Origin of the sequence: Streptomyces sp. NPDC051664 (assembly GCF_044453545.1) — a bacterium.
GTDB lineage: Bacteria > Actinomycetota > Actinomycetes > Streptomycetales > Streptomycetaceae > Streptomyces.
Genome location: NZ_JBITCU010000012.1, coordinates 56,212 through 167,761, shown reverse-complemented (window position 1 = coordinate 167,761; position 111,550 = coordinate 56,212). Strand labels below are relative to the sequence as shown.

General features: G+C 69.9%; 104 protein-coding genes, 2 tRNA genes, 2 pseudogenes and 1 riboswitch (2 of these 109 running past the window's edge). Of the genes and pseudogenes, 70 read left to right on the top strand and 38 right to left on the bottom strand.

The annotated features are described in order from the left end of the window. From ACIA8E_RS23245 to ACIA8E_RS23235, 3 genes are all read left to right on the top strand, one after another. Positions 1–49: the final stretch of an ABC transporter substrate-binding protein gene (locus ACIA8E_RS23245; RefSeq protein ID WP_399301219.1), read on the top strand. Its footprint begins 572 nt before the window's first position; only the last 49 of its 621 coding nucleotides appear in the window; its start codon lies off the left edge, out of view; it ends in the stop codon at positions 47–49. Positions 50–102: 53 nt separating this feature from the next. Then, positions 103–1,095: an asparaginase gene (locus ACIA8E_RS23240; protein ID WP_399301217.1), complete on the top strand. Its 993-nt coding sequence runs from the start codon at positions 103–105 to the stop codon at positions 1,093–1,095. Between the two features lie 63 nt (positions 1,096–1,158). After that, complete coding sequence (locus tag ACIA8E_RS23235) at positions 1,159–2,412, top strand: GNAT family N-acetyltransferase (protein ID WP_399301215.1); 1,254 nt, start codon at positions 1,159–1,161, stop codon at positions 2,410–2,412. Here the strand turns inward: ACIA8E_RS23235 and ACIA8E_RS23230 are convergent, their stop codons facing one another. Then, positions 2,413–2,580, bottom strand: a complete 168-nt coding sequence (locus ACIA8E_RS23230; protein ID WP_399301213.1) for a hypothetical protein — start codon at positions 2,578–2,580, stop codon at positions 2,413–2,415. A 257-nt stretch (positions 2,581–2,837) separates the two neighbouring features. Between ACIA8E_RS23230 and ACIA8E_RS23225 the strand changes: the two genes are divergently transcribed. The 3 genes from ACIA8E_RS23225 (at position 2,838) to ACIA8E_RS23215 (ending at position 5,871) form a co-directional block, all read left to right on the top strand. Next, positions 2,838–3,803, top strand: a complete 966-nt coding sequence (locus ACIA8E_RS23225) for a GntR family transcriptional regulator (protein WP_399301211.1) — start codon at positions 2,838–2,840, stop codon at positions 3,801–3,803. 59 nt (positions 3,804–3,862) lie between these two features. Further along, positions 3,863–4,612: an HAD family hydrolase gene (locus ACIA8E_RS23220; protein ID WP_399301209.1), complete on the top strand. Its 750-nt coding sequence runs from the start codon at positions 3,863–3,865 to the stop codon at positions 4,610–4,612. Positions 4,613–4,719: 107 nt separating this feature from the next. Continuing rightward, positions 4,720–5,871 (top strand): phosphotransferase family protein, encoded by a 1,152-nt coding sequence (locus tag ACIA8E_RS23215; protein WP_399301208.1) that lies wholly within the window; start codon positions 4,720–4,722, stop codon positions 5,869–5,871. A gap of 111 nt (positions 5,872–5,982) precedes the next feature. On the opposite strand, the gene ACIA8E_RS23210 is transcribed toward ACIA8E_RS23215, so the two are convergent. Then, positions 5,983–6,141, bottom strand: a complete 159-nt coding sequence (locus ACIA8E_RS23210) for a zinc-binding dehydrogenase (RefSeq protein ID WP_399301206.1) — start codon at positions 6,139–6,141, stop codon at positions 5,983–5,985. Positions 6,142–6,172: 31 nt separating this feature from the next. On the opposite strand from ACIA8E_RS23210, the gene ACIA8E_RS23205 reads away from it, so the two are divergent. Continuing rightward, the gene (locus tag ACIA8E_RS23205; RefSeq protein WP_399301204.1) at positions 6,173–6,352 is read left to right on the top strand and encodes a hypothetical protein; all 180 of its coding nucleotides are present in this window, start codon (positions 6,173–6,175) and stop codon (positions 6,350–6,352) included. On the opposite strand, the gene ACIA8E_RS23200 is transcribed toward ACIA8E_RS23205, so the two are convergent. After that, positions 6,342–6,503, bottom strand: coding sequence for a hypothetical protein (locus ACIA8E_RS23200; protein WP_399301202.1), 162 nt, complete (start codon positions 6,501–6,503; stop codon positions 6,342–6,344). The genes ACIA8E_RS23205 and ACIA8E_RS23200 overlap by 11 nt on opposite strands. A gap of 99 nt (positions 6,504–6,602) precedes the next feature. Here ACIA8E_RS23200 and ACIA8E_RS23195 point away from each other — a divergent pair, with 99 nt between their 5' ends. Further along, positions 6,603–7,259 (top strand): TetR/AcrR family transcriptional regulator, encoded by a 657-nt coding sequence (locus tag ACIA8E_RS23195; protein WP_399301200.1) that lies wholly within the window; start codon positions 6,603–6,605, stop codon positions 7,257–7,259. 1,407 nt (positions 7,260–8,666) lie between these two features. Continuing rightward, positions 8,667–8,801, top strand: a riboswitch (cobalamin riboswitch). A 730-nt stretch (positions 8,802–9,531) separates the two neighbouring features. Here ACIA8E_RS23195 and ACIA8E_RS23190 read toward each other — a convergent pair. After that, positions 9,532–9,753: a hypothetical protein gene (locus ACIA8E_RS23190; RefSeq protein WP_399301198.1), complete on the bottom strand. Its 222-nt coding sequence runs from the start codon at positions 9,751–9,753 to the stop codon at positions 9,532–9,534. 550 nt (positions 9,754–10,303) lie between these two features. Here ACIA8E_RS23190 and ACIA8E_RS23185 point away from each other — a divergent pair. Beyond that, the gene (locus ACIA8E_RS23185; RefSeq protein ID WP_399301196.1) at positions 10,304–10,447 is read left to right on the top strand and encodes a hypothetical protein; all 144 of its coding nucleotides are present in this window, start codon (positions 10,304–10,306) and stop codon (positions 10,445–10,447) included. Between the two features lie 304 nt (positions 10,448–10,751). Here the strand turns inward: ACIA8E_RS23185 and ACIA8E_RS23180 are convergent, their stop codons facing one another. Then, positions 10,752–11,561 (bottom strand): class I SAM-dependent methyltransferase, encoded by an 810-nt coding sequence (locus ACIA8E_RS23180; RefSeq protein WP_399301194.1) that lies wholly within the window; start codon positions 11,559–11,561, stop codon positions 10,752–10,754. Positions 11,562–11,617: 56 nt separating this feature from the next. Between ACIA8E_RS23180 and ACIA8E_RS23175 the strand changes: the two genes are divergently transcribed. From ACIA8E_RS23175 to ACIA8E_RS23160, 4 genes are all read left to right on the top strand, one after another. Continuing rightward, the gene (locus ACIA8E_RS23175; RefSeq protein WP_399301192.1) at positions 11,618–12,334 is read left to right on the top strand and encodes a GntR family transcriptional regulator; all 717 of its coding nucleotides are present in this window, start codon (positions 11,618–11,620) and stop codon (positions 12,332–12,334) included. A 603-nt stretch (positions 12,335–12,937) separates the two neighbouring features. After that, positions 12,938–13,195: a DUF6284 family protein gene (locus ACIA8E_RS23170; protein WP_330480352.1), complete on the top strand. Its 258-nt coding sequence runs from the start codon at positions 12,938–12,940 to the stop codon at positions 13,193–13,195. Continuing rightward, positions 13,195–14,034, top strand: coding sequence for a DUF2637 domain-containing protein (locus ACIA8E_RS23165; RefSeq protein WP_399301189.1), 840 nt, complete (start codon positions 13,195–13,197; stop codon positions 14,032–14,034). Before ACIA8E_RS23170 ends, ACIA8E_RS23165 begins: the two co-directional genes overlap by 1 nt. Then, positions 14,034–14,372: an RRQRL motif-containing zinc-binding protein gene (locus ACIA8E_RS23160; protein WP_399301187.1), complete on the top strand. Its 339-nt coding sequence runs from the start codon at positions 14,034–14,036 to the stop codon at positions 14,370–14,372. Before ACIA8E_RS23165 ends, ACIA8E_RS23160 begins: the two co-directional genes overlap by 1 nt. 4 nt (positions 14,373–14,376) lie before the next feature. Here ACIA8E_RS23160 and ACIA8E_RS23155 read toward each other — a convergent pair whose 3' ends face one another. After that, positions 14,377–14,538, bottom strand: a complete 162-nt coding sequence (locus tag ACIA8E_RS23155) for a hypothetical protein (protein WP_399301185.1) — start codon at positions 14,536–14,538, stop codon at positions 14,377–14,379. A 36-nt stretch (positions 14,539–14,574) separates the two neighbouring features. Between ACIA8E_RS23155 and ACIA8E_RS23150 the strand changes: the two genes are divergently transcribed. Beyond that, positions 14,575–14,943: a DUF6251 family protein gene (locus tag ACIA8E_RS23150; protein WP_399301183.1), complete on the top strand. Its 369-nt coding sequence runs from the start codon at positions 14,575–14,577 to the stop codon at positions 14,941–14,943. 11 nt (positions 14,944–14,954) lie between these two features. Here ACIA8E_RS23150 and ACIA8E_RS23145 read toward each other — a convergent pair whose 3' ends face one another. Further along, a complete protein-coding gene (locus ACIA8E_RS23145) occupies positions 14,955–15,173 on the bottom strand; it encodes a hypothetical protein (RefSeq protein ID WP_399301181.1) in 219 nt (72 codons plus the stop codon). A 446-nt stretch (positions 15,174–15,619) separates the two neighbouring features. On the opposite strand from ACIA8E_RS23145, the gene ACIA8E_RS23140 reads away from it, so the two are divergent. The 7 genes from ACIA8E_RS23140 (at position 15,620) to xerC (ending at position 21,888) form a co-directional block, all read left to right on the top strand. After that, on the top strand, positions 15,620–17,506 hold the full coding sequence (locus tag ACIA8E_RS23140; RefSeq protein ID WP_399301179.1) for an FtsK/SpoIIIE domain-containing protein: 1,887 nt from the start codon (positions 15,620–15,622) through the stop codon (positions 17,504–17,506). Between the two features lie 16 nt (positions 17,507–17,522). Then, positions 17,523–17,696 carry a hypothetical protein gene (locus ACIA8E_RS23135; protein ID WP_399301177.1) on the top strand — a complete coding sequence of 58 codons (174 nt, stop codon included), beginning with the start codon at positions 17,523–17,525 and terminating at the stop codon, positions 17,694–17,696. Positions 17,697–17,779: 83 nt separating this feature from the next. Further along, entirely contained in the window at positions 17,780–18,685 is a 906-nt protein-coding gene (locus ACIA8E_RS23130; protein ID WP_399301175.1) for a bifunctional DNA primase/polymerase, read from the top strand. Further along, the gene (locus tag ACIA8E_RS23125; protein ID WP_399301173.1) at positions 18,682–19,038 is read left to right on the top strand and encodes a hypothetical protein; all 357 of its coding nucleotides are present in this window, start codon (positions 18,682–18,684) and stop codon (positions 19,036–19,038) included. Before ACIA8E_RS23130 ends, ACIA8E_RS23125 begins: the two co-directional genes overlap by 4 nt. After that, positions 19,035–20,243, top strand: coding sequence for a DUF3631 domain-containing protein (locus ACIA8E_RS23120; RefSeq protein ID WP_399301171.1), 1,209 nt, complete (start codon positions 19,035–19,037; stop codon positions 20,241–20,243). Before ACIA8E_RS23125 ends, ACIA8E_RS23120 begins: the two co-directional genes overlap by 4 nt. Positions 20,244–20,435: 192 nt before the next feature. After that, positions 20,436–20,645 (top strand): helix-turn-helix domain-containing protein, encoded by a 210-nt coding sequence (locus ACIA8E_RS23115; RefSeq protein ID WP_399301169.1) that lies wholly within the window; start codon positions 20,436–20,438, stop codon positions 20,643–20,645. 46 nt (positions 20,646–20,691) lie between these two features. Continuing rightward, complete coding sequence (gene xerC / locus ACIA8E_RS23110) at positions 20,692–21,888, top strand: tyrosine recombinase XerC (protein ID WP_399301167.1); 1,197 nt, start codon at positions 20,692–20,694, stop codon at positions 21,886–21,888. Between the two features lie 93 nt (positions 21,889–21,981). Here xerC and ACIA8E_RS23105 read toward each other — a convergent pair. Both ACIA8E_RS23105 and ACIA8E_RS23100 read right to left on the bottom strand, forming a co-directional pair. Continuing rightward, positions 21,982–22,055: transfer RNA gene (locus tag ACIA8E_RS23105), tRNA-Pro, on the bottom strand. Between the two features lie 110 nt (positions 22,056–22,165). After that, positions 22,166–23,104, bottom strand: coding sequence for a metallophosphoesterase (locus ACIA8E_RS23100; RefSeq protein ID WP_399301165.1), 939 nt, complete (start codon positions 23,102–23,104; stop codon positions 22,166–22,168). A 79-nt stretch (positions 23,105–23,183) separates the two neighbouring features. On the opposite strand from ACIA8E_RS23100, the gene ACIA8E_RS23095 reads away from it, so the two are divergent. Then, entirely contained in the window at positions 23,184–23,648 is a 465-nt protein-coding gene (locus tag ACIA8E_RS23095) for a GatB/YqeY domain-containing protein (RefSeq protein ID WP_399301163.1), read from the top strand. 97 nt (positions 23,649–23,745) lie between these two features. Here ACIA8E_RS23095 and ACIA8E_RS23090 read toward each other — a convergent pair whose 3' ends face one another. Then, a complete protein-coding gene (locus ACIA8E_RS23090) occupies positions 23,746–25,998 on the bottom strand; it encodes a transglycosylase domain-containing protein (protein WP_399301161.1) in 2,253 nt (750 codons plus the stop codon). A 397-nt stretch (positions 25,999–26,395) separates the two neighbouring features. Here ACIA8E_RS23090 and ACIA8E_RS23085 point away from each other — a divergent pair, with 397 nt between their 5' ends. Beyond that, entirely contained in the window at positions 26,396–26,746 is a 351-nt protein-coding gene (locus tag ACIA8E_RS23085) for a WhiB family transcriptional regulator (RefSeq protein WP_030925100.1), read from the top strand. Between the two features lie 30 nt (positions 26,747–26,776). On the opposite strand, the gene ACIA8E_RS23080 is transcribed toward ACIA8E_RS23085, so the two are convergent. Next, complete coding sequence (locus ACIA8E_RS23080; RefSeq protein ID WP_399301158.1) at positions 26,777–28,162, bottom strand: ArsA family ATPase; 1,386 nt, start codon at positions 28,160–28,162, stop codon at positions 26,777–26,779. After that, positions 28,159–29,145 carry an ArsA family ATPase gene (locus ACIA8E_RS23075; RefSeq protein WP_399301156.1) on the bottom strand — a complete coding sequence of 329 codons (987 nt, stop codon included), beginning with the start codon at positions 29,143–29,145 and terminating at the stop codon, positions 28,159–28,161. Before ACIA8E_RS23075 ends, ACIA8E_RS23080 begins: the two co-directional genes overlap by 4 nt. A gap of 71 nt (positions 29,146–29,216) precedes the next feature. Between ACIA8E_RS23075 and ACIA8E_RS23070 the strand changes: the two genes are divergently transcribed. From ACIA8E_RS23070 to ACIA8E_RS23055, 4 genes are all read left to right on the top strand, one after another. Next, positions 29,217–29,375: a DUF4177 domain-containing protein gene (locus tag ACIA8E_RS23070; RefSeq protein ID WP_003967454.1), complete on the top strand. Its 159-nt coding sequence runs from the start codon at positions 29,217–29,219 to the stop codon at positions 29,373–29,375. Then, a complete protein-coding gene (locus tag ACIA8E_RS23065) occupies positions 29,375–29,845 on the top strand; it encodes a RidA family protein (protein WP_030972189.1) in 471 nt (156 codons plus the stop codon). The genes ACIA8E_RS23070 and ACIA8E_RS23065 overlap by 1 nt, the downstream gene beginning before the upstream one ends. 203 nt (positions 29,846–30,048) lie before the next feature. Next, the gene (locus ACIA8E_RS23060; protein WP_399301154.1) at positions 30,049–30,939 is read left to right on the top strand and encodes an NUDIX hydrolase; all 891 of its coding nucleotides are present in this window, start codon (positions 30,049–30,051) and stop codon (positions 30,937–30,939) included. Then, entirely contained in the window at positions 30,936–31,766 is an 831-nt protein-coding gene (locus tag ACIA8E_RS23055; RefSeq protein ID WP_399301152.1) for an MBL fold metallo-hydrolase, read from the top strand. The genes ACIA8E_RS23060 and ACIA8E_RS23055 overlap by 4 nt, the downstream gene beginning before the upstream one ends. A gap of 104 nt (positions 31,767–31,870) precedes the next feature. On the opposite strand, the gene ACIA8E_RS23050 is transcribed toward ACIA8E_RS23055, so the two are convergent. Then, on the bottom strand, positions 31,871–32,545 hold the full coding sequence (locus ACIA8E_RS23050; protein WP_030925113.1) for a Crp/Fnr family transcriptional regulator: 675 nt from the start codon (positions 32,543–32,545) through the stop codon (positions 31,871–31,873). Between the two features lie 373 nt (positions 32,546–32,918). Between ACIA8E_RS23050 and nth the strand changes: the two genes are divergently transcribed. The 3 genes from nth (at position 32,919) to ACIA8E_RS23035 (ending at position 35,859) form a co-directional block, all read left to right on the top strand. Further along, positions 32,919–33,710 (top strand): endonuclease III, encoded by a 792-nt coding sequence (nth, locus tag ACIA8E_RS23045; protein WP_399301312.1) that lies wholly within the window; start codon positions 32,919–32,921, stop codon positions 33,708–33,710. Between the two features lie 84 nt (positions 33,711–33,794). After that, on the top strand, positions 33,795–34,568 hold the full coding sequence (locus tag ACIA8E_RS23040; protein ID WP_399301150.1) for an NUDIX hydrolase: 774 nt from the start codon (positions 33,795–33,797) through the stop codon (positions 34,566–34,568). Positions 34,569–34,653: 85 nt separating this feature from the next. Next, positions 34,654–35,859 (top strand): MarP family serine protease, encoded by a 1,206-nt coding sequence (locus ACIA8E_RS23035; RefSeq protein ID WP_399301148.1) that lies wholly within the window; start codon positions 34,654–34,656, stop codon positions 35,857–35,859. A gap of 86 nt (positions 35,860–35,945) precedes the next feature. Here ACIA8E_RS23035 and ACIA8E_RS23030 read toward each other — a convergent pair whose 3' ends face one another. The 7 genes from ACIA8E_RS23030 to ACIA8E_RS23000 all read right to left on the bottom strand — a co-directional run bounded on the left by ACIA8E_RS23030 (position 35,946) and on the right by ACIA8E_RS23000 (position 46,060). Beyond that, complete coding sequence (locus ACIA8E_RS23030; RefSeq protein ID WP_078852718.1) at positions 35,946–36,149, bottom strand: hypothetical protein; 204 nt, start codon at positions 36,147–36,149, stop codon at positions 35,946–35,948. Between the two features lie 164 nt (positions 36,150–36,313). After that, positions 36,314–37,276, bottom strand: coding sequence for an alpha/beta fold hydrolase (locus ACIA8E_RS23025; protein WP_399301146.1), 963 nt, complete (start codon positions 37,274–37,276; stop codon positions 36,314–36,316). Then, positions 37,273–37,812 carry a phage holin family protein gene (locus tag ACIA8E_RS23020; RefSeq protein WP_399301144.1) on the bottom strand — a complete coding sequence of 180 codons (540 nt, stop codon included), beginning with the start codon at positions 37,810–37,812 and terminating at the stop codon, positions 37,273–37,275. The genes ACIA8E_RS23025 and ACIA8E_RS23020 overlap by 4 nt, the downstream gene beginning before the upstream one ends. Before the next feature lie 45 nt (positions 37,813–37,857). Then, a complete protein-coding gene (gene nhaA, locus ACIA8E_RS23015) occupies positions 37,858–39,267 on the bottom strand; it encodes a Na+/H+ antiporter NhaA (RefSeq protein WP_399301142.1) in 1,410 nt (469 codons plus the stop codon). Between the two features lie 234 nt (positions 39,268–39,501). Next, a complete protein-coding gene (gene acs / locus ACIA8E_RS23010) occupies positions 39,502–41,499 on the bottom strand; it encodes an acetate--CoA ligase (RefSeq protein WP_399301141.1) in 1,998 nt (665 codons plus the stop codon). Positions 41,500–41,627: 128 nt separating this feature from the next. After that, on the bottom strand, positions 41,628–44,339 hold the full coding sequence (locus tag ACIA8E_RS23005; protein ID WP_399301139.1) for a bifunctional SulP family inorganic anion transporter/carbonic anhydrase: 2,712 nt from the start codon (positions 44,337–44,339) through the stop codon (positions 41,628–41,630). 725 nt (positions 44,340–45,064) lie between these two features. Further along, entirely contained in the window at positions 45,065–46,060 is a 996-nt protein-coding gene (locus ACIA8E_RS23000; RefSeq protein ID WP_399301137.1) for an ATP-binding protein, read from the bottom strand. 102 nt (positions 46,061–46,162) lie between these two features. On the opposite strand from ACIA8E_RS23000, the gene ACIA8E_RS22995 reads away from it, so the two are divergent. Beyond that, positions 46,163–46,987, top strand: a complete 825-nt coding sequence (locus ACIA8E_RS22995; RefSeq protein WP_399301135.1) for an oxidoreductase — start codon at positions 46,163–46,165, stop codon at positions 46,985–46,987. 551 nt (positions 46,988–47,538) lie between these two features. On the opposite strand, the gene ACIA8E_RS22990 is transcribed toward ACIA8E_RS22995, so the two are convergent. Next, positions 47,539–48,378 (bottom strand): HAD family phosphatase, encoded by an 840-nt coding sequence (locus tag ACIA8E_RS22990; RefSeq protein WP_030972213.1) that lies wholly within the window; start codon positions 48,376–48,378, stop codon positions 47,539–47,541. A gap of 501 nt (positions 48,379–48,879) precedes the next feature. On the opposite strand from ACIA8E_RS22990, the gene ssd reads away from it, so the two are divergent. From ssd to ACIA8E_RS22955, 7 genes and pseudogenes are all read left to right on the top strand, one after another. Then, positions 48,880–49,995: a septum site-determining protein Ssd gene (ssd, locus tag ACIA8E_RS22985; protein WP_399301133.1), complete on the top strand. Its 1,116-nt coding sequence runs from the start codon at positions 48,880–48,882 to the stop codon at positions 49,993–49,995. Further along, complete coding sequence (locus tag ACIA8E_RS22980; RefSeq protein ID WP_399301131.1) at positions 49,992–51,140, top strand: TadA family conjugal transfer-associated ATPase; 1,149 nt, start codon at positions 49,992–49,994, stop codon at positions 51,138–51,140. Before ssd ends, ACIA8E_RS22980 begins: the two co-directional genes overlap by 4 nt. Then, complete coding sequence (locus tag ACIA8E_RS22975; RefSeq protein ID WP_399301129.1) at positions 51,137–52,018, top strand: type II secretion system F family protein; 882 nt, start codon at positions 51,137–51,139, stop codon at positions 52,016–52,018. Before ACIA8E_RS22980 ends, ACIA8E_RS22975 begins: the two co-directional genes overlap by 4 nt. After that, a complete protein-coding gene (locus ACIA8E_RS22970; RefSeq protein WP_399301127.1) occupies positions 52,015–52,818 on the top strand; it encodes a type II secretion system F family protein in 804 nt (267 codons plus the stop codon). The genes ACIA8E_RS22975 and ACIA8E_RS22970 overlap by 4 nt, the downstream gene beginning before the upstream one ends. 58 nt (positions 52,819–52,876) lie before the next feature. Then, positions 52,877–53,077: a DUF4244 domain-containing protein gene (locus ACIA8E_RS22965; protein ID WP_399301126.1), complete on the top strand. Its 201-nt coding sequence runs from the start codon at positions 52,877–52,879 to the stop codon at positions 53,075–53,077. Then, positions 53,064–53,474: a TadE family type IV pilus minor pilin gene (locus tag ACIA8E_RS22960; protein WP_399301124.1), complete on the top strand. Its 411-nt coding sequence runs from the start codon at positions 53,064–53,066 to the stop codon at positions 53,472–53,474. The genes ACIA8E_RS22965 and ACIA8E_RS22960 overlap by 14 nt, the downstream gene beginning before the upstream one ends. Continuing rightward, positions 53,471–53,833 (top strand): annotated as a pseudogene (locus ACIA8E_RS22955) (Rv3654c family TadE-like protein); the annotation flags it as partial. The gene ACIA8E_RS22960 and the pseudogene ACIA8E_RS22955, both read left to right, overlap by 4 nt. 40 nt (positions 53,834–53,873) lie before the next feature. On the opposite strand, the gene ACIA8E_RS22950 reads toward ACIA8E_RS22955, so the two are convergent. Next, a complete protein-coding gene (locus tag ACIA8E_RS22950) occupies positions 53,874–56,429 on the bottom strand; it encodes a DEAD/DEAH box helicase (RefSeq protein WP_399301122.1) in 2,556 nt (851 codons plus the stop codon). A gap of 78 nt (positions 56,430–56,507) precedes the next feature. On the opposite strand from ACIA8E_RS22950, the gene ACIA8E_RS22945 reads away from it, so the two are divergent. From ACIA8E_RS22945 to ACIA8E_RS22875, 15 genes are all read left to right on the top strand, one after another. Further along, positions 56,508–56,861 carry an STAS domain-containing protein gene (locus ACIA8E_RS22945; RefSeq protein WP_003967428.1) on the top strand — a complete coding sequence of 118 codons (354 nt, stop codon included), beginning with the start codon at positions 56,508–56,510 and terminating at the stop codon, positions 56,859–56,861. A 258-nt stretch (positions 56,862–57,119) separates the two neighbouring features. After that, positions 57,120–57,593: an ATP-binding protein gene (locus ACIA8E_RS22940; protein WP_399301120.1), complete on the top strand. Its 474-nt coding sequence runs from the start codon at positions 57,120–57,122 to the stop codon at positions 57,591–57,593. A 275-nt stretch (positions 57,594–57,868) separates the two neighbouring features. Beyond that, positions 57,869–60,319: a sodium-translocating pyrophosphatase gene (locus tag ACIA8E_RS22935; RefSeq protein WP_399301118.1), complete on the top strand. Its 2,451-nt coding sequence runs from the start codon at positions 57,869–57,871 to the stop codon at positions 60,317–60,319. A 506-nt stretch (positions 60,320–60,825) separates the two neighbouring features. Beyond that, a complete protein-coding gene (locus ACIA8E_RS22930) occupies positions 60,826–61,431 on the top strand; it encodes a small secreted protein (RefSeq protein WP_399301116.1) in 606 nt (201 codons plus the stop codon). Between the two features lie 82 nt (positions 61,432–61,513). Continuing rightward, positions 61,514–63,022 (top strand): methyltransferase, encoded by a 1,509-nt coding sequence (locus ACIA8E_RS22925; RefSeq protein WP_399301114.1) that lies wholly within the window; start codon positions 61,514–61,516, stop codon positions 63,020–63,022. A 60-nt stretch (positions 63,023–63,082) separates the two neighbouring features. After that, complete coding sequence (locus tag ACIA8E_RS22920; protein WP_399301112.1) at positions 63,083–64,090, top strand: ArsR/SmtB family transcription factor; 1,008 nt, start codon at positions 63,083–63,085, stop codon at positions 64,088–64,090. A gap of 93 nt (positions 64,091–64,183) precedes the next feature. Next, the gene (locus ACIA8E_RS22915; protein ID WP_399301110.1) at positions 64,184–65,287 is read left to right on the top strand and encodes an ATP-binding cassette domain-containing protein; all 1,104 of its coding nucleotides are present in this window, start codon (positions 64,184–64,186) and stop codon (positions 65,285–65,287) included. Then, a complete protein-coding gene (locus ACIA8E_RS22910; RefSeq protein ID WP_399301108.1) occupies positions 65,284–66,075 on the top strand; it encodes an ABC transporter permease in 792 nt (263 codons plus the stop codon). Before ACIA8E_RS22915 ends, ACIA8E_RS22910 begins: the two co-directional genes overlap by 4 nt. 19 nt (positions 66,076–66,094) lie before the next feature. Continuing rightward, positions 66,095–66,910: an ABC transporter permease gene (locus ACIA8E_RS22905; RefSeq protein WP_399301106.1), complete on the top strand. Its 816-nt coding sequence runs from the start codon at positions 66,095–66,097 to the stop codon at positions 66,908–66,910. Positions 66,911–67,145: 235 nt separating this feature from the next. Further along, positions 67,146–67,343: a hypothetical protein gene (locus ACIA8E_RS22900; protein ID WP_329162723.1), complete on the top strand. Its 198-nt coding sequence runs from the start codon at positions 67,146–67,148 to the stop codon at positions 67,341–67,343. Positions 67,344–67,689: 346 nt separating this feature from the next. Continuing rightward, positions 67,690–70,545 (top strand): type I DNA topoisomerase, encoded by a 2,856-nt coding sequence (topA, locus tag ACIA8E_RS22895; RefSeq protein WP_399301103.1) that lies wholly within the window; start codon positions 67,690–67,692, stop codon positions 70,543–70,545. A 191-nt stretch (positions 70,546–70,736) separates the two neighbouring features. Next, the gene (tmk, locus tag ACIA8E_RS22890; RefSeq protein ID WP_399301101.1) at positions 70,737–73,883 is read left to right on the top strand and encodes a dTMP kinase; all 3,147 of its coding nucleotides are present in this window, start codon (positions 70,737–70,739) and stop codon (positions 73,881–73,883) included. A gap of 142 nt (positions 73,884–74,025) precedes the next feature. Beyond that, entirely contained in the window at positions 74,026–75,231 is a 1,206-nt protein-coding gene (locus tag ACIA8E_RS22885; protein ID WP_399301099.1) for a DNA polymerase III subunit delta', read from the top strand. A 109-nt stretch (positions 75,232–75,340) separates the two neighbouring features. After that, on the top strand, positions 75,341–76,870 hold the full coding sequence (locus tag ACIA8E_RS22880) for an alpha/beta hydrolase (protein ID WP_399301097.1): 1,530 nt from the start codon (positions 75,341–75,343) through the stop codon (positions 76,868–76,870). Positions 76,871–76,997: 127 nt separating this feature from the next. Further along, positions 76,998–77,071: transfer RNA gene (locus ACIA8E_RS22875), tRNA-Thr, on the top strand. 47 nt (positions 77,072–77,118) lie between these two features. Here the strand turns inward: ACIA8E_RS22875 and ACIA8E_RS22870 are convergent. Next, positions 77,119–77,307, bottom strand: a pseudogene (locus tag ACIA8E_RS22870) (integrase); the annotation flags it as partial. Between the two features lie 153 nt (positions 77,308–77,460). Continuing rightward, a complete protein-coding gene (locus tag ACIA8E_RS22865) occupies positions 77,461–77,727 on the bottom strand; it encodes a hypothetical protein (RefSeq protein ID WP_399301095.1) in 267 nt (88 codons plus the stop codon). Between the two features lie 184 nt (positions 77,728–77,911). Here ACIA8E_RS22865 and ACIA8E_RS22860 point away from each other — a divergent pair, with 184 nt between their 5' ends. Beyond that, on the top strand, positions 77,912–78,304 hold the full coding sequence (locus tag ACIA8E_RS22860; RefSeq protein ID WP_399301093.1) for a hypothetical protein: 393 nt from the start codon (positions 77,912–77,914) through the stop codon (positions 78,302–78,304). A 233-nt stretch (positions 78,305–78,537) separates the two neighbouring features. Here the strand turns inward: ACIA8E_RS22860 and ACIA8E_RS22855 are convergent, their stop codons facing one another. The 3 genes from ACIA8E_RS22855 to ACIA8E_RS22845 all read right to left on the bottom strand — a co-directional run bounded on the left by ACIA8E_RS22855 (position 78,538) and on the right by ACIA8E_RS22845 (position 82,083). After that, entirely contained in the window at positions 78,538–78,927 is a 390-nt protein-coding gene (locus ACIA8E_RS22855) for a HEAT repeat domain-containing protein (protein WP_399301092.1), read from the bottom strand. A gap of 407 nt (positions 78,928–79,334) precedes the next feature. Next, positions 79,335–80,789 (bottom strand): hypothetical protein, encoded by a 1,455-nt coding sequence (locus ACIA8E_RS22850; protein WP_399301090.1) that lies wholly within the window; start codon positions 80,787–80,789, stop codon positions 79,335–79,337. A 613-nt stretch (positions 80,790–81,402) separates the two neighbouring features. Beyond that, positions 81,403–82,083 (bottom strand): phosphotransferase, encoded by a 681-nt coding sequence (locus tag ACIA8E_RS22845; RefSeq protein ID WP_399301088.1) that lies wholly within the window; start codon positions 82,081–82,083, stop codon positions 81,403–81,405. 372 nt (positions 82,084–82,455) lie between these two features. On the opposite strand from ACIA8E_RS22845, the gene ACIA8E_RS22840 reads away from it, so the two are divergent. Continuing rightward, the gene (locus ACIA8E_RS22840) at positions 82,456–82,731 is read left to right on the top strand and encodes a hypothetical protein (RefSeq protein ID WP_399301086.1); all 276 of its coding nucleotides are present in this window, start codon (positions 82,456–82,458) and stop codon (positions 82,729–82,731) included. A gap of 35 nt (positions 82,732–82,766) precedes the next feature. On the opposite strand, the gene ACIA8E_RS22835 is transcribed toward ACIA8E_RS22840, so the two are convergent. Beyond that, positions 82,767–84,461 (bottom strand): bifunctional 3'-5' exonuclease/DNA polymerase, encoded by a 1,695-nt coding sequence (locus ACIA8E_RS22835; protein ID WP_399301311.1) that lies wholly within the window; start codon positions 84,459–84,461, stop codon positions 82,767–82,769. A gap of 718 nt (positions 84,462–85,179) precedes the next feature. On the opposite strand from ACIA8E_RS22835, the gene ACIA8E_RS22830 reads away from it, so the two are divergent. Continuing rightward, complete coding sequence (locus ACIA8E_RS22830; RefSeq protein ID WP_399301084.1) at positions 85,180–86,346, top strand: DUF2786 domain-containing protein; 1,167 nt, start codon at positions 85,180–85,182, stop codon at positions 86,344–86,346. Between the two features lie 140 nt (positions 86,347–86,486). Beyond that, positions 86,487–88,619, top strand: a complete 2,133-nt coding sequence (locus ACIA8E_RS22825; RefSeq protein WP_399301082.1) for an FUSC family protein — start codon at positions 86,487–86,489, stop codon at positions 88,617–88,619. A 61-nt stretch (positions 88,620–88,680) separates the two neighbouring features. Here ACIA8E_RS22825 and ACIA8E_RS22820 read toward each other — a convergent pair whose 3' ends face one another. Further along, a complete protein-coding gene (locus tag ACIA8E_RS22820) occupies positions 88,681–89,148 on the bottom strand; it encodes a hypothetical protein (RefSeq protein WP_399301080.1) in 468 nt (155 codons plus the stop codon). A gap of 282 nt (positions 89,149–89,430) precedes the next feature. Here ACIA8E_RS22820 and ACIA8E_RS22815 point away from each other — a divergent pair, with 282 nt between their 5' ends. After that, a complete protein-coding gene (locus ACIA8E_RS22815) occupies positions 89,431–89,673 on the top strand; it encodes a DUF397 domain-containing protein (protein ID WP_399301078.1) in 243 nt (80 codons plus the stop codon). Positions 89,674–89,731: 58 nt separating this feature from the next. Here the strand turns inward: ACIA8E_RS22815 and ACIA8E_RS22810 are convergent, their stop codons facing one another. Continuing rightward, on the bottom strand, positions 89,732–90,256 hold the full coding sequence (locus tag ACIA8E_RS22810; RefSeq protein ID WP_399301076.1) for an ATP-binding protein: 525 nt from the start codon (positions 90,254–90,256) through the stop codon (positions 89,732–89,734). A 306-nt stretch (positions 90,257–90,562) separates the two neighbouring features. Here ACIA8E_RS22810 and ACIA8E_RS22805 point away from each other — a divergent pair, with 306 nt between their 5' ends. From ACIA8E_RS22805 to ACIA8E_RS22790, 4 genes are all read left to right on the top strand, one after another. Further along, complete coding sequence (locus ACIA8E_RS22805) at positions 90,563–91,444, top strand: helix-turn-helix domain-containing protein (RefSeq protein WP_399301075.1); 882 nt, start codon at positions 90,563–90,565, stop codon at positions 91,442–91,444. Between the two features lie 54 nt (positions 91,445–91,498). Continuing rightward, the gene (locus tag ACIA8E_RS22800) at positions 91,499–92,956 is read left to right on the top strand and encodes an aldehyde dehydrogenase family protein (RefSeq protein ID WP_399301073.1); all 1,458 of its coding nucleotides are present in this window, start codon (positions 91,499–91,501) and stop codon (positions 92,954–92,956) included. 103 nt (positions 92,957–93,059) lie between these two features. Further along, positions 93,060–93,611 carry a DinB family protein gene (locus ACIA8E_RS22795; protein ID WP_399301071.1) on the top strand — a complete coding sequence of 184 codons (552 nt, stop codon included), beginning with the start codon at positions 93,060–93,062 and terminating at the stop codon, positions 93,609–93,611. A gap of 17 nt (positions 93,612–93,628) precedes the next feature. Then, complete coding sequence (locus ACIA8E_RS22790) at positions 93,629–94,270, top strand: PadR family transcriptional regulator (RefSeq protein WP_399301069.1); 642 nt, start codon at positions 93,629–93,631, stop codon at positions 94,268–94,270. A 289-nt stretch (positions 94,271–94,559) separates the two neighbouring features. On the opposite strand, the gene ACIA8E_RS22785 is transcribed toward ACIA8E_RS22790, so the two are convergent. The 3 genes from ACIA8E_RS22785 to ACIA8E_RS22775 form a co-directional block, all read right to left on the bottom strand. Further along, a complete protein-coding gene (locus tag ACIA8E_RS22785; RefSeq protein WP_399301067.1) occupies positions 94,560–95,984 on the bottom strand; it encodes a glutamate decarboxylase in 1,425 nt (474 codons plus the stop codon). 58 nt (positions 95,985–96,042) lie between these two features. After that, positions 96,043–96,666, bottom strand: a complete 624-nt coding sequence (wrbA, locus tag ACIA8E_RS22780) for an NAD(P)H:quinone oxidoreductase (RefSeq protein ID WP_399301065.1) — start codon at positions 96,664–96,666, stop codon at positions 96,043–96,045. Positions 96,667–96,769: 103 nt separating this feature from the next. After that, positions 96,770–98,047: an ion channel protein gene (locus ACIA8E_RS22775; protein ID WP_399301063.1), complete on the bottom strand. Its 1,278-nt coding sequence runs from the start codon at positions 98,045–98,047 to the stop codon at positions 96,770–96,772. Between the two features lie 148 nt (positions 98,048–98,195). On the opposite strand from ACIA8E_RS22775, the gene ACIA8E_RS22770 reads away from it, so the two are divergent. Next, complete coding sequence (locus ACIA8E_RS22770) at positions 98,196–98,954, top strand: MerR family transcriptional regulator (protein WP_399301061.1); 759 nt, start codon at positions 98,196–98,198, stop codon at positions 98,952–98,954. A 44-nt stretch (positions 98,955–98,998) separates the two neighbouring features. On the opposite strand, the gene ACIA8E_RS22765 is transcribed toward ACIA8E_RS22770, so the two are convergent. After that, a complete protein-coding gene (locus tag ACIA8E_RS22765; protein WP_267004495.1) occupies positions 98,999–99,364 on the bottom strand; it encodes a YbjQ family protein in 366 nt (121 codons plus the stop codon). Between the two features lie 146 nt (positions 99,365–99,510). On the opposite strand from ACIA8E_RS22765, the gene ACIA8E_RS22760 reads away from it, so the two are divergent. Next, on the top strand, positions 99,511–100,224 hold the full coding sequence (locus ACIA8E_RS22760; RefSeq protein ID WP_330245183.1) for a VTT domain-containing protein: 714 nt from the start codon (positions 99,511–99,513) through the stop codon (positions 100,222–100,224). A 25-nt stretch (positions 100,225–100,249) separates the two neighbouring features. Here ACIA8E_RS22760 and ACIA8E_RS22755 read toward each other — a convergent pair whose 3' ends face one another. Continuing rightward, the gene (locus ACIA8E_RS22755; RefSeq protein WP_399301058.1) at positions 100,250–101,953 is read right to left on the bottom strand and encodes a threonine/serine exporter ThrE family protein; all 1,704 of its coding nucleotides are present in this window, start codon (positions 101,951–101,953) and stop codon (positions 100,250–100,252) included. A 223-nt stretch (positions 101,954–102,176) separates the two neighbouring features. After that, positions 102,177–102,671, bottom strand: coding sequence for an inorganic diphosphatase (locus tag ACIA8E_RS22750; RefSeq protein ID WP_003968257.1), 495 nt, complete (start codon positions 102,669–102,671; stop codon positions 102,177–102,179). A gap of 86 nt (positions 102,672–102,757) precedes the next feature. On the opposite strand from ACIA8E_RS22750, the gene dacB reads away from it, so the two are divergent. The 6 genes from dacB to folE all read left to right on the top strand — a co-directional run bounded on the left by dacB (position 102,758) and on the right by folE (position 110,396). Further along, complete coding sequence (gene dacB / locus ACIA8E_RS22745) at positions 102,758–104,254, top strand: D-alanyl-D-alanine carboxypeptidase/D-alanyl-D-alanine-endopeptidase (protein WP_399301056.1); 1,497 nt, start codon at positions 102,758–102,760, stop codon at positions 104,252–104,254. A gap of 49 nt (positions 104,255–104,303) precedes the next feature. After that, the gene (locus ACIA8E_RS22740) at positions 104,304–105,437 is read left to right on the top strand and encodes a zinc-dependent metalloprotease (RefSeq protein ID WP_399301055.1); all 1,134 of its coding nucleotides are present in this window, start codon (positions 104,304–104,306) and stop codon (positions 105,435–105,437) included. A gap of 198 nt (positions 105,438–105,635) precedes the next feature. Further along, entirely contained in the window at positions 105,636–106,754 is a 1,119-nt protein-coding gene (gene tilS / locus ACIA8E_RS22735; protein WP_399301053.1) for a tRNA lysidine(34) synthetase TilS, read from the top strand. 99 nt (positions 106,755–106,853) lie between these two features. Next, on the top strand, positions 106,854–107,393 hold the full coding sequence (gene hpt / locus ACIA8E_RS22730) for a hypoxanthine phosphoribosyltransferase (RefSeq protein ID WP_030972308.1): 540 nt from the start codon (positions 106,854–106,856) through the stop codon (positions 107,391–107,393). Positions 107,394–107,620: 227 nt separating this feature from the next. Beyond that, positions 107,621–109,648, top strand: coding sequence for an ATP-dependent zinc metalloprotease FtsH (ftsH, locus tag ACIA8E_RS22725; RefSeq protein WP_399301051.1), 2,028 nt, complete (start codon positions 107,621–107,623; stop codon positions 109,646–109,648). Positions 109,649–109,790: 142 nt separating this feature from the next. Further along, positions 109,791–110,396 (top strand): GTP cyclohydrolase I FolE, encoded by a 606-nt coding sequence (gene folE, locus ACIA8E_RS22720; RefSeq protein WP_399301049.1) that lies wholly within the window; start codon positions 109,791–109,793, stop codon positions 110,394–110,396. 62 nt (positions 110,397–110,458) lie between these two features. On the opposite strand, the gene ACIA8E_RS22715 is transcribed toward folE, so the two are convergent. Together ACIA8E_RS22715 and folK are read right to left on the bottom strand one after the other, a co-directional pair. Next, positions 110,459–110,941: a DUF3180 domain-containing protein gene (locus ACIA8E_RS22715; protein ID WP_399301047.1), complete on the bottom strand. Its 483-nt coding sequence runs from the start codon at positions 110,939–110,941 to the stop codon at positions 110,459–110,461. A gap of 96 nt (positions 110,942–111,037) precedes the next feature. Beyond that, a protein-coding gene (gene folK / locus ACIA8E_RS22710) for a 2-amino-4-hydroxy-6-hydroxymethyldihydropteridine diphosphokinase (protein WP_399301045.1) crosses the window boundary here: on the bottom strand, positions 111,038–111,550 show its 3' portion. It continues 99 nt past the right edge of the window; 513 of the gene's 612 nt are visible here — the last part of the coding sequence; its start codon lies beyond the right edge, outside the window — the gene reads right to left on this strand; its stop codon occupies positions 111,038–111,040.

Below are 111,550 nucleotides of genomic sequence, written 5' to 3'. Positions count from 1 at the left end.
CCGCAGGTACCGTGATGGGGAAGCACAAGTAGACGACCTGCTCGCCTGAAGCGATCCTTCCGGGCGGGGCGGGTCACTCGCCCCGCCCGGAAGGCCGCCCCCATGACCTCCACACCTCTCATATCCCCGGCGTCCCCCGCGCTGCCCGCCGGCCCCGCTCTTCCCGTTCTGGCCGAGGTCGTACGTTCCGGCTTCGTGGAGGGCCACCACCGGGGCTCCCTGGTCGTGCTGGCAGCGGACGGCAGTGTGGAGCGGACCCTCGGAGACCCGGACGCGCCGGTCTTCCCCCGCTCCTCCAACAAGCCGATGCAGGCCGCCGCCGTGCTGCGGGCCGGGCTCGACCTCTCCGGGGAGCGGCTGGCGCTGGCCGCCGCGAGCCACTCGGGCGAGGTGTTCCACCTCGACCTCGTACGCAAGATGCTCGCCGAGTACCGACTGACGCCCGAGGATCTGCAGACCCCGCCCGATCTGCCGCTGGACCCTGCTGAGGCGGAGACGTACCTCGCCGCGGGCCAGGTCCGTGAGCGCATCACCATGAACTGCTCCGGCAAGCACGCCGCCATGCTCGCGGTGTGCGCACTCAACGGCTGGGACCGGGCGACCTATCTGGACCCGGCGCACCCGCTCCAGCAGCTGGTCCACCAGGTGGTGGAGGAGGCGGCGGGCGAACCTGTCGCGGCGGTCGGTACGGACGGCTGCGGGGCGCCGTTGATGGCGATCAGCCTGGTGGGTCTGGCGCGGGCGTTCCGCTCGTTCGTGCGTGCGGACGAGGGCACCGCCGAACGCCGGGTGGCGGACGCGATGCGTGCCCACCCCGAGTACGTCGCGGGCACCCGGCGGCCCGACACCTGGCTGATGCGCGAGGTGCCGGGCACGCTCTCCAAGATGGGCGCGGAGGCGGTCCAGGCGGTGGCGCTGCCCGACGGCCGGGCGCTGGCGTTCAAGATCACTGACGGCGGGGGCCGGGCGCTCGGCCCGGTGCTGGCCAGGTCGCTGGAGCTGCTCGGCGTCGACGCACCGGTGGTGGACCGGATCGGACGGGCGCCGCTGCTGGGCGGCAGCGCGGAGGTGGGCGAGATCCGGGCGGCTTTCTGACCGGATCCGTGGCGACGGAAAACCGGGCGACATCCCACGGACCGCATGCCTAGCGTGGGGCGCATGAGCATTGAGGTCCGCCCCGTCACCGCATCGGAGTTCCCCGACTGGCTGCGCGCCGTGAACACCGGCTTTCTGCGCCCGCCGACGGTGACGGAGGGGGAGGTCACGAGCCGCCTCCCGCACATTGATCTGGCCCGGACCCAAGGGGTGTTCGACGCCGGCCGGTGTGTGGCGACGTTCCGCTCGTTCGCGCAGGAGCTGACGGTGGTCGGCGGCGCCACGGTGCCGTCCGACGCGGTCACCAACGTCACGGTGTCGCCCACGCACCGCCGTCGCGGGCTGCTCAGCCGGATGATGGCCACGGACCTGGCGGCGGCCAAGGACCGCGGTGACGTGGTCGCCACGCTGATCGCCGCCGAGTACCCGATCTACGGGCGGTACGGGTTCGGCCCGGCCGCCTGGACCACCGAGTGGGAGATCGACGTCCCCCGGGCGGGCCTGGACCCGCGCTGGTCGGGCCCGTCCGCTGCGGACGGCGGCGGTCGGATCGACCTGGTGGACGGCGCGGAGGTACGCAAGCTCGGCCCGGCTCTGCACGACCGGCTGCGCGCCCGGCAGCACGGCGTGGTCAGCCGCGGCGACCGCTGGTGGCAGCTGAACACCGGCGAGGACGTGCCTGTGCCGGGATCGTGGACGGAACCGTTCCACGCGGTGTACCGCAACGCGGACGGGGCGGTCGACGGTCTGCTCGTCTACCGCGCCGACGACAAGTGGGGCGATGCGAAGCAACCGCTGAACCGGGCGTCCGTCCTCGGCCTGATCGCCGAGACCCCGGCGGCGGAACGGGCGCTGTGGCATTTCGTCTGCTCGATCGACTGGATCACCACGGTCCGCTCGGGCCACCGCGCCCCCGACGACCTGCTCCCCCTTCTCCTCCCGGACCCGCGCGCGGCCCGCGTCGTGACGCAGGCGGACTGGATGTGGGTGCGGGTCCTGGACGTCGTACGAGCCCTGGAGGCCCGCACCTACGCGGCCCCGGCCTCCCTGACCCTGGAGATCCACGACCCGGAGGGCCTCGCCGGCGGCCGCTTCCGCCTGGACGCATCCCCGGACGGCGCCTCGTGCGCACCGACGACGCGGAGCGCGGATCTGGCCCTGGACGTACGGGAGCTCGGGACGCTCTACCTCGGCGACGAATCGGCGCTGCGGCTGGCTGCGCTGGGCCGGGTCGAGCAGCTCACGCCGGGTGCGGCGGCGGTGGCCGACAGGGTGTTCCGGGCGGGGCGACGGGCCTGGTGCCCGGATGTGTTCTGATCAGGAATCGGTCGGGACGAGGAGCAGCGCGAGGATGAGTGCTCCCGCCCCCGCACAGTTGGGGCTGCCGGTCTTGAGACCCAGGGCCAGCAGGGTGAAGCCCACCGTGCCCATGAGGCCGTACTTCCACTGAACGAACTGCTCGAGTCCCAGCGTGATGAATGGCATGGCGGTCACTCCTCCGGTGGTGAAGGGGCGTCTGCGCACGCACACCTTTGTGCCGCTCGGACGCGATACCTGTGACTCCCGGCAACCACTCAACTCCCCTATGAATTTGACTGGTTGGCGTGTGGATATGGTTCCCTGCGGAGTGGAGTTCGCAAACTTGTCTGGTTGTGTAGGTAAGTTGATGACTATGCGATGACGATTCGGTTGGTTGCGAGCTCCATCTCCTGTCGCGTGTCCGGTAGTTGTATGGTTGAGAGGTGACGAGCCATGAACCTGTTCCGGCTGGCAACAGCGCGCATCAGTACAAGCGGATCGCCGATGAGCTGCTGAAAGGGATCAACAGCGAGGTGTGGCGGCCCGGCGACCGGCTGCCCACGCATGAGCAGCTTGCGGACCGTTTCGATGTCTCGCGTGCGACGGTCAAGGAAGCGCTGAAGCTGCTCAGCAGCAAGGGGCTGATCGTCACCCGGCAGGGCAGCGGGACGTTCGTCAGTGAAGGGCCGAAGTCCGGCGTCGTCCCGCAGCGCAACAGCCCCTCCGTCGAGAACAGGGACGACAGTGGGGACGACGACGGCGACGACGTGTGGGCGGTCGTCTCGGAGCGCGTTCCTCCGGTGCTGCTGAAGCCTTACCTGGAAGAGGCGTTCGAGGCCACGCAGGTGAAGCTCGATGTCTTCTCGATGACCACGGAGTCGCTGGCGGCCCGGGTGTCCGACCAGAAGAACCGCATCATGACCGGGGAGATCAGGCCGCCCCGCAGCATCACGGCCCGGCTGATGCTCCCCGACTGCGACTTCCCTCATCTCGCCATCCCCCGCCCGGTGGACGGGACGGACGATCCGCGGGTGCGGCGGCGGCTGAAGGGGATCCTGCAGAGCCACGCGACCATGCTCCGCGAGGCCCTGTTCGAACTCCGCTACCAGGGGTTCGTGCCCGAAGTCGATGTCGAGGTGCGGTTGGTGCCGTTCGCACCGCAGATGAAGCTGTACATTCTGAACCGCCGACTGGCGCTGCAGGGCTTCTACGTGACCGAAGAGGGCACCATCCCGCTCCCTCCGGACCGTGAGGAAGTCGCGATCTACGACGCCTACGGTACGGGGGCCACCCTCTTTCCGTATCGCGCCTCGGCCGACTCCACACCCGACCAAGTCGGCATTGTGCGCACGTTTCAGGCATTCTTTGACTCGAACTGGGACAAACTAGCCACAAGGGCGGATTTCTGATCGTGTCGCACGCCACGACCACCCCTGCGTCTCCCCGAAGCACGACGGTCCTGCCGGCCGTGTCCGTCGCGAGGGCGACGGACCTGCTGTCCCGCGCCGCCTGCGTCGTGCTCGACTTCGACGGACCCATCGCCCGGCTCTTCGCCGGTGGCCATGAAGGCAAGGACAGTGTGGCCGGCCGCATTGCCGAAGAGTTGCTGGACATCGCCGCATCGCACCGTCTGGAAGTGGACGAGGTGCGCGGATGCACCGACCCCCACGCGATCTTCAGCTGCTACGCGGAGCGCACCGCCCGCCGCGGCGCGTCCGAAGCGTGGGGCTCTGCCGCCTCGGAGATGCAGGGCGTCCTCACCGCCTGGGAGATCAAGTCGGCCGAGCATGCCGAGCCGACACCGGGTGCCGCGGAGTTCATGAAGGCATGGGCCGGAGCGGGCCGGCGGCTGGCGGTGGCGTCCAACAACCACCCGGACGCCATCAAGCGCTACCTCGAGCGTGAGTCGCTGTCGAAGTACTTCGCACCCTCCTCGGTGATCGGCAGGAACGAGGGGGATGCTGCGCTCATGAAGCCGAATCCATGGGCTCTGGACGAGGTCATGCGGGACTCGGCAGCTGGGGTCGCGGCGCACTTGATGATCGGCGACGCGGCCACCGACTGGCAGGCCGCGAACGCGGTCGGGATGCCCTTCATCGGGTTCCACCGCAAGCCCGAGAAGCGAATGGCGCTGTCGCGGGGCGGAGCGGTTCCCGTCCTCGACTCGATGCAGGTGCTCGCCGATGCGGCGAACGGGCTGCAGGCACAAGTGCGGTAGTACAACAGGAAGTTGTACCTTCCTTGTATGGATCGTGACGAGTTGGCCGCACCGGGCTGCGGGGCCCGCGGCAGGCGCACGGCAGCCGCGACGGGCCGGGCCCTCCCGTGACGGCGCTCCCGGTTTCCGTCGCCGCGCAGCCGTCGGACCGGGCGGACGCGGGGCAGGTGCCCCCGGCGCGGGCGTCCGAGGCCCGGATGCGTGCTGCCGCGCTCGTCCCGGACGAGAGCCTGCTGGTGGGCCCATTGAAGGGTTACCACCACGAGACGTACGCCTTTCCGCTTCCGGCGGGCGGCGGTTCGACCGCGCAGACCTGGTGGAAGTGCCGGGATCCGCGGGCGGGGCTGTTCTGGTTCGATCTGCGCTGGTTCCCCTCTGAGAAGGAACTCGTCCGGGCCCTTCAGGGGTGCATCACTCGTATCCCCGCGGTCGTCGAGCGCGAGACGGTCTCCCTCTACACATTCATCGAGGGGCGGACGCTCGGCGAGATCTGCCCTCCCGGGCGACCGCTGTCGGCGCGCCATGTGCGTCAACTCGGGCTGCTGTTCCGCGAACTGGTCTCGATCGACCCATACCGGATCAGCCGGGCGGACGGCCCGGGTCAGGGTCGGTGGCCCGAAGGCCCGGGCGACGACTCCACTGCCTTTCTGATGCGCCTCATCCACTTCACCGAGCACCAGGTCTACCGCCGGCACGCACCGCGCTACGGCTCTCTCTTCCGGGAACTGGGCCTCCGCGACGACGGACTGGACCGGCTGCGGCGGGTGGGCGGTGGACTGACGCCGCGCCCGTTCGCCCTCATCCACGGTGATCTGCACCGGGAGAACTTCATCGTCGATCCGGATGGCGATCTGTGGACCATCGACTGGGAGCTGGCGATGGTCGGCGACCCGCTGTACGACCTGGCGACACACCTTCATCTGATGCGCTACCCGGCGGTGGAGCAGTGGCGGATCGCGGCGATCTGGCGGGACGCGGTCGAGTGCGCCCGGCCCGGCAGCTCGGACGGATGGGAGCGAGACCTGCCGACGCTTCTCGCGTACAAGCGGGCGCAGTCCGTCTACACGGATGTGATCCGCACCGCGCTGGCCCTGGGTCCGGGACCGGAGCCGCAGTGGCGGCTGCTGTCGCAGGGGGCCCGACGGATACGGAAGGTGCTGGCGGCGGCCGCGGAGCCACTGGGGCTGCCCCGCGTGCCGACGGTCCAGGAGGTCGGTGGTGCGTACGTCCGCTGGTTCGCCGCGAACCGGCCGGTGTAGACCTTGCTGCGTTGAGGCACCGGTCCGAGGACGGGCGGGAGGGGTGCAGGACGGAATGGGCGGGGGAGTGGGGGCGCCGTTCTCCTGCGTTCCGGTTCCTGCCTCGACCGGTCACTCCTCCCGTGCGCTCAGCAGCACCTTGCCCAGCAGGCTGCGCTCCTCGATCGCCGTATGCGCTTCGGCGGCCTGCTCCAGCGGGTAGACGCGCCCGATCCCCGGACGCAGCCGTCCCGCCGCTGCCTCGGCCAGTGCGTGTCCGGCCAGGCGCACGGGCCCCCGCAGCTTCCAGGGCCGTACGGAGGTGGCGCGGCATGGCATCACGCTGCGCGGCATCGCGGACGTACAGCTGTCCGACGCGGAGTACGTCCAGTGCCGTCTTCCGGTCGCCGCGGGCCACCGCGGCGGCATGGGCGATTGCCGCGTGCGTCAGCTGCACGAGGAGGGTGCCCATGCCGCCGGAGGCGTCGAGATCAGTCACTGAACGCACCCGACCGGATCCGGGTCTCCACGAAGAGCGTGTCAACGTGGCTCACGTCGATCACCACATCGCCGGGCCCCGGCACCGGGTCGGGCATCTCGGCCGGAACGAGTACCTCCGGGCCGCCCAGCTCCCTGACCAGCGGCACACGCATGCGGATCACACCTCTCCGTCACCTGGCGACCGGCCTGTCCGGCGCCCGTGCGATCACTCTCGGACGTCAAGTCCGGTTGAGGTCAAGGGCGTACCCTTCATGGTCATGAGCGGAGAGAAGACCGGAACCGGGCCGGCCGCGCAGGCGCCGATCAGTCTGCGTGAGCGGAAGAAGCAGCTGACGTACCAGGCGGTCTCCGATGCCGCGATCGCCATGTTCCTGGAGCGGGGCTTCGACAAGGTCTCGGTGGCGGAGGTGGCGGCCGCAGCCGACATCTCCAAGCCGACGCTGTTCCGGTACTTCCCGGCCAAGGAGGACCTGGCGCTGCACCGGTTCGCCGACCACGAGGACGAGGCGGCCCGGGTGGTCGCGGCCTGCGGGCAGGACGAATCGCCGCTGGACGCACTGCGCCGCCACTTCCTGGACGGCCTGGAGCGCCGCGACCCGGTGACCGGGCTCTGCGATCACCCGCAGGTGCTGGCGTTCCACCGGATGCTGTACGGGACACCGTCGCTGGTGGCCCGCATGTACGGATACCAGGGCCGCTCGGAGGCGGCGCTCGCCCGCGCGCTGGGCGACGGCGTACCGGACCGGCTGGCGGCGGGGCAGATCATCGCCGTACAGCGGATCCTGGCGTTGGAGAACTGGCGGCGCATCGACGCGGGGGAGAGTGCGGACAAGGTGTACGAGGACGCGGTGCGGGCGGCCGAACTGGGCTTCGTACAACTGCGGTCGGGGCTGGAGAAGGAACAGTAGGACGGACGGCCGCGCGGCTCGGGCAGGGCCGCCGTCCCCGGGGTGCAGCACCACTTCGGAGATCTCCCGCATTCCTTCTGGGGTCCGCCGGGCCGGTCGAACCGGAATCGCTCGCCCGGCTCGGTCGAGCAGCGACTCCCCGAGGCGCGATCCGTTCGCGAGGCCGTAGTCGTCGGAGCCGAAGACCTTGGAACCGGAGCCGGTGAGGCCGGACGAGGCGCCCAGCAGGGTCCACAGGGCCCCGTTGCGACCGTTCTCGAGGGGTGCAGGGACGGCCAGATCTGCCTTGCCGTTGTGGTTGTGGTCGGCGAGCCGGACCTGGCCGCCGAAGAGGCCGTCGGTCTCGGGGCTGCCCGGCACGCCGGTGGTGCCCTGGGAGATGCGCACGACCCCGGACATCGGTCCCGTTCCGGCGTGACCTCGTCCGACCCTCGATGATTGCGCCCCGGACAAGGAAGAGGCCCATTCGCGATCAAGCGAATGGGCCTCTGACCTGCTGTTTCAGCTGTCGGGGTGGCGGGATTTGAACCCACGACCTCTTCGTCCCGAACGCAATTACGGACTCAAGTGACCTTGTGCGCCTGCTGTTGTGCCAGGGTTGGCGCGCAAGGCTCTGTCCGTAGTCGTCCATGGGAGTACGAGGAAAGCTGCTGTCTTTGGCCCCCCGTTTGGCCCCCTGAGCCGGCCAGGGCCAGGCGGGCTACATCGGTCGCCTCGCCGCGATCTTCTGATCCGCAGCTCTAGCCACATCGGCCGGTGACGGTCAGACCGGCCGGTTCACGGGCTCACCGGGCGGCAGGCGGGCAGGTGCGGTTGCCCTGGTTACGGTACGCCGCTGCTGTACCAAGAGCAGCCACCACAGATGCCAGAGCAGGGGCGTTCGCGTAGGCGTCAGCGATCTGTGCGACCGAGGGCGAGAGCACCAGCACAATGACAATTACTCCAACGACCCATGGCTTCGGCATGGGGTTTGACAGAGCCCCGGGGTCAAGGGTGACACTCATGAGAGCCTCCAATGGCTTGGGCCCCTGATCGCACGCACCGCCAAGTACTCGCGATCGGGGGCGTTTTCTTGCCTCCGGACCGTAGCAAGACCTTGGCAACTGGAACGTGCGTTCGCGGCGCTAACGGCGACTCTCGGCTGTCAACGTTTGGAAACAGCTACGTTGAGTTACGAAAAGACGGGTATTCGGCTCTAGTTGCCTCTACTTTTTTCGAGAAAGGTAGAGGTAGCGCGCGGTCGACTTACCGACCGTGAGTTTTGAAGATGTCTGAAAAGCAACCCCAGCAAAGGCCTGAGCGCGCCCGCTGGCTCTTCATGCCCTCACGCCCTCGCGGGCTGGGGCGCACTGTGCTCGCCCAGGGCGGGCGCGCCTCGTGACCGTTCCGGTCACGACGAAGTCGGCGGCGAAGCCGCCTCGCGCGGGCTATGCTGTGCCCTGGAAGCAGGGAAATCCGGTGTGAATCCGGAACTGTCCCGCAACGGTGTCGTCGTCTTCGGACGGCCAAGTCCGAGGACCTGCCCGCCAGAACGTCTTGGGTGATATGCCCGAGCCTCTTCTGGGTGGGCTTCGGGACACCACACGAAGCCTGACTCGATTTGAGTCGGGCTTTCTTGCTGTCTAGGACCGGGCCACTCCCACGAAGGGGCGAGGCCCGTGCATCGGCAGGGGCCAAGCGCGCCCGTCTGCTAGACGGGCCCTGAGTCAGGAGGCCCTGCCTTGACTGTCCAGATCGGCTCGCTGCCGGCGTTGCTCCTCATCGTCGGAACTCTCATTGGCGTCGGAGTCTTCAAGTACACCTCGTGGTCTCTTAGTGGTGTCCGAACTCGCGGTGACCTGGTGGGGGCGATCAGCTCGGCGGTGTGTGTGGCCACCGCTCTCGGTGTCCTACTGACTCCCGGCCACAACGAAACCCCGGCTGCCCCAACTACCCCGTCGCCGACCGGGAGCCCCGTTGTTTCGTCTCCCGGGGATCTAGTCGTGCCGTGATGATCTCCGGTATGGGCCCCCTTCGGTTCACGATCGAATCGGGGAGAAGGACGAAGGGATCCCCTTCGGGGACCCTGAGCACGATGCGCCGCCGTCTCGGGACCGGCCCGACTACTTCTCCGACGGTCCCGGCCGGGGGCGAGGAGCCCCGGCTCCTGGCCGCCGAACGGATTGAACAGGGTGCATTCCTGGAGCATCGTGGCGCCGAGCGGCTGCTCGCGCGAAGAGGCCGGCGCTCGCTCGGGGCGGGAGCCGCGGGGACTTGAGTCTTCGCGGCGTGTCTACGCGGCGACCCACTCGTGTGGCCGGCCGCCGCGCCACTCCACCCATGCAGGGTCATCGAGAAGGAGACCCGGGTCATTAAGCCCGGCCCGGCGCAGGAACTCGATGACGTCGACGTCGCTGTACGCGATGCCGAGGATGTGGGTCTCGCCCCCGCTGCGGACGGATACGCGGCGGCCGCCGTCGACACTGATCTGCTGGACGATGACGGGCACGCTCATGCCTCCACGATGCCCCCGGGCCCGTGACGGTGCCACCGCCCACCAGGTGCGAGGGCCGCCTGCCTGCTACGGAAGCCCTTGCGCTCCAGTGCCTTCAGAGGATGGGGCGCGACCGATGGCGCGGTAGTTACTTCGAAAGGTTGCGCCAAACACACGTTCGGGTGGAGAGCCGCAGATCCGGGCGCCTACTGCGGCGGGCGGGCCCTGCGGTATTTGAGTCACGCAGCTGCTGCCGCCGCTCCTCGTGCCGAGTTCCCCGAGGTCTGGGCGTGGAGGGGTGCTGACCAGCGGTATCTGATGGGCCATATCTGCGAAAGCGCGTCAAGGCAAGCACCCTGGACGCGCGACACGCGCTAGGGCCGAATGCGCGACCAAACCCCAGATCTAGTGGTTGGATTGTTCCAGCCACCCAGAAGTTGTGGTCCCTGGTCGATCGAGGCCGTGGCCATCGCCTATGCTGGTGCCTGCTTCTAACGGTCCCTCACATACTTCGCCTCGCTGAGGTGAAGGCCCTGAATCCCAGGGCCCATGGGATCAGTTGGAGGCAGCGATGACGAACGGCAGCAAGCGCAACAACGCACGTCGAGAGAGACGCCTGTCCATGGGTCAGGCAATCTTCGATGGGCTGGTTGCGGTTTCCGCGATCGTGAAGTTCATCGAGTGGGTGGTCGGCATCCTGCAGTACTGGATGTGACTGTGTTCCCGGACGTATTACGGCATGTGCTCATGACTGAGCCCGGCCGAGTCATGGACGGCCGGGCTCGATAGTCAGACCACCTGGCGAAGGGTCGGCGCTGGTTGCACCCGGTGTCGGCCCTTCGTGGTCTTCCGCCTCTCTCGGAGAGGCGGGCCGTGTCCACCAACGTGGACACGGCCCCACTTTAACGCACTGGCTAGTGTGTGGCTGCAGTCGCGCGGCGGCGAGTTGTTAGCTGCTAGGTGCTTCGTCAACGGTGGGTTCAGCCGCTAGCCGGGGTGCTAGTACGTCGAGGGTGGCTTTAATCGCGTGCTCGCCCCACGGCCAGTAGATGCGAACTGGCAGCGAGCAATTCGGGGTACGGCTCGGCCATGCGTGCCGCCTCCATGGCCGAAGCAATCAGCTCATCCGTGGGCCCCTCGCCCGGCTGTTGCTCGGCTGCCTTCACGAGCGACCACGCGGGGCCCTCGATCCCAAAAACCTGCACGTCAGTCAGTCCGGACGCCACCATCTCTGAAGCCAATTCCTCAGCCCTGTGGAAGTAGGACAGGGTGAACCCTCGCACCCCGTCGTAGACGGCTGTCTCAAGGATCTTGGAGACGGAGTCGCGGATTCGCTCTTTGTGGAGGTGGGCGTATGTCACGTGCTCAAAGAGCGAGGCGTACCGGTTGATCGCAGCCGCTGCGACCAGCCCGCCCGGCCTCACCACGCGGTGGGCCTCCGCCAGCGCGGTATGCCGGTCCTCGGCGTCGGGCAGGTGATACAGCGGCCCGAGGAGCTGCACAACGTCGAAGCTGTCGTCTGGCTCGCTCAGGTCGCGGGCGTCTCCCACGGCCGCCGAGCACACGGCCGACGCGCTTTCGACATGGCGCGGCACCGGGTCCACCAGTGTCACGTCGTAGCCGTCCTTCACCAGCCATTCGGCATGAATCCCGGTCCCCCCGCCCACGTCGAGCACGCGGGCCGGCGCAGGGGGCAGAAACCGTCGGAGAAGCTCTTGAGTCCTGGCCAGCTCCATCCGTCCGTCTGCCGAGCTGCGCAGGCGGCTGTCCTCGTTCACTGTCTCGCCATAGAACCGCATCACGGAGGGAGCCAATTCGAGATTCGACATACTCGCAGTATCGTGTGTACCGGTGGACCAGTCCAGTGTGCGAGGTAGAGGAAGCCATGGCTGTTCTGAAGTACGAGGAGATCGCTGAGTCGCTTCGGGCCCGCATCGCCGCAGGTGAATTCGCTCCTGGCGAGACCATCCCGTCCGGCCGCGACCTGGCCGAACAGTGGGACGTGTCGCGGGCGACCGCCATTAAGGCGGTGGACGTGCTGCGCAACGACGGTGTCGTGGTGGCTAAGCAGGGGACTGGGTTCGTCGTCACGGAGACACCCGTGGCGCGCCCCGCCGGCGCTCGCCGGGCCGGGTCCGCGCGCATCTTGGGGGGGATGCCGTTCCTCCGGATCGGTACTCCCGACTGGGCCGCGCCTCCCACGCGCGTCGCCAACGCTCTTGGGCTCGCGTCGGGAGTCCAGGCGCTCCGCCGTGTCCGCGTCCTCCAGCTCCCAGACGGAAGCCCGAATAGCTGCGTGGAAGCGTGGTTCCCGCCCGAGATCGGAGAGGCGGCCCCCCGCCTCTCCGACACCGCTCCCATTGCCGAGGGGACGACTCGCTACGTCCGTCGACAGACCGGACGGTTCCCGGTCGAAGGAGTAGATGTCACCACCGTGCGCCTGGCCACCAACGTAGAGGCGGAGCGGTTGGGGGTCGCGGAGGGGAGCGCGGTTGCGGTTCTCCTGCACACGGCGCATGACCAAGCAGGGCGCCCGCTGGTCTGCGAAGAGGGCGTCACGCCTGCCTCCCTCTTCGAGCAGGTGGATACCTACGCGATGTAGAAAAGCACCCAAATCGGAGCTGGACCGGTCTGCCGGTCCAGCTTTTTTGATGCTTCGTCACGACACTTGACCTGCGACAACGAATCAGGCTACTCGGGAACTCGAATTTCATCGCTTGACTGGACCGGTCCACCGGTCCAGTCTCTTGGTGTGGCCATCGCCCGATCCGGAACTTTCGGAGTGGGCCGATCGCGTCACGCCTACAACTCCACAGCGTGATCCACCGCAGCACGACGGCCGTGACCGTTCCGGCCGAGGCGAGTGGAGACCAGCCGATCGAGACCGGGCCCGGTGTCACAACCGGGCCCCACCCCTCCGTGTGGGGGACACGCCATCGGCTCTAAAGAACCGCTACGGCACACCGACTGCGACGACCTCCGGGATCTCGGACCTCCCCGGAGCGAACAGCGCCGTGCGAATCGGAGATCCGAAGTACCAGCGCTCACGATGCCCGGCACTCGGGCCCGCCTCTTCGGCGGGCTGCGGTGTCGGGTCGCCGTGGTCGCTCGTAGCCACGAACGACCCGCAGACGGCACGCGGCCCCGGTGGGCAAACACCGGGGCCACTTTCGAGCCGTACCACCTGCTAGGGAGAAAACGACTCATGAAGCACATCGCTGCACTTCAGGACCTTGTTACGGCGGCCTCGCTCGATGGTGAGCCGTCGGATGCCGAGCTGGACGCGATCGAGCTGGAGATGCCCGTCATTCGGGCGGAAGTCGAGCTGCTGGACGCGCAGATCATGACCCTGGACCGCGAGGCGAACGAGCTGGACGAGCGACGTATCCGGCGGGCCCGCCGCCGGGTGCTCGCCGCCCGCCGGGAGCTGACGAACCGCGCCGGCTCCGGGGCGGTGGCGTGATGAACCGGACCGGCAAAACGCTGCTCGTCCTCGCCCTGGTGGCCGTGGTCGGCATGGCCTTCCGGGTTTCCTGGAACGCGCTGCGCGACGTCGCCACCGCGGTTGGCGCTGACGAGACCGCCGCGACGCTCTACCCGTTCGTGGTCGACGGCCTTATGGCGCTCGCACTGATCGCCACCCTGGTGCTCGTCGGCAAGGACAAGACGTTCGCGCTGCGGGTACTGGCCGCCTACACGCTGGCCTCGCTCGTCCTGAACTACGTCCACGGGCTCGTCCCCGAGCTGCACGGCGGATCGGTCGACTGGGGTCGACTGGCCGACTGGGACCCCGCGAACTGGACGCTGGTGCTGCTCGCCACGTCACTGCCGGTCGGGTCGATCTACTTCGGCTCCGATCTGGTCGCGAAGGTGCTGCACCACCGACCGATCGAGACCACCCCGATCAGCGAATGGGTCGATACATCAACAAATCGGTCTACTGCTGACCTGGAAGAGTCGACCCCCACCCCCATCGCGGCGGCCGAGACTCCCGCCGCGCTTCCCGCGTCCGTCTCCGTCGATCTGACCGAGCCGGCCCCGGTGCGGTCGGTTGCGGCCGAGTCGACCCGACCGCGCGGGGCGACCGGCCGTGTGCCGGACGCCGCTCGATCGGCCCGACCGGTCCGGACCGCTGATGAACTGCTCGACGAGGCCCGATCGGCTACTGCCGACTGGACGGTCGGCGACCTGACCGCCGAGGGCATCCGCAAGGCGGTCCGTACCTCTCCCGCGAAGGCTCGTGTGCTGCGCGAGACCCTGCGGGCGGAGCGTGCGGCCGGACCGGTTGAGGCGTCGGCCTGATGGCTTCGCTTCCCCACTACCGGTGGCGCTTTGCTCCGGATGGTCTGGCGACCCGCCGTCAGCTCCGTGCGATGGGTTTGCGGCCGGGCGGGCAGGACGTCGCCGCCGAAATGAAGCGCCCGCGTCGTCGGCGCGGGCCGCTGGTCGCCTACCTGTACCGCATCGACCTGGCCAAGCCCGTCCGGCCCATGACCCCTGGCCGCCGGGCCGCTCTCGACGCGGCCATGACCGCGCGCCGTACCTGCCCCAACTGCCGCACCGACGCCGGGTACTGCATCCCGCCCACGCTCGGCATGTGCGGCACCTGCATCAGCCACGAGGAACAGCGCTTTTACTGAGCGGCTACAGGTTGTCCAGCACCTGCGCGACGAGGTACGTGACGCCGTATTTCGCGTGGTGCCAGCGGTTGCAGTACCGCTTCGGCCGCCACCAGCTGCGCTGCTTGATTGGCCGTTTGCACCACTTGCACGGCTTCAGTCGCAGCTTGACGTCCAGTCCCCCCACGCCGCGACCTTAGCGGCCCTCCGTAAGGGAAGCACCATGGATTCGCTGCCCATCCACGCCCGCGTCGTCCAGCTCCCGGACGGCACCTACACCTACACCAACCAGCCGGTCATGCCCGCACAGCAGGCCGCGCCACAGATCGTTCACCAGCACATCCACCAGGCCCCGCCGGACCGCACGGTCCAGCGCATCGCGCTCGGCTCCGGCGTCGGCGCCGGGGCGGTCGCGGCCGGCGTCTACTTCGGCCCGCTCCTCGTCGGCGTCCTCACCGCCATCGCCGCGAACCTCGCGATGCTCGCCTTCCTCGCCGCGGTCATGGCCTGGGGCGTGGTGAGCGTCGTGAAGTCGGTGGGCGGCTCGGACGGCAAGGCCGCCGCCAAGAGGCTGGGACGCAAGGGGCGTTGACCCCCGTCCTCTCAGGACCGGGCCAGACCAACCGCGAGCTCTACCAGCAAGGCGACTGCGAGAAAACCAAAGGTGGCCCTGACGGTCGCAGGTGTCAGGAACCGGCTGACGCCCACGGTATTCGCCATGAAGTGATGGAGACGCCATGCAACGTCGCGGTAGTTGAGCGCCACCACCAAAGAGGCAGTCCCAAAGATCAGGCGCCATCCAAGCTCCGCCCACACACTCATCAGCCCTCCCCCCACAGGCAACCGACGCCAAGTATGCAGAGTCCAGGCTGCATCAGTCCTCCCGAACTTCGAGCTCGGGCGGCCCGGCTTCCCTTGACGAAAGCCATGGGGCACGCCCCACGCGGAACGGGCGGAAGCCGTAGGCGGCCCGCAGGGTGTCCGACCCCCCTTGCGTGTGGGTCGAGACCCCGCAGGCCGTGAACGGCCGCTCGCGGCGTCACAGGGACGCTGCGTGACGGCAGTTTCCGCCCCTCTACGCGCGCGTGCGCGTAGGGGCCCCCTCCCGGAACGGCGCAACTCCGCAACTTCGCAGGTCACAGGCGGTTGCGGGGGTTCAACCGGCGTTGTCGACGCAACCGGCAGCACCAACTACCGCAATTCGGGCGGGCCGGTGACGCCACGCAACGGCGCACCGGCCCTCATCCACGTGTCTTGGAGGACTCTTCGTGGACTGGAAGCAAGCATGGTCGACCACCGCCACTACAACCAACACAGCGTTGGACGCGCTCGCGCCGACGTGCGTGCCGTTCGCCGCCCGCTGGGACCGCGAAGCGGAGCGACGCACGCAGTTGCGGACCCCGGAGAACCTCAAGGCGCTCATGGCGGCGCAGCGGGAGCACAACTCCGCCCGCTCCACTGCCGCGATGGCTCGCAATCAGCGCAGCGCGGCCCGCAAGGCGTCCAACAACCCGCTGTCCGCGACCCGTCGGGCCGCGCGCACGGCGGACAAGGCCGCGCGGCAGCATCACAGTCAGGCGCGGTCCGTGCTGAAGGCGGCGCGGAAGAACTACCCGGCCACTCTCGCGGCCCGCGCGGTGCATGCGCACGCCGCGCACATGGTGCCGGGCGCACTGGCCTCGTGGCTGATGTCGGAGGCTGGGCACGCGCTCACGCTGTGGCCGGCGTCCGTGTCGGCCGGGCTGATCGGGTTGAACGTCGCGGGGCTGTGGCTGGGGCGGCGTCAGCCGTCGGTGCGGCTCGATGACGGCATGAGCGCGGAGGAGCGGCGCCTGGCCTCGAGGCTGGACCCGTCGTTCTGGGTGCAGAACGCCGACGCCCGCGGCTTGTCCGGCACCGTGCCCACCCCGGCGAAGCTCACCCCGGCCGGGCTGGTCTCGCACGTGCGCCTCGATGGTCGGTGGACGCCGAAGACTTTCCGGGCGAAGGCGGACGAGATCCGGGCGTTGCTCGGGGCGCGGACCGATCTGCGCATGGAGATCACTTCGGGCAGTCACGGCGACCGGGCCACGATCACGCTGCGGACCCGCAGCGCGGCCGACGGCATCGACCTGAACGGCTGGACGCCCGGGGCACCGTGGGGCATCGACACCATCACCGGCGAGCCGGTCATGGTCCCGCTCGGCCGCCGCATGTTGATCGCGGGCACGTCGGGTTCGGGCAAGAGCTGGTCGACCCGCGCCCTCCTCGCCGAGGGGTCGGAGCCCGTGGACCACCGCCTGATCGTCATCGACCCCAAGCGAGTGGAGGCCCTGAACTGGGAGCACCGCGCCCGCACGGCCATCAGCCCGGAAGACGTCCTGGAGGTGACCGACGAACTGGTCGCGGAGATGCACGAGCGACTGGAACTGATCCCGCGCGGTCAGGACGTCATCCAAATCAGCGCAGAGCGGCCCCGACTCACGGTGTTCGTGGACGAGGGTGCCGAGGTCATCTCGATGGCCCGCAAGACGCGGGTCAAGGGCACCAAGGACGAACCCGGCGACCCCGACTGGTCACGGATCATGGAGAACCTTTCGACGCTCGCCCGGATGGCCCGGGCCGCTGAGATCATCCTGATCTGGGCCACGCAGAAGCCGACCATGGACGCCAAGGGCGGCATCGACCCGCAGATCAGCGCGCAGATCACCTACCGGGCCGCGCTCGCGCTCAGCACGTCCGCAGAGTCCCGCGTCGTGTTCGGAGAGGACGCGACCGAACGCGGCTGGCACGCCCACGAGCTGCCGATGCCCGGAGTCGCGATGCTGCGCTCCGGACCGAGGGCCAAGCCCCACCCGATCATGACCCGGGCCTTCTCCCCGGCCGACGTGATCGCCCTGCCAGCACGCCCCACCTGGCAGCGCGGAACAGCCAAGCCGGCCGCAAGCCCGCTGCACCTGGTCAAGGAGCCGGCTGCACCGGTGTCCGCCGGCACGGAGACGAACCGAGACCGGGTCCTGCAGGCCGTGCACGACGGGGCTCGCACCCTGCGGGACATCACCGACCGGACCGGAATCAACAAGGGCACCGTCTCCCGCGAGATCAAGGCCCTCACGTCCACAGGAGCCCTCCGCAAGACCGACGACGGTGGGCTCACCGCCGACGAGGCCGCCTGACCCAAGGAGGTCAGTCATGCCGCTGCTCGACTGGCGCGACGCCCGGCACTTCGACGCGTCCCGCGACCTTCCCTGCGCGCTCTGCGGCAGGCCCACGCCGATGCGCTCCCACGACCGCGAACCGGTCCACAAGGTGTGCGCCGAGGACTGTTGCGACCAGAACCCCCACTCCAACCGCTTCCACAACTGACCGAGGGCGGCCCTCATCTCACGCCAATGATTTGGGGCCGCCCTCGTCTGCCAGTGCTTCTCACAGAACTGGAGACATCCAGCATGACCCATGACCCCAACACCGTGCTGCTCGATGCAGCGTTACAAGCCGCTGAGTGCGGTTGGTACGTCCACCCGCTGCGGCCCGGCGGCAAAGCCCCCGCACTACACGGAGAGGACCACTGCAACGGCACCGGGGCCTGTGCGGCTGGTCATCAGAAGTGGGAGCAGCGCGCCACCCTGGACGCTGACCGCATCCGTGGTGCGTGGGCGGTCCGGCCGTTCAACGTCGGTCTCGCGCCGGGCCCGTCGGGGCTGGTCGTCGTGGACCTCGACATGCCCAAGCCTGAAGACGATGCGGACACACCTAGCGGTGTGGATTCCTTCAAGGCGCTCTGCGAGCGCGCCGGGCAGGCCGTCCCCATCACCTACCGGGTGCGGACTCCGAGCGGTGGAATGCACCTGTACTTCACCACTCCACCCGGCATCCAGCTCCCCAGCAGCAAGGGCAAGTTGGCCAAGCGGATCGACACCCGGGCATGGGGCGGCAACGTCGTCGCCCCCGGCAGCACCGTCAACGGCCAGGCATACGAGGTCACCGACCCCGCCCCCGCAGCCGAACTCCCCGCCTGGCTGCTGGCCGCTCTCACCCCAGCCCCGCAGCCCGCACAGCCGGTACGCATCCACGTGCCCCGGTGCGGCAACCGGGCCGCCGAAGTCGCCCTGGAACGCGAGACCGTGGCTGTTGCCACCGCACCGGAGGGCGACCGCAACGAGCAGCTGCTCAGGAGCGCCCGCGCCGTGGGCCGGTTCGTCGCATGGGGCGACCTCCCCCGGCACGAGGTGGAGCAGGCTTTTCAGGTCGCGGGTGAGTCGGCCGGACTGTCGGCTGCCGAGTGCCGCTCCACCGTGCGCAGCGCCCTCAACTGGTCCATGCGGACCTGCCGGCCGAGGGAGACCGCCGCATGAGCCCCCAGCAACGCCGGGACCTGAAAAGCCTTCCTGCCACCCCTCCCGGCCCCGGCATCGCCGAACCGGCCCCGTCCACGTCCGGCAGTAGCGCGCTGAAGGTCGTCGGCCGTCAGGCCGTCCCCATTGCTGTTCTCCCTGAACCGCGCACGCCCACCCCGACCGGCTTCCGCCCCGGGCTTTATCTCCGAGGACTGGAGCGGGGCGGGTTCCCGATCGCCGACTGGCTATGTGCCTGTGGCCACCACGAGCGCGCCCGCGGCCGCAAGGCCGTCACCGAACTGACCACCCGCGTACGCGTCGGACAGTGCCCGCACGACGCCCCCGACCACGCCAGGAGGAACGCCGCATGACTGCCCCCGCACAGACCACGGCACCCATCGACGGGGCCGCGCTGCTCGGCGAAGTGGAGCAGTTCCACCGCCGGTTCAACGTGTTCCCCCGCGAGGCCGCCTACGTGGCCGTCGCGTTGTGGGACGCGCACGCCCACCTCCTGGACGCGTTCGACTCCACCCCCCGCCTCGCGTTCCTCTCCCCGGAACCGGGCTCGGGCAAGTCCCGTGCGCTGGAGGTGGTGGAGACTCTCGTGCCGCGTCCGATGCTGGCGGTGAACGCGCGGGCCGCCGCGCTCTTCCGGTCTGTTTCCGACCCGGCCGGACGGCCCACGATCCTGTTCGACGAGATCGATACCGTCTTCGGCCCCAAGGCCGGGGACAACGAGGAGCTCCGCGGGTTCCTGAATGCCGGTCACCGCCGCTCCGGGGTCACCTACCGGTGCATCGGGGACGGAGGGAATCAGACGGTTGTGGAGTTCCCCTCCTACACCGCTGTGTCCGTCGCCGGGCTCGGCTACCTGCCGGACACGATCACCACTCGGTCCGTCATCATCCGCATGCGGCGACGTGCGAGGAACGAGAAAGCCGAGCCGTTCCGGGCCCGACTGCACGAGGCCGAGGGCCACAAGTTGCGGGACCGGCTTGCTCAGTGGGCCGACCAGGTCCGCGACGACATCGCGGGCAGGTGGCCCGAGATGCCCGACGGTGTCACCGACCGGCCCGCCGATGTGTGGGAGCCCCTGCTGTCCGTCGCGGACGCGGCGGGCGGTGACTGGCCCGAGCGCGCCCGCACGGCGTGCATGGAGTTGGTCAACGCGGCCAGGGCCGACGATAAGGGCAGTCTCGGCATCCGCCTGCTCACCGACCTACGGGACCACGTCATGGCGGGCATCGACCGCATGCCGACCGTCGCCATCCTGGACCGGCTGTGCGCGCTGGACGAAGCCCCATGGGCGGACATGAGCGGCCGGCCGCTCGACTCCCGGAGCCTGGCAAAGATGCTCGGCGAGTACATGACCACCGACAACACCCCCCTCAAGGCACGCAACATCAAGTCCGCTGGGACCGTCCTCAAGGGCTACTACGCCGCCGATCTCCACGACGCGTGGCAGCGGTACTGCCCCCCACCCCCCTCAGGAGCCGCTACCTCCGCTACCTCCGCTACCTCGCAGGTCAGCGGCCCGGAAACGGTAGCGGCAACCCTCTTCCCGTCCGCTACCTAAGCGCTACCCGCTACCGGTCCCGTGCCCGCAAGAGTCGGGGCCGGTAGCGGATTCATCCGCTACCGCTACCCCTATCCGCTACCTCGATCATGCCCCTGACCAGGGCGGTAGCGGAGGTAGCGGAGGTAGCGGACCTGACAGGAAGGGGCCCCAGGCCCCGCTCGGACGCACGCTGAAGGAGAGAACGCCTCCATGGCCACGGCACCGACCGCATCTACTCCGCAACGCCGACTCCACCGCGTGGAAACCGCCGCCGAAATGCTCGGGGTCAAGCGCTCCACCGCCTACGAAGAGATCCGCCGAGGGCGCCTCCGCACTGTGCAGGTGGGCCGCCGCCGCCTGGTCCCGACGGAATACGTCGAGGAGTACATCGAACTCCTCAAGAGCGAATCCGCCGCCTGAATCTCAGCCCTTCCCGAGGCCGCGCCACGTTGGCGCGGCCTCACCCATGAAAGGAAGAACCGGAGTGACGACGAATCCGAAGCCCGCTCGTAGGGCGGGGCACGGTGAAGACACGATCTATTGGGATGGGGCGAAGAACCGGTTCGTGGGTGCCGTCTCGCTCGGATATGCGCCTGACGGCAAACGCCTGCGGCCCAAGGTGTACGGCAAGACCAAGACCGAGGTACGCGGCAAGATCCGAGAGCTGAAGAAGGAAGTCGAGGCCGGTGCGCGCACGCCCGCGAACTACACGGTCGCCAATGCCGTGAACGACTGGCTTGAGCGGGGGCTGAAGGGTCGCGACGAGCAGACTGTAGGTAAGAACCGCACGCTCGCGACCAAGCATCTGATCCCGTTCGTAGGCCGAGCGAAGCTGAAAGATCTCAGTGCCGACGATGTGGACGACTGGCTGACGGGACGGGCCGAAGAGCTGGCTACCAGAACGCTTCGGGATGTCCTCGCCGTCCTGCGCCGGTCGATCGAGCACGCGCAGCGACGGGACAAGGCGGTGCGGAACGTAGCCGCACTCGTCACCGTGCCAGAGGGGCGGCCGGGGCGACCGAGCAAGGCGCTGAACCTGGAGCAAGCCAAAGCGGTTCTCGTGGCCGCACGAGGCTCGCGGCTGTATGCCTACCTCGTGCTCTCGCTCCTGAGTGGGGTCCGCACGGAGGAAGCTCGCCCACTCACGTGGGACCACGTCTATCTCGCGACGGAGAACGGGGTCCCGCCGCACGTCGCGGTGTGGCGATCTGTTCGACGGCACGGGGAGACCAAGACCCGGAAGAGCCGGCGGACGATTGCCCTGCCGAAGCAGGTTGTGGAAGTCCTCGAAGAGCACCTGCGCTGGCAGAAGCAGGAGCGGGCATCCCATGGGATCGAGTGGAGCCCCGCGGGGCGCGTCTTCACCACCAGAAGTGGCGAGCCTCTCGACGCCGCCAACGTGCGCCGCGACTTCCGGGCCATCGTGGTGAAGGCAGGCCTTGAGCCAGAGTGGACGCCTCGGGAGCTCCGGCACAGCTTCGTGTCGCTGCTCTCCGATCACGGCATTCCGCTGGAACGGATCGCGATGCTGGTGGGACACAGCAGCCAGGCAACGACAGAGGCCGTCTACCGCAAACAGCTCCGCCCCGTGATCACGCAGGGGGCTGAGGCGATGGATGAGATCTTCGAGTTCGGGGCCACGCGCTCCGACAGCGAGGCTTGATCAAAAGCCTTTGGCCCCCGGTTTGGCCCCCCAGGCATGACAGAGGGCACGTACTGAAATCAGTACGTGCCCTCTGTCATGCTGTTTCAGCTGTCGGGGTGGCGGGATTTGAACCCACGACCTCTTCGTCCCGAACGAAGCGCGCTGCCAAGCTGCGCTACACCCCGATCGCCGCCGGTGTCCTGGCGACATCGATTACTTTAGCCCACCCACGCCCGGAGACGAAATCCGGTTTCTGCCCCGGCACGCGCCACGTCCCGGGAGGCGGCGCGTGCCGTCAGTCGCGGGGTGTCAACGTCAGCAGGGTCGCCTCGGGCGGGCAGGCGAAGCGGACCGGGGTGTAGCGGTTGGTGCCGCAGCCTGCCGAGACGTGGAGGTAGGCGCGCCGGTCGCCGACCGTGTGGCTGGAGAGGCCCTTGACCCGGTCCGTGTCCAGGTCGCAGTTGGTGACCAGGGCCCCGTAGAAGGGGATGCAGAGCTGGCCGCCGTGCGTGTGGCCCGCCAGGATCAGGGGGTAGCCATCGGCGGTGAAGGCGTCGAGGGAGCGCAGGTACGGGGCGTGCACCACGCCGATCGAGAGGTCGGCGCCCGTCTCCGGGCCGCCCGCGACCTCCGCGTACCTGTCCCGCTTGATGTGCGGGTCGTCGAGGCCGGTGAAGGCGATCTCCAGGCCGTCGACCTTGAGGCGGCCGCGGGTGTTGCTCAGCCCCAGCCAGCCGGCCTCGTCGAACGCGTCGCGCATCGGCTCCCAAGGGTTGTGCACGACGCCGACCGCCGGGGCATTCCCGTTCAGACCGTGCTTTCCCCGGGTCTTCTCGAGGAGGTATAGGGCCGGGTTGCGGAGCTTGGGGCCGTAGTAGTCGTTGGAGCCGAAGACGTACGCACCCGGGAACTCCATCAGCGGACCGAGTGCGTCCAGCAGCTCCGGCACGGCCTTCGGGTCGGAGAGGTTGTCGCCGGTGTTCACGACGAAGTCGGGGCGCAGGCCGGCCAGCGAGTGCAGCCAGCCGCGCTTCTTGCGCTGGCCGCTCACCATGTGGATGTCGGAGACCTGCAGTACGCGCAACGGACGTGCCCCGTGCGGGAGTACGGGGATCGTGACGCGGCGGAGCCGGAACGACCGGGCCTCGAAACCTGCCGCGTAGACGAGACCGGCGGCGCCGACCGCTGCGCCGACTGCCGTGACTTTCAGGGGTACTCCGTAGCGTGCGCGCATGCGCCCATCGTCGCAGACACCGTGCGGTCCGCGGAAAACCGGCGGGCGTTCCGCACTCCGCACCTGCCACAATCAGCACATGACCACGCTCAAGTCCAAGCTCAAGGAAGACCTCACGACGGCCATGAAGGCGCGTGACGAGCTGACCTCGTCCACGCTCCGGCTGACCCTCACCGCGATCACGAAGGAGGAGGTCAGCGGCAAGACGGCGCGCGAGCTCTCCGACGACGAGGTGCAGAAGGTGATCGCCAGGGAGGCGAAGAAGCGCCGCGAGGCGGCCGAGGCCTTCACCCAGGGCGGCCGGACGGAGCAGGCCGAGCGGGAGCGGGCGGAGGGTGAGCTGCTCGACGCCTATCTGCCGAAGCAGCTGAGCGACGACGAGCTGGGTGCGATCGTGGCGGCGGCAGTCGACGAGGCGAAGGCCGCCGGCGCCGAGGGGCCGCGGGCCATGGGCGCCGTCATGAAGATTGTGAACCCGAAGGTCGCGGGGCTTGCCGACGGCGGACGGGTGGCGGCCGCGGTGAAGAAGCTCCTCGCGGGCTGAGGCTGCAGTTCCGTACCTGCGTGAAGGCGGGGTGGACCGGATGTTCCGGTCCACCCCGCCTTCTGTCTTCTGCGTGGACGGGTGTTGCGTCCAGAGGTCAGGGGCCGGTCTGGCCGCCGTTGGTCTGGCCGCGGGGGGTCCCGTCGTTTCCGCCGATCGTGCCCGGCGTGATGGTGATGCCGGGGAACGGGGTGGTGTTGCCGGGCTTGTTCTTGCCGTCGTCGAAGTTGTCGTGCCGGTCCCTGCCCCGGCCCCTGCCTTCGTCGTCGCCCTCGTCCCTCGGGGGGTCCGGGATGTCGACAGTGGTGAAGGGCGGTGCGGGCTGGCCGTTGAGGGCGTTCGTCATGGCGTCGCGCCAGATCGGTCCGGGGACCTCGCCGCCGTACACCTTGTCCCGGTACACGCCACCGATGGTGATCTGCTCCATCTCGACGCTCTGGGACGGGCTGCCGACCCAGACCGCACCGGACATGTTCGGCGTGTAGCCGACGAACCAGGCGTTCTTACGGGCGTCGGTCGTACCCGTCTTGCCCGCGTTGTCGCGGCTCTCGAGGCCGGCCTCACGGCCCGTACCGGAGTCGACCACGCCGCGCAGCAGGGTGTTGACGGTGTCGGCCGTCGTCTGCGACATCGCCTGCGTGCAGGTGGTCTTCGGTACGGGGAGGGACTCGCCGTTCGCCGTCTTCACCGACTCGATGGCGATCGGCGTGCAGTATGTGCCGCGGTTGGCGAACGCGGCGTATGCGCTGGCCATCGTCAGCGGCGAGAGACCGTTGGAGCCGAGGGTCAGCGTGGACGGGTTCTGCGGCAGCTTGGTGCCGTCGCCCTGCACCACACCCAGCTTGTCGGTCATGTTCGAGACCGGGCACATGCCGATGTCCTGCAGCATCTGGACGAAGTAGGTGTTGACCGACATCTCCATCGCTTCCTTCAGCGCGTACGGTCCCTCCTCCGACTCACTCTCGTTCTCCAGGTGATACCTCGGCACGCTGTCGTTGACCCACGGCTTTCCGCAGGTCCGGACCGTGTCCGGGTAGTCCATCTCGTACGGCGCCGGGTACATCTGCGTCGCCGGAGTGCCACCCTCTATGGCCGCGGCGGCGAGGAACGGCTTGAACGTCGATCCGGTCGGGAAGCCGTAGTTCGAGCCGCCCATGTCCTTGTTGACCGAGTAGTTGTACTGGGTCTCGTTCTGCCCGAGGCCGTACGGCTTGGACTGGCCCATGCCCATGATCTTGCCGGTGCCCGGCTGGACCAGTGTCACGGCGGTGGCGACCTTGTCCGTCTTGTAGACGTGACTCTTGATCGAGTCCTGCACACCCTGCTGCGCCTGCGGGTCGAGCGTGGTGCGGACCGTGAGGCCGCCCCGGTTCCAGATCTTGGCGCGGTCCTCCTTGGTCTTGCCGAAGGCCGGGTCGGTGAGGAAGACCTGGCGCACGTAGTCACAGAAGAAACCGGCCCCGCTGACGGCGGTGATGCAGCCGTTCTTCGGCTTGCTGACCTTCAGCTTGATCGGCGTCGACTGCGCCTTCTCCGCCGTGGCCCGCGAGATGTCCCCGACATCCGCCATGCGCTGGAGCACGGTGTTGCGGCGCTTGGTCGCCTCCTCCGTGTCATTGACCGGGTCGTAGCGGCTCGGCGACTGCACGAGGCCGGCCAGCAGCGCGGCCTCCTCCAGCTTCAGGTCCTTCGCCGACTTGGAGAAGTACCGGTGGGAGGCGGCCTCGATGCCGTACGCCTGCTGTCCGAAGAAGGTGATGTTGAGGTAGTTCTCCAGGATCTTGTTCTTGCCGAGCTCTTCCTCGACCTGGATCGCGTACTTCAGCTCCTGGACCTTGCGGCCGATCGTCTGCTGGGTGGCCTGCGCGACCTTGTCCGGGTCGTCGCCCGCCTCCTCGACGAAGACGTTCTTCACGTACTGCTGGGTGAGGGTCGACGCGCCCTGCGTGGTCCCGCCCGACTGCACGTTGCGGTTCATCGCGCGCAGGATGCCCTTGAGGTCGACTGCCCCGTGCTGGTAGAAGCGCGCGTCCTCGATCGCGACGATCGCCTTCTGCATGTACGGGGAGATGTCCTTCAGCGGGACGACGGTGCGGTCGCGCGAGTAGACCGTGGCGATCGCGCCGCCCTTGCTGTCCAGGATCGTGGTGCGCTGGCTCAGCGGCGGCGTCTTGAGATTGGCCGGGATCTCGTCGAATCCCTCGACCGTCCCCTTGGCGGCGAGCCCCAGTGCCCCGGCGGCCGGCAGCGCGATGCCCGCGAGCACGACTCCGGAGAGTGCGGCGACACCGAGAAACTTGGCGGCCTGCTGGGTCGCGGTGAGACCCCCGCCCGAGCGGTTCTTTGGCATGGGGGCAGCCTACGTTCTCATTCGCCGGACACGCGTATATGCATTGGCCTAAGCTGCTCACAACTGTCACAGCAGTCCCGTTCCGTATCAACCCCCGTGCATGACCCGGCGTTGGTCCGTTCGCGACCCGAGGCGCTCCCGAATTCGCCTGGTGTGTCATCGGACGTCCGTTGTGAGCCAGGCAAACTGTCCCGATTTTAGGGGGATAGTGACGGATGTCGCCACCTCACTCCCCTGGGTGATCTGCCGCGTACGCATAGTCCGTTCGGGCCATTCAAGATTGGGCCCGAAGGGGGTGTTGCGCTGTCACCACTTTCCGTAACGTCCTCAACTGGCAGCGGTGAATATGCCGCTACCGCCGTGGGGGAGCCTCGATTCGGGAGAGGACGGCGCCGTGATGGGCTGGGTAACCGACTGGAGTGCGCAGGCAGCCTGCCGCACTACCGATCCGGATGAACTGTTCGTACAAGGGGCAGCGCAGAACAGGGCCAAGGCGGTGTGCACCGGATGCCCGGTGCGGACCGAATGCCTGGCCGATGCGCTGGACAATCGCGTCGAGTTCGGCGTGTGGGGCGGAATGACCGAGCGGGAGCGTCGCGCATTGTTGCGCAGACGGCCCACCGTCACGTCCTGGCGCCGGCTGCTGGAGACCGCTCGCAGTGAGTACGAGCGGTCCACAGGCATCCTGCCGGTGGCCATCGGTCTGGATGACGACGAACTGCACGAGACGTACGCCGCCGTGGGGTAGTCGGCGAGGGCGACTAGGCCTTTCAGGTGGTCACGCAGCTCCGGCCGGAGCAGAACCGGTCGCGAGCCGATCACCGATGGCTCGCAGCCCTGCGAGGTCATGGACATCACCGGGCAGTGCGGCGACTTCGGTCACGGCGACCTCGGGGTGCAGTGCGGTGAAGCGGTCGCGGGTGCGCTGCTCGCGTGCGACGACCTGCATGCGTTCAGCATGGAGTCGCAGCAGACCTGCGGTCAGCTGCTCCACGGAGACGGCTTCAGCCTCGGGCTCGGGTTCGGACGGGGGTTCGTGCTCAGGGGCTTGGGGGTGCGCGGAACGGGCGGGGGAGGGCGGCGACTCGGGATCTTCGGGAGAGGTGACTACCGAGCCGGCCGGGTCACGAAGTCCAGCCTTCCCGGCCGTCTGATCCACAATGCCGATGTCATCAAGATTTTCTGCGGCCGCCAGGGCGCGCTCGGCGGAGAGCCGGGCGGCGTCGCTGCCATGGACCCGGTTGAGGACCAGACCGGCCAGCGGCATCTCCTCCGCGGCCAGCCGTTCCACGAAGTACGCGGCCTCGCGCAGCGCATCGCGCTCCGGTGTCGCGACGACGAGGAACGCCGTGCCGGGGGCCTGTAGCAGTTTGTACGTGGCATCGGCCCGGGTCCGGAAGCCGCCGAACATGGTGTCCATCGCTGCGACGAACGTCTGTACGTCACGCAGGAACTGACCGCCCAGCAGCTTGCCGAGGGTCCCGGTCATCATCGACATGCCGACGTTGAGGAACTTCATCCCGGCCCGGCCGCCCATCTTCGCCGGAGCCATCAGCAGCTTGATGAACTTCCCGTCCAGGAACGAGCCGAGACGTTTCGGCGCGTCCAGGAAGTCCAGTGCGGAACGCGACGGCGGAGTGTCGACGATGATCAGGTCCCACTCGTTGCGCGCCCTCAGCTGCCCGAGCTTCTCCATCGCCATGTACTCCTGCGTGCCCGCGAAACCGGCCGACAGGGACTGGTAGAAGGGGTTCTCCAGGATCGCGCGGGCCCGCTCGCCGTCCGAGTGCGCCTCGACGATCTCGTCGAAGGTCCGCTTCATGTCGAGCATCATGGCGTGCAGTTCCCCGGCGCCCTCGCCGTCGATGCCCGGCACCCGGCGGGGGATGTTGTCCAGCGAGTCGATGCCCATGGACTGCGCGAGCCTTCGGGCCGGGTCGATGGTGAGGACGACGACCTTCCGGCCGCGCTCGGCCGCCCGTACGCCGAGCGCCGCCGCGGTCGTGGTCTTGCCGACTCCGCCCGAACCGCAGCACACGATGATCCGGATGTCCTGGTCGTCGAGCAGCGCGTCGGCGTCCAGGGCGGGGGCGGCCGGAACGGGCGCGGCGGCCGTACCGGTGTCCGTGCCCTTCGCGGCACCCGTCTTCGTACTCGCTGTCATGAACCCACCCCTTGCCCCGCCCCTTCGCCCATGCCCTGTTTGCGGAGTTCGACCGCCAGGTCGTACAGCCCGGGCAGATCCACGCCCTCGCCGATCAGCGGGAGTTCGTTCGTCGGCAGATCGAGACCTGCGAGCACCGCACGTTGCTCGCGCTCCAGCTCCACCCGCTGGGCATGCTCGGCGGCCTGCGCGACCAGCGGCCTCACGAGCGACGCGGAACCGGTCACACCGGCCCGGGTGAGTGTCTTCGCGATCTCCCTGCGGCGGCCGCCCGACGCGGTACGCAGTGCGTCCTCGTCCAGCAGATGCGGTCGCACCATGTTCACGATGACTCTGCCCACCGGCAGTTCGGCCGCCCGCAGCTCCGCGATGCCGTCCGCGGTCTCCTGGACCGGCATCTCCTCCAGCAGCGTCACCAGATGGACCGCCGTCTCGGGAGACTTCAGCACCCGCATCACAGCCTGCGCCTGGTTGTGTATCGGACCGATCCGGGCCAGCCCCGCCACCTCGTCGTTCACGTTGAGGAAGCGCGTGATGCGGCCGGTCGGCGGCGCGTCCATGATCACGTAGTCGTAGCTGTACCGGCCCTGCTTGTCCTTGCGTCGTACGGCTTCGCAGGCCTTGCCGGTCAGCAGCACATCCCGCACACCGGGCGCGATGGTGGTGGCGAAGTCGATCGCGCCGAGCTTCTTGAGCGCCCGCCCCGCGCTGCCGAGTTTGTAGAACATCTGTAGGTAGTCGAGGAGCGCGCGCTCCGCGTCGATCGCGAGGGCGTACACCTCCCCGCCGCCCGGCGCGACGGCGATCTTGCGCTCCTCGTACGGAAGGGACTCCGCCTCGAAGAGCTGGGCGATGCCCTGCCTGCCCTCGACCTCGACGAGGAGGGTGCGCCTGCCCTCGGTCGCGAGGGCGAGCGCGAGTGCGGCGGCGACCGTGGTCTTACCGGTACCACCCTTGCCGCTGACGACCTGGAACCTGCTCACGTATTCGAGCCTAACCAGTCGAGCCGTGGGCTACGCACGAGGTCGTGCGTGCCAGGCATTACAGTCGGCCTATGACCAAGTGGGAATACGCGACCGTGCCCCTTCTCGTGCACGCGACCAAGCAGATTCTGGACACCTGGGGCGAGGACGGCTGGGAGCTGGTCCAGGTCGTTCCCGGCCCGAACAACCCCGAGCAGCTCGTGGCGTACCTGAAGCGGGAGAAGGCGTAGTGGCGAGTGCAGTCGAGGCGAAGCTCGCCGAACTCGGACTGACTCTGCCGGACGTCGTACCGCCGCTCGCCTCGTACCAGCCGGCCGTCCAGTCCGGGGTGTACGTGTACACATCGGGCCAGCTGCCCATGGTGGACGGCAAGCTTTCGGTCACCGGCAAGGTCGGTGCGGAGGTCACGCCGGACGAGGCCAAGGAGCTGGCGAAGACCTGTGCGCTCAACGCGCTGGCCGCCGTGAAGTCGGTCGCCGGCGACCTGGACCGGATCAAGCGGGTCGTGAAGGTCGTGGGCTTCGTCGCCTCGGCCACCGACTTCACCGGGCAGCCCGCCGTGATCAACGGTGCGAGTGAGTTGCTGGGCGCGGTGCTCGGCGACAAGGGCGTGCACGCGCGCAGCGCGGTGGGCGTCGCGGTGCTGCCGCTGGACGCACCGGTCGAGGTCGAGGTCCAGGTCGAGCTGACCGGGGCCTGAGCCGCCACAGCGTGGGACGAGCGTTTCCGTGATCCCGCCCGGTCGATGCGACCGGGCGGGATCGTGCGTATGGGCCGGATCGTGGGCGGTGTGCGTACGGGGCAGGGGTGTGCCGGGCCGGAACGCGGGCCTGCCCGGGGGGATCGCGGGATGCGGGATCGACACCTCTCGAACATCGGCGCGGTTCCGGATAGCCTCCGGCCATGTCCAATGGTCAGTGGTACCCACCGGAATGGCCCGATCGGATCCGGGCGCTCGCCGCGGGCGAGCTGACGGCCGCGACTCCCCGGCGGGCCGCCACCGTGATGCTGCTCCGGGACCCCGCTGACACCGGCGGCCGGCCCGACGTCCACATGCTGCGTCGCCGCGCCTCCATGGCTTTTGCCGGGGGCGCGTACGCCTATCCGGGGGGCGGGGTCGACCCGCGCGACGACGACCGCCTCGTCGAGTGGGCCGGACCCGCGCTGGAGAGCTGGGCCGAGCGGCTCGGTGTCGACACGGCGGCCGAGGCGCAGGCCATCGTCTGTGCGGCCGTTCGCGAGACGTACGAGGAGGCAGGCGTCCTTCTCGCCGGGCCGGCCGCCGACACGGTCGTCAGCGACACCACGGGGGCCGACTGGGAGGCCGACCGTGAGGCCCTGGTCGCCCGCGAGCTGTCCTTCGCCGAGTTCCTGGACCGGCGGGGTCTGGTGCTGCGGTCCGATCTGCTCGGGGCGTGGGCGCGCTGGATCACGCCCGAGTTCGAGCCGCGCCGCTACGACACCTGGTTCTTCGTCGCCGCGCTCCCCGAGGGCCAGCGCACCCGCAACGCGTCCACCGAGGCCGACCGTACGGTGTGGATCGCCGCCGGGGACGCCGCCGACGGGTACGACCGGGGCGAGCTGCTGATGATGCCCCCGACCGTGTCGACGCTGCGTCAGCTGCGGCCGTACGGGACCGCCGCGGAGGCCCTGAAGGCCGCTTCCTCCCAGGACCTCACCCCCGTACTCGCACAGGCCCGGCTCGACGGCGACGAATTGGTGCTGAGCTGGCCGGGGCACGACGAGTTCACCAAACACATTCCGACCGGCAGCGCGGGCGGTGAGTCCGTATGAGCGAGGCAGCAGCCCTTCCGGGACAGCCGCGCGGCGGCGTCCTGTCCGGCCCCGCCACCACCCGTACCGTCAACGTCCTCGCCCCCAACGCCTCGGCGATGACGCTCGACGGAACCAACACCTGGATCGTCGCCGAACCCGACTCCGACCTCGCGGTCGTCATCGATCCGGGCCCGTTGGACGACGGCCATCTGCGGGCCGTCATCGACTCCGCCGAGCGCGCGGGCCGGCGGATCGCGCTCACCCTGCTCACCCATGGACACCCCGACCATGCCGAGGGCGCGGCGCGCTTCGCCGAGCTGACACGCACGAAGGTGCGCGCCCTGGACCCGGCGCTGCGTCTCGGCGACGAGGGACTGTCCACCGGCGATGTGATCACGGTCGGCGGCCTGGAGATGCATGTCGTGCCGACCCCCGGGCACACCGCGGACTCGCTCTCCTTCCATCTGCCCGCCGACCGGGCGGTGCTGACGGGGGACACCGTCCTCGGGCGAGGCACGACGGTCGTCGCGCATCCGGACGGGCGGCTCGGCGACTACCTCGACTCGCTGCGAAGGCTGCGCTCGCTGACGGTCGACGACGGGGTGCACACGGTGCTGCCGGGGCACGGGCCGGTGCTGGACGACGCGCAGGGCGCGGTCGAGTTCTACCTGGCGCACCGCGCGCACCGGCTGGCGCAGGTGGAGACGGCGGTGGAGGCGGGGCACCGTACGGCGTCGGAGGTGGTGGCGCAGGTCTACGCGGACGTGGACCGGACGCTGTGGCCGGCGGCGGAGCTCTCGGTGCTGGCTCAGCTGGAGTACCTGGGCGAGCACGGGCTGATCTGACGCGCGGATGCGACGCGGTCGTGCGCGGGCCTGCTACGGGGCCCTGACACGCGTGGAGGGCCCCGCCGGGCGGGGCCCTCCACGCGTGAGGAGAAGGTGTCCGGCTAGCGCGAACGCTTCGCCAGGCGCTCCACGTCCAGCAGGATCACGGCGCGCGCCTCCAGGCGCAGCCAGCCGCGGCCCGCGAAGTCGGCGAGCGCCTTGTTGACCGTCTCGCGGGAGGCGCCGACCAGCTGGGCCAGCTCTTCCTGGGTCAGGTCGTGGACGACGTGGATGCCTTCCTCCGACTGGACGCCGAACCGGCGCGACAGGTCGAGGAGGGCGCGGGCGACACGGCCCGGCACGTCGGAGAAGACCAGGTCGGACATCTGGTCGTTGGTCTTGCGCAGTCGGCGGGCGACCGCGCGCAGCAGGGCCGTGGCCACCTCGGGGCGGGCGTTCAGCCAGGGCTGCAGGTCGCCGTGACCGAGGCCGAGGAGCTTGACCTCGGTGAGCGCGGTGGCGGTGGCGGTGCGAGGGCCCGGGTCGAAGAGCGACAGCTCACCGATCAGCTCGCCGGGGCCGAGGACCGCGAGCATGTTCTCGCGGCCGTCGGGGGACGTGCGGTGGAGCTTCACCTTGCCCTCGGTGACCACATACAGCCGGTCACCCTGGTCGCCCTCGTGGAAGAGAGCGTCGCCGCGTGCGAGGGTCACCTCACTCATCGAGGCGCGGAGCTCCGCGGCCTGCTCATCATCGAGCGCCGCGAAAAGCGGGGCGCGCCGCAGAACGTCGTCCACGAGTTCTCTCCTTGTCGGCCTGTTCAGGGAACCGTGGTCCCCATCATGCCGGACGGTAAAACAGTGCGATCAATCACAAACCAGTTTGACGCACGGGCGCAGCTCACCGTGCGGCAGGGGGCCGATCGGGGGTGGATCCGCAGTGACCGGGGCGGATGTCAGTGCCTGGCTCTAGGCTGGCCGAGTGTCCAAATCGCCGGTGAGAGCGCAGGCCAAGGGGGCTGATGGGGTGTCGGAAGGCCGAAATTCCGCTGTGGGCGAACAGGGTACCAGTCGCCCGACAAAAGCGACAAAACATCCGTCGGGAGATCCGGTGAAACAGGGGGAGCCGGCGAAGTCGGCCAAGTCGGGGAAGCCCGCGAAAGCAGCCGAGGTGGCGAAGTCCGCGAAGCCCGCGAAGCCGGAATCCCACCTCGCGATGGTCCGCCGCGCCCGCCGGATCAACCGCGAGCTCGCCGAGATCTACCCGTACGCCCACCCGGAGCTGGACTTCAGGAACCCATTCGAGCTCCTCGTCGCCACGGTCCTGTCCGCCCAGACCACCGACCTGAGGGTCAACCAGACCACCCCCGCGCTGTTCGCCGCCTACCCCACCCCCGAGGACATGGCGGCGGCCGTCCCGGAGCAGCTGGAGGAGCTCATCCGGCCGACCGGTTTCTTCCGGGCCAAGGCCAGGTCGCTGATAGGCCTCTCCGCGTCGATCAGGGACAACTTCGGCGGTGACGTACCGGGCCGGCTGGCGGATCTCGTCACGCTGCCCGGCGTGGGCCGCAAGACCGCCAACGTCGTCCTCGGCAATGCCTTCGGCGTCCCAGGCATCACGGTCGACACCCACTTCGGCCGGCTGGTCCGCCGCTGGAAGTGGACCGAACAGGAGGACCCGGAGAAGGTCGAGGCGGAGATCGCCGCCATCTTCCCCAAGAGCGAGTGGACGATGCTCTCGCACCGCGTCGTCTTCCACGGCCGCCGCATCTGCCACGCCCGCAAGCCCGCCTGCGGCGCCTGTCCGATCGCCCCGCTCTGCCCCTCGTACGGTGAGGGCGAGACGGACCCGGAGAAGGCCCGGAAGCTCCTGAAGTACGAGATGGGCGGCCAGCCGGGCCAGCGGCTCAGCCCGCCGCCGGACTACCCGGGCAGGCCCGCGCCCGCGCTGGGAGCCGGGTGACGCAGGCGGTGGCCGGCTGAATGGGGCGCCCGCTCCGGAACGAAATGCGTGGCGACAGGCGTTGTGGGACGACGAGGGGTGCCTATGAAGACGCACGAACAGAGCCACGTCCGGACGGACGTGCAGACGCCCGACCGGAGCGACGTGGAGAAGCGCGAACACGACCACACCGCCGACCTGGGCCGTGACGACGCGATCACCGTCACGACCGACGGGCTGCCCGGCTGGCTCGACCCTGTCGTACGCGCCGCGCGGACCGTCGAGCCCCGGCAGCTCAGCCGCTTCCTGCCGCCGGAGAACGGCGCCGGGCGCCAGTCCGCGGTGCTGATCCTGTTCGGCGAGGGCGAGCGCGGCCCCGAACTGCTCCTGATGGAGCGCTCCGGATCCCTGCGTTCCCACGCAGGGCAGCCTTCCTTCCCCGGTGGCGCCCTGGACCCCGAGGACGGCGATCAGGCGACCACAGGGCCGCTGAGGGCCGCTCTGCGGGAGGCCGAGGAGGAGACAGGCCTCGATCCGCGCGGCGTCCAGCTCTTCGGCGTGCTGCCCCGGCTGTACATCCCGGTGAGCAGCTTCGTGGTGACGCCGGTCCTCGGCTGGTGGCGGGCGCCGAGCCCGGTCGGAGTCGTCGATCCGGCGGAGACGGCCCGGGTCTTCACGGTTCCCGTGGCGGATCTCACGGATCCGGCCAATAGGGTGACGACGGTGCACCCCAGCGGTCACCTGGGCCCGGCGTTTCTGGTCGAATCGGCCCTGGTCTGGGGTTTCACGGCCGGGGTCATCGACCGCATTCTGCACTTCGCAGGGTGGGAGCGCCCCTGGGACAGGGCCAGACAGGTGCCGCTCGACTGGCGCGCATGACAGGCTGACCCCCGTGCCGGGCCTTCCGGGCCCGGCCTCAGCCGAACGAACGGGTCCGGCGATGAATCTGCGAGGGCAATAGACGGTGAACGTGCTGGACATCCTGCTGCTGGCCGGCGCCGTGTGGTTCGCAGTGATCGGCTACCGCCAGGGCTTCGTCGTCGGCATCCTGTCGGTGATCGGCTTCCTCGGCGGCGGCCTTGTCGCCGTCTATCTGCTGCCGGTCCTGTGGGACCAGTTGACGGACAGCTCGGAAGTCTCCTCGACTGCCGCGGTCGTCGCGGTCATAATCGTGATCGTGTGCGCGTCCGTCGGCCAGGCGTTTACTACGCATCTCGGCAACAAACTCCGCCGCTACATCACGTGGTCGCCTGCGCGCGCGCTCGACGCGACCGGCGGCGCGCTGGTCAACGTGGTCGCGATGCTGCTGGTGGCGTGGCTGATCGGGTCGGCTCTCGCGGGTACGTCGCTGCCGACGCTGGGCAAGGAGGTCCGTAACTCCTCGGTGCTGCTCGGCGTCTCCCGGGTGATGCCCACTCAGGCCTCCACCTGGTTCACGGACTTCTCCTCGGTCCTCGCGCAGAACGGCTTCCCGCAGGTCTTCAGCCCCTTCGCCAACGAGCCGATCACCGAGGTCAGGGCCCCGGACCCGGCTCTGGCCGACAGCCCGGTCGCGACGCGCGCCAAGCAGTCCATCGTCAAGGTCGTCGGTACGGCTCCGAGCTGCGGCAAGGTCCTCGAGGGCACCGGCTTCGTCTTCTCCGACCGCCGGGTGATGACCAACGCGCATGTCGTCGGCGGCGTCGACGAGCCGACCGTCCAGATCGGCGGCCAGGGGCGGCTGTACGACGCGAAGGTCGTCCTCTACGACTGGCAGCGCGACATCGCCGTACTCGACGTCCCGGGCCTCGACGTGAAGCCGCTGAAGTTCACCGACACCAACCACGACGCGGCCTCGGGGAACAGTGCCATCGTCGCGGGCTTCCCGGAGAACGGCGCCTACGACGTACGCGCCGCGCGCGTCCGCGGCCGCATCGACGCCAACGGGCCGGACATCTACCACCGGGGCACGGTCCGCCGCGACGTGTACTCGCTCTACGCGACGGTCCGTCAGGGCAACTCCGGCGGCCCGCTGCTGACCCCCGACGGCAAGGTGTACGGAGTCGTGTTCGCCAAGTCGCTGGACGACCCCCAGACGGGTTACGCCCTGACGGCCGACGAGATCCGCCAGGACATCACGACCGGCCGCACCGCCAACCAGCAGGTCGACAGCCAGGCGTGCGCGCTGTAGGTAGCGGAGAAGGCGGGTGAGTGCGGGGCAGCTGCCCCGCACTCACCCGCTGGAGTCTTTCTCCGCGTGATCGGGTGAGGGGCGCGTCATCCGCGGGGATGCCGCAGCCGCGCCGAGACCCAGCGGGCCCGGCGGCGGAGGATGCGCGGAATGCCCAGCCGGGGATCATGCAGATCATGCGCACTGCGCACCCGGTCCTGGGGGCCGTCCCCCTCATGAGTGCTCGGATCCGCCGTAGCGGTCGAGCGTCGATTGCGTGCTGCGTCACCGAAGTCGTGCGTCCAGCCCATACCCCGACGTCTGCCCGTGCCTCATGGTCGGTAATCGCCCATGCCTCAGCCAATTGGCCTATGCGCCGGGCAATTGGCTGTTCGTCGGACAACTGTGCTCTTCCGGCCACCGGTTGGCCGCGCCGGGACACCGGAGCCAGCCGCCCGCAGAGCCGGTCACGGGGCTACCGGTCCGGCTCAGGATCCTTGAGCCAGTTGATGAGTTCGGTCGAGAACCCGACTGGATCCTCCTCGTGCGGGAAGTGCCCCAGACCGTCGAAAAGTCGCCAACGGTACGGCGCTTCGACGTACTGGCCGGACCCCGCCGCACTCCGCGTACGGACCGCCGGATCGAGCGAACCGTGCAGATGCAGCGTGGGAACCCGCACCGGGCGCTTCATCCTGCGGTTGAACTGGATGCCGTCCGGGCGCGCCATGGACCGCACCATCCAGCGGTACGGCTCGATCGAGCAGTGCGCCGTCGACGGGATGCACATCGCGCGCCGGTAGACGTCCACCGCCGCGTCGTCGGGGAACTCCGCCGCCCGCGGCCCCGACCAGTCGCGGATCAGCCGGCCGACCAACGCCGCGTCGTCCGCGACGAGCTGACGCTCCGGCACCCACGGCCGCTGGAAGCCCCAGATGTACGAGCCTGCCCGGGACTGTGCGAAGTCGGAGAGCATGGAGGACCGCCAACGGCGCGGGTGCGGCATCGAGGAGACTGCCAGTCGGCGCACCAGCTTCGGCCGCATCACCGCGGCCGTCCAGGCGAGGTAGCCGCCCATGTCGTGGCCGACCAGTGCGGCGTCCGGCTCGCCGAGCGAGCGGATCACGCCGGTGATGTCGAGGGCGAGGTTGGCGGGGTCGTAGCCCCGAGGCGTACGGTCGCTGCCGCCCACCCCGCGCAGATCCATCGCGACGGCACGGAAGCCGGCGTCGGCGAGCGCCGTCAGCTGATGGCGCCAGGTCCACCAGAACTGCGGGAAGCCGTGCAGCAGCAGTACGAGCGGCCCGTCCCCCAGCTCGGCGATGTGGAAGCGCGCCCCGTTGGCCGCCACGTCGCGGTGGGTCCAGGGACCGTCGAGGCGTACGGGACTGCCTGAGCCGGGGCCTGAGGGGCCGAATGCGCTGGAATCGGGGACGGTCATGTGGACGAGCGTGCCACAACGGACGCCTTGTCCTGGACCGCGGACTTCGCCAGGGCCTTGTCCGCCGGGGTGCTGCCCGAGGCCGTGACGGCCGGACGGCTCACACCCGCGGTGACGGCGGGCCGTGGATGCGGCTTGACGCCCTGCAGCACGGCCGCCGTCTGCTTGGCCGACGCGATGGACTTCTCCGGCGGCTTGACCTTCTTGAACTTGGCGATGGCGATCAGCGCGAGCAGGATCGCCAGGACAATGAACGCGGCGCCGACGATCAGGAACGACCACGCGAGCCCGAGTCCCAGGTTGTGGATTCCGTACGCCGCCGCGAAGCTCAGCACGGGCAGCGCGAACAGAATCAGCACGCCTGCGACGATGAACGCCACACTGCCGGCCACGCCCCGCTTGACGTCCCGCCGCATCTCTGCCTTGGCCAGGGCGATCTCGTCGTGCACCAGTGCGGACACTTCGGCCGTCGCCGAGGCGACCAGCTGCCCGAGACTGCGGTCGGCGCTGCCCGCGTAGTTGCCGGGGTCGCTCATCCCTGACTCCCTCTTCTGCTCCTGCTCGACACATCTGGTGTCAGATCATGCCGGACTGTCCGGCTTGCTGCTCGCTGCCCCCGCCAGTTCGGCAAGGCGGCGGTGTTCCGCGGCCTTCTTCTCGTAGATCGCGGCCATCCGAAGGTGGTACGCCGGATCGTCCTGTTCGTAGATGTCGGGAACGCCGTCCTGGTCCTCGTCGAGCTCCTCCGCCTCGTAGAGCGTCCGGTATCTGCGTACCCGGAGTTTGAGCAATGCACCGGAGAACACGGCCGCGATCAGGGAGCCCATCAGCACCGCTGCCTTGATCTCGTTGGTGAGGGCGGCGTTCCCTTCGAATGCGAGCTCGCCGATGAGCAGCGAGACGGTGAAGCCGATCCCGGCGAGCGAGGCGACTGCGAAGACGTCCGCCCATGCCAGGTCCTTGTTCAGCTCCGCCTTGGTGAAGCGGGCGGCCAGCCAGGTACCGCCGTAGATGCCGATCGTCTTGCCGGCGACGAGCCCCAGCACGACACCGAGCGTCTCGGGCCGGGTGAAGACCCCCGTCAGCGCGTTGCCGGAGAGCGAGACCCCGGCCGAGAAGAGCGCGAACAGTGGCACGGCGAGACCGGCCGACAGCGGGCGTATCAGGTGTTCGATGTGCTCACCGGGGGAGTGCTGCTCGCCCTCGCGCCGGGTGCAGCGCAGCATCAGGCCCATGGCGACACCGGCGATGGTGGCGTGGATGCCGCTGTTGTACATCAGTCCCCAGATGGCCAGGGCGAGCGGTACGTAGACGTACCAGCCGCGTACGTTCTTGCGCAGCAGCAGATAGAAGACGGCGAGGCCGACGACGGCGCCGATGAGCGCCATGAAGTCGATGTCCTCGGTGAAGAAGATGGCGATGATCAGGATCGCGAAGAGGTCATCGACGACGGCAAGGGTGAGCAGGAAGGCGCGGAGCGCGGACGGCAGCGAGGTGCCGATGACTGCGAGGACGGCGAGCGCGAAGGCGATATCGGTGGCGGTCGGGACGGCCCAGCCATCCGTGGAACCGCCGCCGACCACAGTCACCAGCGCGTAGACGATGGCCGGCGCGGCCATGCCGCAGACGGCTGCGATGACCGGCAGGACGGCCGCCTTGGGGTCGCGCAGGTCACCCGCTACCAGTTCTCGCTTGAGCTCGACACCCGCGACGAAGAAGAAGATCGCGAGCAGCCCGTCGGCCGCCCAGTGCTGCAGGGAGAGGTCCAGCCCCAGGGACTGCGGTCCGAGGTGGAAGTCGCTGACGGCCCGGTAACTGGACCCGAGAGTGTTCGCCCAGGTCAGCGCGGCTACAGCGGCGACCAGCAGGATGACTCCGCCGACGGTCTCGGTGCGCAGGGCGTCCGTGAGGTAGTTCCGCTCGGGGAGGGAGAGACGCCCGAGAAAGGTGCGGCGGGACGGAGAGGGGGGTGTGGGGGCGGGCGCGGCCACGAGTGGAGACCTCCGGGTCGGTACGGCAGCAATGGCATGGCTGATGCACTTGCCGACCAGACTTCCCGGCACACCCTGTGGAGATTTATTGATGAGTTATTGATGCAACTGCCACTGTACCCGGGGTGTGCGGGGCCGTATCCAGTGATCTTCACCTTAAATGCCCGAGGGGCACCCGGCGCGTTGCCGGATGCCCCTCGGGGTCGTATGTGCTCGTACCTGCTGCCGCCGGCCTCAGTCCTCGGAGGACGACGACGGAAGCTGCGTCTGGATGAGGTCCATCACCGACGAGTCGGTGAGCGTGGTGACATCACCCAGTTCGCGGTTCTCCGCGACGTCGCGCAGCAGGCGGCGCATGATCTTGCCGGATCGGGTCTTCGGCAGTTCGGCGACCGGCAGGATCCGCTTGGGCTTGGCGATCGGGCCGAGAGTGGCGCCGACGTGGTTGCGCAGATCGGCGACGAGGCTGTCGGAGGCGGATGCCGAACCGCGCAGTATCACGAACGCGACAATGGCCTGGCCGGTCGTCTCGTCGGCCGCGCCGACCACGGCGGCCTCGGCGACCGACGGGTGCGACACGAGTGCCGACTCGACCTCGGTGGTCGAGATGTTGTGCCCCGACACGAGCATCACGTCGTCGACCCGGCCGAGCAGCCAGATGTCGCCGTCCTCGTCCTTCTTGGCGCCGTCACCCGCGAAGTACTTGCCTTCGAAGCGCGACCAGTAGGTGTCGATGAAGCGCTGGTCGTCGCCCCAGATGGTGCGGAGCATCGACGGCCACGGCTCGGTGAGGACGAGGTAGCCGCCCCCGCCGTTCGCCACCTCGTTGGCCTCGTCGTCGACGACGGTGGCGCAGATACCGGGCAGGGCGCGCTGGGCCGAACCGGGCTTGGTCTCCGTGACACCGGGAAGCGGCGAGATCATCATTGCGCCGGTCTCGGTCTGCCACCAGGTGTCCACGATCGGGCACTTGTCGGCGCCGATGTGCTTGCGGTACCAGATCCACGCCTCGGGGTTGATCGGCTCACCGACCGAACCGAGAATCCGCAGCGACGACAGGTCGAACTTGGCGGGGATGTCGTCGCCCCACTTCATGAACGTACGGATCGCGGTCGGCGCGGTGTAGAGGATCGTGACGCCGTACTTCTGGATGATCTCCCAGAAGCGTCCCTGGTGAGGGGTGTCGGGCGTGCCCTCGTACATCACCTGCGTCGCGCCGTTGGCCAGCGGTCCGTACACGATGTACGAGTGTCCGGTCACCCAGCCGATGTCGGCGGTGCACCAGTAGACGTCGGTCTCCGGCTTGAGGTCGAAGACGGCGTGGTGGGTGTACGCCGCCTGCGTGAGGTAGCCGCCGGAGGTGTGCAGGATGCCCTTCGGCTTACCCGTGGTACCCGAGGTGTAGAGGATGAAGAGCGGATGCTCGGCGTCGAATGCCTCGGGGGCGTGCTCGGCGGACTGGCGGCCGGTGATCTCGTGCCACCAGACGTCGCGGCCCTCGGTCCACGGGGTGTCCTGGCCGGTGCGCCGCACCACGAGGACATGCTCGACGGTGTCGAAACGGGAGACGGCGTCGTCCACGGCGGGCTTCAGCGCGGAAGGCTTGCCGCGGCGGTAGCCACCGTCGGCGGTGATGACGACCTTGGCGTCTGCGTCCTGGATGCGGGCGGCGATGGCGTCGGCGGAGAAGCCGCCGAAGACCACCGAGTGTGCGGCGCCGATGCGGGCGCAGGCCAGCATCGCGACGGCGGCCTCGGGGATCATCGGCAGATAGACGGCGACCCGGTCGCCCTTGCCGACACCGAGCTCGGCGAGGGCGTTGGCGGCGCGGGAGACCTCGTCCTTCAGTTCCGCGTACGTGATTGCGCGGCTGTCGCCGGGCTCGCCCTCGAAGTGGATGGCGACACGGTCGCCGTGACCCGCTTCGACGTGACGGTCCACGCAGTTGTACGCGATGTTCAGCTTACCGTCCGCGAACCACTTGGCGAAGGGCGGGTTGCTCCAGTCGAGCGTTTCGGTCGGCTCCGTGGCCCAGGTCAGGCGCCGGGCCTGCTCGGCCCAGAAGCCCAGTCGATCCGCCTCGGCCTGCTCGTACGCCTCGGCTGTGACGTTGGCGTCGGCGGCCAGATCGGCGGGTGGTGCGAACCGGCGATCTTCCCGAAGCAGATTGGCCAAGCTTTCGTTGCTCACGACATCTCCCATTCCCAGGGTGTCCGTTGTGTCCCGGGGCATAGCTCATCAGGCCCAGGGCCAGGTGACAAGTGTCTGCCGGGAATTGGTTTAGACCTGTGTTTCGTGTATGGAGGAACGACCACAAGGTCTCACGGACCCGAGGCGCACGTGGTTCAGGTGCACGTGGTTCAGGCGCTCGTACGTTCCAACTCGCCGGAACCAGGAGAATCGGCGGGGTCGGCGGCGGCGGTGGGGGCGGAAACAGCGGCGTGATTACCGGGATCGCCGAGACCGGCGGGATCACTGAGGTCGGTGATGTCGTACGGGCGGGCGTGGTTCGGGTCGCAGGGGCCCACCCGGTCGAAGACCTCGTCGACCCCGCTACCGGCGCTCGCGCCCTCGGCCAGCAGATACGCCTGCGCCTCGCCGACATGGAAGTACATCCCGTGCAGTTGGAGCGCACCCTCGGCGAGTCTCCGTGCCACCGATTCATGGGCCCGCAGATGGTCCAACTGCTGGACCACATTGGTGAGGCAGAGCTGCTCCACCTCATCGGCGGGCAAACGGCCGGAGATCCGCGCCCAGGCATGATGCCGGGACGTCATCCGTTCCAGGCTCGGCAGGCCGTGCCGCAGCCAGCGCCATAGGGATGTCCGCGGGGTGTCCGGCCTGGTGCTCATCAGCGCCTGCATCGCGCCGCAGCCGGAGTGGCCGCAGACGGTGATGGACTCGACCTTGAGCACATCCACCGCGTACTCGATCGCGGCGCCCACCGAGTCGTCACCGGCCTCCGCGCCCGGCGGGGGCACGAGGTTGCCGACGTTCCGAACGGTGAACAGGTCGCCCGGGCCGCTCGCCGTGATCATGCTGGTGACCAGGCGGGAGTCCGCGCACGTGATGAAGAGCTGGGAGGGTCGCTGACCCTCGCGGGCCAGCCGGGCCAGCTCGTCGCGCACCAGGGGAGCCGTATTGCGCTGGAACGAACTGAGCCCGCTGGCCAGCCGGTGCGCGCCGGTCCGGCGCGGAGCGGCGGCTCCATCGCCGGGGGTGTCGAACCGGCCGGTGGGGCCGGCGGTGGCGTCGGCCGCATCGGCCGCCCGGGCGTCGGCCTCGGCGTCGCCTGAGCCCGTGGGTCCCTGGTCGGCGGCGGGGTTTTCACCGGGGGCGAAGGCCGCTCTGGTTGCGGCGGCGCGGCGGGCGTCGACCGGCTGGCCGGGCTGGTCGTGGCAGTGATGGTTGCGCCACGGTGTCCAAGGGCGGCAGCAGGAGTGGGCCGCCGAGGCGGGCTCGGCGATCCGGCCACCGGACCTGCCGGTGAAGACGACCCGGCCGCCCTGCGCGGTCTGGGCATCGCTCCAGTCCTGGATCGTCTCGTACGCCGCGTGGTCCATGAAGAAGCCGTCCAACTCGACCACCGCGTCCCCGCCTCGGGGCAACTGGCCGAGCGCCCGGCTGAGCCGCGGTACCGCGAGGAACGTCAGTTGCCCTCGTACGACCACCAGATGCCGGCCGCCCTGATCGGTCACCGTGATCCTGGTGCGGGCCAGCCGGTGCAGAGCGACGGCCACGGCCACGGCGATGCCGATGGCCACACCCTCCAGCACGCCGAAGAGCACCACACCGGTGATCGTCGCCCCGTACACCAGGAATTCGCGATGCCTGTGGACATTGCGGATGTGGGCGTAGTTCACCATCTGGAAGCCGACCACCATCACCAGAGCGGCGAGCGCGGCCAGCGGGATCCACTCCAGGGCCGTGACCAGCAGTCCGGCGGCGAGCAGCACCCAGACGCCGTGCAGCACGGTGGCGGCCCGGCCGGTGGCCCCGGCCCGTACGTTCGCCGAACTCCGCACCGCGCCACCGGACACCGGCAGCCCGCCGAGCAACCCGGACAGTACGTTGGCGACGCCCTGGCCGCGCAGTTCGCGGTCGAGATCGGAGCGCTGGACCGGCCGGGCGGCGAGGGCGACCGGGACCGGAGGGGCCGAATCGGCGGTTCGGCCGCCGGCACGGTCGGCGGTCAGCTTGTCCACCGCCACCGCGGCGAGCAGTGATTCGAGGCTGGCCACCAGCAGCACCGTGAACACGGCGGTGGCCAGGGCCAGGACGGGGCCCTGCGGCAGCTCGGGCAGGGCGTGCGAGCGCCAGGAGGGCAGGTCGACCCGGGCGATCCCGGGCGCCGCAACCGCGGCCACCGCCGTTGCGATCGCCACCGAGGCGAGGGCCGCAGGCAGCCGTCGCACCGCTCGCCCGATCCGCCCGGGGAGCCGCGGCCACACCACCAGTACGGCGATGGTCAGTGCGCCGATCAGCGGCGCGGCCGGGGTCAGCCGGCCCAACTGCTCCGGAAGTGCGAGGGCGTTGGCGGCCGCTGAGCTCTGGGGCGAACTGCCGAGCACGATGTGCAACTGGGCGAGCGCGATGGCCACACCGATACCGGCGAGGGTGCCGTGCACGATGGCGGGGCTGACGGCGAGCGCGCCGCGCGCTGCTCGCAGCGAGCCCAGCAGGATCTGCAGAAGTCCGGCGCCGATGGTGATCGCGCAGGTGGTGCGCCAGCCGTAAATCTGGATCAACTCGGCTGTGACCACGGTCAGACCGGCGGACGGGCCGCTGACCTGGAGGGGAGTGCCGCCGAGCAGTCCGGCGACGATGCCGCCGACCGCGGCGGAGATGAGTCCGGCTTCCAGCGGGGCGTCCATGGCGACGGCCAGGCCGAGCGACATGGGGACGGCGATGAGAAAGACGGTGATCGACGCGGACAGGTCGGCGCCCGCGATGCGGAATCGTCCGCCGCGGCGCGGCGGTGGCGGGCTGTGAGGTCGCTTGATTCCCGAGGCGCGGGAAGGTGGCGAACTGTGGGCTGTGTGGTCATGACGGATGCGGACGCAAGCAGACATGTTCCCGTCTCCTCCGGGGCAGCGCGGTCGCGGAACGTGGGGACGCGGCCGTGGGTCACGGCGTGCAGCGGCGGGATTTCTCAACTCTCAGTAAATGAATCGTAATGGAGAGTAAAGATTTGTGTCCACGATTTAGGGCAAATGGGCCATTGAATCACTCCTTCAAGTGAATGGGCAGCTTTTTGTGCGGTCTGTCATGCCGCTACTTTTCAGGGCTGCCTGCGACCTTGGCCGCACCGCGTCGGTGAATTCCGTACAAATTGCCTGAAAGGGAGAGGGTGGGGATGGTGGCCGCCGCGAAGGGCTGCCGCGGCCCCAGGCGGAACGCGCCCGACGCCGCCTTGGGGAGCCGTGTCCGCCTCACCGGCGACGGCTCCTCCATCTTCACCGGAAGTCGGGCCGAAGCAGCCCCCGGTCGAAGCGCCTGTCGCCTGGTCGGAAGCCGCCGCAGTGCGTGGTGTTCTCCTGGGACGGCACGGGCGAGGGCGTACTCGGCGTCGGCGGGGCACCGTGGGGAGCGGCGGGGCGTGGGGAGGGGCGGGCTGCCTGCCTCGCCCCTGGGCCCCGGACGAGCCCGACGGGAAGCGGGCGCAGCGCCGGCCAGGGGGTGTCCGGCCCCGTCACCGCGCCGGTCGCCGAGTGGTGGGCGACCGGTTGGATCGCAGATCAGGGGCCGGGCGGGTCGAGGGCGTGAGCCATCGAGGGGGCGCGGCGTCGCAACCTGCTCACACGGGCTGAGCGGCGGCGGTCTGCGCGCTCCGCTCGTCGAGCACGAAGGAGGGGTCGACCTGAGCAGCCAGGTCGGCGCCCGTCTTCTCGTTGCCCCAGCTCTCTGCGTTCTTCAGATGGAAGTGCACCATCTGCCGCGTGTAGCGCTCCCAGTCGCGCTCCCCGTACGAATCCTCCGCCGCGTCCTGCAGAGCCTGCAGGGCCATCCGGTTGTCCGCCTCCAACAGCTCGAAGCGGGCCGGCCGACCCTTTTCCATCGCCCGCACCCAGTCGGAGTGACCGACGCTGACCAGCAGGTCGTCGCCGACCTCGGCCCGCAGGAAGTCCAGGTCGTCCTGGCCCTGCACCTTGTTGCCGACGACCTTCAGGGTGACCCCGAAGTCCCGTGCGTACTCCTTGTACTGGCGGTAGACCGAGACGCCCTTGCGGGTCGGCTCGGCAACCAGGAACGTCATGTCGAAGCGGGTGAACATTCCTGACGCGAAGGAGTCCGAACCTGCGGTCATGTCGACGACCACGTACTCGTCGGGGCCGTCGACGAGGTGGTTGAGGCAGAGCTCGACCGCGCCGACCTTGGAGTGGTAGCACGCCACCCCCAGATCCGATTCGGTGAACGGTCCGGTGGTCATCAGCCGGATGTCCCCGTCGTCCAGCGCGATCGTGCGGGCGCACGCGTCGTAGACCGGGTTGTCCTCGCGGACGCGGAGCAGCCGCGAGCCCTCGCCGGGCGGAGTCGTCTTGATCATCGTCTCGACGGAGGTGATGCGGGAGTTGCTGCCTCGCAGATACTCCTTGATCAGTGGCAGTTGCGCCCCCATGGCGGGCAGCGCCGCCGCCTCCTTGTCATCGAGGCCGAGTGCGGCCCCCAGGTGCTGGTTGATGTCGGCGTCCACCGCGACGACATGGGCTTCATTGGCGGCAAGGTGGCGGATGAAGAGCGAGGACAGCGTGGTCTTGCCGCTGCCGCCCTTCCCTACGAAAGCGATCTTCATGTTCACCTAGGGTAGCTGCACAACTTCGCTCCGCTGTCGAACTTCGTGAAGAAGGCCACTCCGGGGCGGTATGGGTGTAGGGGGCGCGTAGCCTCGCTACCTATGAGTACGACTGCCCCAGACCCGCTCGCCACCCTCGGCGCCCTGCCGGGGGTCGCCGACGCGGTGGACTCCGTACGCAAGGCCGTCGACCGTGTCTACGGCCACCGAGTCATGCGGCGCCGCAGCAACGAGGTCACCGCGGAGGCGGCGCTGCGCGGCGCCCGTGGCTCCGCCGCGCTCTCCGGCGCCGACTGGAACCTGGAGGAGGTGCGGCGGCGCACCGACTTCAGCGGTGACGACGAGTCGCAGGTGATCGGGGCCGCCCTCCGGCTCACCGCGGAAGCAGGTCAACTGCTCTCCATCTGGCGGCAGTCGCCGCTGCGGGTCCTTGCCCGGCTGCATCTGGTGGCGGCCGGCGGGGCCGCGCCCGACGACGCGGTCGGCCGGCCACGGCTGGCGGGCGAACCGGTGGACGAGCCGCTGATCGAAGCGCCGCTGCCGGATGCGGACGAAGTCGCCGGGCGGCTGGAAGGTCTCTCCGGACTGATCCTTGCGGGGAGTGCGGCGCCCGCGCTGGTGACGGCCGCGGTCGTGCACGGCGAACTGCTGGCGCTGCGCCCCTTCGGTTCGTACAACGGGCTGGTCGCGCGGACCGCCGAACGGATCGTGCTGATCGGGAGCGGGCTGGACCCGAAGTCCATCTGCCCCGCCGAGGTCGGCCATGCGGAACAGGGCCGGGCGGCGTACGTCGCAGCGTTCGAGGGCTATCTGTCGGGGACGCCGGAGGGCATGGCCGCCTGGATCGCGCACTGCGGGCGCGCGGTGGAACTCGGTGTCAGGGAGTCGACGGCGGTCTGTGAGGCGCTGCAGCGCGGGGCCGCTTAGCTCCCGCCTGGGGCTTGTCGGTCACCTCGGCCGTCAACTCCCCGGCCCGACTGCTGACTTCACTGCCCGATCAAAGGGTTGCGGCGGTACCGTCCTCGGTACCGCCGCTGGCACGTCCACCCAGTTACCATGCGTCCTCGATGCATGCCCATCAGGTCGGGAACTCAGCCCGTTACCTGGTGCGGCTGGCCCGTAATCGACGGGTCGACGTCGCGTGGGTGCTCGGTTTTCATGCTCGGTCCGTGGGGCCTTCTCTGCGTTACAGGTAATCCTCTCGGATGTCCTTGGTCTCGCGGGCCGTTGACTCCTTTGTACTCCACACCTGGGGTAAGCGGTAGTGCTGGCCATGCTTCTTTACTTTTGGGTTCAAATATGGACGATCCGAACATGCTGGTCAGGGCCGCAAACCGGCATGCGACGGAGCCGTTCGGCGCGGACCGGAGCCGCTGTCCGGAGGCAGGCTCCGGACAGCGGTCGGGTGGTGACCCGGGGCGGCGGCCTCCGCGCGGCGAGGGCCGAGGTCCCCCGAGCGCGGGCGCAGGTGCGGGGTCTCAGGCGGTTGTCGCGGCCGCGCGCCGGCGCGAGGTGTACCAGACGAGTCCCGCGGTGACGGCTGCTGCGCCCACCGCTGCGGCGGCGACGAGCGCAGGGCGGGGTGGCATCGAGAACGTGGGCAGCCGCTGCTTGAGCCGAACCGGGCGGTCGAAGACGAGAATCGGCCATTCCCGGAGCGCTGCTTCACGCCGCAGTGCGCGGTCCGGGTTGACCGCGTGCGGGTGGCCGACGGACTCCAGCATCGGTACATCGGTCGCGGAATCGCTGTAGGCGTAACAGCGTGAGAGGTCGTATCCCTCCGACACGGCGAGTGCCTGGACCGCCTCGGCCTTCGTCGGCCCGTATGCGTAGTACTCCACCTCGCCGGTGAAACAGCCGTCGTCGCCGACGACCATCCGGGTGGCGACGACCCGGTCGGCGCCCAGCAGCTCGCCGATCGGCTCGACGACTTCTGCACCCGAGGTGGAAACGATGACGACGTCGCGTCCGGCGGTGTGGTGCTCCTCGATGAGGGTCGCCGCCTCGTCGTAGATGATGGGGTCGATCAGATCGTGCAAGGTCTCGGCGACGATTTCCTTCACCTGCTGGACGTTCCAGCCCTTGCAGAGCGCGGAGAGATATTCGCGCATCCGCTCCATCTGGTCGTGATCGGCGCCCCCGGCGAGGAACACGAACTGTGCGTACGCGGTGCGCAGTACGGCACGGCGGTTGATCAGTCCGCCTTGGTAGAAGGACTTGCTGAAGGTCAGAGTCGAAGACTTCGCAATGACCGTCTTGTCCAGGTCAAAGAAGGCTGCTGTGCGCGGCAAGGAGTGGTTTTCCACAAGGCAGAGCATAGGGGCCCACCATTCGGCGTAAACTCTGGCGCGTGGGTTTGCCTGAGAAGGCTCTCGGGTACACCATGGAAGTCACGGATCGTTCGCGACCGTGCTAACCCGGTCCGACTCCTCCCCCCCCGAGTCGGCCGTGGGGACGACCCCCGCTCTCCCCCCCGGCGGGGGTCGTCGCATGTCCGGACGCATTTCTGGCGCTCGGAATCAAGCATTCTGTCTCCTTCTCGGCCGCGACGGCCCGCTTTTCTGCGCTCTCGAACCACCATGACTCGTCACAGTGTGTAGCGGAAGTGCTGCTCTCCGGAAGTCGCCGGTATGGGTGACGGAGATATTCACAGCAGTGGAGTTGTCCACAGTTTTTGAGCAAGATCCACACGATTTCCCGGAGCGTTGCACGGTGATTCCACCCGCGAAGTCCGCGGGTTCCGGATATCGCCGATCTCGGAAGGGTCCGAGATCGCCGCGAAACCGCGGTGAAGGTGCAGGGAGAAGGGGGCGGAGATCGTGGCCGAATCCATCGCACGGGGTCGTCTGCCGGTCGCCGAAGAGCGGAGCGGCGGACCGCTGATCGTGACCGAGGATGTGGAACTGCTCGACGATCTGCTGCGGCTGTGCGCAGCCGCCGGAGCGGAGCCTGAGGTTCACCACACGCTGCCCGAAGGCAGAGGCGGCTGGGAGCGGGCTCCGATGGTTCTGGTGGGCGACGACGCGGCTCCGCGATGCCGTGGAGCTGCGCGCAGACAGGGCGTGATGCTCGTGGGACGAGAGCAGGACGCTCCGGACGTCTGGCGGCAGGGTGTGGAGATCGGGGCGGAATATGTGCTGCGGTTGCCCGACGCGGAGAGCTGGCTCGTCGATCAGATCGCCAATGCGGCGGAGGGAGTGGGCAGGCCCGCGCTCACCGTCGGAGTGATCGGCGGACGGGGCGGAGCCGGCGCGTCGACACTGGCCTGCGCGCTGGCCGTGGCCGCGGCCAGGAGCGGGCGGCGGACCATGCTGATCGACGGCGATCCGCTGGGTGGCGGCATCGATGTGCTGCTCGGTGGCGAGCGCGCCGAGGGGATGAGGTGGCCGGATTTCGCCCATTCCAAAGGGCGGGTGGGCGGTGGCGCCCTGGAGGAGTCGCTGCCCGCATTGCACGGGCTGCGCGTGCTCAGCTGGGGCCGCGACGACTGCGTGGTCGTTCCGCCGCCCGCCATGGCGGCGGTGCTGGCGGCCGCGCGCAGGCTCGGTGGGGTGGTGGTCGTCGATCTGCCGCGCCGGGTCGACGAGTCGGTGGCCGAGGCGCTTGCCCAGCTGGACCTCGGGCTGCTGGTCGTCCCCGGCGAGTTGCGAGCGGTCGCGGCGGCGAAGCGGGTGGCGTCGATGGCCGGGATGGTCCTGGGCGATCTGAGGGTGATGGCACGCGGCCCGTACGCGGCGGGTCTGGACGAGCGCTGGGTGGCGCATGCGCTGGGGCTGCCGCTCGCCGGTGAACTTCCGCTGGAGCCGGGGCTGCTCGCCGCGCAGGACGGTGGGACGCCGCCCGGCGGCAGCGCCCGCTCGCCGCTGGCCAGGTTCTGTACGGCGTTCTGGGAGCGGGCGCTCGCCGGAGGCGTCGCCGGGGGAGCGGTGTCATGACCGACGTACTGCTCGACGCCGTGCGGCAGCGGCTGGCGCAGAGCGGCGCCGCACCGACCCCGGCCGGGGTGGCGGCCGCGCTGCGCGCCCAGGGGAGGCTGCTCGGCGATGCCGAAGTGCTCGGAGCCGCAGAGGAGTTGCGCGGCGAACTGGTCGGCACCGGGGTGCTGGAACCGCTGCTTGCCGATCCCGCGGTCACGGACGTGCTGGTGTCCGCGCCCGACCGGGTGTGGGTGGACCGGGGAGGCGGGCTCGAACTCACCGGGGTGACCTTCCGGGACGCTCCGGCGGTGCGCAGGCTGGCGCAGCGGCTCGCCGCGGTCGCCGGGAGGCGGCTGGACGACGCCCGGCCCTGGGTGGACGCCCGGCTGCCGGACGGGACGCGGATACACGCGGTGCTGCCGCCGGTGTCCGTCGGCTCCACGTGTCTGTCGCTGCGGGTGGTGCGCCCCAGGGCCTTCTCGTTGACGGAACTGGTTGCGGCGGGGACCGTACCGCCGGGCGGGGACCGGGTGCTGCGGGCGCTGGTGGAGGCCCGGGTCTCGTATCTGATCAGTGGTGGAACGGGCGCGGGGAAGACCACGCTGCTGTCGAGCCTGCTGGGCGCCGTCGGGGAGCGGGAGCGGATCGTGCTCGCCGAGGACTCGGCCGAGCTGCGGCCGGACCACCCGCATGTGGTGCGTCTGGAGTCGCGTCCTGCCAATCAGGAGGGGGCGGGCCGGGTGACCCTGCAGGACCTGGTGCGTCAAGCACTTCGGATGCGGCCGGACCGGCTGGTGGTGGGGGAGGTGCGTGGTTCCGAGGTGACGGAGTTGCTGGCTGCGCTGAACACGGGCCACGAGGGCGGTTGCGGCACGGTCCACGCGAACGCCGCCGAGCATGTCCCCGCCCGTCTGGAGGCCCTCGGCACGGCGGCCGGACTCGATCGGGTCGCGCTGCACAGCCAGTTGGCGGCGGCGCTGTCGGTGGTGGTCCATCTCGTACGGGACCGGGCCGGGCTGCGAAAAATCGCCGAGGTGCATGTGCTGGAGCGGGATGCGGCCGGTCTGGTGGTGACGGTGCCCGCGCTGCGCTGGGGCGCCGACGGTTTCGTCCGGGAGCGGGGCTGGGAGCGGCTGTGGTCGCTGATCGGGGGTGCGATGTGACCGGTGGGTTGTCGGCGGGGGCGGCGGAATACGCGACGTACACGACGGCCATGTGCGCGGGGACGGCTGCCTGGTTGGCGGTGGGGCAGGACCAAGGGCTGCGGCGGGCCAGGGTGTTGTTCGTCGACGGGGTGGGTGAGCCGGCGCCGCGGAGCTGCTGGAAGCGGGGCCTGGAGCGGTGCGGCGGGATGTTCCGGGGACGCAGGGAGTGGCTCTGTCTGCCCGTGGCGCTGGTGCTTGCCGTGCTGGGGGAGTCCCTGCTGCCGGTGGTCGCCGGGGTGGTGGCGGTGCCGCTGGTGCGGCGATGGCTGAGCAAACGTGCCGGGCGGCGGGAGCGGGAGGGCCGGGCCGACGCGGTGGTGGCGCTGTGCGCTGCGGTGGTGGGTGAGCTGCGGGCCGGGCACGAGCCTGGGCAGGCGCTGTTGGCCGCCGTGCGCGACACCGGCGCGATGGGTGCGGCGGAGGCCGCAGTGTCGGCTGCTGCACGGTTCGGCGGCGATGTGCCGGCGGCGCTCCGGCAGGCAGCGCGTGAGCCGGGCCTGGAAGGGCTCGCCGGGGTGGCGGGGTGCTGGCGCGTTGCAGTGGACGGAGGGGCCGGGCTGGCGGCCGGTCTGGACCGTCTGGAGGGAGCGCTGCGGGCCGAGCGGCGCCGGCGGGAGGAGTTACGGGCGCAGCTGGCGGGTGCCTGGTCGACGGTGGCCGTGCTTGCCCTGCTGCCGGTGCTGGGTCTGGGGCTGGGTGCGGCGCTCGGGGCCGACCCGTTGCGGGTGCTCCTGCACGGTCCGGCCGGGCTGGTCTGCCTGGCGGTCGGCGGCCTTCTGGAGACGGCCGGTCTCCTCTGGGCCGGCCGGATCGTACGGGCGGGGGAAGAAGCATGAGCCGGGTGGCAGGCGAGGTTGTGCACTTTGTCCACGGGTTGGGTCTGCCGGGGGTGGTCCTGGGCGCGGTCGCGTATCCGGCTCTCGCCCTGGCCGGACGGCGGCGAGAGCGGACGGTGCTTCGCCGGGGCGCGTTGCTGCTGGCGGTCCACCCCGGGAAGCGGCGGCGCAGGCGGTCGGTGGGCGGGGCCCGGGGCAGGGATCTGGCCGCGCCGCTGGGCGCTGCGGTGACCGGCTGGATTCTGGTCGGTGGTCCGCTGGGGTGCGCGGCCGGACTGGCGGCCGCGTACGGCACCTGGCGGTGGCAGCGGACGCGCCATCGGCGCAGACCCGGTGTGCCCGCAGCAGAGGAGGCGGAGACCGCACAGCAGCTCCCGCTGGCAGCCGATCTGCTGGCGGCCTGCATCTCGGCCGGAGCCGGGCCGTGTGAGGCGGCCGAGGCGGTGGGGGAGTCGCTGGGCGGTCCGGTCGGCGAACGGCTGGCGCGGACGGCGGCGGAGATCCGGTTGGGTGGCGAACCGGCCGTCTCCTGGGGGAGGTTCGGCGAGATGCCGGGCGCCGGTGCACTGGCCCGCTGTCTGGAGCGGGCGGGCTCGACCGGGGCTCCCGCGGCGGAGCCGGTCTCCCGTCTGGCCGAGGCGATGCGCGCGGAGAGGTCGAGTGCGGCCGTGGCGCGCGCCCAGCGGGCCGGCGTGCTGATCACGGCACCGGTGGGGCTCTGTTTCCTGCCCGCCTTTCTCGCGGTCGGGGTGGCGCCCGTGGTCATCGGCCTGGCGACCAGGCTGCTGCACACCGGTTGAGACAAGAGCGGCAATAGGTATTCATTCGAATTAAATCGAACCATTCTCGGGGGTTGAAATGGCACAGCGAATCAGGAGCTGGGTGCGGGGCGTGGTGCGCCGAGCCCGGTCGGACGGCGGAATGACGACGTCCGAATATGCGGTGGGGACGATCGCGGCCTGCGCGTTCGCGGCGGTGCTCTACAAGGTGGTCACCAGTGCGCCTGTCATGACGGCGCTGCAGTCGCTTCTCAAGGACGCGCTCGATGCGAAGTTCTGAGAGGCGGCCTCCCGGGAGCGGGAGCGGCGGGACCAGGGGTGGCGGAGGGGGAGGCGACCGGGGCGCGGTGACGGCGGAGGCGGCCATGGTGATTCCCGTACTGGCGTTGTTCGCCCTGGCCCTTGTGTGGGCGCTGATGGCCGCCTCCGCCCAGATCCGGTGTGTGGATGCGGCGAGGGCCGGTGCCCGGGCGGCGGCCCGCTCCGAACCGGAGGCGCAGGTGCTGGCAGCCGCCCGTTCGGCGGCACCCGACCGGGCTCGGGTCGCTGTGGAACGGGCCGGGGAGCTGTGGCGGGTACGGGTCGCTGCACCGACCCCCGGACCCGGCCCGCTGACCCTGACGCTGAGCGCGGAGGCGGCAGCGCTGGCCGAGGACACGGTGGGGGCGTCGCCATGACGAGGGGGGATGCCGGCTCGGGGCAGGCGGCCCGGCGGCGGATTCGGCAGGCATGGCAGGTGCGGCGGGTGCCTTGTTTCTCGGGGGCTCGGCGGTGCGGGGGAGGGGATCGGGGAGTGGCGACCGTGTGGGTGGCGATGACCACGGCCGCCCTGTGTGCGGTCTTCGCGATCGTGCTCGCGCTGGGACAAGTGGTGGCCGCCCGGCACCGGGCCGGTGGGGCGGCGGACCTGGCGGCCCTGGCAGCCGCCGACCGGGTCCTGTGGGGGACGGAGGCGGCGTGCCGGGCGGCCGAGGAGGTGGCCGGGGCTCAGGGGGCGGTGGTGGTGCGGTGTGCAGTGCAGGGGGAGACCGCCGATGTGGCGGCCCGAGTGCGGTTCGGGCCGTACACGCCGACGGTCAGGTCCCGGGCGGGCCCTCCTGAGGCCGTTCCGGGTCCGTCCGACCCGCCGTGGACCGCTCCGGGGCCGGGCTCGGGCTCTCCGGCTCTCCCGGCTCTTCCGGATCGGCTGGGGCGGACCTGAGGAGTTCGCCGAGGAGGCGGACGGCGCCTCGCTTGTGCAGCGGATCGTTGCCGTTGCCGCACTTGGGGGACTGGATGCAGGACGGGCAGCCCGCCTCGCACTCGCAGGACGCGATGGCCTGGCGGGTGGCGGTGAGCCAGCCACGGGCGGTGTGGAAGGCCCGCTCGGCGAATCCGGCACCGCCGGGATGGCCGTCGTACACGAAGACGGTCGGCAGCAGCGTGTCCGGATGGAGCGGCACGGAGACACCGCCGATGTCCCAGCGGTCGCAGGTGGCGAAGAGGGGCAGCATTCCGATCGACGCGTGCTCGGCGGCATGCAGCGCGCCGCCCAGGATCTCCGGATTGATGCGGGCGGCGTCCAGCTGGTCCTGGGTGACCGTCCACCACACGGCGCGGGTGCGCAGCGTGCGGGGTGGCAGGTCCAGCTTGGTCTCGCCGAGGACCTCGCCGGTGATCAGTTTGCGGCGCAGGAAGGAGACGACCTGGTTGGTGACTTCTACGGAGCCGTAACAGAGCCGCCCGTCACCCCACGGGATCTCGGTGTCGGTCTCCAGGACGGCGATGGAGGTGGTGTCACGGGCGGTTGTCGAGTACGGCGGGTCGGCCTGCTCGACCAGGGCGACCGAGTCCTCCAGATCCAGTTTCCGGACCAGATAGGTGCGGCCCTGGTGCAGGTGGACGGCTCCGTCGTGGACGGCGGTGTGGGCGGCCGATTCGTCGACGGTGCCCAGCAGCCGGCCGGTTCCCTCCTCGACGATCTGGACCGGACGGCCGCCCTCGCCACGGATGTCGGTGAGATCGGCGGCCCGCTCACGGCGGGTCCAGTGCCAGCCCGACGCCCGCTTGCGGAGCAGTTTCGCGGCTTCCAGCTGCGGCAGCAGCTCGGCCACGGCGGGCCCGAACAGCTCCAGGTCGGTTTCGGTGAGCGGAAGCTCCGCGGCCGCCGCGCACAGATGGGGGGCGAGGACGTACGGGTTGTCCGGGTCGAGGACGGTCGACTCCACAGGCTGCTGGAACAGCGCCTCGGGGTGGTGGACGAGGAATGTGTCCAGCGGGTCGTCGCGGGCCACCAGGATGGCCAGGGCGCCCTGCCCGGCGCGTCCGGCCCGGCCGGCCTGCTGCCACAGCGACGCCCTGGTGCCGGGATAGCCGGCGATGACGACGGCATCCAGGCCCGAGACGTCGATGCCGAGTTCGAGGGCGGTGGTGGCGGCCAGGCCCAGCAGCCGGCCGGAGTGCAGGGCGCGCTCCAGGGCGCGGCGTTCCTCGGGGAGGTATCCCCCGCGGTAGGCGGCGACCCGGGCGGGCAGTGAGCGGTCCACCTCGGCGAGTCGCTCCTTGGCGATGACGGAGATGAGTTCGGCGCCGCGCCGGGAGCGTACGAAGGCGACGGAGCGGACGCCCTGGACGGTCAGATCGGTGAGGAGGTCAGCGGTCTCGGCGGTGGCCGTACGGCGTACGGGGGCGCCCTTCTCGCCGTGCAGCTCGGTCAGCGGTGGCTCCCACAGGGCGAAGACCATTTCGCCGCGGGGCGAGGCGTCGTCGGCGACCTCCCTGACAGGGAGACCGGTGAGACGGCCCGCGGCCACCGAGGGCTGCGCCGCGGTGGCCGAGGCGAGCAGGAAGACCGGATCGGCTCCGTAGCGGGCGCAGAGGCGGCGTAGCCGGCGCACCACCTGCGCGACATGCGAGCCGAAGACACCGCGGTAGGTGTGGCACTCATCGATGACGACGAAGCGCAGGGCGCGCAGGAAGGAGGACCAGCGGGGGTGGGACGGCAGAATCCCGCGGTGCAGCATGTCGGGGTTGGTCAGGACGTAGTTGGCGTACTGGCGTACCCACTCGCGTTCCTCGACCGGGGTGTCGCCGTCGTAGACCGCCGGCCTGATCCCGTTGGAGAGCGGCGCCGCGAGTTCCTTCACCGAACGCCGCTGATCGGCGGCCAGGGCCTTGGTGGGTGCGAGATACAGGGCGGTCGCGCCGCGGCCGTTGGGGGCCTCCGAGCCGTCCAGCAGGGCACTGAGGACCGGGGCGAGGTAGGCGAGCGACTTGCCGGAGGCGGTCCCGGTGGCGATCACGACGGATTCGCCGTCCAGGGCGTGCTCCGCAGCGGCTGCCTGATGCGTCCACGGGTGGTCGATGCCGGCCTTCTGGATGGCGGTGATCACTTCTGGCCGGATGCGATCCGGCCAGATGGCATGGGTTCCCGTACGCGGGGGCAAGTGCTCCGTATGAGTGATGCGCGCGGACCGGCCCGCCCCTGCGGCGAGCCGGTGGAGGATCATTGCCGGAGAGGGGCGGGAGTCCCCGCTCACGGGTGGTCGACTGGGGCGGTGATTCTTGGCCATCAGCACCGAGTGTGTCACCGCCGTGACGGACAATGGTCCCAAGGCGTCGTGCATGGCTGCTGGTAAGTGATTGAATGCCATCGCGGCTGGCGATCCGTCCCCTGGCTCCGTCGGGGAGACCGAGGGGCGACCGCTCGATAGCAAGGTGCTGGAGGATCCGTGGACCTGTCCTTGTCGACTCGCAATGTGTCCGGCCCTGGTGGCGACCGTACGGTCGTCGAGGTCGGTGGCGAGATTGATGTGTATACCGCGCCCAAGCTGCGCGAGCAGTTGGTCGAGTTGGTGAATGACGGCAGCTACCACCTGGTTGTCGACATGGAAGGCGTCGACTTTCTCGACTCCACCGGCCTCGGCGTGCTTGTGGGCGGCCTGAAGCGTGTCCGGGCCCATGAGGGCTCGTTGCGCCTGGTCTGCAACCAGGAGCGCATTCTCAAGATCTTCCGGATCACTGGTCTGACCAAGGTGTTCCCGATTCACACCACGGTCGACGAGGCTGTCGCGGCTACCGACTGAGGTCGGTCCGTGGCCGGATCGGCCTAAGGCCGGTCCGGCAGGCAGCCCGTTCGGCGGACAGGCGGTCCATTGGGCCGTCGGTCCGCCGGGCCGGGCCGTCGGCTGCCGGTGGCCGGTGGCCGGACCGGTGTGTCGGCGGCAAGCTGTCGGCTGCTGGTCGGCCGGTGGCTCCGTCGGCTTCCGGAGGAAGAGAGCAGGGGTACCGGGCGGCACGCCCGGGCCCTTGAGATGCACGCCCGTACGTCTGAGGGGGATCGCATGGCCACCGTTGAACTCCGCTTCAGCGCCCAGCCTGAACACGTCAGAACGGCCCGCCTCGTAGCGGCCGCAGTGGCGCGCCGGGCCGGGGTCGACGAGGCTGCGCTCGACGAGGTCAGACTCGCCGTCGGTGAGGCCTGCAGCCGCGCTGTCGGGCTGCACCGCAGCCATGGCATCACGGCTCCGATCAAGGTCGTCCTGACCGAGGAGGAGAAGTCCTTCTCCATCGAGGTCGGCGACGAGGTGCCCGGCCCGGGCAGCGAAGCCGGGTCCGAAACAGCGTCCGGGACACGCGGCGCCACGCCCGGCGGGGAGCCCGATGAGCCGGAATCCGAGGTTGACGCGGACGGCGAGGACGAGATGGGTCTCGCGGTCATCAGCGGCCTCGTCGATGATGTGGAAGTCAGATCGGCAGCCGACGGCGGAGTGATCCGGATGAGCTGGCCGAAGACGCCCGCACCGCTGGCTCCCTGAGGCGCCGCAGGCGCGACGGCCGGTCGGCCCGTCCCGGTGCGCAACGCTTGATCCGTTCTTCGAGGCCCTGCTGAGCAGGGCCTTTTTCATTTGTCCTTGATCAATGATCAACGGAAAATGTGTCTGCCCCATTACTGCATTCGGCTCAATCCAAGAATGCGATCATTTGCCGATCTGGTGTAGAAGGTCAATTACATTTCCCGCGCACTGTTTTGATCAGGTTCCGCTCCCTACAATCCGTCCACGTCTTGAGCGCTGAGCGTCGAGGAGGACGTATGGCGGGGTTCTTCAACACATCACTGGCAGAACTGCCCGAAGTTTCCGCACTTTCCGACCGGCCCACCTCACTCGCGGCCGCGGTGCTGACCGATGACAACCGCGTCATCGTGATCGTCGTTGCCGCCGTGGCCGTCGCCGCACTGATCGTTGCCAGGCTGCTGGTACGCCAGGTGCTGGCGGCCGGTGAGGGCACCGACCGTATGAAGGAGATCGCGGCAGCCGTCCAGGAAGGCGCGAATGCCTATCTGGCCCGGCAGCTGCGGACCGTCGGCGTCTTTGCCGTCGTGGTCTTCTTCCTGCTCCTGCTGCTGCCGGCCGACAACTGGTCGCAGCGTGCAGGCCGTTCGGTGTTCTTCCTGGTGGGTGCGCTTTTCTCGGCGGCCACCGGATACATCGGCATGCGTCTTGCCGTACGCAGCAATGTGCGAGTGGCTGCCGCGGCCCGTGAGGCGACGCCGGCTGAGGGTGAACCGGAAAAAGATCTCACCGCCGTGTCGCACCGTGCGATGAAGATTGCTTTCCGTACGGGCGGCGTAGTCGGCATGATCACGGTGGGGCTCGGGCTGCTCGGTGCCTCCTGCGTGGTCCTCGTCTATGCCGCCGACGCGCCCAAGGTCCTGGAGGGCTTCGGTCTCGGTGCCGCGCTGATCGCCATGTTCATGAGGGTCGGCGGCGGCATCTTCACCAAGGCCGCCGACGTGGGTGCCGACCTCGTCGGCAAGGTCGAGCAGGGCATCCCGGAGGACGACCCGCGCAACGCCGCCACCATCGCCGACAACGTGGGCGACAACGTCGGCGACTGCGCGGGCATGGCTGCCGACCTCTTCGAGTCGTACGCCGTGACCCTCGTCGCCGCGCTGATCCTCGGCAAGGCCGCCTTCGGCGACGCCGGACTGGCCTTCCCGCTGATCGTGCCGGCGATCGGCGTGATCACCGCCATGATCGGGATCTTCGCGGTCGCCCCGCGACGCGCCGACCGCAGCGGAATGACCGCCATCAACCGCGGCTTCTTCATCTCCGCGGTGATCTCGCTCGTCCTGGTGGCGGTGGGCGTCTTCCTCTATCTGCCGTCCTCGTACGCCGATCTGGACGGCGTCACCGACCGCGCCATCGCCTCGCACGGCGGCGATCCGCGGATCTTCGCCCTGGTCGCCGTTGCCATCGGCATCGTGCTGGCCGCGCTGATCCAGCAGCTCACCGGCTACTTCACCGAGACCAACCGGCGCCCCGTCCGGGACATCGGCAAGTCCTCGCTGACCGGCCCGGCGACCGTGGTGCTCGCCGGGATCTCCATCGGTCTGGAGTCCGCCGTCTACACCGCGCTGCTGATCGGCCTCGGTGTCTACGGGGCGTTCCTGCTCGGCGGTACGTCGATCATGCTGGCGCTCTTCGCGGTCGCCCTCGCCGGGACGGGGCTGCTCACCACCGTCGGGGTGATCGTGGCCATGGACACCTTCGGTCCGGTCTCCGACAACGCCCAGGGCATCGCCGAGATGTCCGGTGATGTCACCGGCGCCGGTGCCCAGGTCCTCACCGACCTGGACGCCGTCGGCAACACCACCAAGGCGATCACCAAGGGCATCGCCATCGCCACCGCCGTTCTCGCGGCGTCGGCGCTGTTCGGCTCGTACCGCGACGCCATCGCCACGGCGGTCGACGACGTCGGGGCCAGCGCCGGAGCGATGGGGCTGAGCCTCGACATCTCGCAGCCCAACAACCTGGTGGGCCTGATCCTCGGTGCCGCGGTCGTCTTCCTCTTCTCCGGTCTGGCCATCAACGCGGTGTCCCGGTCCGCGGGGGCCGTGGTCTACGAGGTGCGGCGGCAGTTCAGGGAGCACCCCGGGATCATGAACTACACCGAGAAACCTGAGTACGGGCGCGTCGTCGACATCTGCACCAAGGACGCGCTGCGCGAGCTCGCCACGCCCGGACTGCTCGCGGTGCTCGCACCGATCGCGGTCGGCTTCGCCCTCGGCGTCGGGGCACTGGGTTCGTACCTCGCGGGCGCGATCGGCACCGGGACGCTGATGGCGGTCTTCCTCGCCAACTCCGGAGGCGCCTGGGACAACGCCAAGAAGCTCGTGGAGGACGGTCATTACGGCGGCAAGGGCAGCGACGCCCACGCCGCGACGGTGATCGGCGACACGGTCGGCGACCCCTTCAAGGACACGGCGGGACCGGCGATCAACCCGCTGCTCAAGGTGATGAACCTGGTGGCGCTGCTCATCGCCCCCGCGGTGGTGCAGTTCAGCTACGGGGCGGACGCGAGCGCGGGTGTGCGGACGGTGGTGGCGGTGCTCGCCATCGCGGTCATCGTCGGCGCGGTCTATGTCTCCAAGCGGCGTGGGATCGCCGTGGGCGAGGAGGAGGACGGTGACTCCGGCGGCGGCGACGACGAGGACGGCGGCAGGACCGCCGAGACGACCGATCCGGCGGCCGTTTCGTGAGGCGGACGCCGGGAACGGCGCGGCAGCCCGCAGGCAGCAGCTGATCGGCAGCTGGTCGGCCCGTCCGTGGGAGTCGGTCGAAGGATGAAGGGGCGGGGGGGGGGGGGGGGGGGGGGGGGGGGGGGGCGCGCCGCGCGGGGGGGGGGGGCGGCGGGGGGGGCGGCGGGGGGGGGGGGGGGGGGGGGGCGGGGGGGGGGCCGCGCCCCCGGGCCCGCCCCCGCCCCCCCGGCGCCCCGGCCGGGGGCCGGGGCGGGGGGGGGGCGGGCCCCCCCCCCGGCCGCGCGGGGCCCCCCCCCCCCCCCCCCCCCCCCCCCCCCCCCGCCCCTTCATCTGTTCGAAGCGTTCGCCTGTTCGGCTTGTTCACCCGTTCGCGTGCGAGTGGCATCTCCCTCATTTCCCTTGGTGCAAATGGCTGCAAAAGGTCACCCACTGGACGCCCGGCACCCGGATGGAGGTCTTCCGGCGTGTAAGTTCCGGGGCCGAGAGCCTTGGAAGGGACCGATCCGGTGAACAAGAAGCTTGCAGCCGCACTGTCCGGCGGTGCGGTACTCGTACTTGCGCTGTCGGGCTGCAGCGACGACAGCAGCAGCGACAACAAGGTCAACGACTGGGCCAAGAAGGTCTGCGACCAGGTCAAGCCCCAGCTGCAGAAGATCGCGAACGCCAACGCCGCCATCCAGCAGCAGACCGCCGACAACAGCAAGCCCGCCGACGTCCAGGAGACGGACTCGGCCGCCTTCCAGCAGATCTCGCAGGCGTACAAGGCCCTGGGCGCAGCGGTGGAATCGGCGGGCGCACCGCCGGTCGATGGCGGCGAGGCCACGCAGAAGGAGGCCGTGAAGGAGCTCAACGCCTCCTCGGCGGCGTACGCGACCCTGCAGAAGAAGGTCGACGAGCTCAACACGAAGGACCAGGCGAAGTTCGCCGACGGTCTGAAGGGCATCGCCGACGAGCTGAACAAGATCAGCACCAACGGTGACGAGGCGCTGCGGAAGCTCCAGTCCGGCGAGGTCGGCACCGCCATGGCCAAGCAGCCCGGATGCCAGAAGCCGAAGGCTTCGGTCGCGCCGACCGCTCCTGCACCGTCCGCCTCGCCCAGCAAGAAGTCGTAACCGGCAGGCGTACGACCGGCCCGGCGGCCCAGGTGGCTGCCGGGCCGGTGCCGTTGTCAGCGGGAGCGGCCACAATGGGCGGGTGAGTACGACCAGCCTCCCCGCGCCCGACCGTTCGCCCCGGCTCCGCGAAGCCCTGCTTGCCGCCGCCTTCACCGCCGACGGGCTCCTCGACCTGCTCGGCGCGCCCGCCTATGCCGCGCTCGCCCGCAGCGAGACGGTTCCGGCGCTCCGCGCCACCCGGGGTGACGCCCCGCTCGACACGCTGGTGCGGCTCTTCCTGCTTCAGCGCCCCGTTCCGTACGAGCGGGCCCGGGCCGCGCTCCCGCTGGCCGAGTGCCTCGAGGACGGCTGGGTGGTTCAGGAGGGCGACGAGGTACGGGCCACCGTCGATGTGCGGCCGTACAGCGGGCCCGAGGACCAGGACTGGTTCATCGTCTCCGACCTGGGATGCGCCGTCGGCGGCGCGGGTGGAATCGGTTCGCACGAGGAGGGGGTGGTCCTGGGTGTCGGCGGGGCGTCCACCACGCTCGCCGGAATCACCGTGCGCAAGCCGGTCGCCTCCGCGCTCGACCTCGGTACAGGCTCCGGCGTCCAGGCGCTGCACGCCTCGCAGCACGCCACCCGGGTCACGGCCACGGACCTCAACCCCCGAGCCCTCGTCTTCACCCGGTTGACCCTCGCCCTGTCCGGTGCCACCCCGGCCGACCTGCGCGAGGGTTCCCTCTTCGAGCCGGTCGGTACCGAGACGTACGACCTGGTCGTCTCCAACCCGCCGTTCGTCATCTCGCCCGGCGCCCGCCTCACGTACCGCGACGGCGGCATGGGCGGCGACGACCTGTGCCGGACGCTGGTGCAGCAGGCCGGCGACCGGCTGAACGACGGGGGGTACGCACACTTCCTCGCCAACTGGCAGCACGTCGACGGCGAGGAGTGGCAGGACCGGCTGCGTTCCTGGGTGCCGCGCGGCTGCGACGCCTGGATCGTCCAGCGGGAGATGCAGGACATCACGCAGTACGCGGAGCTGTGGCTGCGCGACAGCGGCGACCACCGTACGGACCCCGCGCAGTACGCCGCGCGGTACGACGCCTGGCTGGACGAGTTCGAGGCCCGCAAGACGAAGGGTGTCGGCTTCGGCTGGATCACGCTGCGGAAGTCGCAATCGTCCGCGGAGAACCCGTCGATCGTGATCGAGGAGTGGCCGCATCCGGTGGAGCAGCCGCTCGGCGAGGCGGTGGAGGCCCACTTCGCGCGCCAGGACTACCTGCGGACCCACGACGACGCGGCTCTCCTCGCCGATCACTTCACGCTGGCGCCGGAGGTGATGCAGGAGCAGGTCGGGCTGCCCGGCGCGGAGGACCCCGAGCATGTGGTGCTGCGTCAGAACCGCGGCATGCGGCGCGCGACGAAGGTCGACGCGGTCGGTGCGGGTTTCGCGGGCGTCTGTGACGGGACACTGCCCGCGGGCCGGATCCTGGACGCGATCGCCCAGTTGATGAACGAGGACCCGGTGCAGCTGCGCGACCGCACTCCGCAGGCGATCCGGCTGCTGGTGGGGGAGGGGTTCCTGGAACCGGCGGGGCAGGTCTGACCGGGTGCACGTCGACGGGCGGGGAGATTCGATGGGGCCGGAGGGGACGGTGAGGGCGCGATGATCCGGATCGAGCTGGACGAGGCGACGCTCGGCGCGACCCGGATCGCCATCAGCCCGCTGTGGGACGCCTTCTGCAGCCTGCATCTGGCCCGGCCGCAGCGCACGCCCTCCTGGCCGTACGAGGAGTGGGCCGTACGGGCCCGCGAGGTGCTGCGTGAGGACGACCGGACCGCGGCACTGCAGCTGCTGGTCGACGGACCGGCGAACTTCCCGGACTTCCTTCTTCCGCTTCCGGTCGGGGCCTCGTCCGTCGAGACGGAGCTGGACACCATCCGGGCGACGCCGCCCGAGGTCGTGCGGGCCGGGGTCGAGGAGCACTATCCGGGGCTGGAGGACCATCCCCGGATCCGCCCCTACCTGGACGACCCCGAGGTGGCCTGCGCCGCACTCGCCGATGCGTACCTCGCGTACTGGGAAGGCGCACTGGAACAGCAGTGGCCGACCATGCGCCGCCTGGTCGAGGACGAAGTCCTCATCCGCGCCCGGACCTTCGCGACCGAAGGGATCGACGCGCTCTTCGCCGGGCTGGAGGCGCGGGCCAAGTGGACACCGCCCGTCCTTGAACTGACGAAACACATCGACGCCGAGTACCGGGCGGGCGAGCGGCGGCTCCTGCTCGTGCCGCTCGTCTTCGCCGAGGGCTGCCGGCTCTACTCCACCGACGATCCCGAGGTCCTCGCCGTCTCCTTCCAGGCCCGGGGCGCGGGCGCGCTGCGCGAGCGGGCCGCGACCGGTCCGGAGGCCACCGACCGGCTCGGTGTGCTGCTCGGACGGGGCCGGGCATCGGTGCTGCGCCAGCTCGGCGGACCGCTCACCACGGCAGGGATAGCCGACCGGCTCGGCCTCGCGCCGAGCACGGTCTCGGAACACCTGTCCGTCCTCGCCGACGCGGACGTCGTCACCCGCCACCGGGTCGGACGCAGCGTCTACTACCAGCTCACCGACACCGGCCGGGCGCTGCTCGCGCTGCTGTCGGGCGAGGACGTGCTGCGCGCCGTGTCCTGACCGGACCGGACCACCGGGCCGGGGCGTGAACGACGATTCGGCAGCCACCGAATTGATGGCGGGTGCGGTACGGGCGGGCCTAGCGTCCCCGCCATGCTTGCGATCGAGGCGAAGAATCTCCGCCGCACCTACACCAGCCGCACCGGCTTTCTGCGCCCCCGCCGCACCACGACCGAGGCCGTGCGCGGCATCAGTTTCGAGGTCGCGCGCGGCGAGCTGTTCGGACTGCTCGGGCCCAACGGCGCGGGCAAGACCACGACCATCAAGATGCTCAACACCCTGCTGCTGCCCACCTCCGGCACCGCCCGTGTCCTCGGCCATGACGTGGCGTCCGACCCCGTGGCCGTACGCCGAAGGATCGGTTACGTCTTCGGTGGCGACCGGGGCCTGTACGACCGGCTCTCCGCTCTCGACAACCTGCGCTACTTCGCCGAGCTGTACGGGGTCGAGCCACGCGAGCAGAAGCGCCGGATCGCCGAACTCCTCGACCTGGTCGGCCTGGCCGGCCGGGAGAGGGAACGTGTCGAAGGCTACTCACGCGGGATGAGGCAGCGTCTGCACATCGCCCGCGGTCTGCTGCACAAGCCCGACGTCCTCTTCCTCGACGAGCCGTCCATCGGTGTCGACCCGGTGGCGGCGCGCGATCTGCGCCGTACGGTCGCCGATCTGCGGACCGGTGGCACCACCGTTCTGCTCACCACCCATTACATGGCCGAGGCCGACGAGTTGTGCGACCGGATCGCGGTGATCGCGGGTGGCACGATCCGGGCGCTCGGCACCCCGGACCGGCTCAAGTCCCGGGTCCAGGAGCGCGACATCCTGGAGATCGAGGCGTACGGGGCTGCCGACGAGCACCTCGACCGCATCCGCGAACTGCCGGGAGTGCGCGGGGTGGCGGCCGAGGACCGGGGTAGCCGGCAGGCCGTCATGGTGCAGACGGAACGCGGGGCGGAGCTGCACGCGCAGGTCCTGGCGGCGCTCGACGGGATCCGGATCGGACGGGTCGTCACCCGTGAACCCACCCTGGAGGACGCGTACATCGCGATCGTCGAAGAGGCCGAGCGGGCCGAGGGATCCGAGGAGTCCGAGATGGCCGGGATCGGTACGGCCGGTCGCGCGGGCACGGGCACGGACGGCAGCGCGGGCGACGACTCCCGCGCCGCGACGGCCGGCCGGTCCGAGGAGGCCGCGGTATGACCGTGTCGCGGGCCCTTCGCCTGACCGTCGTCGGAGTGCGGACCCATGTCTCGTACATGAGCCGCTCACCGCTCGAAATCACCTTCGCCGTCCTCGTGCCCCTGGTGTACGCGACCCTCGCCGTCTACCTCTTCCGTGCCGCCGACGACCCCGACGGGCTGCTCACCGCAACTGTCGGCGCGGGGCTGATGGGCATCTGGTCCTCGGTGCTCTTCGGGTCGGGCGGAGCCGTACAGAACCAGCGCTGGCTCGGCACCCTGGAGACGCTGGTCAGCTCGCCCACACCGCTCTCCCTCGTCCTTCTGCCCATCACCCTGGCCACGGCCGTCATCGGTACGTACGCCATGGGCGCGACCGTGGTCTGGGGCGCCGTGCTCTTCGACGTGCCTCTCGACTTCGCGCACCCGCTGCTCTTTCTGGTGGCCGTACCGGTGTGCGTCCTGTCGCTGGGAATGATGGGCTTGCTGCTCGCCGCCACGTTCGTGCTGCTGCGCAACGCCAACGCGCTCGCCAACCCGCTGGACGCGCCCGTGTGGCTGCTGTCCGGGCTGCTCGTGCCCGTCACCGTGCTCCCGGACTGGACGCGTCCGGTCTCCTTGGCGCTGCCGACCACTTGGAGTTCGCGTGCCGTGCACGCGGCGACATCGGGTGGTGCGGCCGTCGGTGAGGTACTGACCCCGATGGCCGTCGCCCTCGCCCTCGGTGCGGTCTACGCGCTGATTGCCGTACTCGTCCTGGGGCGGGTCGAACGCCGTGCGCGGGCCGCTGCCACCCTCTCCCTCGCCTGAAGCCCAGGAGTTTCGCCGCATGTTCCACCGGATTCCCCACCTCGCTCGACGCACCGTCCGCACGCTGCGACTCGTCGTGATCGGTGGTGCCCTCTCGTACCGGGCCCTGTTCAACTGGACGACGCCGCCCATGTTCATCGGCACGTTGCTGGTCGGCCCGCTGCTGCAACTGCTGTTCTTCGTCTTTCTCGGGCGACAGCTGGGTGTCGCCGACGACCGCTTCTACCTGCTGGGCAACGCCGTTGTCGCCGCCTCCACGGCCTGCGTCTACGGCGGCACCATGGCCATCGCCAACGAGCGCCGCTACGGCACCCTCGGAGCGGTGTTGCTGAGCCCTCGGCACCGGGCTCCGCTCTGGTTCGGGCGTGCTCTGCCCTATGTACTGAACGGCCTCCTCATCAGCGTCTTCACGCTCACTGCCGCCTGCCTCCTGCTGGGACTGCGGGTTCCGGTTGGCTCGCTGCCCGGTCTCGGGGCGGTACTCGTCGTCGCCGCGGCCGGCTGCTCCGCCTTCGGGCTCGCCCTGGGGGCGCTCGGGCTGCGTTTCCGCGATGTGTTCCTGGTGTCCAACGTGGCGAGTTCCGTACTCCTTCTGCTCACCGGGGCCAATGTGCCGCGCGAGACCCTGCCGGGGTGGATGCGGGCCTTCGGGGACGTACTCCCGCTGACCCACGCCGCCGAGGCCGCCCGGCAGTTGTCCGCGGGGGGTGGGCTCGACCGGGGGCGGCTCGGTGCCGAGCTGGCGACGGGGGCCGGGTATGCGGTGCTCGCCGTCGTTCTGCTGACGCTCTTCGAACGCGGCAGCAGACGACGCGCGACGCTCGATGTGATGTGAATCCGGGTGATGTGAATCCGGCCATCGCGCACGGCCATCGGGTGCGGTCGTCGGGTGCGGTCGCGGCACCGGCCGCTGCCGGGGCGCGCCGCCGCCGACCACCGCCACGGGCCGCGGTGCTGGAGTTCACCCGGGGTTCGTGTCCACGACGCCCGTGCGTGGCAGCCTCCCCTGGCGAGGCGACTCGACGCGGGCACGGGCTCTGCGCCGGGCGCAGACAGAGAGGCGTACGGACATGGAGAGCGGACCTGCGGTCTTCGCCGGGACGGTGTTCGCGCTGTTCGGGGCCGCGCTGCTGGTATGGACGGGGGCGCGCATCGTCCATCGCGCGCCGGTCGCGCACGGGGTGAGCCCCGTCGTCTCCACCGCACTCGCCACTTTGTTCGGCGTACTTTTCCTCGTCCTCGGCGTGTGGTGCTTCACTCACATCTGATCCGTTCCCCGGCCCGGCGCCACCGGGCTCCCACCGCCTCCCCGACCGTGCCGCCACCGGGTCCGGACCCGGGAACACGCCCGGCGGCGGCGCCTCTCTCCCCCGGCGATCACAGCGCGGCCACCGGGCCCCGAAACCCGCAGGCAGCGACCGTGCGCACCGCGTAACGGGCACTCGGGCGGCAGGAATGGCGGAAGTCGGGTTACCGTTCGAGTGGCCGTTGCGGGCTTTTGCCGTTTGACACGGGGGCGGGTTGTACCGTCACACTCCGCAGCGACAGCACCGTCGGCAGCGCCATCGCGCTGCCCGGATGCCCACTGAGTGTCGACCGGAGAGAAGAGCGAAGTTGTCCCCGACCAGCGAGACCGCACAGGGCGGCCGCCGACTCGTCATCGTCGAGTCGCCTGCCAAGGCGAAGACGATCAAGGGCTACCTCGGCCCCGGATACGTCGTCGAGGCGAGCGTCGGGCACATCCGTGACCTGCCGAACGGCGCCGCAGAGGTGCCGGACGAGTACACCGGCGAGGTCCGTCGGCTCGGCGTCGACGTCGAGCATGACTTCCAGCCCGTCTACGTCGTCAACGCGGACAAGAAGGCACAGGTCAGGAAGCTCAAGCAGCTGCTGGCCGAGTCCGACGAACTCTTCCTCGCCACCGATGAGGACCGCGAGGGCGAAGCCATCGCGTGGCACCTGCAGGAAGTGCTCAAGCCGAAGGTTCCGGTCCACCGGATGGTCTTCCACGAGATCACCAAGGACGCGATCCGGGAGGCGGTGGCCAACCCGCGCGAGCTCAATCAGCGCATGGTCGACGCCCAGGAGACCCGCCGTATCCTCGACCGTCTCTACGGCTACGAGGTCTCGCCGGTCCTGTGGAAGAAAGTCATGCCGCGACTGTCGGCCGGCCGCGTCCAGTCCGTCGCCACCCGCCTCGTCGTCGAGCGGGAGCGCGAGCGCATCGCCTTCCGCTCCGCCGAGTACTGGGACCTGACCGGCACGTTCGCCACCGGCCGAACCGGTGACGCCTCCGACCCGTCGACGCTGACCGCCCGCCTGAACGCGGTCGACGGCCGCCGGATCGCCCAGGGCCGCGACTTCGGTCCGGACGGCCAGCTGAAGTCCGGCTCCGGCCAGGTGCTGCACCTGGACGAGACGAACGCCCGGGCCCTGGCCGCCGCGCTCGCCGACTCCGCGTTCGCCGTACGGTCCGTCGAGTCGAAGCCGTACCGTCGCTCCCCGTACGCCCCGTTCCGTACGACGACCCTCCAGCAGGAGGCGAGCCGCAAGCTGGGCTTCGGGGCCAAGGCCACCATGCAGGTCGCGCAGAAGCTGTACGAGAACGGCTTCATCACCTACATGCGTACCGACTCCACGACCCTCTCCGACACCGCGATCTCCGCGGCAAGGGCGCAGGTCACGCAGTTGTACGGCGCCGACTACCTGCCGGACAAGCCGCGTACGTACGCCGGGAAGGTCAAGAACGCGCAGGAGGCGCACGAGGCGATCCGTCCCTCCGGCGACCGCTTCCGCACGCCCGCCGAGACCGGCCTCACCGGCGACCAGTTCCGGCTCTACGAACTGATCTGGAAGAGGACCGTCGCCTCCCAGATGAAGGACGCGGTCGGCAACTCCGTCACCGTGAAGATCGCTGGCCGGGCGAGCGACGGCCGGGACGCCGAGTTCTCCGCGTCCGGCAAGACGATCACCTTCCACGGTTTCATGAAGGCGTACGTCGAAGGCGCCGACGACCCGAACGCCGAGCTCGACGACCGTGAGCGGCGGCTGCCGCAGGTAGCCGAGGGCGACGCGCTGTCCGCCGAGGAGATCTCGGCCGACGGCCACGCGACCAAGCCGCCGGCCCGTTACACCGAGGCCTCGCTGGTCAAGGAGCTGGAAGAGCGCGAGATCGGCCGTCCGTCGACGTACGCCTCGATCATCGGCACCATCCTCGACCGCGGCTATGTCTTCAAGAAGGGCACGGCGCTCGTCCCGTCGTTCCTCTCCTTCGCCGTGGTCAACCTGCTGGAGAAGCACTTCGGCCGGCTCGTCGACTACGACTTCACCGCGCGGATGGAGGACGACCTCGACCGCATCGCGCGGGGCGAGGCCCAGTCCGTGCCGTGGCTGAGGCGCTTCTACTTCGGCGAGGGCGACGACGCCGTCAGTGGCGCGGCCTCCGCCGCGGGCAACGGCGACGGCGACCACCTCGGCGGTCTGAAGGAGCTCGTCACCGACCTCGGCGCGATCGACGCCCGGGAGATCTCCTCCTTCCCCGTCGGCAACGACATCACGCTCCGCGTCGGGCGGTACGGCCCGTACATCGAGCGCGGTGAGAAGGACGCCGAAGGCCACCAGCGCGCGGATGTGCAGGAGGACCTGGCGCCCGACGAGCTGTCCGTCGAGTACGCGGAGGAGCTGCTGGCCAAGCCGAGCGGCGACTACGAGCTCGGCGCGGACCCGGTGACCGGGAACCAGATCATCGCGAAGGACGGCCGGTACGGCCCGTACGTCACCGAGGTGCTGCCCGAGGGGACGCCGAAGACCGGCAAGAACGCGGTGAAGCCGCGGACCGCGTCGCTCTTCAAGTCGATGTCGCTGGACACGGTGACGCTGGCCGACGCGCTCAGGCTGATGTCGCTGCCGCGGGTCGTCGGCGAGGACGCCGAGGGCGTCGAGATCACCGCGCAGAACGGCCGCTACGGCCCGTACCTGAAGAAGGGCACGGACTCGCGTTCGCTCACTTCGGAGGATCAGCTCTTCGACATCACGCTCGAAGAGGCCCTCGCGATCTACGCCCAGCCGAAGCAGCGCGGACGGGCCGCCGCGAAGCCGCCGCTGAAGGAGCTGGGCACCGACCCGGTGAGCGGTGCTCCGGTCGTCGTCAAGGACGGGCGCTTCGGTGCGTACGTCACCGACGGCGAGACGAATGCGACGCTGCGCACCGACGACAGCGTCGAGGACATCACGCCGGAGCGCGGCTACGAGCTCCTCGCGGAGAAGCGCGCCAAGGGACCCGCCAAGAAGAAGACGGCGAAGAAGGCCCCGGCGAAGAAGACGGCCGCGAAGAAGACGACGGCGAAGAAGACGACGGCGACGGCGGCCAAGAAGACCGCGGCGAAGAAGACGACGACCGCAAAGAAGGCGACGACGGCGAAGAAGGCCGTGGCCAAGAAGGCGACTGCGGCGTCCCCCGTCGAGGACTGACGACAACTCGGCTGACGGCCGAGCACGTGTGAGCGCCGGGGCCCGGCACCTCTCGAGGTGCCGGGCCCTGCGTTTTTTTGGTGGGGGAACGAGCCGCCGCAGGCTCCCGAACACCGCCCCATCCCGCGCCCGGCGCCCATATGTTCGGATGGGGCCACCGGTGACCGCACCGCTCCGGATAGGCTGGGCGGATGACGCGAGCCGAGCAGCCAACGGTCGTGAGCCCCACCTCCGACACACTTGCCGCAGACTCACGCGAGCGCGCCGTACGAGCACTGTTGCGTGTTCCCCCGCTGAAGCGGTTGTGGAGCGCGCAGCTCGTCGGCGGAATCGGCGATGCACTCGCCCTTCTCGTGCTGGTGTTGCTGTCGCTGCAAGCGGCGGTCCTTGAGGGCTCATTCGGATCCGGATACCGCGGGGCGGCCTTTGCCGTCGCCGCTGTCTTCGGTGCCCGAATCCTTGCCACGCTCCTCTTCGGAGCCGTACTCCTGGGGCCGCTGACAACGCTCACCGCGCCCGGCGGACCGCTGGACCGGCGGTGGCTGATGATCGGAGCGGACGGGCTGCGGCTCGCACTGCTCGTCGTCGCACCGCTGTGGATCGACTGGATGCCCGACAAGGCGCTCATGATGATTCTCATCACCGTCTTCGTCACCGGCATCGGCGAACGGCTGTGGACCATCGCCAAGGACAGCGCCGCGCCCGCGCTGCTGCCCGCCCCGCCCGCGGAGGGCGCCGCGGTACGCCCGCTGCCGGACCATCTCGACGCCCTGCGTCGGCTCTCCCTGCGTACGGACTTCGCCGCCGTTCCCGCCGCCGCGGCCGTCCTGCTGATCGCCACGCTCATCGGCAGTCTGCTGGGTTCGGGGCTGGAGTGGTTCTCCTTCCACCAGGCGGCCCTCGGCTCGTACGTCGCGGCCGGGCTGTTCTCCGCCTCGATCTCCACCCTGTACTTCCTCGAACTGCCCGGTTCGCCGACGCCCCGCCCGCGCTCGCCTCTGGAGGGCCTGCGCCGTCCGACCACGGCCGACGGCCCGGACAAGGGCCGCACCGGCGCCGTCCCGCTGATCGTCGGTGCCTGCGCAGCGGTCGCCGGAGCGATCGCCGCCGCGGCCGCGGTCGCAGTGCTGCACGCGGCCGACCTCGGTGGCGGCCCCGTCGCCTTCGCCCTGCTGATCCTCGCTCTGACCGGCGCCACCGGGACCGGCATCCGAACCGCCGAGAGGGTGCTGCCCACCCTGTCGCGGCGCCGGCTGCTCGCCCTCGCCACAGCCGTCACCGGGGTCGCGCTCCTCGCGATGGGCCTGGTGCCCGACACGGCGACCGTGGTGTTCCTCGCGGTCCTCGCCGGATACGCGGCGGGTGTCGCCGCGTACACCGGGCACACGCTCGTGGACCAGGAGACCGAGGAGGTCCGCCGGGCCAGGACCACCGAGCACCTCCAGGCCGTCGTCCGGGTCCTGATCGCGCTCGGCGCGGTCGGGGGCCCGCTGCTGGCCGCTGCCATCGGCACGCACCGGCTGACCGCAGGTGACTTCGTCTTCGCGCACGGCGGCGCCGCCTTCGCCCTGATGCTCATCGGCGCCCTGCTGCTTCCGGTCGCCGCGATCGTCCTCGCCAGGACGGACGACCGGTCCGGAGTGCCGCTGCGCCGCGATCTGCGCGAGGCCCTGCGCGGCGGCGAACCGACTGTGGCGCCGGCAGCGACGGGCTTCTTCCTGGTTCTGGAGGGCGGCGACGGGGCCGGCAAGTCCACCCAGGTCGAGGCGCTCGCCGAGTGGATCCGCGCCAAGGGCCACGAGGTTGTCGTCACCCGCGAGCCGGGGGCGACCCCGGTCGGCAAGCGACTGCGTTCCATCCTGCTCGACGTGTCGTCGGCCGGTCTTTCGAACCGGGCCGAGGCCCTGCTGTACGCCGCCGACCGTGCCGAGCACGTCGACTCGCTGGTCCGTCCGGCGCTGGAGCGCGGCGCGATCGTCATCTCCGACCGTTACATCGACTCGTCCGTCGCCTACCAGGGCGCCGGCCGAGACCTGTCCCCGACCGAGATCGCCCGGATCTCGCGGTGGGCGACGAGCGGCCTCGTTCCGCATCTGACGGTGCTGCTCGATGTCGACCCGGAGACCGCGCGGGAACGGTTCACCGAGGCGCCCGACCGGCTGGAGTCGGAGCCGCCGGAGTTCCACGCCCGGGTACGGTCCGGCTTCCTGACCCTGGCCGCGGCCGACCCGACCCGCTATCTGGTGGTGGATGCGGGCCAGGATCCGGAATCGATCACCACCGTCGTACGCCACCGGCTCGACCAGCTCCTGCCACTCTCCGAGGCCGAGATCAAGGCCCAGGCGGAGGCGCGCAAGGCGGCCGAGGACGAGGCCCGGCGCAAGGCCGAGGAAGAGGCCGCCCGCAAGGCGGAGGAAGAGCGACTGGAGCGCGAGCGCCAGGAACAGCTCGCCAAGCTCCGTGCCGAGGAGGAGGAGCGTCAGCGCCGCGAGCTGGAGGAGGCGCGGCAGCGCGAGGCCGAGCGGCAGGCGGAGGAAGGCCGCCGGCGGGCCGAGGAGGCCCGCAGGATCGCCGAGGAGGAGCGGGTCAGGCGGGAGGCCGAGGAGCAGGCCCGCGAGGCCGAGCAGGCCCGGCTGCGAAGGCAGGCCGAGGAAGAGGCCAGGCTCCGACAGGAGGCCGAGGCGCGGCGGCTGGAGAAGCAGCGCAAGGCCGAGGAGGCTCTGCTGCGGGCCGAGGCGGCCCGGCGGCAGGCGGAGGCCGAGGCGGCTTCGGCTGCGGCTGCGGCGGCGGGGGGTGCCCGAGCGGGGTCCGCGTCCGTCCCGGACAACGAGCTGACGGTGCCGACGCCGATGGTCGGCCCGAACGAGGTGACCCAGGCGGTGCCGTCGCCGGTTGCCACACCGTCGCCCGAGGCCGAGACGGCGATGCTCCCGAAGATCTCCGACGCGACGGACCGTTCCGAGCGGTCGGAGCGTCCTTCGGCACGGGACGCTGCGGGCGCCGCGGACGAGACGACCGTGCTCCCGCCGGTCAGGGACGTACGGGAGGCTCGTGACGAGCATCCGGCGGACCGGGTTCCGCGCGGCATCTTCCGTGACGAGCACGCAGCGGAGAGGGAGAACGAGCGCACCCGGGAGCTGCCGCAGTTCAGCGATCCCCACGCTGCCGAGGAGCAGGAGCAGGAGCGGCGGTCGCGCGGCCGGCGTCCTCGTCCGGACTGGGCCGAGGAGACCCCGCTGGACGATCTGCCGACGCTGGCGGACGAGCTGCTCGGCGATCACGACAGTGACGACGAGGACCCCGGCGCCTCCGGACGCGGCCGCCGCCCGCGCCGCTGAGCGAAGCCGGCTGACGGGCCCCAGCCGGATCCCCGGCCGGGGGCCCGGGTGCCGGGGACGGACCGGATCGCCGGGATTGTCAGACCCTTCCCCCACAATGGGAAGCCGGAGCCGTACACGACCACCGGAAGGGCGGTGACCCATGTCCGTATGGGACGACCTGGTCGGCCAGGACCGAGTGCAGGAGCAGCTCGGCGCCGCCGCCCAGGACGCCGATGCGCTGGTCACCGCCGTCTCTGCGGGGGAGCGGGTGCCGCCGGGGTCGAGGATGACCCACGCCTGGCTGTTCACCGGACCGCCGGGATCCGGGCGGTCCACCGCCGCCCGCGCCTTCGCCGCCGCCCTCCAGTGCACCAGCCCGGACCGTGCCCTGGGCGGCGCACCGGGGTGCGGCTTCTGCGACGGTTGTCACACGAGCCTCGTCGGTACGCATGCCGACGTCGAGGTGGTCCGCACGGACCAGCTCTCCATCGGTGTGAAGGAGACCCGCGAGCTGGTCCGCCGCGCCCAGCTCTCCCCGGCCGTGGGCCGCTGGCAGGTGATCATCCTGGAGGACGCCGACCGGCTCACGGAGGGCGCGGGGAACGTACTGCTGAAGGCGGTCGAGGAGCCCGCGCCGCGGACGGTGTGGCTGCTCTGCGCCCCCTCCCTCGAGGATGTGCTGCCCACCATCCGGTCCCGCTGCCGTCATCTCACGCTGCGCACCCCGCCGGTCGACGCCGTCGCCGATGTGCTGATCCGGCGCGACGGCATCGATCCGGATCGGGCCGCGTCCGCCGCGCGCGCCACGCAGGGGCACATCGGCCGGGCCCGCCGCCTCGCCACCGACGAGAAGGCCCGCGCGCGCCGCGCGGCCGTGCTCAAGCTTCCGCTCAGGGTCGACGACATCGGCGGCTGTCTGAAGGCGGCCCAGGAGCTCATCGACACCGCTGCCGACGATGCGAAGCAGGTCTCCGAAGAAGTCGACGTCAGGGAGACCGAGGACATGAAGACCGCGCTCGGCGCGGTCGCCGGAGGCCGGATGCCGCGCGGCACGGCGGGGGTGATGAAGGAGCTGGAGGACAAGCAGAAGCGCCGTAAGACCCGCACCCAGCGCGACAGTCTGGATCTGGCGCTCACCGATCTGACCGGCTTCTACCGCGACGTACTGGCACTTCAGCTGGGTTCGCAGATCGCGCTCTCCAATGTCGATGTCCGGGACGCACTCGACCGGATCGCCCGGTCCTCCACACCCGAGCGCACCCTGCGCCGGATAGAGGCAGTGATTGCCTGCCGCGGCGCGCTGGACCGCAATGTGGCGCCGCTGCTCGCGGTGGAGGCGATGACGATGGCACTGCGCGCAGGCTGACACCGACTTCTGACACGAAGCTCCGGTATGGACCGCCGACACGGATCGCCGATTCACCCGATTGGGTAACGAATCGGGCGAGTCGTCGCATGGCGGCTACGCTCCGGGGATGGATACCAGGCGCCTGCTCCGTACCTTCGGCACCCTGCTCGGCACTGCCGGCCTACTCATCTCCGGCTGCAGCAGCGGCAGTTCGACGACGAGTGCGTCGAGTTCCGCGCCTGCCGCGCCCACGGAGCTTCTGCCGTACTACACACAGCATCTGACCTGGCGGGACTGCGGTGTCTCCGGCTTCCAGTGCGCCACCATGAAGGCGCCCCTCGACTACGCGAAGCCGGGCGCCGGCGACATCAAACTGGCCGTCTCCCGCAAGAAGGCCACCGGCCCGGGCAAGCGGATCGGCTCCCTCCTGGTGAACCCGGGCGGCCCCGGCGGCTCCGCCATCGGTTACCTCCAGAGCTACGCGGCCGCGGGCTACCCAGTCCCGGTCCGTGCCCGCTACGACATGGTCGCCGTCGACCCGCGCGGCGTCGCCCGCAGCGAACCCGTCGAATGCCTCACCGGACCGCAGATGGACGCGTACACCCAGGTCGATCAGACCCCTGACGACGCCGCCGAGGTCACGCAGCTGAGCGACTCCTTCCAGAAGTTCGCGGACGGTTGCGAGCAGCGCTCCGGCAAGATCCTCCCGCACGTCTCCACCGTCGAGGCGGCCCGCGACATGGACATCCTGCGGTCCCTGCTCGGTGACGAGAAGCTGACGTACGTCGGGGCGTCGTACGGCACCTTCCTGGGTGCGACGTACGCCGAGCTCTTCCCCGCCCGGACCGGCCGCCTCGTCCTCGACGGGGCGATGGACCCGGCGCTCTCGTCGATCGAGATGAACCGCGACCAGACCGCGGGCTTCGAGACCGCATTCCAGTCCTTCGCCGCCGACTGCGTGAAGAAGTCGGACTGCCCGCTCGGCACCACCTCCACTGCCGATGCCGCCACCCACCTCGAGCAGCTCTTCGCCGACCTCGACGCCAATCCCATCCCCACCGGCGAGAGCCGCAAGCTCGGCGAGTCCCTCGCCACCATGGGTGTCGTCGCCGCCATGTACGACGAATCGTCCTGGCCGCAGCTCCGTGAAGCCATCAAGGGCGCCCAGGCGGGCGACGGTTCCGGCCTGCTCACCCTCGCCGACAGCTACTACGAGCGTCAGTCGAACGGCACGTACGCGAACCTGATGTCCGCCAACGCGGCCGTGAACTGCCTCGACTCGCCCCCGGCCTTCACCGGCCCGAACTCCGTCATGCAGGCCCTCCCCAGCTTCGAGAAGGCGTCCCCGGTCTTCGGTAAGCCTCTCGCCTGGGCCTCCCTGAACTGCGCCGACTGGCCCGTCGGCGCCACCGGCACCCCGCACCGCATCAAGGCGAAGGGCGCTTCCCCGATCGTCGTGGTCGGCACCACCCGCGACCCGGCCACCCCGTACAAGTGGGCCCAGTCCCTGGCCGGCCAGCTCTCCTCCGGAAGGCTCCTCACCTACGAGGGAGACGGTCACACAGCGTACGGCCGCGGCAGCGACTGCATCGACACGGCGATCAACACGTACCTCCTGAACGGCACCCCGCCCGCCGCCGACAAGAAGTGCTCCTGACTCCCCGATTCGCCGAAGCTCCCCCCTGACCAGCGGGTACGGCTCCGGGGGAGGGCGGTACGGAGCACTCTCCGAAACTGTGTAGACTTGGCGACGCCGCTGATCGCACCATGGTGCGACGGGGCGTGCCGCCTTAGCTCAGTTGGCCAGAGCAACGCACTCGTAATGCGTAGGTCTCGGGTTCGAATCCCGAAGGCGGCTCTGTAGAAGCCTCAGGACTCACTCGCCGTGACCTGGGGCTTTTGCTTTTATTGGATGCGACGCCGCCGTCGAGCGCGGGCCGCGCGAGTGTCGACGGTCTCAGTTCTGGTCTCAGTGCGGCCAGGATCCGGCTCCGGGGGCGCGGGAACGGAGAACTCGCCCATGCGACGCATGTCATCCTTCGACAGGTGGGAGCGCCCCTTCACGTACCGCCGGGTCTGACTGATCTGGGTGTGCCCAGCATTCAGGGGAGCAGTCCAACAACGTCTCAGCATGGAGTGCCGCCACAGCGGCCTCCAGTCCCACCGATGGCACGGCGAGATTCCCGACGGCGGACGGGATGGGAGCGTGGTGGGTTGAGGGGTGCTCGATGAGGTACGGACTGGATATCAGTCCGCCGTGCCGTTATGAGGCTTGAGGCTGCAGGTATCGGCGATGTCCACGCCATGGAGAGCTTCGTCGCTGACGGGCTCCGCGTACGCAAGGATGTCCTCAAGCCGTCCCCTGCCGAGTGAGCCGCTTCCGAGCCTCTCCTCCTCGACGTAGGTGACACCGTCTTTGGTGAACACCCCGGTCACCCGGAAGTCGTAGTCGTGCTGCGGGGCGCCCGGGAAGCGCACGGCCCAGATGGAGCCGATCCGGGGATGTGCGGCCATGCTGCCCAGTCTGTCAACTTCTTCTCAGCCCACCACCGGACTCGTGCGCGGGGTGCGCCGCATCCAGCGCGTGGGTCGCGAAACAGTTTGCCTTCCGTGATTCTTTGGCCCTAGGATCGCGCTGGCTTTTGCATCTGCAGAGGCCCAAAGTGCTTACAGGGGGAACGACTTGAGACTAGGACGTATGGCCAGTGTGGCCGCCGCGAGCGCCGCGCTCGTAATGGGAGTGACCAACTCTGCGGTGGCGGCCGACCACACCATGCACACGGGGGATGCCTGGGGAAACGTTCCCGGCGTCGACTGGAGCGGCACCGCCTTCTTCAACGAGTACGGTGATGTCGTAACGATCAAGGACAACGACGCCGACGGCCGCGGTGTCACGATGAACGTGTACATCGGCAGCCCGAGCGGCAACCCGCGCTACTCGTTCAGCGTCGGCGGCGAGGGCAACACCAACACCCGCAAGGCCGCGATGGGCGGCGTGTACGACCTGCCGGAGAACACCAACATCGGCTTCAAGTTCTGCCGTTCGCCTGACGGCGAGTGCAAGGACTACACGTTCCTCAACGACAACTGATGTCGGAGTGAACCGCGACGGCCCCGCTCCACTTCACAGGAGCGGGGCCGCTCCCGTGTAGTTGGAGATGCGCTGGGAGTGTCTGATTCTCCGTGTGGCCCCGGTGCTGACGTGTGTTCTGTGTCGTGTGGTGCTACTGATTGCCAACTCGGCTCCCGGCGTGCGATGTTCGCGCGTCGCGGGGCGTTCGTCCTTGCTTCACATCAGTGATCCTTCCCGGCCGGGACCACGTCTCATGCCATCCGGGTCGCACCGGGGCATACACGAAGTTGAGGACAGTCCCGATCCTGGGCGCCGAGTGCGGCGAGGGCCGACCGGATGCCGACCGGCTCGCCATCGTCCGGCGGCGTCGCCCGCACCACACAGGCGCGCGGTACGCACGCCAGGGGCTCGACCGCGTCGCTGATCCCCAGGGCCGAGAGGGTGAGCGCCGCCCACTCCCGGACGGTGTTGTTCTCGTCGGCCAGCAGCTCGGTCAGGGCCGGGCCGCAACGTGGGTCGCCCACCTCCTCGAAGACCTCGACAGCGGTCAGCCGGCCGAAGCTGCCGAGGGATGGGAGGCCGTCGACAATCGCAGGGATCGCCGGGCTGCCGATGTGGATCAGCTCCGCACGGGCATCCATGGGCTGTTCCACTCCACCGTCCATCTGCAGGACGAGAGCGAGTCGGGATGCCAGTAGGCGAAGTCCCTCTCGGAAGCGGGTGGTTCAGTGCGAGTCGGACGAGGTGCCGCGCCGCCAGAAGATCGGCAGCCACCAGCACAGCACTGAGCGGTCCTGTGGCCATGGGACACGTTCCTTGGCCTCCCACTCCTCAAAGGAGTCCCGGGACAGATGGATTGGGCGCCAGGCCGGATCAAGCCGTTCGTCCGCGGCGGGTGGGTACGTGGGACAAACCCTGCCGGTCGCAGGCACCGAAGTCCTGATCATTGTGCTGTGCCTCGATGAGCGAGGTCTTATCGGCTCCGCCGGAGCATCTGACCAGCCAGAAACAGGATCCAGTCCTACCCCGTCCGGGATAGGTCGGCAGATCACTGAGCTGGGAAGCGTCGCTCGTACACCGTCACCCTCCGACCGCGGACCTCTTCGTCCGCCACCACTGTGAAGTACTCCTTCAACACGGACGCTTTCATTTCGTCCCGCGCCGCCGACACCGGCTTCGCCACCTTCGTTGCGTCCGTGACCAGGAGTATCCGCCGCTGGGCCAGCATCGCGGCCCTGATCTGATCCGGGCCCGCCTCCACTCCCTTCAGCGTCCCGGAATCCTCTGGGCTCTCCGTCAGAGCGATGTCGCTCAGACCTCTGAAGGCGTCGGGTGAGACCAACTTGGTGTCGCGCCGCGCTGCCGGTACGAAGAGCACCGAGCCCCCGGTGCCCTTGAGCCGCCGCACATCCGCCGCCACCGCCAGGACGTCATCCACCCGGCTCGCCGGGGACCGCTTGGCCAGCGACTGCGGCAGCAGTGCGACCACCGCTCCGGCGACCACCACGGGGAGCAGCCACGTCGACGCTTTCGGGAACCGAGGCGCGGCTGCCTGTATCGCTGTGCCCAGTGCCACACCGATCAGCAGCGCCAGACCCAGCAGGCTGAACACGATGTACCGGTCCACGAACACCGGCTCAATCAGCGAGAGACCGATCAGGCCGACCTGCGGCACCGCCAGCAGCGGCAGCCCGACGGCCGCCGCTGACAGCCGGCCAACCTGCGGTCGGTCCAGTAGTGCTCCCAAGCCGCCGATCGACAGCAAGACCGCCGGGCCGATCACCATGTGCCAGGTCAACGGCGGTATCCAGGACATCTGTTCAGCCTGGCTCCGGCTGAACAGAATCAGCGGCAGCACACACGCCAGAGCGGCCGCCGAAGCAGTCGCCCAACTCGTCCACAGCTCGCGCCGGGCCCGCGTCCACACCAGGGTCGCCAAGTGCGCGGGCAGTATCAGCAGCGACAACCAGTTCAGCATGCCGCACAACAGGACCGTGCCGCCGTACGCTGCCCAGCGCGGGGCACCGCGACGCCCCTCGAGGCCGGTGACCAACAGCAGGGTCGAGATCCCGGCGCCGGCCGCCACCAGCGCGTACGGGCGGCCTTCTTGCAGATAGAACTGGACGGCCGGAAGCAGCCCGAACGCCAGCCCTCCCCCCAGGCCCGCCCAGGCCCCGGCCAGCCGGTGGCCGATGACCGCCACACAGGCCGATGCTGCCGCCATGGCCAGCACGGAGGGCAGCCGCAACGTCGTGGTACTGGGCCCGAAGCATTCGAAGAGTTCATGCATCAGCAGGTAGTAGAGCCCGTGCACGGCGTCTACCTGCCCCAGCATGTGCCAGATCTCGGGGATGGACCGAAGGGCCACCTGCCAGGTCGCGGCCTCGTCCCGCCAGACGCTGTGCTGCCGGGGCAGTCCCCACAGGCCGAGGGCGAGGGTCCCCAGCATCGGGATCAGCGGGACCGGCAGGCGGCGCCGGAAGACGGCTATGGGGGGAGTCATGAAGGTGTGCGGGTCCCCGTGGTAGCGGTGCGGAGCGATGTCAGCGGTCGACGGGCACGAACTGGAGCCATCGGACCGGCTTTTGTGTAGCGCGCAGACTACCTCGACCTGCGTCTTCGCGCCCCCGCTGCCGCTACAGCACCCCAGAACTCACTCGCCGTGATCTGGGGTTTTTCCTTTTTGTGGACATGACGTCGATGTCCGGCGCGCTAGCGGCCGCCGCAAGGGGACAACGGCGACCGATCCTTTCCCGCTTCCCCTCTTGACTACGGACAAATAAGGAGGAAGCTAGGCAATACACCAGACAACCGGTGAGAGCCGCACCGCCGATGAAGACGTTCATCGACCCGAGTGACACCCATCTCGGCAACTGGCTAGGCTCCCGGCAGAGCAACGTATCGGCATCGGAGTCGTCAGCGACGACTGACGCTTACGGACTGATATGGGGCACCGGGAGCCATCGTCTGTGCGGCTCCGTAGCGGCGCCAGAACTCGAGTCACCCCAGAACTCACTTGTCGTGATCTGGGGCTTTTTCTTTTCCCGGGGTCGGCTGCCGGGATCACGATGATCTCCGCGCCGACGGCAGGGGCCCCGGCTCGGGCATCGAGGGGCTCACCCGGCCAGTTCGCCGATCAGGTCCGCGGCTTCGTCGATGAGGGCCAGTTCGTGCGGGCTCAGGTTCGGGTCCATCGCGCGGCGCCGCTTGGCCTGGGCGAGGTGGGCGGCGGGGACGCCTCCCTGGTCGGCGAGGTGTGGGAGCAGGGCCTTGAGCAGAGAGCGGGCGCCCGCTGCCGACGGCGATGCGGGATCCACCGCCACCTGGGCCAGGATCAGCGACGACATGGCCCGGTCCAGGGCCGGCGGGCCTTCCGCGGTGGTCCGCCAGTCGATCACCACCGGGCCGTCCGGCATCAGCATCACATTGTCCGGGTGCAGGTCGAGGTGGAGGACCCGGTCCTCCGGGTCCTGGGAGACCCTGGCCGGGATCGTGTGCAGGTCGGTGAGGAGGCCGGCGAGCATGGCGCCGCCCTCGTCCTCGGCGAGCGCACCGGAGAGCAGCGACTCCAGCATCGTCGGGCCGGTCAGACGTTGCAGCACCAGGTCGGAGGGGGTGGCGGTGGTCGGGATCGGGCCGAGGCGGGGGACGGGGTAGCCGCACGCCGAGAGGTAGGACATGACGGCGAGTTCCGGTGTGGCATCGCTGCTGTCGCGGTACCGGCGCAGGACCCAGGCCTCGTCGATCGCGTACACGTCGGCAGATCGTCCCGTACCCAGCAGTTGGCCTATTCGCATGAGGGGAACCTACTGGTGCGGTTCTCGGCCGGGGAGATCCCCCACGCATATCGGAGGGGCCCGTGACGCGAAGTGCGGGGCCGCTTCAGCCGACACCGCTTGTCGGCATTTCCCCCTGGCCGCCTTGACCGCCACCGTGGCCACCGGCGCGCTTGCGCTCGTGGGCCGACGTCCGGCATCGCGTCCGCCGCCCCAGCCTTCCCTCGTCTTCCATCGCCCACGGCGCGGGGACGAAAGCGTTCCCGGTCCGGGCTGGTTTCCGCGGAGTAGTCTGGAAATGTCGAGAACGTTCCGTACGCCGGTTCGTCGGTTTGCGTCGTTCCCGGCGATTCTTGTTCTTTCGGCCTGCGCATTCGAAGGGGGCCGTCTCTTATGGACACCTTGATCATGGCGGCGGTCGTCCTGGCGATGATCGCGCTGACTGCGTTCTTGATTCATCTGCTCAATGCGCGGCACCGTCATCACCATCTGCGAGCAGTGCATTACGACCACGGTCTGGCCGGGTTCGGCGGGTTCGGGGGGCCGGGCGCGGGCACCGGGCGAGTCGTTCCGCCGGTGGAGACCGTGCAGCCCACGCAATCCTTGCGGAAGGCCGAGCCCCGGGTGGCCGATCGGCCCGGTGGTGCCGATTCCGGTTCCGGGGAGTGACGGGGGTGGCGGGGAGTGACCTCTCCTGATCGGCCCTACTTGGCGTCGGAGTAGCGTTCCACGATCGCCGTCGTGAAGGGGAAACGCACCGGCGTCTCGCCGAAGGCGGTCCGCCCGGCCCGTTCCCCGGCCGCCCGGATCGCCTCCACCACCGCATCCGCCTCCTCCTGGGGGCAGTGCACCATCACCTCGTCGTGCTGGAAGAAGACCAGCTCGGCCCGGAGACCGGCGGCCGCCAGGGACTGGCGCAGCGCGGCCAGGAGCAGCAGTGCCCAGTCCGCGGCACTGCCCTGCACCACGAAGTTACGGGTGAAGCGGCCCCGCGCGCGGGCGTTCGACGAGGCATAGCCCGGGGTGAAGTCGCCTTCGCCGGACGACTGCTCGTCGCTCTCCTGCGGGATACCTGCCTCGTCGTCGTCCCCGCTCCCGGCGGCCGGCGGGCTGGTCCTGCCCAGCCATGTCCGTACGAGACGGCCTTCCTCGCCCTCCTTCGCCGCGTCGTCGACATACGCCACGGCCAGCGGGAACCGCCGCCGCAGTGCCGCCAGATTCTTCAGGCCGTCGCCCGACGTCTGGCCGTAGATCGCGCCCAGCAGCGCGATCTTGGCATGGTTGCGATCGCCGTGGAACGCGCGGTCCGACAGCGCCGTATAGAGGTCGCCGTCGTGGCCCGCCACCTCCATCAGGCCGCGGTCGCGGGAGATCGCGGCCAGGACCCTCGGCTCCATCTGATCGGCGTCCGCGACGACCAGCCGCCAGCCGTCGTCGGCGACGACCGCCTGCCGGATCACCTTGGGGATCTGCAGTGCCCCGCCACCGTTGGTCGTCCAACGGCCGCTGACCGTGCCGCCCGGTTGGTACTCGGGGCGGAACCGGCCGTCCCGCACCCAGTCCTGGAGCCAGCTCCAGCCGTGCGCCGTCCAGATCCGGTACAGCTTCTTGTACTGGATCAGTGGCTCCACCGCCGGATGGTCCAGCTCCTCCAGCTCCCAGCGGCGGGTCGACTGCACCTTGATGCCGGCCTGCGCGAACGCCTTCACCACGTCGGTGGGGAGGTCCGGGCGGACGCGGCGGCCGAACGCCGCGGACACCTCGTCGGCCAGCTCGGCCAGTCTGCGGGGTTCGCCGCCGCCGGCGTACCGCTCGCCCAGCAGGTCGTGCAGCACGTCGCGGTGCACGTCGGCCCGCCAGGGCAGGCCCGCCCGGTTCATCTCCGCGGCGACCAGCATGCCGGCCGACTCGGCGGCCGTCAGCAGGCGCATCCTGCCGGGGTGCGCGGTGGCCTCGTGGCGGCGCAGCTGTTCCGCGTAGACCTGGAGGAGCGCCTCGAACGGGATGTCCGTGCCGGACGGCGGCTCGAAGAGGGAGGACTGCGAGCCGGGTTCGGCGGAGCGGGACGGGGGGTCCGGAGGCACGGGGGCGTTACGGAGGCGGGCGTAGGCGGCCGCGGCGGAGCGGGGCTCGCCCATCCGGCCCTCGTGTGCGAGGAGGAGTGACTCGGCGACCTCGATGTCGTAGCAGCGGCTGACCTGTACGCCCGCTGCGAGCAGGCGTGGGTAGATCTCGGCGGTCGACCGCCACACCCAGCGGGTGACGTCCGGGCGGGAACGGACGGCCTCCACCAGGTCGGGCTCGGTGTGGAACGGGGCCGCGGGCAGGCCGGCGGGGGCCAGCGGGGCGAGGTGGGCTCCGCCGGTCTCTGTGGCGGTCAGAGCCCAGCGCTCGGTCATGCGTCTGAGTTTGGCAGGTGGGACTGACAGTGGGGGTGGGGCCGCGCGGCGGCCCCCGCACGGCCCCGCCCGCCTCTTCCCGAAACCGGGGCTCCGCCCCCCGCCCGGACCTCCATCGCGTGACGGGCTGAGGGGCGGGGAGCGGCGATTCACCCGTTTCGAACGGCTTTCGGCGCCATGGCCGCCGCCACCGCGACCACTGCACATGCCCCGGCCGCACCCCCCACCACCGGCCACCGGACCGCCACCGTGACCGGCGCGGACAGCGTGGCCAGCGCGGCGCCGAGTCCGGCCGGTCGCGCCGACCGTGTGCTGCTCCCACTCCTCGTTCACGACGATCGAGCGGTTGTCGAGATCGCGCAGGTCGCCCGCCACCACCGGCAGCCGCTCGACGGCCGCCAGGGTCTTCGCGTCGTCGACCGCCCGCGCCTGCGATCTGATGAGGGCGGTGCCCTCCTCCCGTACGAAGACCGCGGTCGACGCCGGGGCGGACAGCGTCGCCCCGGGAACCCGCCGCGCCTTCACGTCCTTCACGTCCTTGCCTGTCACGACCAGGTCGGCCCCGGTGTGTTCGCGCGCCTCGGCGGCCTTCGCCTGCGACACCGTCGTCATGGTTTCGATCGAACCGTGGCAGGACCCGCCGGACACGACCACCAGAACCCGTCTCCGGAGTAGGGCCAGGCATACCCCGGAGCCCGGCCCTGCCTACCCTGACCTCATGGAACCGGTGATCGACCAGGCATTCGCGGCAGCCCTCTACTCGGACGGCGACGCCGGTCTCGACGCCGGTGCCTCCCTTCTCGCCACCGACCCGACGGCGGATGCGGAACTGTTCCGGCGCGGCGAGGAGTTCGTCCGGCGCGCCTGGGAGCGCGGCTGGCAGCCCACCGACGTCGTGCGGATCGTCCGCCGCGAACTCGACGAGACGCGGGCCGGGCTCGCCGCCGACCTGATCACCACGGAGACCGGACGATACGAGCAACTGCCGCCCCGCTGGCGGTCCCAGCTCGCCGAGCTTCCCGCGCCGCTGCCCCGGAACCGGCCCGACCGGTTCTCGTACGCCTCCGCCGTGCTCGGTCTCTACCGGCTGCTGCTCCGGCTCCCCGCGATCGAACCGGTCGGCCCGCCGCCCGGTGCCCCCGGCCACCGCCTCCGTCTACCGCCCGCCCACGACGAACCTCGCATGCTGACCCGGATCCGCGCCCTGCTCGCGAAGGCGGAGGCGACCGGTTTTCCGGAGGAGGCGGAGGCTCTGACCACCAAGGCGCAGGAGCTGATGGCCCGGCACTCCATCGACGAGGCCCTTCTTGCCGCCCGTACGCACAGCAAGGAGGCGCCGGGTGCCTGCCGGATCGGGGTCGATGCCCCGTACGAGACGGCGAAGGCGATCCTGCTCGACGCCGTCGCCTCGGCCAACCGCTGCCGCGCGGTGTGGAACAGCGACCTCGGCTTCTCGACGGTCGTCGGCTTCGAACCGGATCTGGAGGCCGTGGAACTGCTCTACACCTCCCTGCTGGTCCAGGGCACGGCGGCGATGGCGAAGGCCGAGGCGGGACAGCGGGCCGGCGGACGCAAACGGACCAAGACGTTCCGTCAGTCCTTCCTGATGGCGTACGTCCAGCGGCTGGGCGCTCGGCTCGCGGCCGACACCGCCCGGGTGACCGCGGCCTCGGTCTCGGAGGAGGGGGCTGCCGCCGGTGATCTGCTCCCGGTCCTTGCGGCGCGGGACGTGGCGGTCACGGACGCCGCGGACCGGATGTTCCCGGAGACGACGAGCACCCGGGTGCGCGGAGTGTCGGACGGCGAGGGCTGGGCGCACGGTACGGCTGCCGCCGACCGGGCCCGGATGGGTGAGCGGAGGCCGGGCATCGACGGTTCCCGGTAGGGGGCGTGCGCGAACGTGACACGTGGCAGTCGGGTGCCCCGTCCGTGACCGGAGGGCGGTGCACCTGCCCCTGGGCGACGTCCGGAAAGTCCCGATGACCGAAAAGTTCCGATGATGGGCATTCCGGCTAGGCTCGGGACATGAGCTGGCTCCGGGCGCTGAAGGAGACCGCCCGCTCGGGGTTGAAGATCGAGCGGCGGCGCCTCGAACCGCTCATCGCGATCCGCGGTGCGGCCGGGCTCGCACTGGTCATCGGGGCCGGCCTCGCCTTCTTCGGTCCGGTGGTCGCCGCCAGTTCCGCGTTCGGCGCGTTCCAGGCGGCCATCGCCACGTTCCAGCGCAGCTGGCGCCCCAGGCCGGTCCTCGCCCTGGTCTCCGGCGTGAGTCTCGCCGTATCGACGTTCCTCGGCTATCTCACCGGTTCCCATGTCCTGCTGTTCATGGCCCTGCTCGTGCTCTGGACGTTCGTGGCCGGGCTGGCCTGGGCGGCGGGGCCGACGGCCGGCATCATCGCGTCGTCCAACGTCGCGATCATGCTGGTCACGATCACCCTCCCCACCTCCGTCGCCGAGGCCGCCCTGCACGGCACGGTGATCGCGTTCGGCGGTGTGGTCCAGGCGGCGCTGATCGTCCTGTTTCCGGTGCGCAGATGGGGTGCCCAGCGCGACGCCCTCGCCGACGCGCTGGCGGCCGAGGCCGACTACGCCCGCAGACTGCGTCACGACCCGGTGGCCGAATTCGACCCGGTCCCGCTGATGACAGCCCGCAGCGCCGCCGCCGTCACCCCGCGCCAGGCCCGTCACCGCCCGGCCGAACTGCGCGGCTCCCGCGGCGTGGCCGAACGGATCAGACCGGTGCTCGCCTCACTTGCCGACCCGGGGATGGGCGTCCCGGACGAAGGTCCCGAACGGGACCGGGTCCGCGAACTCCTGGCCGCCGCCGCATCCGTACTGGACGCGGCGGCCTGCGCGATCCGGCACGGCGACCCGGTGCGGCTCGCCGCCCCTGCCGTCGCGGCCCTGAAGACCCCTGACACGAGGGAGCTTCTGGGCGGCCCGGCCTGCCGGGCCGCCGACCGTCTCGGCGTGCTGCTCGCCGATGTCATCGAGACGGCCGAGGGCGAGGGCACGAAGGAGGAGCAGGCCGAGGCCACCGAGACCGCCGACGTGATCGCCCCGCACCGCCGCCGCCCCACCCTGATGCGACTGGTCCCCGTCGTCGTGAGGTCGATGCGTGCCGAGATCCGTCCCGGTTCGCCGATCCTCCGGCACGCCGTCCGGGTCTCCGTCGTCGTCGCCGTCGGCTATCTCCTCGGCGTCGCGCTGCCGTTCGGGCACGGCTACTGGGCGCCGATGGCCGCCGTCATGGTGATGCGGCCCGAGTTCTCCCAGACGTACGCACGCTCCGTGGCCCGGTTCGGCGGCACTGTCGTCGGGGTCTTCCTCGCCACCGTCATCGTCCAGGCCGCCCACCCCGGCGTGGGTCTCTCCGCCGTTCTCGCCGTCGTCTGCGCCCTGCTGATGTACCTGCTGATGCGCACCGGCTACGCGGTCGCCCAGGCCTGCATCTCCGCGTACGTCGTCTTCCTGCTCGGCATGGCCGGCGAAGACTGGTCGCAGACCGTACTCGAACGCGTCGTCCTCACCCTCGTCGGCGGGCTGCTCGCGATGGTCTCGTACGCCGTCTACCCGGCCTGGGAGACCCCACGGCTCCGCAACCGGCTGGGTGACTGGCTGGCCTCCGACGGGCGGTACGCCGCCTCCGTCGTCGACCAGTACGCCGACCCGGCGGAACGGGGCCGCGACGACGTCCGGGCCGCGCTCCTCGCCACCCGCGAGGCCCGCATCGCCTGGCAGGAAACGGTCACGACCGCCCAGCACGAACCGGTGCGCAACCGCGGCCTGTCCCGGGCCGCCGCCGACGACACCCAGCACGTGCTCGCCCAGTTCAGCCGCGCCGCCATGTTGATGGAGGCTCACCTTCCGGAGAGCGGCGCCACACCCGTACCCGCCGCCGCGCAGTTCGCCGACGCGCTGCGCCGCGCCACCGAGAAGGGCGCAAAGGACGTGCGGGAGCGCCGCGTACCGCGCTGGGGCGCGGTCCGTGAGGCGCTGGCACAGTGGGACGAGGAGGACCGACTGCGCGGGCAGGCGGCCGACCCGGTCGTGCGGAACGGGGCCGGCCTGCTGCTGGAAACCCTGGAGGAGTTCTCCCGGGGCCTGGACGGCTCCACGGCCGGCTCTCCCGGAGCCGGCCGTGCCGGACGGGACTGAACGGCGGACCGTCCGGCACCCCCGTTCCGCTTCAGGGCCGGCCTGTCCCGGCGACGGGCACTCAGGGGGTGGGCAGGCCCGGCAGCCCCGTCGGCAGCGCACCCGGATCGGTCTTGGCCAGGGTGTCCTTGCCGCCGGCGTCCCACGACACGGTGATCGTCTTGCCGTTGTTGGACTCGATGGATCCCATGGTGCGGTCGGTGTCCCCGTCGGTGCACTTCAGTTCCAGCATCACCTTGCCCATGTCCTTCACCTCGCCCGAGCAGACATGGGCGTCCGCGATGAGCGCCGCCTTTCCGGATGCGACGGACAGGGCGACGGCCTTGCCGTCGGTCATCCCGGCCCAGGTGCCCTCCAGCGCCGAGGCGTCGGCCGCGGAACCGCTGCCGCCACCGGTCGCCGACGCCTGCCCATCGGTGGCGCCCTTGCCCGAGTCGCTCTTCCCGCTGTCACTCCCGCAACCGGTCAGAGTGACTGCGGCGACCAGACCCGCGACGACGACGGCGCCGGTGCGTACAAGATTCTGCACGTGAATTCCCCCCTGTTGACGAAAGACCGCGCAAAACTACCAGGGAGCGCGGAGCGGCTCACGGGGGCAGCCGATGGGAAGACTTCCAAGCAACTGCACCGAACGGGAGCCAAATAGACGGTCCGTTCGTCTATCTCCTGTGGGGGCGGGCAGACGGGGAAGGGAAAGCTGTAATCAAAGGACCACCCCGCGTGCACGTGCATCTGCTCATGCATTGGCATATGAACACAGCTATGATCCGAGACAGTTGACACTTGCACCTTGCAACTCGGGGAGCGTCCTGTGCACCACGTGTACAACGGCATGGCGGCCACAGAGCTTCGCGGAGTCGTCTGGCAGAAGAGCAGGCACAGCAACTCCCAAGGATCTTGCGTGGAGTTCGCAAAACTGCCTGACGGGGATGTGGCGATGCGGAATTCACGCCATCCCGACGGGCCCGCCCTGGTCTATACGCCGGCTGAGATAGAGGCGTTGCTGCTCGGCGTGAAGGACGGGGAGTTCGACCACCTGATAGCGGGAAGCTGACCGTCGCGCCCGCGCGACCGGTCCTGCGCGCAGCGTATGAGCCCGGGGTTCGTGTACGTCACGCGTCGCCGGACAGCCGGAACAGCGCCCAGACCACCTTGCCACGCAGCGCCGGCGCCCCCGCCGACAGGTTCTCCGCGCCCGGCGCGGGGGACGGATGCCAGCCCCAGCTGTCGCTGAACGACTCCACCAGGAACAGTCCCCGGCCCGACTCCGCGGAGTCCGCGGCCTCGGCGGCGACAGGGCTCTCCTGGCTGGGGTCGCGCACCGCACACACCAGTCGCGAGGTCCAGCGCATCAAGTGCAGCCGTACGGGAGGGTCCTGGGGGTCTCTCGGGGCGTCAGCCGGCAGTGCGTGCCGCAGGGCGTTGGTGACGAGTTCGGAGACGACGAGTGCGACATCGTCGAAGCGGTCGCTCAGCTCCCACCGGTTCAGCGTCGCCCTGGTGAACTGCCTGGCCCCGCCCACGGCTTCGTACCGGGCCGGAAGGGTGCAGGTGGCTGATCCGGAGACGGCTGAGGGATCGATGGGGGGAAGCCCCTGCCGTAACGGCTCGAGCATCGTCGATCCATTCGTCCCCATGCGAGGCACTCCCGGGATTCGCGGCTGTAGCGGTACTGCGGTGGTACAGCGGCACAACACGAACGAGCACGCAGGTGCGCGGGGTCCATGGTTCCGAATGCGCTGGGCAGATGCAAGGGCAGATGCACGTGCACGCGCCGGACCTGTCCGATCCCGTGCCGGTTCTTGCTCATTTCTTCCTACGGGCAGTTTCATGGCTTCCTGGAAGTCTTCTCATTTCCGTAATCGAATGAGTACGGGCTGAAGCGTTTTGATGGCAGAATCCGGCTCTTGGGGTTCAGGGGGAGCCCCGATGCCCAGGAAGCGATGGGGAGGGTTGGACCAGTGGCGGCAGGCGAGTCGAGTGGATCTGTGGTGCGGCGCATCCTGCTGGGCTCACAGCTCAGGCGGCTGCGCGACTCGCGCGGCATCACCCGCGAGGCGGCCGGCTACTCCATCCGGGCTTCCGAATCGAAGATCAGCCGCATGGAGTTGGGACGGGTGAGCTTCAAGGCCAGGGACGTCGAGGACCTGCTCACGCTCTACGGCGTCACGGACGAGGCGGAGCGCGACTCCCTGCTCGGCCTGGCCCGCGAGGCCAATGTGGCGGGGTGGTGGCACAGTTACGGAGATGTGCTGCCGGGCTGGTTCCAGACCTACATCGGTCTGGAGGGGGCGGCCTCACTCATCCGGATCTACGAAGTCCAGTTCGTCCACGGTCTGTTGCAGACCGAGGCCTACGCCCATGCCGTCGTCTCCCGCGGCATGCGCGGCGCCCCCGCCGCCGAGATCGACCGCCGGGTCGCGCTCCGGCTGGAGCGGCAGAAGGCCCTCGTCTCCGAACGGGCGCCGCGCTTCCATGCCGTGCTGGACGAGGCCGCGCTGCGCCGCCCGTACGGCGAACGCGAAGTGATGCGGGCGCAATTGCGGCATCTGATCGAAATGTCGGAGCAGCCGAACATCACGCTTCAGGTGATGCCCTTCAGTTTTGGCGGACATGCGGGCGAGAGCGGTTCCTTCACGATGCTGAGTTTCCCGGAATCCGATCTGTCGGACATTGTCTATTTGGAGCAGCTGACAAGTGCGCTCTATCTGGACAAGCACGAGGAAGTCGCTCAGTACGAAAAGGCCATGGCGCGGCTCCATCAGGACAGTCCGGGTCCCGAGGAGAGCCGTGATCTGCTCCGCGGCCTGCTCCAACTGACCTGAGACATCAGTACGATGACGCCTCAACAGGAGTCTGCATCTGCAGTAGGGGATCGCATGTCCTTCTTCAATGAGCTGGCCAACCAGTACATCGACGGTGAGTGGCGGACCGGCACCGGCTCCTGGGACATCATCGATTTCAATCCGTACAACGGCGAAAAGCTCGCCGCGATCACCGTCGCCACCGCACAGGAGGTCGACGAGGCCTATCGCGCCGCCGAGCGCGCCCAGCGGCTCTGGGCCGACACCAATCCGTACCGACGCCGCCTCGTCCTCGAACGCGCCCTGCGCATCACCGATGAACTCACCGAGGACATCATCGGCGCGATCATCGACGAGCTGGGCGGCACCCGGCTCAAGGCGGAGTACGAGATCCGCTGCGCCACGGACTTCCTGCGTGAGGCGATCCAGCAGGCGCTGCGCCCCGAGGGCCGGATCCTGCCATCCCCGGTGGACGGCAAGGAGAACCGCGTCTACCGGCTGCCCGTCGGCGTCATAGGCGTGATCAGCCCCTTCAATTTCCCCTTCCTGGTGACGATGAAGTCGGTCGCCCCGGCCCTGGCGCTCGGCAACGCGGTCGTCATCAAGCCCAACCAGAACGCCCCCGTGGTCGGCGGCGGACTGATCGCCAAGATCTTCGAGGAGGCCGGGCTGCCCGCCGGGCTGCTCAACGTCCTGGTCACCGACATCGCCGAGATCGGCGACGCGCTCATAGCGCACCCCGTGCCCAAGGTGATCTCCTTCGCCGGCTCGGACCGGGTCGGCCGCCATGTCGGCGCGACCGCCGGCGGCCTCTTCAAGCGAACCGTCCTCGAACTCAGCGGCAACAGCGCCCTGGTGGTGCTGGACGACGCGGACATCGACTACGCGGTCGACGCGGCGGTCTTCAGCCGCTTCGTCTACCAGGGGCAGGTCTGCATGGCCGCCAACCGCATCCTGGTGGACCGCTCCGTCGCGCCGGAGTTCACCGAGAAGTTCATCGCCAAGGTGGCCGCGCTCAGGACCGGCGACCCGCGGGATCCGGCCACCCAGATCGGCCCCGTCATCAACACCTTCCAGGCCGACGCGCTGACCGCCCTGGTCGACCAGGCGATCGCGGAAGGCGCCACGGCGCTCGTGCGGGGCCGTACCCACGGCAACCTCGTCGAGCCCACCGTCCTCGCCGGGCTGCCGGACGGCTCCCCGCTGCTGGCCCAGGAGATCTTCGGCCCGGTGGCGCTGCTGATGACGTTCGACGGCGAGGAGGACGCCGTACGGATCGCCAACGACTCCCCGTACGGGCTGAGCGGCGCCGTGCACACGGCCGACGCCGAACGCGGGGTGCGGTTCGCGAAGCGCATCGTCACCGGGATGTTCCACGTGAACGACTCCACCATCCAGGACGACCCGCTGGTGGCCTTCGGCGGCGAGAGGTTCTCCGGAACGGGGCGGCTGAACGGCGATGCCACCGTGGAGGCGTTCACCACCCAGAAGTGGATCTCGATCCAGCACGGCCGGACCGAATTCTCGCTCTGATGCCCGCCTGTTGAGGACCGAAGCTGTCCGCAAGGGTCCGTAGCTTGGTCGGTGTCAGGAAGACACCGGGCGCAAGCCCGAACGGTTCCGGAGGGCGGACACCATGGTCACTCACGTTCCCGCAGAGGCCCACGGCGACGAGCGCGGCGCGCTCCTCTCCTTCGTCGAGGCGCAGCGCGGCGCGATCCGGCGCTCGCTGATCGGGCTGACCGAGGAGCAGGCGGCGAGCCGGCCCAGCGCCAGTGGACTCTCCGTCTCCGGGCTGCTCAAGCATGTCGCCGAGACCGAGCTGAACTGGCTGTGTCTCGCCCAGCAGCGCCCCAATGAGAAGGCCCGCACCGAGGAGACGTGGGCGGACAGCTTCCGGCTGGTCGGGGACGAGACCGTCCCGCAGATGCTGGAGTTCTGGGCGAAGGTGACGGCGGAGACCGAGGAGTTCATCCACTCGGTGGAGAGCATGAACGCCACGTTCCCGCTGCCCGAGGCGCCCTGGTTCCCGAAGGACGAGAAGTGCTCGATGCGCTGGCTGCTGGTCCATCTCGTCGAGGAGATCGCCCGGCACGCCGGGCATGCCGACATCATCAGGGAGTCCCTGGACGGCCGTACCGCGTTCGAGCTGATCGCGCAGGAGGCGGGCTACCCTAGTCAAAGTTGAATAGGAAGGGTGAGTGGATGTCCGCGATCCGGCTGCTGGTCCTCGGAGCCGTGCGACAGCACGGCCGGGCGCACGGCTATCAGGTCCGCAACGACCTGGAGTACTGGGGCGCCCACGAGTGGTCCAACGCCAAGCCGGGTTCGATCTACCACGCCCTGAAGCAGATGGCGAAGCAAGGGCTGCTGGTCGCCCATGAGACCGCTCCGAGCATTGCGGGCGGCCCGCCCCGCACCGAGTACGAGATCACCGAGCGGGGCACCGAGGAGTACCTCGCGCTGCTGCGTGCGGCGCTGACCGCGTACGACCAGAAGATGGACGTGCTCTCCGCGGCCATCGGCTTCGTCGTCGACCTGGAGCGGTCCGAGGCGGTCGCGCTGCTGAAGGAGCGGGTGGCAGGGCTGGCGGCCTGGCGGACCTCGGTCACCGAGTACTACACGCCGGAGGACGGGCCCGAGTCGCTGGGCCACATCGGCGAGATCATGAACATGTGGGTCCACTCGGCGGACGCCGGGGCCGAGTGGACGCGAGGGCTGATCGCACGGATCGAGGGCGGCGCGTACACCTTCGCGGGGGAGGGCGATCCGTTCGTCGGCGTACTCGCCGAGGGCGAGGAGAACCCGTACGCGACGGGCATCCCCGATCCGGGGGACGACCACTGATCAAGTTTTGGGGTGGGGAGGGGGGAACTGTTGTTCACCTCGTCCCGCCCGCGGTTCCCATCCGCCCGGCGAAATCCAGCCCGTCCGGCGTTTGAGGACGGAACCGGTGATCGGACGGTCCGGTGCACCAACGAGCTGACCCGTCCGGCGGAGCCCGTTCAGGGCAGTGAACGGCTTGGCTCGGGCGGGCCCGTCCGAGGCGTGGGGATCGAGCCGGGCCGGCCGTCGCCGATGAGGGCACCCGGGAGTGCGACGCGAGGATTGGTCAGCGCGGTGCGAGTCTCACTTGTCAGTGGTGGAAGGCCGTCGCGACCTGCCGGTCATGACTCAACGGGTGCCGCTGGCTGCGCAGTTCGGGCAGCAGCAGGCGGAGGTCCTCCAGCAGCAGTTCCGCGAGGTCCGAGGAGAAGCCGTTGCGGCACACCAACCGGAGCACCGACAGATCCTGCCGGTTGGCGGGGAAGGTGTACGCGGGCACCAGCCAGCCGTGCTCGCGCAGCCGCCGCGACACGTCGAAGACGTCGTACGCCTGCACTTCGGGGGTGGTCGTCAGGGCGAAGACGGGCAACTCGTCACCCCTGGTGAGGAGGCGGAAGTCGCCCAGCTCCTCGATCCGGGTGGCGAGCCCGCTCGCCACATCGCGGGAGGCCTGCTGAACGGCGCGGTAGCCGTCCCGGCCCAGTCGCAGAAAGGTGTAGTACTGCGCCACCACCTGCGCACCGGGCCGGGAGAAGTTCAGCGCGAAGGTCGGCATGTCGCCGCCCAGGTAGTTGACCCGGAAGACGAGCTCCTCGGGGAGATCCGAGGGCGAGCGCCAGAGCACCCAGCCGACGCCCGGGTAGACCAGTCCGTATTTGTGCCCGGAGGTGTTGATGGACGCCACCCGGGGAAGCCGGAAGTCCCACACCAGGTCCTCGTCCAGGAACGGTGCCACCATCCCTCCGGACGCGCCGTCGACATGGACGGGGATGTTGAGGCCGGTGTGCTCCTGGAGAGTGTCCAGGGCTGAGCAGAGGTCGGCGATGGGCTCGTACGAGCCGTCGAAGGTGGATCCGAGGATCCCGACCACGCCGATGGTGTTCTCGTCGCAGAGCTCTGCGGCGGCCTGCGGGTCGAGATGGAAGCGTCCGCCCTCCATCGGGACCTGCCGGGCCTCGACCTCCCAGAAATTGCAGAACTTCTCCCAGCAGACCTGCACATTGATGCCCATGACCAGATTGGGCTTGGCGCTCGCCGGGTAGCGGTCGGCGTTCCTGGCCGCCCAGCGGCGTTTGAGCGCCAGGCCGGCGAGCATGCAGGCCTCGCTGGAGCCGGTGGTCGAACAGCCCACCGTCGTCGCGGGGTCAGGGGCATTCCACAGGTCGGCGAGCATCGCCACACAGCGCCGTTCCAGCTCGGCGGTGCGCGGGTACTCGTCCTTGTCGATCATGTTCTTGTCCCGGCACTCGCCCATCAGCACCCCGGCCTCGGGCTCCATCCAGGTGGTGACGAAGGTGGCCAGATTGAGCCGGGAGTTGCCGTCGAGCATCAGCTCGTCATGGACCAGGCCGTACGCGGTCGAGGGCGGCAGCGGTCCGTCGGGCAACCGGTGCCGCGGCGGCGCGGACGTCATCCCGGCCGTCGGATCCGCCTCCCCGAAAAACGGGTTCAAGGCGCGCCTGCGCCCCTCTTTGGACGGTTCCTGGTCGCGATTCGAACCTTTGTGGAGAGGCATCGGCGGACAGTCCTTCTCAGTTCGTGGCGGCGATGACGGTGGCGGTGGCCTGCTCGGGTCAGCTCCCGGCCGCGAGGCCGGACTTGATGGCGCGGGTGAACTTCACGACCCGCTCGGCCTGCACCCGGGCCGCGGTCAGGGTCTGCTCACCGACCGGGATGTCGCCCTGCCCGGCGACGTGCGAGGTGCCGTAGGGATTGCCGTCGACGAACTTCGTCGGGTCCGTGTAACCGGGGGCGACGAGGATGCCGCCGAAGTGATGGATCGAGTTGTAGAGCGCCAGCAGCGTGGACTCCTGACCGCCGTGCGGGGTGCTGGTGGAGGTGAAGCCGCTGTAGACCCTGTCCGCGAGATGGCCCGCCTGCCAGAGGGCGCCCAGTCGGTCCAGGAACTCCTTGAGCTGGGCGGCGACATTGCCGAACCGGGTCGGCGACCCGAAGATCACGGCATCTGCCCAGATCACGTCGTCCTTCGAGGCCTCGGCGATGCCGGCGGTCGCCTTGGCGTTGGCGGCCCAGGCCGGGTTGGAGTCGATGGCCGCCTGCGGCGCGAGCTCAACCGTCTTGCGCAGCCGTACTTCCGCGCCTGCCTTCCCGGCGTACTCCGCGATGGCCTCGGCGATGGTCGCGACGGTGCCGGTGGCGGAGTAGTAGATGACGGCGACGTTGACAGGCGTGGGCATTACGGGAACCTCCGACGGGCGAACCGGCACATGGCCATACGGATGTGACGATACGGACAACTGTCGCAACCGGCGCGTCAGACAGGCGCGGTACGGGCCCGGTTCACCTCAGCGGTGTGCCGTCCCCGTGGAGCTGCATCTGCGGCCGCCCGGTCACCAGGAGCCAGCCCGGCAGCGAGGCGATGCACAGCAGTGGCAGTACGGCCGCGTCGCTGACCAGCACCGCCGCCGTGAACAGGCTCAACCAGCCCTGCCGGGTGACGGCCATCAGAACCCCCAGCACCGCGCACGCCACCGCGAGCGCCGGCGGCACCGCGTCGACCGTGGCATGGGCGCACATCCCGAGCGCGACGCCGATGAACACCGCAGGGAAGATCCGGCCGCCCCGGAAGCCGCAGGTCGCGGCGGTCACCAGTGCGGCCGTCTTCACCACCGCCATGACGGCGAACTGCCCGGCCGACCACCCGTTCGGGGCGGCGCTGAGCACCTTCACCTCGTCCAGCCCCTTGAAGAGCGTGAGATGCCCGCCGAGCGCGCCGAGCAGGCCGAGCACCAGACCGCCGCAGGTCGGCATCAGGACCGGATGTCGCAGGGTGTGGAACGCGCGGTGCACGTACGGGAACGCGTACACCGCCGCCAGTCCGAGCAGCGCCGCGGCCGACGTGATCACGACCGAGGAGAGCAGATCGCCCCAGTCCGGGCCGGTGTACGGCGGCAGCGACAGGTCGAAGCTGGGGTGGGCCAGCAGAGTCATGGTGAGCGCCCCCGCGGCGCCCGCCGCGAGCGGTCCGAAGAGCCGGTCCCAGAGTGCGCCCGGCTCGCCCCCGCCGGCCGCGAGCGACTCGGAGAGGATCAGGGCGGCGGCGACCGGGGTGCCGAAGAGCGCGCCGATGGTGCCGGCCGAGGCGAGCGCGATCCACAGGGCGGCCGGAGTCCGTGGGGCGGCCCAGCGGCCCAGCCAGAAGGCGAGCGCGATATTGGCGGCAGTGATCGGGTTCTCGGGCCCCAGACTGACCCCGCCCGCCAGCGCCAGGACCGTCACGACCAGCAGTCCGGGGATGACATCCGGCGGCAGAGGCGGATCGACCAGCCCGGTGGTGGCCGGATCGGGCCCCGCGTGACCGTGCACCGTACGGATGACCAGGCCGATCGCGAGGCCGGTGGCAGTGAGCATCACGATCATCCACAGCGAGGAGTACCTGCCGATGGAGAGCGCGTCGGGAAGTGTCTCCCAGAGCACGTCCCGTAGCTGCTCCGCGAGGAGAGTGATGCCGAGCAGGATGAGCGCCGAGGCCACGCCCACGACCAGGGCGGGCGCGAGGAGGAGCAGCAGTCTGTGTGCGGGGGCGGACTCGGCGAGCGCGGGGGAGTCGGAGACCATCGGCTCACCTTAGCGACGCAAAAGCCGCATAATGCGCCAATCTGATCCAAGCGTGAGGGCAATTCGGGCTTGCACCTCACGTCACGTCAGGACTCAGGCTCGGACACGTACCGACGCACAGAGCGAAGAGAAGAAGGGGGCGGGAACCGTGGATCACTCCGTGGGACAGGTAGCCGGTTTCGCCGGAGTCACGGTGCGCACACTGCACTACTACGACGGCATCGGACTGCTCTCGCCCAGCGGGCGCAGCCACGCGGGCCACCGGCGCTACGACGACGGCGACCTCGACCGGCTGCAGCAGATCCTGTTCTACCGGGAGCTCGGCTTCCCGCTCGAAGAGATCGCGGTGCTGCTCGACGACCCGGACGCGGATCCACAGGACCACCTGCGCCGCCAGCACGCTCTGCTGTCCGGCCGGATCGCCGAGCTCCAGAAGATGGCCGCCGCCGTCGAAACAGCCATGGAGGCACGGAAGATGGGCATCAATCTCACGCCCGAGGAAAAGTTCGAGGTCTTCGGGGCCAAGGACCCGGAGGAGCACGCGGAGGAGGCCGAGCGCCGCTGGGGCGGAACGGCCACGTACGCGGAGTCGCAGCGCCGGGTGGCCCGCTACACCAAGGACGACTGGAAGCGGATGCAGGCCGAGGCCGCCGAATGGGGCGAGGCCTACTGCGCCGTGATGGAGGCGGGCGAGTCGGCCGGCTCGGAGGCCGCGATGGAGCTGGCCGAGGCGCACCGGCTCCACATCTCCACATGGTTCTACGAATGCACCTACGAGATCCACCGCGGGCTCGGCGAGATGTACGTGTGCGACCCGCAGTTCCGCGCGTTCTACGAATCGATCCGGCCCGGGCTGGCCGAGCACCTCCGGGACGCGATCGACGCCAACGCGGAGCGCCGGGCGTAACTCCTTGTACGGGGGCCGAAGGCGCGTCGGCCCCCGTCGGGCGGTCAGGTCTTGCTGATCACGGCCGCCGTGCCGTACGCACAGACCTCCGTGCCCACATCTGCCGCCTCCGTCACATCGAAGCGCATCATCAGCACCGCATTGGCGCCGCGGGCCATGGCCTGCTCGACGAGCCGCTCCATGGCCTGGTTACGGGTGGCGACGAGGGTCTTGGTCAGCCCCTTCAGCTCGCCGCCGATCATCGACTTCAGCCCGGCGCCGATCTGGCTGCCGAGGTGACGCGAGCGTACCGTCAGACCGAACACCTCACCGATCACCTGGGTCACCTGGTAGCCGGGGACGTCATTGGTGGTGACGACCAGAACCTCGGACCGTGCGGTCTGACCGCCGCCGTAATCTTCAATGCCCATCGTGTGGCACCTCCTGGGGACAGCTTTGTCCCGGTTCACCCCCTGTGCATCCTCGCGTGGGCCACTGGAACCCGGAGGCGCCTTGTGGCGTTGATAGCTTTGGGCGGCCACGCAGCCGCCATCGACCGATCCTGGAGCCCGGACCCTTGAATACGCTTGCGCTCGGACCGAGCTGGCTGGACCCGGACCATCTCATCGGCCAGTTCGGGCTGCTCGGTGTGCTGGTCATCGTCTTCGCCGAGTCCGGGCTGCTGATCGGTTTCTTCCTGCCCGGTGACTCGCTGCTGTTCACCACGGGCCTGCTGGTGACGACGGATAAACTGCACACCCCGCTGTGGCTGGTCTGCGTCCTCGTGGCGCTGGCGGCGATCATCGGTGACCAGGTGGGCTATCTCTTCGGCCGCAAGGTCGGCCCGTCGCTCTTCAAGCGGCCGGACTCCCGCCTCTTCAAGCAGGAGAACGTCGAGAAGGCCCACGAATTCTTCGAGAAGTACGGTCCGAAGTCGCTGATCCTGGCCCGCTTCGTGCCCGTCGTGCGTACGTTCACGCCGATCATCGCCGGTGTGAGCCGGATGAACTACCGCTCGTTCATCACGTTCAACATCATCGGCGGCGTGCTCTGGGGTGCCGGCGTCACACTGCTCGGTGCCGGGCTCGGCCAGATCGAGTTCGTCCGCAAGAACATCGAAGCGATGCTCGTCCTGATCGTGCTGATCTCGGTGGTGCCGATCGCGATCGAGTTCCTGCGCGCCCGCAGCAAGGCGAAGAAGGAAGCAGCCGCCCAGGGCGAGGGCCGGGACCCGATCGCCGGGGGCGGCAGCCCGGCCCCGGGCCAGCGCGGCCGCCACGCCAAGCGCTGATCCGCCTCCGTACCGGCAGAGGGCGTCAGAAGCCGCGCGTCCGCTTGGCCGCGCGGCGGTTCGCCCCGCCGACCGCTCCCGGCACCCGCATGAACAGCCGGGAGATCTCGCTCCCCAGATTCACCCCGATCGCGATGGCCAGCGCCGTCGCCACCGCGGTCGACAGCGAGGCGAGCCCCCGGTCCAGCTCGTTCTGCGCGACACCCAGCAGACCGAAGTACGTGGCCGAACCAGGCAGCAGCGGACCGATCGCCGCCGTGATGAACGGCAACGACGAGGTGTACCGGTACCGCGAGAACAACTGCCCGAAGAGCCCCACCAGACCCGCCGCCACCGCTGTCGCCGCCACCGGCGAGATACCGGCGGTCCGGGCCATCGCCCCGTAGATCACCCAGGCCACACCGCCGTTGAGGGTCACCGCGAGCACCGTCGACCGTTCCTGCTGAAGCAGGATCGCGAAGGCGAAACAGAGCGCCATCGACGCCAGGATCTGCACCACCGGCCGGTCGTGGGCCACGAACCGCGCCTCCGGATTGAGCTGGGCGCCCAGCTGCACCCCCAGATACAGGACCAGCAGCACACCGGTGACGATGGCGATGAAGAAGTACATGACTTCGAGGAGCCGGGCCGCCGCGGTGATGTAGTAGCCGGTCAGACCGTCCTGGACGCCCGCCACCAGAGCCCGCCCGGGCAGCAGCGCGAACAGCCCACCGGTGATGACGGCGGACGGCCGGATGCCCGTCGAGTGGGTCAGGGTCAGTGCGACCCCTATCGCGGCCGGAGGCATCGCCGCCACCACGAACTGGTAGAACTCCGGCATCCCGCGCCCCGCGAAGAGCCAGGCGAGCCGGTCGCCGAGCATCGCGCCGGCCGCCGCCACCACGAAGACCAGCGCGTTGCCGCCGACCAGCACCGACGCCGCACCGGCCAGCCCGCCGCCGGCCAGCGTCAGCACCCAGCCGGGGTACGGATGCCGGTTGCGCCGGATCTCGGCGAGCCGCCGGTACGCCTCCTCCAGGGAGACCTCGACGTCCTCGGTGGTGATGTCGTCGACGAGCCGGAAGACGGCTGCCAGCCGGGTGTAGTCGGTGCCACGGCGGCGTACGGTGCGGCTCGCCGTCACCGGATCGTCGACCAGCGACGGCTGGTGCGAGATCGACAGCAGGGTGAAGGTGACCGTCGGCTCGCAGCGGTCGAGACCGTAACTGCGGGTCACCGCGAACATCGCGGCCTCGACGTCCTCCGCACCCTCGCCGCCCGCGAGCAGCAACTCCCCGATACGCAAGGTCAGGTCGAGCACGCGCGGCACCGCGGGCCCCGCTTCGTCCGGCCTCTGCGCCGGTTCCGGCGCCGGCCGCTCGGCGACGGGCATCCGCAGCATCGTGCGCATCCGGTCCTGCCAGGGGGCCTCCTTGGTCAGCTGGACCATCGGAATGCCGTGCGCCGGGGTGAAAGCGGGCGGTGACTGCTTGGCGCCGTGGGTGCGCGGCGGGGCGAACGCGGAACCGATCGTGTCCGAGCCGCTGCCCGAGCCCGATCCGGAGCCGGAAGCGGTACCTGCGCCAGGGGGCTCGGGCGCCAGGCCGGCCGGAATGGCGAACTCCGAGGTGGGATGGTCGTCCTCCGACGGAGTTGCGGACTTCCCCACTCCCTCCGGCGGGACGAAGGCGCTGCGCGCCTCGTCGGACTGGGGCTTCTGGTCCTCGGGACCGCCCTGTTCCGCCACCACTCGACCTCGCTCCTCCTTGGCTGCGCGTCTCCGGTTGCGCTTGTGCCCAGTATGGGCACGGACATGGGCGCAGACGCGAAACGGGCGGCACACCTGTGAAAGGTGTGCCGCCCGTTCCTTGCGCGGAACCGCGCACGGACCTTGCGGCGGGACCGTACGGACCGTGCGCAGGACATGCGGAATCGGCGTCAAGCCGGTCCGACGGCTGCGGGGACCGCAGGCGTCAGTGCGCGCCGCCCTGCGCCTCGAGGCGCTTGTAGGAGGCCTCGATCTCGGCCTCCGCCTCGGCGCGGCCGACCCAGTCGGCGCCCTCGACGGACTTGCCGGGCTCCAGGTCCTTGTAGACCTCGAAGAAGTGCTGGATCTCCAGGCGGTCGAACTCCGACACGTGGTGGATGTCGCGCAGGTGCTCCACCCGGGGGTCGGAGGCCGGGACGCACAGCAGCTTGTCGTCGCCGCCGGCCTCGTCCGTCATGCGGAACATGCCGATGGCGCGGCACTTGATGAGGCAGCCGGGGAAGGTCGGCTCGTCCAGGATGACCAGCGCGTCCAGCGGGTCACCGTCCTCGCCGAGGGTGTTCTCGACGAAGCCGTAGTCCGCCGGGTAGCTGGTCGAGGTGAAGAGTCGACGGTCCAGGCGGATCCGACCGGTCTCGTGGTCCACCTCGTACTTGTTCCGCGAACCCTTCGGGATCTCGATGGTGACGTCGAACTCCACGGGTGGCTCCTCCATGATCAACACATACGACTGGTGATTAAGTGTCCCCCACGGAGATGTGTGCTCGCGAAAGGGGCTGGTCAACGGTGGCCGAGCCGGTGAAAAGACCGTCGATCAATCCGTTGAAAGCGTTCCGCGGGCCGACCGGAGCGGCCCGCCTGAACAAGTTGCACGGACTGAGCAACTGGCAGTTCACGGCAGGCTCCGCCGTCCTCGGCCTGGCGCTCGCAGCCGGCGCCGTCCTCGCCGCCGGCCCCTGGGACTCGGGTCAGCGTAAGGCCGAGCGGGAGTGGGCCACCGCCAGGAGCCGTACAGGTGGCGCACATCACGAGGCCACCGCACCGTCCGGACCGGCCCCGGCCCCCAGTGCCCCGGCGGTCCTCGCGGCTCTGAGCACCGGGGTCGACAAGTCCGCCCCGGACGCCCCGGACGGAGCAACGGCCGATCTCCGGGACACCCTCACCCCGTTGCTGAACGCCTCCGCGCTCGGCACGGTCCGTACCGCCGTCGTCATCGACACCGCCACCGGCAAGCGGCTGTACGGGAAGGGCGCCGACACAGCCATGACGCCCGCCTCCACCGTCAAGATCGCCACCACCGTCGCTGCGCTCTCCGCCCTCGGTCCCGGACACCGCATCGCCACGACGGTCCAGGCGTCACCGGACTCCCGCAGCCTCACCCTCGTGGGCGGCGGCGACCCCACGCTCGACAAGGCGGCGCTGCGCGAGCTGGCCGCCGACACCGTGCACGCGCTGCGCGACCGCGGCATCGACACCGTCCGCCTCGCGTACGACACGTCCCGGTACTCCGGACCTGCGCTGCACCCGATCGGCCCCAACGAGAACATCGCCCCGGTCAGCGCCCTGATGGTGGACGAGGGGCGGCTCGACGGTACGGACAGCGGGCCCGCCCCGCGCAGCGGCGACCCGGCCGGTGACGCCGCCCGCGCCTTCGCCGGACTGCTGAACGACGCGAACATCGACACCGGCTCCGGCCCAGTGTCCGGCCGCCCGGCCGCCAAGTCCCGGCCCGTCGCCAAGCACCTCTCCGCCCCGTTGTCCGCCCTCGTCGAACGAGCGCTGACCAACAGCGACAACGACATCGCCGAGGCGCTGGCCCGGCAGACCGCCCTGGCCGCGGGCGGAACCGCCGACTTCGACGGCGGCCGACGGGCCGTCACCGCGCAGCTGAAGAAGCTGCATCTGCCGCTGAACGGCGCAAAGTTCGCCGACGGCAGCGGACTGAACCGGCAGGACAAGGTCACCGCCGGGCTGCTGGCCGGGCTGCTGGCCCTCGCCGCCGACCCGGGCCACCCCGAACTGCGCCCCGTCCTCACCGGCCTCCCGGTGGCCGGCTTCAGCGGCACCCTCAGCAAGCGGTACACCGAAACATCACGCGGCACCGGCCTGATCCGCGCCAAGACCGGCACCCTCACCGGGGTGAACACCCTCGCCGGGACGGTCGTCGACGGGCAGGGGCGGCTGCTCGCCTTCGCCTTCCTGGCATCCGGTACGACCTCGCCGTCCGAGGCCCAGTCCTCGCTCGACGTCCTTGCCGCGAGCCTCGCCGCCCGCACCGGGTGAGCCGGTCAAGAGCTCACCGCGGAAGGACCCGAGCACGTACGGTTGACGCATGACGAGCATCGGTGGTGCCGAGATGGTCGACTGGAATCTGGCGGTTGCGACCGCGACCCGGCTTGTACGGCCGGGCCCCGACATCAGCCGCGAGGAGGCCCGCGAAGTCGTCGCGGAGCTCCGCCGGCATGCCAAGTCCGCGGAGGAACACGTCCGCTCCTTCACGCGGATGATCCCCGAGGGGACCGAACCGGAGGACACCCCGGTCCTGGTCGTCGACCGGGCCGGCTGGATCAGGGCGAACGTCGCGGGCTTCCGCGAACTGCTTCGCCCCCTCCTGGAGAAGATGCAGGACCGGCGCGGCAACAGCCCGGGCAGCGCCGTACTCGGCGCGGTCGGCGGCAAGGTCACCGGTGTCGAACTGGGCATGCTGCTGTCGTTCCTGGCCTCCCGGGTGCTCGGCCAGTACGAGACCTTCGCCCCGGCCGGCCGCGACCTCCCGGCCTCGGCGGACGGCGGCGGCAGGCTGCTGCTCGTCGCCCCGAACATCGTCCACGTCGAGCGTGAACTGGAGGTCGACCCGCACGACTTCAGGCTCTGGGTCGCACTCCACGAGGAGACCCACCGCACCCAGTTCACCGGTGTGCCGTGGCTCCGCGACCACCTGCAGGGTGAGATCCAGTCATTCCTCGACGAGACCGACGTCGACCCGATGACCGTGCTGGAGCGGCTCCGCGAGGCCGCCCAGTCGCTCGCCGGCGGCCGGCCCGAGGGCGAGGACGGCGAGGACGGCGGCCGCAGTCTCGTGGAGATCGTCCAGACCCCTGCCCAGCGCGAGATCCTCGGCCGGCTCACCGCCGTGATGTCGCTGCTCGAAGGGCACGCCGACTATGTGATGGACGGCGTCGGCCCCGAGGTCGTGTCCTCCGTCGGCGAGATCCGGGAGAAGTTCCAGCAGCGCCGGGCGCGCGGCGCCTCGCGGCTCGACCAGGCGCTGCGCAAGCTCCTCGGCCTCGACGCCAAACTGCGCCAGTACCGGGACGGCGAGCGGTTCGTACGCGCCGTGGTCGACGAGGTCGGCATGGACGGCTTCAACCGGGTCTGGACGTCCCCGAACACCCTCCCCACCAAGGCCGAGATCGCCGCCCCGGCCGACTGGATCGCGAGGGTGCACCGTAAGGCAGAGTCGTGATCATGAGGCGGCCGACGGCGGAAGACGACAGAAGTACGCGCCGGTAATCACCCATCCGAGGGACCGTAGGGGCATGGAAAGGCGTGCAATGCTCGATGGACGGCCCGGCTCTGTCACCATCGACGCACTCTGAGTGACGGCAGTCGTCCGTGCCGACGCTCCGAAGCACCCCCCAAAACTTCACGAAGGGCACCGGACATGGGTCCCCATCCTGCGGTCGCGGCGATACGCCTGGCGGTCCGCCGCGTACTCCACGACGTACTCAACGAATTCGCCGAACGCACCGATCACAACGAACACATCGCACATACCGAGCGCGCCTCGCGCCCCGAGTTCGCCGAAGCCGGCACGGGCAGGTGCGGCGCCGCACTCGCCGACCGTCCCGCGCTTCCCGAACGGCCCGACACCCCGCTGGTGCTGGTCGCCTGTTCCGGCGGCGCCGACTCCATGGCGCTCGCCTCGGCCCTCGCCTTCGAGGCCCGCAAGCTGGCCGTCCGGGCCGGCGGCATCACCGTCGACCACAACCTCCAGGACGGGTCCGACGTCCGCGCCGCCGAGGTCGTCGCCCGGCTCAGGGACATGCACCTGGACCCGGTGGAGGCCGTCGCCGTGCACGTCGGCAGCGAGGGCGGTCCCGAGGCCGCCGCCCGTGACGCCCGCTACGCCGCCCTGGACGCGGCGTACGAGCGGCACGGCGCCGCCGCGGTGCTGCTCGGCCACACCCGCGACGACCAGGCGGAGACGGTCCTGCTCGGCCTCGCCCGCGGCTCCGGTATCCGCTCGCTCTCCGGCATGGCCGCCGCATCCGGCCCGGCCGGCCGCTACCGCCGCCCCTTCCTCCAGCTCGACCGGCAGACCGCCCGCAAGGCCTGCCTGGTCCAGTCCCTGCCCGTCTGGGACGACCCGCACAACATCGACCCCGCCTACACCCGCTCCCGGCTGCGTCACGAGGGCCTGCCCGCCCTGGAGAAGGCGCTCGGCAAAGGCGTCGTCGGGGCCCTGGCCCGTACCGCGCAGCTGTCCCGCGACGACGCCGACGCCCTGGACACCTGGGCCGCCGAGGCCGACTCCGCCGTTCGTGACGACGCCGGGCAGCTGGAGTGCGCCAAGCTGTATGCGCTGCCGCCCGCCGTCCGCCGCCGTGTGCTGCGCCGTGCGGCCGTGAAGGCGGGCGCTCCGGCCGGTTCGCTGTTCGCCCGGCACATCGAAGAAGTCGACCGGCTGATCACCGGCTGGCGCGGCCAGCAGGCCATCAACCTCCCCGGCCGAGTCGAAGCCCGGCGCCAGGGTGGCAGACTGGTGATTCGGCAGAGCTGACGCACAAGCGGCTGACATGCAGGCGAGCGGCCGCGCAGGTCCGGGACACCACCCCGGACCGGGCAGGCAGAGAAAGAGACGCGGGTGAACGAGAAGGACATGGGCACCGACCTTCAGGCGGTGCTCCTCACCAAGGAAGAGATCGACGCGAAGCTCGTCGAGCTGGCCGCGAAGATCGACGCGGAGTACGCGGGCAAGGATCTGCTCATCGTCGGCGTCCTCAAGGGCGCAGTGATGGTGATGGCGGACCTGGCACGCGCACTGTCCACCCCCGTCACCATGGACTGGATGGCTGTCTCGTCGTACGGCGCGGGCACCCAGTCGTCCGGTGTCGTCCGGATCCTCAAGGACCTGGACACCGACATCAAGGGCAAGCATGTCCTGATCGTCGAGGACATCATCGACTCGGGCCTGACGCTGTCCTGGCTGATGTCGAACCTGGGCTCGCGTGAGCCCGCCAGCCTGGAGATCTGCACCCTGCTGCGCAAGCCGGACGCGGCGAAGGTCGCGCTCGACTGTAAGTGGGTCGGCTTCGACATCCCCAACGAGTTCGTCGTCGGTTACGGCCTGGACTACGCGGAGAAGTACCGCAACCTGCCCTTCGTCGGGACGCTCGCCCCGCACGTCTACGGCGGCTGACCGGCCGGAACCCCTCCCTCGCGGTCCGCATCCCATGCGGGCGGGCTGCCGGGGAACCCTTGACCGCCGCGCGGCGTTGAAGCCTTCGAAGGCGCGTTTGACAGACGTCCCCGGCGGTCACGGGTGACAATGCTGGGGTACCGTCCGAAGAACAGTCTTTTCTCACAGCAGCATTCAGCAGCATTTACCTACGGGCAGGAGGGACGGGGCGACTTCGCTCCGTATGGATGGACGTGAAGCGATACTTCCGTGGGCCGGTCATGTGGATCGTGCTGGCCGTCCTCGCCGTGGTCGTGTTGATGCAGGTCGTCGGCTCGTCGGGCGGCTACAAGACGGTGGACACCGGCAAGGTGATCCAGGCGATCAGCAAGGACCAGGTGGAGCAGGCCAAGCTGACCACCGGTGACGAACAGATCCTCAAGATTGAGCTGAAGGACGGCCAGAAACTCTCGGGCGAGTCCGGCAGCAAGTTCCAGGCGAGCTACATCGGTGACCAGGGTGTCCAGCTTGCCGACACGCTGCAGAAGAAGTTCGAGAGCGGTGACATCGGGAAGGGTTACACCGTCTCGCCGTCGAAGCAGTCGCCGTTCATCTCGATCCTTCTCTCGCTGCTGCCCTTCGTCCTGATCGTGGTCGTCTTCCTGTTCCTGATGAATCAGATGCAGGGTGGCGGCTCCAAGGTCATGCAGTTCGGCAAGTCCAAGGCCAAGCTGATCACCAAGGACACCCCGAAGACGACGTTCGCCGATGTGGCGGGGTCCGACGAGGCGGTCGAGGAACTCCACGAGATCAAGGAGTTCCTCCAGGAGCCGGCGAAGTTCCAGGCCGTCGGGGCCAAGATCCCCAAGGGCGTCCTGCTGTACGGGCCTCCCGGTACGGGCAAGACTCTGCTCGCACGCGCCGTCGCGGGCGAGGCGGGCGTCCCGTTCTACTCGATCTCCGGTTCCGACTTCGTCGAGATGTTCGTCGGTGTCGGTGCCTCCCGGGTCCGTGACCTGTTCGAGCAGGCCAAGGCGAACGCCCCGGCGATCGTCTTCGTCGACGAGATCGACGCCGTCGGCCGGCACCGCGGTGCGGGTCTCGGCGGTGGTCACGACGAGCGCGAGCAGACCCTGAACCAGCTGCTCGTCGAGATGGACGGATTCGACGTGAAGGGCGGCGTGATCCTGATCGCCGCCACGAACCGGCCGGACATCCTCGACCCGGCGCTGCTGCGTCCGGGCCGCTTCGACCGGCAGATCGCGGTCGACCGGCCGGACATGCAGGGCCGTCTCGAGATCCTCAAGGTGCACCAGAAGGGCAAGCCGGTCGCCCCGGACGTCGATCTCGGCGCCGTGGCCCGTCGTACGCCAGGCTTCACCGGTGCCGACCTGTCGAACGTGCTGAACGAAGCGGCGCTCCTCACGGCGCGCAGCAACCTGAAGCTGATCGACAACGAAATGCTGGACGAGGCGATCGACCGCGTCGTGGCCGGCCCGCAGAAGCGGACCCGGATCATGTCCGACAAGGAGAAGAAGATCACCGCGTACCACGAGGGCGGACACGCCCTGGTCGCGGCGGCTTCGCCGAACTCGGATCCGGTGCACAAGATCACGATCCTCTCCCGCGGCCGCGCCCTCGGTTACACGATGGTGCTGCCCGAGGAGGACAAGTACTCCACGACGCGCAACGAGATGCTCGACCAGCTTGCGTACATGCTGGGCGGGCGCGCGGCCGAGGAGCTGGTCTTCCACGACCCGACCACCGGCGCTGCGAACGACATCGAGAAGGCCAGTGCCACGGCCCGCGCGATGGTGACGCAGTACGGCATGACGGAGCGGCTCGGCGCGATCAAGTTCGGTGGCGACAACACCGAGCCCTTCCTGGGCCGGGAGATGGGCCACCAGCGCGACTACTCGGAAGAGGTCGCGGCGCTCGTCGACGAAGAGGTCAAGAAGCTCATCGAGACCGCGCACAACGAGGCCTGGGAGATCCTCGTCGAGAACCGCGACGTTCTCGACAACCTGGTCCTCCAGCTGCTGGAGAAGGAGACCCTGGGCAAGGAGCAGATCGCCGAGGTCTTCGCCGGAATCGTGAAGCGTCCGGCCCGTCCGGCATGGACCGGCTCCGCACGGCGTACGCCGTCGACGCGGCCTCCGGTGCTCTCGCCGAAGGAGCTTGCTCTCACCAACGGCGTCACCACGGCCAACGGCTCGACGCCGACGGACACCGCCCCGGCTGCCGAGGCGGTCCCGGAGGAGCGTCCGGAGAGCTAGTACGGACCCGGTGTGGCCCCCGTCACGGGGGTCCACCGACCCGGAATGGATGCCGTGCCCCCCAGGTTTTAGCCTGTGGGGCACGGCTTTTTGGTATGCCCGCGCGATGCGCGCAGGTGACAGCTGAAGGAACGAGGCACAGATGACCGACCCGGTGACGCTGGACGGCCAGGGCTCGATCGGTGAGTTCGACGAGAAGCGGGCCGAGGCAGCGGTGCGCGAGCTTCTCATCGCCGTCGGGGAGGACCCGGACCGGGAGGGACTGCGGGAGACGCCGGGACGCGTGGCGCGGGCGTACAAGGAGATATTCGCCGGTCTGCACCAGGCGCCCGAGGACGTCCTGACGACCACGTTCGACCTCGGCCACGACGAGATGGTGCTGGTCAAGGACATCGAGGTGTTCTCGACCTGTGAGCACCACCTGGTGCCGTTCCGGGGGGTCGCGCATGTCGGGTACATCCCGGCGACCACCGGAAAGATCACCGGTCTGTCGAAGCTGGCCCGGCTGGTCGACGTCTACGCCCGGCGCCCGCAGGTCCAGGAGCGGCTCACCACGCAGATCGCAGACTCGCTGATGAGGATCCTGGAGCCGCGCGGAGCCATCGTCGTGATCGAGTGCGAGCACATGTGCATGTCGATGCGCGGGATCCGCAAGCCGGGCGCGAAGACGCTGACGTCGGCGGTACGCGGCCAGCTCCGTGACCCCGCGACGCGCGCGGAGGCGATGAGCCTGATCATGGCGCGCTGAGGGCCGGTTGCGGTGTCGGTGCTGCCGTGGGTGGTGCCGGTGTGCCGGACGGGCACGGCGCGTCAGGCGGAAGCGGCGCTCTTGTCGTCGTCCTTGTCGTCCGGGAGCTTGCAGACGCGTTCCAGGAACAGGGCGGCGGCAACCACCCCGATGCCGGCCAGCACCGCGAAGCCGGCGTAGATCGCCTGGTCGCGGCGGGCAGGCACGTCGAGCGAGCCGAGCAGGAAGACTCCCACGCCGCCGTACAGGCCGGCGACCAGCGAGACGACCAGGGCGCTGGCCTGGCCGAACACCACGGCGCGGGCCGCCATCAGCGGCTCCACGCCCTTCGCGCCCGGGCGGCGCTCACGCTGGGCGCGCAGCCGGGAACGGATGGAGAGCGCCGTCGCGAGCAGGATGACGGCGATCACCGCGAGCACGACGGGTGCGGCGAGAGGCACGCTCGGCAGGGTGTCGAGCGAGTCCCAGAGGCGGGCGACGCCCCAGGACAGCACGCCTGCCGCGACGAAGATTCCGGCCAGTACCCGGAGCCGTAGTTGCCTCACCGCGAGAGCCGCCCTTCGCCGCCGGTCGACCGACCGTCGGTCTCTGTGTCCATCCGTCTGTTCTGTGCCGTTGCCGGCCTGCCCTGAGCCTAACGACTACTCGGGCAGGCGGAGTTCCAGATCGGGCCGGGGACGTATGCCCTCGCGTCCGATGCCGTCGAGCAGGTCGGCGACCGGGCCACGGCCGGGCAGCTGGGCCTCGGGGTCGATGTCGTGCCACGGGGCGAGGACGAAGGCGCGCTCGTGGGCCCGGGGGTGGGGGAGGGTGAGGACCGGATCGTCGGAGACGACGTCCGCGTACGCCACGATGTCGACGTCGATGGTCCGCGCGCCCCAGCGCTCCTCACGGACGCGCTCGAAGGCCTCCTCGATGGCTTGGCCGCGCTCCAGGAGGGAGGACGGGGGAAGCGTCGTCTTCACGACGATCACCGCGTTGAAGTACTTGGGCTGGGAGCCGGGGGCGACGCCCCAGGGCTCCGTCTCGTACACCGGGGAGACCGCCTTGACCCGGAGACCGGGGGTGTCCTCCAGCGCGTCGATGGCGCCCTGCAGGGTCTCCAGCCGGTTGCCGAGGTTGGAGCCGAGAGAGAGCACGGCGCGTTTGGGGTT

What these genes read in the sequence shown, in the direction of transcription:
- ACIA8E_RS22980 (WP_399301131.1), top strand. Translation starts at nt 49,992, where the DNA reads ATGACCGACGTACTGCTCGACGCCGTGCGGCAGCGGCTGGCGCAGAGC.
- acs (WP_399301141.1), bottom strand. Translation starts at nt 41,499, where the DNA reads ATGCCCCGGGACACAACGGACACCCTGGGAATGGGAGATGTCGTGAGC.
- ACIA8E_RS23090 (WP_399301161.1), bottom strand. Translation starts at nt 25,998, where the DNA reads ATGCCAAAGAACCGCTCGGGCGGGGGTCTCACCGCGACCCAGCAGGCC.
- folE (WP_399301049.1), top strand. Translation starts at nt 109,791, where the DNA reads ATGACCGACCCGGTGACGCTGGACGGCCAGGGCTCGATCGGTGAGTTC.
- ACIA8E_RS22970 (WP_399301127.1), top strand. Translation starts at nt 52,015, where the DNA reads ATGAGCCGGGTGGCAGGCGAGGTTGTGCACTTTGTCCACGGGTTGGGT.
- ACIA8E_RS23095 (WP_399301163.1), top strand. Translation starts at nt 23,184, where the DNA reads ATGACCACGCTCAAGTCCAAGCTCAAGGAAGACCTCACGACGGCCATG.
- tilS (WP_399301053.1), top strand. Translation starts at nt 105,636, where the DNA reads ATGGGTCCCCATCCTGCGGTCGCGGCGATACGCCTGGCGGTCCGCCGC.
- ACIA8E_RS23025 (WP_399301146.1), bottom strand. Translation starts at nt 37,276, where the DNA reads ATGACCGTCCCCGATTCCAGCGCATTCGGCCCCTCAGGCCCCGGCTCA.
- ACIA8E_RS23060 (WP_399301154.1), top strand. Translation starts at nt 30,049, where the DNA reads ATGTCCAATGGTCAGTGGTACCCACCGGAATGGCCCGATCGGATCCGG.
- ACIA8E_RS22910 (WP_399301108.1), top strand. Translation starts at nt 65,284, where the DNA reads ATGACCGTGTCGCGGGCCCTTCGCCTGACCGTCGTCGGAGTGCGGACC.
- ACIA8E_RS22855 (WP_399301092.1), bottom strand. Translation starts at nt 78,927, where the DNA reads ATGGATGCCCGTGCGGAGCTGATCCACATCGGCAGCCCGGCGATCCCT.
- ACIA8E_RS22805 (WP_399301075.1), top strand. Translation starts at nt 90,563, where the DNA reads ATGGGGAGGGTTGGACCAGTGGCGGCAGGCGAGTCGAGTGGATCTGTG.
- ACIA8E_RS23020 (WP_399301144.1), bottom strand. Translation starts at nt 37,812, where the DNA reads ATGAGCGACCCCGGCAACTACGCGGGCAGCGCCGACCGCAGTCTCGGG.
- wrbA (WP_399301065.1), bottom strand. Translation starts at nt 96,666, where the DNA reads ATGCCCACGCCTGTCAACGTCGCCGTCATCTACTACTCCGCCACCGGC.
- ACIA8E_RS23235 (WP_399301215.1), top strand. Translation starts at nt 1,159, where the DNA reads ATGAGCATTGAGGTCCGCCCCGTCACCGCATCGGAGTTCCCCGACTGG.
- ACIA8E_RS22900 (WP_329162723.1), top strand. Translation starts at nt 67,146, where the DNA reads ATGGAGAGCGGACCTGCGGTCTTCGCCGGGACGGTGTTCGCGCTGTTC.
- hpt (WP_030972308.1), top strand. Translation starts at nt 106,854, where the DNA reads ATGGGCACCGACCTTCAGGCGGTGCTCCTCACCAAGGAAGAGATCGAC.
- ACIA8E_RS22965 (WP_399301126.1), top strand. Translation starts at nt 52,877, where the DNA reads ATGGCACAGCGAATCAGGAGCTGGGTGCGGGGCGTGGTGCGCCGAGCC.
- ACIA8E_RS23145 (WP_399301181.1), bottom strand. Translation starts at nt 15,173, where the DNA reads ATGAGTGTGTGGGCGGAGCTTGGATGGCGCCTGATCTTTGGGACTGCC.
- ACIA8E_RS23000 (WP_399301137.1), bottom strand. Translation starts at nt 46,060, where the DNA reads ATGAAGATCGCTTTCGTAGGGAAGGGCGGCAGCGGCAAGACCACGCTG.
- ACIA8E_RS23150 (WP_399301183.1), top strand. Translation starts at nt 14,575, where the DNA reads ATGGATTCGCTGCCCATCCACGCCCGCGTCGTCCAGCTCCCGGACGGC.
- ACIA8E_RS23240 (WP_399301217.1), top strand. Translation starts at nt 103, where the DNA reads ATGACCTCCACACCTCTCATATCCCCGGCGTCCCCCGCGCTGCCCGCC.
- ACIA8E_RS22840 (WP_399301086.1), top strand. Translation starts at nt 82,456, where the DNA reads ATGGACACCTTGATCATGGCGGCGGTCGTCCTGGCGATGATCGCGCTG.
- ACIA8E_RS22885 (WP_399301099.1), top strand. Translation starts at nt 74,026, where the DNA reads ATGTCCGTATGGGACGACCTGGTCGGCCAGGACCGAGTGCAGGAGCAG.
- ACIA8E_RS22860 (WP_399301093.1), top strand. Translation starts at nt 77,912, where the DNA reads ATGGCCAGTGTGGCCGCCGCGAGCGCCGCGCTCGTAATGGGAGTGACC.
- ACIA8E_RS22990 (WP_030972213.1), bottom strand. Translation starts at nt 48,378, where the DNA reads ATGCTCTGCCTTGTGGAAAACCACTCCTTGCCGCGCACAGCAGCCTTC.
- ACIA8E_RS23165 (WP_399301189.1), top strand. Translation starts at nt 13,195, where the DNA reads ATGAACCGGACCGGCAAAACGCTGCTCGTCCTCGCCCTGGTGGCCGTG.
- ACIA8E_RS22765 (WP_267004495.1), bottom strand. Translation starts at nt 99,364, where the DNA reads ATGGGCATTGAAGATTACGGCGGCGGTCAGACCGCACGGTCCGAGGTT.
- ACIA8E_RS22915 (WP_399301110.1), top strand. Translation starts at nt 64,184, where the DNA reads ATGCTTGCGATCGAGGCGAAGAATCTCCGCCGCACCTACACCAGCCGC.
- ACIA8E_RS22800 (WP_399301073.1), top strand. Translation starts at nt 91,499, where the DNA reads ATGTCCTTCTTCAATGAGCTGGCCAACCAGTACATCGACGGTGAGTGG.
- xerC (WP_399301167.1), top strand. Translation starts at nt 20,692, where the DNA reads ATGAAAGGAAGAACCGGAGTGACGACGAATCCGAAGCCCGCTCGTAGG.
- ACIA8E_RS22785 (WP_399301067.1), bottom strand. Translation starts at nt 95,984, where the DNA reads ATGCCTCTCCACAAAGGTTCGAATCGCGACCAGGAACCGTCCAAAGAG.
- ACIA8E_RS22995 (WP_399301135.1), top strand. Translation starts at nt 46,163, where the DNA reads ATGAGTACGACTGCCCCAGACCCGCTCGCCACCCTCGGCGCCCTGCCG.
- ACIA8E_RS23130 (WP_399301175.1), top strand. Translation starts at nt 17,780, where the DNA reads ATGACCCATGACCCCAACACCGTGCTGCTCGATGCAGCGTTACAAGCC.
- ACIA8E_RS23200 (WP_399301202.1), bottom strand. Translation starts at nt 6,503, where the DNA reads ATGCGTGTGCCGCTGGTCAGGGAGCTGGGCGGCCCGGAGGTACTCGTT.
- ACIA8E_RS23005 (WP_399301139.1), bottom strand. Translation starts at nt 44,339, where the DNA reads ATGTCTGCTTGCGTCCGCATCCGTCATGACCACACAGCCCACAGTTCG.
- ACIA8E_RS22810 (WP_399301076.1), bottom strand. Translation starts at nt 90,256, where the DNA reads ATGGGGACGAATGGATCGACGATGCTCGAGCCGTTACGGCAGGGGCTT.
- ACIA8E_RS22790 (WP_399301069.1), top strand. Translation starts at nt 93,629, where the DNA reads ATGTCCGCGATCCGGCTGCTGGTCCTCGGAGCCGTGCGACAGCACGGC.
- ACIA8E_RS23135 (WP_399301177.1), top strand. Translation starts at nt 17,523, where the DNA reads ATGCCGCTGCTCGACTGGCGCGACGCCCGGCACTTCGACGCGTCCCGC.
- ACIA8E_RS22960 (WP_399301124.1), top strand. Translation starts at nt 53,064, where the DNA reads ATGCGAAGTTCTGAGAGGCGGCCTCCCGGGAGCGGGAGCGGCGGGACC.
- ACIA8E_RS22950 (WP_399301122.1), bottom strand. Translation starts at nt 56,429, where the DNA reads ATGGCATTCAATCACTTACCAGCAGCCATGCACGACGCCTTGGGACCA.
- ACIA8E_RS22795 (WP_399301071.1), top strand. Translation starts at nt 93,060, where the DNA reads ATGGTCACTCACGTTCCCGCAGAGGCCCACGGCGACGAGCGCGGCGCG.
- ACIA8E_RS23030 (WP_078852718.1), bottom strand. Translation starts at nt 36,149, where the DNA reads ATGGGCTGGACGCACGACTTCGGTGACGCAGCACGCAATCGACGCTCG.
- ACIA8E_RS23180 (WP_399301194.1), bottom strand. Translation starts at nt 11,561, where the DNA reads ATGTCGAATCTCGAATTGGCTCCCTCCGTGATGCGGTTCTATGGCGAG.
- ACIA8E_RS23080 (WP_399301158.1), bottom strand. Translation starts at nt 28,162, where the DNA reads ATGACAGCGAGTACGAAGACGGGTGCCGCGAAGGGCACGGACACCGGT.
- ACIA8E_RS22920 (WP_399301112.1), top strand. Translation starts at nt 63,083, where the DNA reads ATGATCCGGATCGAGCTGGACGAGGCGACGCTCGGCGCGACCCGGATC.
- ACIA8E_RS22835 (WP_399301311.1), bottom strand. Translation starts at nt 84,461, where the DNA reads ATGACCGAGCGCTGGGCTCTGACCGCCACAGAGACCGGCGGAGCCCAC.
- ACIA8E_RS23190 (WP_399301198.1), bottom strand. Translation starts at nt 9,753, where the DNA reads ATGAGCGTGCCCGTCATCGTCCAGCAGATCAGTGTCGACGGCGGCCGC.
- ACIA8E_RS23125 (WP_399301173.1), top strand. Translation starts at nt 18,682, where the DNA reads ATGAGCCCCCAGCAACGCCGGGACCTGAAAAGCCTTCCTGCCACCCCT.
- ACIA8E_RS23170 (WP_330480352.1), top strand. Translation starts at nt 12,938, where the DNA reads ATGAAGCACATCGCTGCACTTCAGGACCTTGTTACGGCGGCCTCGCTC.
- ACIA8E_RS23195 (WP_399301200.1), top strand. Translation starts at nt 6,603, where the DNA reads ATGGTCATGAGCGGAGAGAAGACCGGAACCGGGCCGGCCGCGCAGGCG.
- ACIA8E_RS22850 (WP_399301090.1), bottom strand. Translation starts at nt 80,789, where the DNA reads ATGACTCCCCCCATAGCCGTCTTCCGGCGCCGCCTGCCGGTCCCGCTG.
- ACIA8E_RS23040 (WP_399301150.1), top strand. Translation starts at nt 33,795, where the DNA reads ATGAAGACGCACGAACAGAGCCACGTCCGGACGGACGTGCAGACGCCC.
- ACIA8E_RS22880 (WP_399301097.1), top strand. Translation starts at nt 75,341, where the DNA reads ATGGATACCAGGCGCCTGCTCCGTACCTTCGGCACCCTGCTCGGCACT.
- ACIA8E_RS23185 (WP_399301196.1), top strand. Translation starts at nt 10,304, where the DNA reads ATGACGAACGGCAGCAAGCGCAACAACGCACGTCGAGAGAGACGCCTG.
- ACIA8E_RS22830 (WP_399301084.1), top strand. Translation starts at nt 85,180, where the DNA reads ATGGAACCGGTGATCGACCAGGCATTCGCGGCAGCCCTCTACTCGGAC.
- ACIA8E_RS22775 (WP_399301063.1), bottom strand. Translation starts at nt 98,047, where the DNA reads ATGGTCTCCGACTCCCCCGCGCTCGCCGAGTCCGCCCCCGCACACAGA.
- ACIA8E_RS23160 (WP_399301187.1), top strand. Translation starts at nt 14,034, where the DNA reads ATGGCTTCGCTTCCCCACTACCGGTGGCGCTTTGCTCCGGATGGTCTG.
- ACIA8E_RS22865 (WP_399301095.1), bottom strand. Translation starts at nt 77,727, where the DNA reads ATGGCCGCACATCCCCGGATCGGCTCCATCTGGGCCGTGCGCTTCCCG.
- ACIA8E_RS23070 (WP_003967454.1), top strand. Translation starts at nt 29,217, where the DNA reads ATGACCAAGTGGGAATACGCGACCGTGCCCCTTCTCGTGCACGCGACC.
- ACIA8E_RS23230 (WP_399301213.1), bottom strand. Translation starts at nt 2,580, where the DNA reads ATGCCATTCATCACGCTGGGACTCGAGCAGTTCGTTCAGTGGAAGTAC.
- ACIA8E_RS23115 (WP_399301169.1), top strand. Translation starts at nt 20,436, where the DNA reads ATGGCCACGGCACCGACCGCATCTACTCCGCAACGCCGACTCCACCGC.
- ACIA8E_RS23175 (WP_399301192.1), top strand. Translation starts at nt 11,618, where the DNA reads ATGGCTGTTCTGAAGTACGAGGAGATCGCTGAGTCGCTTCGGGCCCGC.
- ftsH (WP_399301051.1), top strand. Translation starts at nt 107,621, where the DNA reads ATGGACGTGAAGCGATACTTCCGTGGGCCGGTCATGTGGATCGTGCTG.
- ACIA8E_RS22935 (WP_399301118.1), top strand. Translation starts at nt 57,869, where the DNA reads ATGGCGGGGTTCTTCAACACATCACTGGCAGAACTGCCCGAAGTTTCC.
- ACIA8E_RS23100 (WP_399301165.1), bottom strand. Translation starts at nt 23,104, where the DNA reads ATGCGCGCACGCTACGGAGTACCCCTGAAAGTCACGGCAGTCGGCGCA.
- ACIA8E_RS22740 (WP_399301055.1), top strand. Translation starts at nt 104,304, where the DNA reads ATGACGAGCATCGGTGGTGCCGAGATGGTCGACTGGAATCTGGCGGTT.
- ACIA8E_RS23055 (WP_399301152.1), top strand. Translation starts at nt 30,936, where the DNA reads ATGAGCGAGGCAGCAGCCCTTCCGGGACAGCCGCGCGGCGGCGTCCTG.
- tmk (WP_399301101.1), top strand. Translation starts at nt 70,737, where the DNA reads ATGACGCGAGCCGAGCAGCCAACGGTCGTGAGCCCCACCTCCGACACA.
- ACIA8E_RS23120 (WP_399301171.1), top strand. Translation starts at nt 19,035, where the DNA reads ATGACTGCCCCCGCACAGACCACGGCACCCATCGACGGGGCCGCGCTG.
- ACIA8E_RS22905 (WP_399301106.1), top strand. Translation starts at nt 66,095, where the DNA reads ATGTTCCACCGGATTCCCCACCTCGCTCGACGCACCGTCCGCACGCTG.
- ACIA8E_RS23085 (WP_030925100.1), top strand. Translation starts at nt 26,396, where the DNA reads ATGGGCTGGGTAACCGACTGGAGTGCGCAGGCAGCCTGCCGCACTACC.
- ACIA8E_RS22825 (WP_399301082.1), top strand. Translation starts at nt 86,487, where the DNA reads ATGAGCTGGCTCCGGGCGCTGAAGGAGACCGCCCGCTCGGGGTTGAAG.
- ACIA8E_RS22845 (WP_399301088.1), bottom strand. Translation starts at nt 82,083, where the DNA reads ATGCGAATAGGCCAACTGCTGGGTACGGGACGATCTGCCGACGTGTAC.
- ACIA8E_RS22940 (WP_399301120.1), top strand. Translation starts at nt 57,120, where the DNA reads ATGGCCACCGTTGAACTCCGCTTCAGCGCCCAGCCTGAACACGTCAGA.